The 115343-nt window shown below is 35.4% G+C and carries 114 protein-coding genes (2 of these 114 cut by a window edge); all 114 read left to right on the forward strand.

Translation table 11 applies throughout. The features are described 5' to 3' along the window. On the forward strand, positions 1 to 1733 hold the 3' portion of the coding sequence (gene recG, locus COD11_RS08110; protein ID WP_098796260.1) for an ATP-dependent DNA helicase RecG. Its footprint begins 316 nt before the window's first position; only the last 1733 of its 2049 coding nucleotides appear in the window; its start codon lies beyond the left edge, outside the window; it ends in the stop codon at positions 1731 to 1733. Positions 1734 to 1893: 160 nt separating this feature from the next. After that, positions 1894 to 2466, forward strand: coding sequence for a transcription factor FapR (gene fapR / locus COD11_RS08115; RefSeq protein ID WP_098796261.1), 573 nt, complete (start codon positions 1894 to 1896; stop codon positions 2464 to 2466). A 9-nt stretch (positions 2467 to 2475) separates the two neighbouring features. Further along, positions 2476 to 3471 carry a phosphate acyltransferase PlsX gene (plsX, locus tag COD11_RS08120; protein ID WP_098796262.1) on the forward strand — a complete coding sequence of 332 codons (996 nt, stop codon included), beginning with the start codon at positions 2476 to 2478 and terminating at the stop codon, positions 3469 to 3471. A 26-nt stretch (positions 3472 to 3497) separates the two neighbouring features. Further along, positions 3498 to 4442: an ACP S-malonyltransferase gene (fabD, locus tag COD11_RS08125; protein ID WP_098796263.1), complete on the forward strand. Its 945-nt coding sequence runs from the start codon at positions 3498 to 3500 to the stop codon at positions 4440 to 4442. After that, positions 4443 to 5183, forward strand: a complete 741-nt coding sequence (gene fabG / locus COD11_RS08130; RefSeq protein ID WP_098796264.1) for a 3-oxoacyl-[acyl-carrier-protein] reductase — start codon at positions 4443 to 4445, stop codon at positions 5181 to 5183. A 117-nt stretch (positions 5184 to 5300) separates the two neighbouring features. Further along, on the forward strand, positions 5301 to 5534 hold the full coding sequence (acpP, locus tag COD11_RS08135) for an acyl carrier protein (RefSeq protein ID WP_026559383.1): 234 nt from the start codon (positions 5301 to 5303) through the stop codon (positions 5532 to 5534). 251 nt (positions 5535 to 5785) lie between these two features. Beyond that, positions 5786 to 6529, forward strand: coding sequence for a ribonuclease III (gene rnc, locus COD11_RS08140; protein ID WP_098796265.1), 744 nt, complete (start codon positions 5786 to 5788; stop codon positions 6527 to 6529). 236 nt (positions 6530 to 6765) lie between these two features. Continuing rightward, complete coding sequence (gene smc / locus COD11_RS08145) at positions 6766 to 10329, forward strand: chromosome segregation protein SMC (protein WP_098796266.1); 3564 nt, start codon at positions 6766 to 6768, stop codon at positions 10327 to 10329. Positions 10330 to 10348: 19 nt separating this feature from the next. Beyond that, positions 10349 to 11347 (forward strand): signal recognition particle-docking protein FtsY, encoded by a 999-nt coding sequence (gene ftsY / locus COD11_RS08150; RefSeq protein ID WP_098796267.1) that lies wholly within the window; start codon positions 10349 to 10351, stop codon positions 11345 to 11347. 199 nt (positions 11348 to 11546) lie between these two features. Then, positions 11547 to 11879 carry a putative DNA-binding protein gene (locus COD11_RS08155; RefSeq protein WP_098796268.1) on the forward strand — a complete coding sequence of 111 codons (333 nt, stop codon included), beginning with the start codon at positions 11547 to 11549 and terminating at the stop codon, positions 11877 to 11879. Between the two features lie 13 nt (positions 11880 to 11892). After that, positions 11893 to 13236, forward strand: coding sequence for a signal recognition particle protein (gene ffh / locus COD11_RS08160; RefSeq protein ID WP_098796269.1), 1344 nt, complete (start codon positions 11893 to 11895; stop codon positions 13234 to 13236). 155 nt (positions 13237 to 13391) lie between these two features. Then, positions 13392 to 13664 (forward strand): 30S ribosomal protein S16, encoded by a 273-nt coding sequence (gene rpsP, locus COD11_RS08165; RefSeq protein WP_078434369.1) that lies wholly within the window; start codon positions 13392 to 13394, stop codon positions 13662 to 13664. Positions 13665 to 13675: 11 nt separating this feature from the next. Further along, entirely contained in the window at positions 13676 to 13906 is a 231-nt protein-coding gene (locus tag COD11_RS08170) for a KH domain-containing protein (protein ID WP_098796376.1), read from the forward strand. Positions 13907 to 14021: 115 nt separating this feature from the next. Further along, positions 14022 to 14402: a YlqD family protein gene (locus tag COD11_RS08175; RefSeq protein WP_098796270.1), complete on the forward strand. Its 381-nt coding sequence runs from the start codon at positions 14022 to 14024 to the stop codon at positions 14400 to 14402. Between the two features lie 8 nt (positions 14403 to 14410). Then, on the forward strand, positions 14411 to 14932 hold the full coding sequence (rimM, locus tag COD11_RS08180; RefSeq protein WP_098796271.1) for a ribosome maturation factor RimM: 522 nt from the start codon (positions 14411 to 14413) through the stop codon (positions 14930 to 14932). Further along, positions 14932 to 15666, forward strand: a complete 735-nt coding sequence (gene trmD, locus COD11_RS08185) for a tRNA (guanosine(37)-N1)-methyltransferase TrmD (RefSeq protein ID WP_098796272.1) — start codon at positions 14932 to 14934, stop codon at positions 15664 to 15666. The genes rimM and trmD overlap by 1 nt, the downstream gene beginning before the upstream one ends. Positions 15667 to 15823: 157 nt before the next feature. Next, the gene (gene rplS / locus COD11_RS08190; RefSeq protein WP_072580071.1) at positions 15824 to 16168 is read left to right on the forward strand and encodes a 50S ribosomal protein L19; all 345 of its coding nucleotides are present in this window, start codon (positions 15824 to 15826) and stop codon (positions 16166 to 16168) included. Positions 16169 to 16363: 195 nt separating this feature from the next. Next, entirely contained in the window at positions 16364 to 16915 is a 552-nt protein-coding gene (gene lepB, locus COD11_RS08195; protein ID WP_098796273.1) for a signal peptidase I, read from the forward strand. A gap of 20 nt (positions 16916 to 16935) precedes the next feature. Beyond that, positions 16936 to 17796 (forward strand): ribosome biogenesis GTPase YlqF, encoded by an 861-nt coding sequence (gene ylqF, locus COD11_RS08200; protein ID WP_098796274.1) that lies wholly within the window; start codon positions 16936 to 16938, stop codon positions 17794 to 17796. 131 nt (positions 17797 to 17927) lie between these two features. Further along, positions 17928 to 18704, forward strand: coding sequence for a ribonuclease HII (locus COD11_RS08205; RefSeq protein WP_098796275.1), 777 nt, complete (start codon positions 17928 to 17930; stop codon positions 18702 to 18704). Positions 18705 to 18764: 60 nt separating this feature from the next. Further along, positions 18765 to 20300 carry a hypothetical protein gene (locus tag COD11_RS08210; RefSeq protein WP_098796276.1) on the forward strand — a complete coding sequence of 512 codons (1536 nt, stop codon included), beginning with the start codon at positions 18765 to 18767 and terminating at the stop codon, positions 20298 to 20300. Further along, positions 20297 to 20572, forward strand: coding sequence for an EscU/YscU/HrcU family type III secretion system export apparatus switch protein (locus COD11_RS08215; protein ID WP_098796277.1), 276 nt, complete (start codon positions 20297 to 20299; stop codon positions 20570 to 20572). Before COD11_RS08210 ends, COD11_RS08215 begins: the two co-directional genes overlap by 4 nt. Positions 20573 to 20824: 252 nt before the next feature. Beyond that, positions 20825 to 21985 (forward strand): ADP-forming succinate--CoA ligase subunit beta, encoded by a 1161-nt coding sequence (sucC, locus tag COD11_RS08220; protein ID WP_098796278.1) that lies wholly within the window; start codon positions 20825 to 20827, stop codon positions 21983 to 21985. A gap of 18 nt (positions 21986 to 22003) precedes the next feature. Beyond that, a complete protein-coding gene (sucD, locus tag COD11_RS08225; protein WP_098796279.1) occupies positions 22004 to 22906 on the forward strand; it encodes a succinate--CoA ligase subunit alpha in 903 nt (300 codons plus the stop codon). A 67-nt stretch (positions 22907 to 22973) separates the two neighbouring features. Next, on the forward strand, positions 22974 to 23861 hold the full coding sequence (dprA, locus tag COD11_RS08230) for a DNA-processing protein DprA (protein WP_098796280.1): 888 nt from the start codon (positions 22974 to 22976) through the stop codon (positions 23859 to 23861). Positions 23862 to 24160: 299 nt separating this feature from the next. Next, entirely contained in the window at positions 24161 to 26236 is a 2076-nt protein-coding gene (gene topA / locus COD11_RS08235) for a type I DNA topoisomerase (RefSeq protein ID WP_098796281.1), read from the forward strand. 114 nt (positions 26237 to 26350) lie between these two features. Then, positions 26351 to 27661, forward strand: coding sequence for an FADH(2)-oxidizing methylenetetrahydrofolate--tRNA-(uracil(54)-C(5))-methyltransferase TrmFO (gene trmFO, locus COD11_RS08240; RefSeq protein WP_098796282.1), 1311 nt, complete (start codon positions 26351 to 26353; stop codon positions 27659 to 27661). 72 nt (positions 27662 to 27733) lie between these two features. Continuing rightward, the gene (gene xerC, locus COD11_RS08245; protein WP_098796283.1) at positions 27734 to 28642 is read left to right on the forward strand and encodes a tyrosine recombinase XerC; all 909 of its coding nucleotides are present in this window, start codon (positions 27734 to 27736) and stop codon (positions 28640 to 28642) included. Positions 28643 to 28667: 25 nt separating this feature from the next. After that, a complete protein-coding gene (gene hslV / locus COD11_RS08250) occupies positions 28668 to 29210 on the forward strand; it encodes an ATP-dependent protease subunit HslV (protein WP_098796284.1) in 543 nt (180 codons plus the stop codon). Between the two features lie 17 nt (positions 29211 to 29227). Beyond that, the gene (hslU, locus tag COD11_RS08255; protein WP_098796285.1) at positions 29228 to 30631 is read left to right on the forward strand and encodes an ATP-dependent protease ATPase subunit HslU; all 1404 of its coding nucleotides are present in this window, start codon (positions 29228 to 29230) and stop codon (positions 30629 to 30631) included. A 39-nt stretch (positions 30632 to 30670) separates the two neighbouring features. Then, the gene (gene codY, locus COD11_RS08260; RefSeq protein ID WP_098796286.1) at positions 30671 to 31450 is read left to right on the forward strand and encodes a GTP-sensing pleiotropic transcriptional regulator CodY; all 780 of its coding nucleotides are present in this window, start codon (positions 30671 to 30673) and stop codon (positions 31448 to 31450) included. A gap of 214 nt (positions 31451 to 31664) precedes the next feature. Continuing rightward, positions 31665 to 32057, forward strand: coding sequence for a flagellar basal body rod protein FlgB (flgB, locus tag COD11_RS08265; RefSeq protein ID WP_098796287.1), 393 nt, complete (start codon positions 31665 to 31667; stop codon positions 32055 to 32057). Between the two features lie 2 nt (positions 32058 to 32059). Beyond that, positions 32060 to 32515 carry a flagellar basal body rod protein FlgC gene (gene flgC / locus COD11_RS08270; protein WP_098796288.1) on the forward strand — a complete coding sequence of 152 codons (456 nt, stop codon included), beginning with the start codon at positions 32060 to 32062 and terminating at the stop codon, positions 32513 to 32515. A 10-nt stretch (positions 32516 to 32525) separates the two neighbouring features. Then, the gene (fliE, locus tag COD11_RS08275; protein WP_098796289.1) at positions 32526 to 32837 is read left to right on the forward strand and encodes a flagellar hook-basal body complex protein FliE; all 312 of its coding nucleotides are present in this window, start codon (positions 32526 to 32528) and stop codon (positions 32835 to 32837) included. An 85-nt stretch (positions 32838 to 32922) separates the two neighbouring features. Next, the gene (gene fliF / locus COD11_RS08280; protein ID WP_098796290.1) at positions 32923 to 34533 is read left to right on the forward strand and encodes a flagellar basal-body MS-ring/collar protein FliF; all 1611 of its coding nucleotides are present in this window, start codon (positions 32923 to 32925) and stop codon (positions 34531 to 34533) included. A gap of 11 nt (positions 34534 to 34544) precedes the next feature. Continuing rightward, positions 34545 to 35561 carry a flagellar motor switch protein FliG gene (fliG, locus tag COD11_RS08285; RefSeq protein ID WP_098796291.1) on the forward strand — a complete coding sequence of 339 codons (1017 nt, stop codon included), beginning with the start codon at positions 34545 to 34547 and terminating at the stop codon, positions 35559 to 35561. Further along, on the forward strand, positions 35554 to 36312 hold the full coding sequence (gene fliH / locus COD11_RS08290; RefSeq protein WP_176551016.1) for a flagellar assembly protein FliH: 759 nt from the start codon (positions 35554 to 35556) through the stop codon (positions 36310 to 36312). The genes fliG and fliH overlap by 8 nt, the downstream gene beginning before the upstream one ends. A 7-nt stretch (positions 36313 to 36319) precedes the next feature. Beyond that, a complete protein-coding gene (gene fliI / locus COD11_RS08295) occupies positions 36320 to 37639 on the forward strand; it encodes a flagellar protein export ATPase FliI (RefSeq protein ID WP_098796293.1) in 1320 nt (439 codons plus the stop codon). Continuing rightward, complete coding sequence (gene fliJ, locus COD11_RS08300) at positions 37639 to 38082, forward strand: flagellar export protein FliJ (RefSeq protein ID WP_098796294.1); 444 nt, start codon at positions 37639 to 37641, stop codon at positions 38080 to 38082. The genes fliI and fliJ overlap by 1 nt, the downstream gene beginning before the upstream one ends. An 11-nt stretch (positions 38083 to 38093) precedes the next feature. Continuing rightward, a complete protein-coding gene (locus COD11_RS08305; protein WP_098796295.1) occupies positions 38094 to 38699 on the forward strand; it encodes a MotE family protein in 606 nt (201 codons plus the stop codon). A 15-nt stretch (positions 38700 to 38714) separates the two neighbouring features. Then, positions 38715 to 40103: a flagellar hook-length control protein FliK gene (locus COD11_RS08310; protein WP_098796296.1), complete on the forward strand. Its 1389-nt coding sequence runs from the start codon at positions 38715 to 38717 to the stop codon at positions 40101 to 40103. 11 nt (positions 40104 to 40114) lie between these two features. Then, positions 40115 to 40549 (forward strand): flagellar hook assembly protein FlgD, encoded by a 435-nt coding sequence (gene flgD / locus COD11_RS08315; protein WP_098796297.1) that lies wholly within the window; start codon positions 40115 to 40117, stop codon positions 40547 to 40549. A gap of 12 nt (positions 40550 to 40561) precedes the next feature. Next, positions 40562 to 40933 carry a TIGR02530 family flagellar biosynthesis protein gene (locus tag COD11_RS08320; RefSeq protein WP_098796298.1) on the forward strand — a complete coding sequence of 124 codons (372 nt, stop codon included), beginning with the start codon at positions 40562 to 40564 and terminating at the stop codon, positions 40931 to 40933. A 139-nt stretch (positions 40934 to 41072) separates the two neighbouring features. Beyond that, positions 41073 to 42536, forward strand: a complete 1464-nt coding sequence (locus COD11_RS08325; protein ID WP_483296280.1) for a flagellar hook-basal body complex protein — start codon at positions 41073 to 41075, stop codon at positions 42534 to 42536. A gap of 50 nt (positions 42537 to 42586) precedes the next feature. Further along, positions 42587 to 42808, forward strand: coding sequence for a flagellar FlbD family protein (locus COD11_RS08330; RefSeq protein WP_098796300.1), 222 nt, complete (start codon positions 42587 to 42589; stop codon positions 42806 to 42808). Further along, positions 42801 to 43229 carry a flagellar basal body-associated protein FliL gene (gene fliL, locus COD11_RS08335; protein ID WP_098796301.1) on the forward strand — a complete coding sequence of 143 codons (429 nt, stop codon included), beginning with the start codon at positions 42801 to 42803 and terminating at the stop codon, positions 43227 to 43229. The genes COD11_RS08330 and fliL overlap by 8 nt, the downstream gene beginning before the upstream one ends. 36 nt (positions 43230 to 43265) lie before the next feature. Next, complete coding sequence (gene fliM / locus COD11_RS08340; protein WP_098796302.1) at positions 43266 to 44264, forward strand: flagellar motor switch protein FliM; 999 nt, start codon at positions 43266 to 43268, stop codon at positions 44262 to 44264. Then, positions 44254 to 45513, forward strand: coding sequence for a flagellar motor switch phosphatase FliY (gene fliY / locus COD11_RS08345; protein ID WP_098796303.1), 1260 nt, complete (start codon positions 44254 to 44256; stop codon positions 45511 to 45513). Before fliM ends, fliY begins: the two co-directional genes overlap by 11 nt. Positions 45514 to 45538: 25 nt before the next feature. Then, positions 45539 to 45901, forward strand: coding sequence for a response regulator (locus tag COD11_RS08350; protein ID WP_098796304.1), 363 nt, complete (start codon positions 45539 to 45541; stop codon positions 45899 to 45901). Positions 45902 to 45914: 13 nt separating this feature from the next. Beyond that, positions 45915 to 46607, forward strand: a complete 693-nt coding sequence (locus COD11_RS08355; protein ID WP_098796305.1) for a flagellar biosynthetic protein FliO — start codon at positions 45915 to 45917, stop codon at positions 46605 to 46607. After that, complete coding sequence (fliP, locus tag COD11_RS08360) at positions 46600 to 47265, forward strand: flagellar type III secretion system pore protein FliP (protein WP_098796306.1); 666 nt, start codon at positions 46600 to 46602, stop codon at positions 47263 to 47265. Before COD11_RS08355 ends, fliP begins: the two co-directional genes overlap by 8 nt. A gap of 15 nt (positions 47266 to 47280) precedes the next feature. After that, entirely contained in the window at positions 47281 to 47550 is a 270-nt protein-coding gene (gene fliQ, locus COD11_RS08365; protein WP_098796307.1) for a flagellar biosynthesis protein FliQ, read from the forward strand. Position 47551: 1 nt separating this feature from the next. Further along, entirely contained in the window at positions 47552 to 48343 is a 792-nt protein-coding gene (gene fliR / locus COD11_RS08370) for a flagellar biosynthetic protein FliR (RefSeq protein WP_098796308.1), read from the forward strand. After that, positions 48330 to 49409: a flagellar biosynthesis protein FlhB gene (gene flhB, locus COD11_RS08375; protein ID WP_098796309.1), complete on the forward strand. Its 1080-nt coding sequence runs from the start codon at positions 48330 to 48332 to the stop codon at positions 49407 to 49409. Before fliR ends, flhB begins: the two co-directional genes overlap by 14 nt. 132 nt (positions 49410 to 49541) lie before the next feature. Then, a complete protein-coding gene (flhA, locus tag COD11_RS08380; protein ID WP_098796310.1) occupies positions 49542 to 51578 on the forward strand; it encodes a flagellar biosynthesis protein FlhA in 2037 nt (678 codons plus the stop codon). After that, positions 51575 to 52735, forward strand: coding sequence for a flagellar biosynthesis GTPase FlhF (gene flhF, locus COD11_RS08385; RefSeq protein WP_098796311.1), 1161 nt, complete (start codon positions 51575 to 51577; stop codon positions 52733 to 52735). Before flhA ends, flhF begins: the two co-directional genes overlap by 4 nt. A 4-nt stretch (positions 52736 to 52739) precedes the next feature. Continuing rightward, positions 52740 to 53606: a MinD/ParA family protein gene (locus COD11_RS08390; protein WP_098796312.1), complete on the forward strand. Its 867-nt coding sequence runs from the start codon at positions 52740 to 52742 to the stop codon at positions 53604 to 53606. Between the two features lie 6 nt (positions 53607 to 53612). Continuing rightward, positions 53613 to 54713 (forward strand): protein-glutamate methylesterase/protein-glutamine glutaminase, encoded by a 1101-nt coding sequence (locus tag COD11_RS08395; RefSeq protein ID WP_098796313.1) that lies wholly within the window; start codon positions 53613 to 53615, stop codon positions 54711 to 54713. Positions 54714 to 54808: 95 nt separating this feature from the next. Then, positions 54809 to 56836: a chemotaxis protein CheA gene (locus tag COD11_RS08400; protein WP_098796314.1), complete on the forward strand. Its 2028-nt coding sequence runs from the start codon at positions 54809 to 54811 to the stop codon at positions 56834 to 56836. Between the two features lie 82 nt (positions 56837 to 56918). After that, entirely contained in the window at positions 56919 to 57383 is a 465-nt protein-coding gene (locus COD11_RS08405) for a chemotaxis protein CheW (protein ID WP_098796315.1), read from the forward strand. Positions 57384 to 57394: 11 nt separating this feature from the next. Beyond that, positions 57395 to 58036: a chemotaxis protein CheC gene (locus COD11_RS08410; protein WP_098796316.1), complete on the forward strand. Its 642-nt coding sequence runs from the start codon at positions 57395 to 57397 to the stop codon at positions 58034 to 58036. Then, a complete protein-coding gene (locus COD11_RS08415) occupies positions 58026 to 58526 on the forward strand; it encodes a chemotaxis protein CheD (RefSeq protein ID WP_098796317.1) in 501 nt (166 codons plus the stop codon). The genes COD11_RS08410 and COD11_RS08415 overlap by 11 nt, the downstream gene beginning before the upstream one ends. Positions 58527 to 58624: 98 nt before the next feature. Further along, positions 58625 to 59392, forward strand: a complete 768-nt coding sequence (locus COD11_RS08420) for a FliA/WhiG family RNA polymerase sigma factor (protein WP_098796318.1) — start codon at positions 58625 to 58627, stop codon at positions 59390 to 59392. Between the two features lie 95 nt (positions 59393 to 59487). After that, positions 59488 to 59790, forward strand: coding sequence for a hypothetical protein (locus tag COD11_RS08425; RefSeq protein WP_098796319.1), 303 nt, complete (start codon positions 59488 to 59490; stop codon positions 59788 to 59790). A gap of 12 nt (positions 59791 to 59802) precedes the next feature. Then, complete coding sequence (locus tag COD11_RS08430; RefSeq protein WP_098796320.1) at positions 59803 to 60321, forward strand: hypothetical protein; 519 nt, start codon at positions 59803 to 59805, stop codon at positions 60319 to 60321. A gap of 234 nt (positions 60322 to 60555) precedes the next feature. After that, on the forward strand, positions 60556 to 61257 hold the full coding sequence (gene rpsB, locus COD11_RS08435; protein WP_066337690.1) for a 30S ribosomal protein S2: 702 nt from the start codon (positions 60556 to 60558) through the stop codon (positions 61255 to 61257). A gap of 213 nt (positions 61258 to 61470) precedes the next feature. After that, complete coding sequence (gene tsf / locus COD11_RS08440; RefSeq protein WP_098796321.1) at positions 61471 to 62352, forward strand: translation elongation factor Ts; 882 nt, start codon at positions 61471 to 61473, stop codon at positions 62350 to 62352. 273 nt (positions 62353 to 62625) lie between these two features. Next, on the forward strand, positions 62626 to 63348 hold the full coding sequence (gene pyrH / locus COD11_RS08445) for a UMP kinase (RefSeq protein WP_098796322.1): 723 nt from the start codon (positions 62626 to 62628) through the stop codon (positions 63346 to 63348). Between the two features lie 38 nt (positions 63349 to 63386). Then, entirely contained in the window at positions 63387 to 63908 is a 522-nt protein-coding gene (gene frr / locus COD11_RS08450) for a ribosome recycling factor (protein ID WP_373995113.1), read from the forward strand. Between the two features lie 284 nt (positions 63909 to 64192). Further along, a complete protein-coding gene (locus COD11_RS08455; RefSeq protein ID WP_098796324.1) occupies positions 64193 to 64972 on the forward strand; it encodes an undecaprenyl pyrophosphate synthase in 780 nt (259 codons plus the stop codon). Between the two features lie 17 nt (positions 64973 to 64989). Continuing rightward, positions 64990 to 65781: a phosphatidate cytidylyltransferase gene (locus tag COD11_RS08460; RefSeq protein ID WP_098796325.1), complete on the forward strand. Its 792-nt coding sequence runs from the start codon at positions 64990 to 64992 to the stop codon at positions 65779 to 65781. Positions 65782 to 65854: 73 nt separating this feature from the next. Next, complete coding sequence (dxr, locus tag COD11_RS08465) at positions 65855 to 67006, forward strand: 1-deoxy-D-xylulose-5-phosphate reductoisomerase (protein WP_098796326.1); 1152 nt, start codon at positions 65855 to 65857, stop codon at positions 67004 to 67006. Between the two features lie 15 nt (positions 67007 to 67021). Beyond that, positions 67022 to 68281: an RIP metalloprotease RseP gene (gene rseP, locus COD11_RS08470; RefSeq protein ID WP_098796327.1), complete on the forward strand. Its 1260-nt coding sequence runs from the start codon at positions 67022 to 67024 to the stop codon at positions 68279 to 68281. A gap of 31 nt (positions 68282 to 68312) precedes the next feature. After that, a complete protein-coding gene (locus COD11_RS08475) occupies positions 68313 to 70016 on the forward strand; it encodes a proline--tRNA ligase (RefSeq protein ID WP_098796328.1) in 1704 nt (567 codons plus the stop codon). Between the two features lie 167 nt (positions 70017 to 70183). Continuing rightward, on the forward strand, positions 70184 to 74497 hold the full coding sequence (locus COD11_RS08480) for a PolC-type DNA polymerase III (RefSeq protein ID WP_098796329.1): 4314 nt from the start codon (positions 70184 to 70186) through the stop codon (positions 74495 to 74497). Positions 74498 to 74894: 397 nt separating this feature from the next. Further along, a complete protein-coding gene (rimP, locus tag COD11_RS08485) occupies positions 74895 to 75365 on the forward strand; it encodes a ribosome maturation factor RimP (protein ID WP_098796330.1) in 471 nt (156 codons plus the stop codon). A 134-nt stretch (positions 75366 to 75499) separates the two neighbouring features. After that, positions 75500 to 76633: a transcription termination factor NusA gene (nusA, locus tag COD11_RS08490; RefSeq protein WP_098796331.1), complete on the forward strand. Its 1134-nt coding sequence runs from the start codon at positions 75500 to 75502 to the stop codon at positions 76631 to 76633. Positions 76634 to 76646: 13 nt separating this feature from the next. Beyond that, positions 76647 to 76919: an RNase P modulator RnpM gene (gene rnpM / locus COD11_RS08495; RefSeq protein WP_098796332.1), complete on the forward strand. Its 273-nt coding sequence runs from the start codon at positions 76647 to 76649 to the stop codon at positions 76917 to 76919. 4 nt (positions 76920 to 76923) lie between these two features. Next, positions 76924 to 77229 (forward strand): YlxQ family RNA-binding protein, encoded by a 306-nt coding sequence (locus tag COD11_RS08500; RefSeq protein ID WP_098796333.1) that lies wholly within the window; start codon positions 76924 to 76926, stop codon positions 77227 to 77229. Between the two features lie 19 nt (positions 77230 to 77248). Further along, positions 77249 to 79411 carry a translation initiation factor IF-2 gene (gene infB, locus COD11_RS08505; RefSeq protein WP_098796334.1) on the forward strand — a complete coding sequence of 721 codons (2163 nt, stop codon included), beginning with the start codon at positions 77249 to 77251 and terminating at the stop codon, positions 79409 to 79411. Continuing rightward, entirely contained in the window at positions 79408 to 79686 is a 279-nt protein-coding gene (locus COD11_RS08510; RefSeq protein ID WP_098796335.1) for a DUF503 domain-containing protein, read from the forward strand. The genes infB and COD11_RS08510 overlap by 4 nt, the downstream gene beginning before the upstream one ends. Positions 79687 to 79703: 17 nt before the next feature. Continuing rightward, entirely contained in the window at positions 79704 to 80060 is a 357-nt protein-coding gene (gene rbfA, locus COD11_RS08515; RefSeq protein WP_098796336.1) for a 30S ribosome-binding factor RbfA, read from the forward strand. A 122-nt stretch (positions 80061 to 80182) separates the two neighbouring features. Continuing rightward, a complete protein-coding gene (truB, locus tag COD11_RS08520) occupies positions 80183 to 81103 on the forward strand; it encodes a tRNA pseudouridine(55) synthase TruB (protein WP_098796337.1) in 921 nt (306 codons plus the stop codon). Positions 81104 to 81170: 67 nt separating this feature from the next. Beyond that, positions 81171 to 82118: a bifunctional riboflavin kinase/FAD synthetase gene (gene ribF / locus COD11_RS08525; protein ID WP_098796338.1), complete on the forward strand. Its 948-nt coding sequence runs from the start codon at positions 81171 to 81173 to the stop codon at positions 82116 to 82118. 123 nt (positions 82119 to 82241) lie between these two features. Further along, positions 82242 to 82511 carry a 30S ribosomal protein S15 gene (gene rpsO / locus COD11_RS08530; protein WP_026559305.1) on the forward strand — a complete coding sequence of 90 codons (270 nt, stop codon included), beginning with the start codon at positions 82242 to 82244 and terminating at the stop codon, positions 82509 to 82511. A 155-nt stretch (positions 82512 to 82666) separates the two neighbouring features. Further along, positions 82667 to 84787: a polyribonucleotide nucleotidyltransferase gene (gene pnp, locus COD11_RS08535; protein WP_098796339.1), complete on the forward strand. Its 2121-nt coding sequence runs from the start codon at positions 82667 to 82669 to the stop codon at positions 84785 to 84787. 132 nt (positions 84788 to 84919) lie between these two features. Then, complete coding sequence (locus COD11_RS08540; RefSeq protein ID WP_098796340.1) at positions 84920 to 85900, forward strand: polysaccharide deacetylase family protein; 981 nt, start codon at positions 84920 to 84922, stop codon at positions 85898 to 85900. A gap of 30 nt (positions 85901 to 85930) precedes the next feature. Then, positions 85931 to 87172: a M16 family metallopeptidase gene (locus COD11_RS08545; protein ID WP_098796341.1), complete on the forward strand. Its 1242-nt coding sequence runs from the start codon at positions 85931 to 85933 to the stop codon at positions 87170 to 87172. 87 nt (positions 87173 to 87259) lie between these two features. After that, a complete protein-coding gene (locus COD11_RS08550; RefSeq protein ID WP_066337647.1) occupies positions 87260 to 87520 on the forward strand; it encodes a YlmC/YmxH family sporulation protein in 261 nt (86 codons plus the stop codon). 216 nt (positions 87521 to 87736) lie between these two features. After that, positions 87737 to 88639, forward strand: a complete 903-nt coding sequence (gene dpaA / locus COD11_RS08555; RefSeq protein ID WP_098796342.1) for a dipicolinic acid synthetase subunit A — start codon at positions 87737 to 87739, stop codon at positions 88637 to 88639. Next, entirely contained in the window at positions 88636 to 89238 is a 603-nt protein-coding gene (locus COD11_RS08560) for a dipicolinate synthase subunit B (RefSeq protein WP_098796343.1), read from the forward strand. Before dpaA ends, COD11_RS08560 begins: the two co-directional genes overlap by 4 nt. Positions 89239 to 89363: 125 nt before the next feature. After that, complete coding sequence (asd, locus tag COD11_RS08565; RefSeq protein WP_098796344.1) at positions 89364 to 90407, forward strand: aspartate-semialdehyde dehydrogenase; 1044 nt, start codon at positions 89364 to 89366, stop codon at positions 90405 to 90407. A 69-nt stretch (positions 90408 to 90476) separates the two neighbouring features. Beyond that, the gene (gene dapG, locus COD11_RS08570; RefSeq protein WP_098796345.1) at positions 90477 to 91694 is read left to right on the forward strand and encodes an aspartate kinase; all 1218 of its coding nucleotides are present in this window, start codon (positions 90477 to 90479) and stop codon (positions 91692 to 91694) included. A 97-nt stretch (positions 91695 to 91791) separates the two neighbouring features. Next, positions 91792 to 92670, forward strand: coding sequence for a 4-hydroxy-tetrahydrodipicolinate synthase (gene dapA, locus COD11_RS08575; protein ID WP_098796346.1), 879 nt, complete (start codon positions 91792 to 91794; stop codon positions 92668 to 92670). Positions 92671 to 92884: 214 nt separating this feature from the next. Further along, the gene (locus COD11_RS08580; protein WP_212135137.1) at positions 92885 to 94552 is read left to right on the forward strand and encodes a ribonuclease J; all 1668 of its coding nucleotides are present in this window, start codon (positions 92885 to 92887) and stop codon (positions 94550 to 94552) included. Between the two features lie 132 nt (positions 94553 to 94684). Next, on the forward strand, positions 94685 to 95419 hold the full coding sequence (locus tag COD11_RS08585) for a ClpP family protease (protein ID WP_098796348.1): 735 nt from the start codon (positions 94685 to 94687) through the stop codon (positions 95417 to 95419). After that, positions 95419 to 95643, forward strand: a complete 225-nt coding sequence (locus COD11_RS08590; protein ID WP_098796349.1) for a YlzJ-like family protein — start codon at positions 95419 to 95421, stop codon at positions 95641 to 95643. The genes COD11_RS08585 and COD11_RS08590 overlap by 1 nt, the downstream gene beginning before the upstream one ends. Before the next feature lie 162 nt (positions 95644 to 95805). Further along, positions 95806 to 98184 (forward strand): FtsK/SpoIIIE family DNA translocase, encoded by a 2379-nt coding sequence (locus COD11_RS08595; RefSeq protein WP_098796350.1) that lies wholly within the window; start codon positions 95806 to 95808, stop codon positions 98182 to 98184. A 331-nt stretch (positions 98185 to 98515) separates the two neighbouring features. Further along, a complete protein-coding gene (locus COD11_RS08600) occupies positions 98516 to 99241 on the forward strand; it encodes a GntR family transcriptional regulator (RefSeq protein WP_098796351.1) in 726 nt (241 codons plus the stop codon). A 200-nt stretch (positions 99242 to 99441) separates the two neighbouring features. Then, a complete protein-coding gene (locus COD11_RS08605) occupies positions 99442 to 100518 on the forward strand; it encodes a BMP family lipoprotein (protein WP_098796352.1) in 1077 nt (358 codons plus the stop codon). Between the two features lie 330 nt (positions 100519 to 100848). After that, complete coding sequence (locus tag COD11_RS08610; protein WP_098796353.1) at positions 100849 to 102378, forward strand: ABC transporter ATP-binding protein; 1530 nt, start codon at positions 100849 to 100851, stop codon at positions 102376 to 102378. After that, a complete protein-coding gene (locus COD11_RS08615) occupies positions 102375 to 103421 on the forward strand; it encodes an ABC transporter permease (protein WP_098796354.1) in 1047 nt (348 codons plus the stop codon). Before COD11_RS08610 ends, COD11_RS08615 begins: the two co-directional genes overlap by 4 nt. Positions 103422 to 103427: 6 nt before the next feature. After that, on the forward strand, positions 103428 to 104381 hold the full coding sequence (locus tag COD11_RS08620) for an ABC transporter permease (RefSeq protein ID WP_379050906.1): 954 nt from the start codon (positions 103428 to 103430) through the stop codon (positions 104379 to 104381). Positions 104382 to 104525: 144 nt separating this feature from the next. Next, positions 104526 to 105755: a bacillibactin exporter BcbE gene (gene bcbE, locus COD11_RS08625; protein ID WP_098796356.1), complete on the forward strand. Its 1230-nt coding sequence runs from the start codon at positions 104526 to 104528 to the stop codon at positions 105753 to 105755. Between the two features lie 149 nt (positions 105756 to 105904). Beyond that, complete coding sequence (yfmF, locus tag COD11_RS08630; RefSeq protein ID WP_098796357.1) at positions 105905 to 107182, forward strand: EF-P 5-aminopentanol modification-associated protein YfmF; 1278 nt, start codon at positions 105905 to 105907, stop codon at positions 107180 to 107182. Further along, positions 107179 to 108468 carry an EF-P 5-aminopentanol modification-associated protein YfmH gene (gene yfmH / locus COD11_RS08635; RefSeq protein WP_098796358.1) on the forward strand — a complete coding sequence of 430 codons (1290 nt, stop codon included), beginning with the start codon at positions 107179 to 107181 and terminating at the stop codon, positions 108466 to 108468. Before yfmF ends, yfmH begins: the two co-directional genes overlap by 4 nt. 128 nt (positions 108469 to 108596) lie before the next feature. After that, positions 108597 to 109313, forward strand: coding sequence for an elongation factor P 5-aminopentanone reductase (gene ymfI / locus COD11_RS08640; protein WP_098796359.1), 717 nt, complete (start codon positions 108597 to 108599; stop codon positions 109311 to 109313). Between the two features lie 71 nt (positions 109314 to 109384). Then, a complete protein-coding gene (locus tag COD11_RS08645; RefSeq protein ID WP_098796360.1) occupies positions 109385 to 109642 on the forward strand; it encodes a DUF3243 domain-containing protein in 258 nt (85 codons plus the stop codon). Positions 109643 to 109794: 152 nt separating this feature from the next. Next, entirely contained in the window at positions 109795 to 110586 is a 792-nt protein-coding gene (locus COD11_RS08650; protein WP_098796361.1) for a DUF3388 domain-containing protein, read from the forward strand. A 7-nt stretch (positions 110587 to 110593) separates the two neighbouring features. Then, entirely contained in the window at positions 110594 to 111475 is an 882-nt protein-coding gene (locus COD11_RS08655) for a helix-turn-helix domain-containing protein (protein WP_098796377.1), read from the forward strand. 120 nt (positions 111476 to 111595) lie between these two features. Beyond that, entirely contained in the window at positions 111596 to 112174 is a 579-nt protein-coding gene (gene pgsA / locus COD11_RS08660; protein WP_098796362.1) for a CDP-diacylglycerol--glycerol-3-phosphate 3-phosphatidyltransferase, read from the forward strand. 12 nt (positions 112175 to 112186) lie between these two features. Beyond that, positions 112187 to 113437, forward strand: a complete 1251-nt coding sequence (locus COD11_RS08665) for a competence/damage-inducible protein A (protein ID WP_098796363.1) — start codon at positions 112187 to 112189, stop codon at positions 113435 to 113437. Between the two features lie 301 nt (positions 113438 to 113738). Then, on the forward strand, positions 113739 to 114779 hold the full coding sequence (gene recA / locus COD11_RS08670; protein ID WP_098796364.1) for a recombinase RecA: 1041 nt from the start codon (positions 113739 to 113741) through the stop codon (positions 114777 to 114779). 492 nt (positions 114780 to 115271) lie between these two features. Then, positions 115272 to 115343 carry the start of a ribonuclease Y gene (gene rny / locus COD11_RS08675; protein ID WP_379050119.1) on the forward strand. It continues 1491 nt past the right edge of the window, so 72 of the gene's 1563 nt are visible here — the first part of the coding sequence; its start codon is at positions 115272 to 115274; its stop codon lies beyond the right edge, outside the window.

The following is a 115343-nucleotide window of genomic DNA, read 5'->3' on the forward strand; positions in this document are numbered from 1 at the left end:
TGTCTATTGATGCGACGGTTACTGTTACAGGGAAATGGGATAAACATAGACAAACGATTACAGTTTCAAATCTTTTATTTGGCCCAAAACAAGAAGTATCAGGAATTGAACCTGTTTATTCTGTTAAAGGAAAATTAACAGTAAAAGGCATTAGGAAATTTGTTTCAATTGCACTTAAGGATTATCTTGAAGGAGTTACTGAGCTCTTGCCTGATCATTTACTTAATAAATACAAGCTAATGACAAGAAAAGAGGCTCTTAAGACGATTCACATACCTGAGGAAAAAGAAGACCTTAAACAAGCGAGAAGACGCTTTGTTTATGAAGAGTTTCTTTTATTCCAACTCAAAATGCAGACGCTAAGAAAGGTTCAGCGAGAACAATCGAAGGGGGTTGTTCATCAATTTTCTAAAGAAAAGCATAAGATTTTTCTTGATTCTTTACCTTTTCCATTAACGAATGCCCAAACACGTGTTGTAAATGAAATCCTAAGTGACATGACATCACCATATCGAATGAATCGGCTATTGCAAGGGGATGTTGGTTCCGGTAAAACGGTTGTTTCTGCTATTGCTATCTATGCAGCTTTCTTGTCTGGATACCAAAGTGCGTTAATGGTGCCTACCGAGATATTAGCTGAACAGCATGCTGAGTCACTTTTTCAATTGTTTGAACCTTTTGGAGTATCAGTAGCTTTGTTAACTAGTTCAGTAAAAGGGAAGAAAAGAAGAGACTTACTAGAAAGAGTAGCAAACAATGAAATTAATTTATTAATTGGGACACATGCACTTATTCAAGATGAAATCATGTTCCATAAGCTTGGACTTGTTATTACAGATGAACAACACCGTTTTGGAGTTGAACAAAGGCGGCTGCTAAGAGAAAAAGGTGAACAGACCGATGTATTATTTATGACAGCTACACCAATACCTCGGACATTAGCGATAACTGCCTTTGGTGAAATGGATGTATCAATTATAGATGAACTGCCAGCAGGAAGAAAAACAATCGAAACATACTGGGTAAAGCCGGATATGCTAGAACGTATATTAGTCTTTATTGAAAAGGAAGTTTCTAAAGGACGGCAAGCTTATGTTATTTGTCCGCTTATTGAAGAATCTGATAAGTTGGATGTGCAAAATGCCCTTGATGTTCATGGTATGCTTACTCAATACTATAGAGGTCGCTATAAAGTAGGTCTTATGCATGGCAGGTTAAGCTCAGATGAAAAAGATGAAGTAATGAGGAGCTTTAGTCAAAACGAGGTTCATATTCTTGTGTCAACGACTGTTGTTGAAGTTGGTGTAAACGTGCCAAACGCTACCACAATGGTTATTTATGATGCGGAACGTTTTGGATTATCTCAACTCCACCAACTCCGTGGTCGGGTTGGAAGAGGAAGTGATCAGTCATATTGTATTTTGCTGGCCGATCCTAAGTCGGAAACAGGGAAAGAACGTATGAAAATAATGACTGAAACAAATGATGGTTTTGTTCTCTCTGAGCGAGATCTTGAGCTTAGAGGCCCTGGTGATTTTTTCGGGAAAAAGCAAAGTGGTGTTCCTGTTTTTAAGGTTGCAGATATGGTTCATGATTACAGAGCCTTGGAAGTAGCAAGGCAGGATGCAGTTGAACTTGTAGGTTCGATGGAATTTTGGAAGGGAAATCAATATGAGGCTCTAAGAAACTACCTTACTAACTCGGGAGTATTAGATGGTGAAAAATTAGATTAATGCTCTAGCTCTATATCACAAAGTAAAACGCTACACCTAATAGATTTAGGACAACAATACTTTTTAGAAAACAGATTGCAATGACTTGCAATCTGTTTTCTTTATATATATACTACTATTAGTACCTAGTCTTAATAGTTCGGACGGTGTCGTATACATAATGAGGAAGAATAAGAAAGAGAGACAGTCTTTATTACAAGAAACAATTGCTATCACTCCATTTATAACAGATGAAGAATTAGCGGAAAAATTTCAAGTGAGTATTCAAACAATCCGTTTGGATCGCTTAGAACTATCAATTCCTGAATTAAGAGAGCGAATAAAACATGTAGCGGAAAAGAAACTAGATGATGAGGTAAAAGCGCTGCCGATTGAAGAAGTCATTGGTGAAATTATTGACCTTCAGCTTGATCATTCTGCGATCTCTATCTTAGAAATAAGAAAAGAGCATGTATTTAGTAGAAACCAAATAGCACGGGGACATCATCTTTTTGCACAAGCAAATTCGTTAGCTGTTGCTATGATAAATGATGAGCTTGCTTTAACGGCGAAAGCGAATATTCGATTTACCACACAAGTTAAAGAAAATGAACGTGTCATTGCCAAGGCTAAAATAGTGAAAAACGATCCTGAACAAAGACGAACATTAGTAGAAGTGAACAGCTTTGTGGGCAATGAATTAGTGTTTTCGGGTGAGTTTGAAATGTATCGCTCAAATCCAACACAAAGGTAGGTTACATAAATGAAGCTCGCAATTGATGCGATGGGTGGAGACAATGCACCACAAGCAGTAGTAGAAGGAGTAATGAAGGCTATCACTGCTTTTCCAGATTTAGAAGTAACATTAATAGGGCAAGAAGATAAAATTAAAACATACTTAACAGATTCCACACGAATCTCAATTTTACATACAGATGAAGTGATAGAAGCTACTGATGAGCCCGTTCGCGCGGTTAGACGGAAGAAAAATGCGTCAATGGTTTTGATGGCAAATGAAGTAAAAGAAGGAAGGGCAGATGGTTGTATTTCTGCTGGGAACACAGGAGCACTAATGACAGCAGGTCTCTTTGTTGTTGGTCGAATCGAGGGAATAGAAAGACCTGCTTTATCACCAACTTTGCCAACATTAAATGGAAAAGGTTTTTTATTTTTAGATGTTGGTGCAAATGTAGACGCTAAGCCGGAACATTTATTGCAATATGCAATAATGGGTTCTATATATGTTGAGAAAGTTCGTGGAGTTAAAAATCCACGCGTTGGTTTGCTAAATGTAGGTACAGAAGATAAAAAAGGAAATGAGTTAACAAAACAAACTTATGAGCTTTTAAAACAAACAGATTTAAATTTTGTAGGAAATGTTGAGTCAAGAGATTTAATGGAGTCCGTTGCTGATGTTGTTGTAACAGATGGGTTTACCGGAAATATAGCTTTAAAGACAATTGAGGGTACAGCACTCTCTGTTTTTTCTATGCTTAAATCAGCTTTAACGAGTAACCTTAAGTCTAAAATTGCTGCGGGTATCCTGAAGCCTCAGCTAAAATCAATAAAACAACAGATGGATTATTCAGAGTACGGTGGTGCTGCGCTCTTTGGCCTTAAGGCACCTGTAATAAAAGCGCATGGCTCTTCAGATGCTAATGCAATATACAACGCAATTCGCCAAACAAAAGATATGGTGTCTTATGATGTTGCTGAAACCATTCATGCATCGCTAAAAAGTATGAATAAAGAAGATTAACAGGATAGAAACGGGGGAACACTTTCATGACAAAAATCGCTTTTTTATTTCCAGGCCAAGGTTCACAGACTGTTGGAATGGGAAAAGATTTTTATGAAGAAGTAGAATCATCCAAACAAATTTTTGATCAAGCAGATGAACGATTAGGTCAAGAATTATCGAAACTTATTTTTGAGGGACCACAAGATACATTAACTTTGACTTATAATGCTCAACCGGCGCTTCTTACAACAAGTATTGCAATATTAAACCATTTCAAACAATTTAATATTCAACCAGAATATGTTGCTGGACATAGCCTTGGTGAATACTCAGCGCTTGTTGCAGCTGGTGTACTTCCTTTTGAAGATGCAGTTTATGCAGTTAAAAAGCGTGGGGAATATATGGACCAAGCGGTTCCAGCAGGACAAGGAGCTATGTCAGCGGTTTTAGGCATATCAGCTGAAGAATTAGAAAAAGTAACAGCTCAGGTTTCTGATGAAGGAGATTCGGTACAACTGGCTAACTTAAATTGTCCAGGTCAAATCGTTATTTCAGGTACGGCTGAAGGAGTTGAAAAAGCTTCAGCACTGGCAAAAGAAAATGGAGCGAAAAGAGCCATTCCACTTGTAGTTAGTGGTCCGTTTCATTCTGAATTAATGAAACCTGCTGCACATAAGTTTCAAGAGGTATTATCTCAATTAAACTTTCAAGATGCATCTATTCCAGTTATAGCAAACGTAACAGCTAAGCCAGTGAAAGAGAGTCTTGAAATTAAAGACTTACTAGTAAAACAGTTATACTCTCCTGTAAGATGGGAAGAATCAGTAAAAACAATGATGGAAAATGGTGTGACGACGTTCATAGAAGTAGGTCCTGGTAAGGTATTAACAGGATTAGTGAAAAAAATTGACCGCTCTGCAACGATTCACAACGTTTTTGATCTTGAGTCATTACAAGCTACTGTAGAAAAGCTTAAGGAGGAACAATAAATGTTGGAGAATAAAGTTGCTCTTGTAACCGGAGCTTCTCGTGGAATTGGTAAAGCGATCGCATTGGATCTTGCGAGTAATGGAGCAAGCATTGCCGTGAACTATGCAGGAAATGAAGCGAAAGCAAATGAAGTTGTCGATGAAATCAAAGCAAATGGTGGAAATGCAATTGCCATTAAAGCTGATGTTTCAAATGGTGACGAAGTTCAAGCTATGATTAAAGAAGTATTAAATGAGTTCGGTCAATTAGATATTCTAGTAAATAATGCTGGAATCACAAGAGATAATCTTCTAATGAGAATGAAAGATTCTGAATGGGATGATGTTATTGACACAAACTTAAAAGGTGTTTTCCTTTGTACGAAAGCTGTAACAAGACAAATGATGAAGCAGAGAAACGGTCGTATCATTAATATTACATCTGTTGTTGGAGTTAGTGGTAACGCTGGTCAAGCTAACTATGTTGCGGCGAAGGCTGGGGTTATTGGATTAACAAAAACAACAGCAAAGGAACTGGCTTCAAGAAATATTACTGTAAACGCAGTTGCTCCTGGCTTTATCACAACTGACATGACAGATGAACTTAATGAAGATATAAAAGCAGATTTATTAAAACAAATACCACTTGCAACTTTAGGTGAACCTAGTGATATTGCTAATGTTGTAACATTCCTTGCTTCTGAAAAAAGCAAATATATAACCGGACAAACGCTGCATGTAAATGGCGGAATGGTTATGTAATCTCCCATATAGATGTTGAATCTATGTTTAGGGAGCTAAAATTATTGAAAATACTAGAGAGAAGCCTAGTTTTTCAATTAAAAATCATCTATAATACTTGAGGGGAGGTGAACGAAAATGGCAGATGTATTAGAACGTGTAACAAAGATCATCGTTGACCGCTTAGGCGTTGATGAAGCTGAGGTAAAATTAGAGTCTTCTTTTAAAGATGATCTTGGAGCAGATTCCCTTGATGTAGTTGAGCTTGTTATGGAACTTGAAGATGAGTTCGATATGGAAATTTCTGATGAAGATGCAGAAAAAATCGGTACAGTGGGTGACGCTGTTAACTACATAAATAGCCAACAGTAATGTTGATGATAAGTCCCGTATTTATTACGGGGCTTTCCCCCTTTTATTAGATATTTTTTAATAGTAAAATGTAAAAAGCAAGCCCCAAAACCTTTTTGCCCAGGTACGAAGCTCTCGTTACAAAACTTGAGTACGATTAACAGGTCATAAGCCACTTCATAATTCAAGGGAATAATGTCACCTTCAATTATGAAGTGTCTTATATAAGGATCAAGGCGTCGCTGCAGCTATAAAATTGGAGGTGCCTGATGATGGCAAGACATATTAATTATAAAGAAAGAAGATCTTTTGCTAAAAAAGCAGAGGAATTCAAAAAATTCCAGGAGCGTATTGGTCACACATTTACTAATGAAAAACTTTTATATCAAGCATTTACTCATTCTTCTTATGTAAATGAACATCGGAAAAAGCCATATGAAGACAATGAAAGACTTGAATTTTTAGGTGATGCTGTTTTAGAATTGACCATTTCTCAATATCTTTATAAAAAATATCCAATGATGAGTGAAGGAGAATTAACAAAACTGCGTGCCGCTATTGTTTGTGAACCTTCTCTTGTATCATTCGCGAATACACTTGCATTTGGTAGCTTGGTTCTACTTGGAAAAGGAGAAGAAATGACGGGTGGACGAGCTCGCCCTGCATTGCTTGCAGATGTTTTTGAAGCATTCGTTGGTGCACTTTACCTAGATCAAGGTCTTGATTCTGTTGTTCAATTTTTAGATAAATTTGTTATTCCAAAAGTTGACGAAGGTGCCTTTTCTCATGTTATGGACTTTAAGAGTCAGCTTCAAGAACTTGTTCAGCGTGACACTAAAGGGACACTTGAATATAAAATTCTCCAGGAAAAAGGACCAGCTCATAACCGAGAGTTTGTATCCACTGTATCTTTAAATGGTGAGGTTTTTGGCACAGGAAGTGGAAAGTCAAAAAAAGAAGCTGAGCAACATGCTGCACAAGAAGCACTTTCAAAGCTTCAACAAATAAATAAATAAGATACTATGAAGGGCAGACTCATGTAGGTATTAATTGAGTTGTCCTTTTTTTAAGGTTTTACATGTTATCATTTATATTTTGCAATGATTGATCATATTGATAGGAAGTCAAATATCCAAATGTATGAACCGAGCTTCGACATATTGTGATAAAATATGAAGGAGTTTCAGAATAGACGTATTAATAACATTTTCGAAACAAAATAACATAAAAGAAAATAGTAAGGAGGATCACAATGTTCCTCAAACGATTGGATATTGTAGGATTCAAGTCCTTTGCTGAACGAGTAACTGTTGATTTTGTAAAAGGTGTTACAGCAGTAGTTGGACCTAATGGTAGTGGTAAGAGTAATATAACAGATGGAATAAGATGGGTATTAGGTGAACAATCAGCTAAGTCTCTTCGCGGAGCCAAAATGGAAGATATTATTTTTGCTGGAAGTGACTCTAGAAGAGGGCTGAATGTAGCGGAGGTAACCCTTACTTTAGATAATGATGATTCTTTCCTCCCAATTGATTATCACGAGGTTAGTGTAACACGTCGTGTATATCGATCAGGGGAAAGTGAATTTTTTATTAATAAACAAAGTTGCCGTCTAAAAGACATTGTTGATTTATTTATGGATTCCGGTTTAGGTAAAGAAGCCTTTTCCATAATAAGTCAAGGAAAAGTCGAAGAAATTCTCAGCAGTAAATCTGAAGAACGCAGAACCATTTTTGAAGAGGCTGCTGGTGTTTTAAAATATAAGTCGCGTAAAAAGAAAGCAGAATATAAATTAGCTGAAACCCAAGAAAATTTAAACCGTGTTCAAGATATCCTTCATGAATTAGAAGGACAGGTTGAACCTCTAAAAATACAGGCTTCAATCGCTAAAGATTATTTAGAGAAAAAAGAAGAATTAGAGAAGATTGAAGTAGCGCTTACGGTTTTCGAAGTAGAAGAGCTGCACGGGAAATACGAAGCTCTTTCAAATTCAGTTGAAGAGGGAAAAGACCGCGAATTAAAGCTTGCTGCAACCATGCAAAAACGTGAAGCTGATGTTGAACGAATGAAAGAGCATCTTAGTGCTTTGGATGATTCAATTGATGATCTACAACAAGTTCTCTTATTAACAAGTGAAGAACTGGAAAAGCTAGAAGGTAGAAAAGAAGTCTTAAAAGAGCGAAAGAAAAATGCACATCAAAATAAAGCTCAGCTTGAAAGAACAATTGAGGAACTAACGGTTAAAATTTCTCAGTTAAGTCATGAAAAGCAAGAACAAGAGAATTTATTAACATCGTATACAAATGAACTAGAAGAAATTAAAAGTGAACTGTCAGAAAAGCAAAAGCTTGCCTCCACTTATGATCAAAACCTTGATGAATCTATTGAAGAATTAAAAAGTGAGTATTTTGATCTACTAAATGAGCAAGCTTCATCACGTAACGAGATAAATTACTTAGAAGAGCAGCTTTCACAGCAAGAAAGAAAAAATACAAGACTGCTAGATTCTAATCAAAGATACGTGACTGAACGTCAGGAAATCTTAGAAAAGAAAATGAAGATTGAAGCAAATTATTCACTAATTGAAAAACAATTATCAGATCAGATTAAAAGCTTTCGTGATACAACTGCGAAATTGGAAAACCTGAAGAATTCATATCAGAAAAAGGAGACAGCTCTTTATCAGGCTTATCAATTATTACAACAAACACGTTCACGAAAAGAAGTTCTTGAATCAATGCAGGAAGACTATGCAGGCTTTTTCCAAGGAGTAAAAGAAATTCTAAAAGCGAAAGATGAGCTTGGAGGAATTCACGGTGCTGTTGCTGAATTAATTACAACAGATAAGGAATATGAAACAGCGATTGAAATTGCCTTAAGTAGTTCTATGCAGCATGTCGTTGTTCAAGATGAATCTGCAGCTAGAAAAGCTATACAATTTTTAAAGCAGCATTCATTTGGACGAGCTACATTTTTGCCTCTATCAGTAATAAAGGAGCGTTCTATTAACCATCATGATTTAGCGTTGATTGAAAACCATCCTGCATTTGTTGGGCTTGCGAGAAATCTTGTTAAGTATCAAGCTCAATTTCAATCAATTATTGGGAATTTATTAGGTACTGTCATTGTTACCTCAGACTTAAAGGGAGCAAATGATATTGCTAAGTTAATGAATTATCGCTATCGATTAGTTACCCTTCAAGGTGATGTTGTGAATCCCGGGGGATCGATGACAGGTGGTGCGGTAAAACAAAAGAACAATTCTTTACTGAGTCGACAACGTGAACTAGAACAAATTGTAGAAAAGTTATCTGTAATGGAGCAGAAGACTGAGGAGCTTGAAAAAGATGTGAAATCCTCAAAAGAATCAATTCAACAGCATGAAAAAACGCTAGAGGAGCTTCGTTCTAAAGGTGAAAACCTTCGATTAGAAGAGCAAAAAATCCGTGGTAACATACGAGAGATTGAATTGAATGAAAAAAATGTAAATGATCATTTGAAATTATATGATTCTGAGCGAGAAGCCTTTGAGTCTGAGAAAACAAGAATGATAGGTCGAAAAGATGAACTTCAGGTGAAATTAAAAGAGATTTCAACAAGTTTGGAAAAACTGGATAAAGAAATCGAAGAATTGTCTGTAAAGAAGACAACACAACAAACGTCTAAAGATGAACTGCAGAATCAACTTATTGAATTAAAGGTAGTACATGCAAGTAAGCAGCAAGTGTATGAGAATCAAAAAGAAAAAGTTGAACGTATAAAATTAGACTTACAAGAATCTCAACAAAAGCATAAAGATGCATCTGAAGATTATTCACTTCTTTCAAATGAGATGAGTTCAAGTTCTTCAGGTGAGGAAAAACTAGATGAAGCTGCTAATAAGAAGCTACAAGACAAAAACAAAACAGTTGAATTAATAGCTAGCAGACGTGAAGAGCGTCTTCAGTTACAAGAAAAGCTTGAACATGAAGAGCGGGAGCTAAAAGAATTAAAACGTCAGGATAAACAGCTTCAAGATATTTTAAAAGATGAGGAAGTAAAGTTAAATCGATTAGATGTTGAACTTGATAATCGATTAAATCATCTTCGAGAAGAATATTTCTTAACATTTGAAGGTGCTAAAGAAAAATATACTCTTGAAATAGAAGTTGATGAAGCGAGAAAACGTGTGAAGTTAATTAAACTTGCAATTGATGAACTTGGAACGGTAAACTTAGGAGCGATTGATGAATATGAACGTGTTTCTGAGAGATTTACGTTTTTAACAGAACAACGCGATGATTTATTAGAAGCAAAAGATACGCTATATCAAGTGATCGATGAGATGGATATCGAAATGAAAAGAAGGTTCGAACAAACATTTAATGCTATTCGTTCTCATTTTGAATCTGTTTTTCAGGCATTATTTGGTGGAGGACGGGCTGAGTTGAAACTAACTGATCCTAATGACCTTTTAAATACTGGTGTTGATATTGTGGCACAGCCTCCGGGGAAAAAACTTCAAAACCTTGGCTTGCTTTCTGGTGGAGAACGTGCCTTAACAGCTATTGCCTTACTGTTTTCTATTTTAAAGGTACGACCGGTTCCTTTTTGTGTACTAGATGAAGTGGAAGCGGCACTTGATGAAGCAAACGTACACCGATTCGCACAGTATTTAAAAAAATTCAGTCATGAAACACAATTTATTGTTATCACGCATCGGAAAGGTACTATGGAAGAGGCTGATGTATTATATGGCGTAACAATGCAGGAATCAGGTGTTTCTAAGCTTGTATCTGTTAGACTTGAAGAAACAAAGGAATTAGTGCAATCTTAGTGGAAAGGAAACGACAAAGATGAGCTTTTTTAAAAAATTAAAAGAAAAAATTACTCAACAAACAGATTCTGTTACTGAAAAATTCAAAGAGGGCTTAACAAAGACAAGAGATTCTTTTGCTGGTAAAATGAATGATCTTGTAGCTAGATATCGTAAAGTGGATGAAGAGTTTTTCGAAGAGCTTGAAGAATTACTCATTAGTGCCGATGTTGGTGTTGCTACTGTTATGGATTTAATTGATGAATTAAAGATGGAAGTGAAACGTCAAAATATCCAAGATACGAAAGAAGTTCAAGCTGTTATTTCTGAAAAGCTTGTTGAAATATATGAAGGTAGCGATCATGATGAGTCGCTCAATAAATTGGAATTACAAGCTGGAAGATTAAATGTCGTTTTATTTGTAGGTGTAAATGGAGTAGGGAAAACTACGACAATTGGCAAGCTAGCACATAAACTAAAAAGCGAAGGAAATTCTGTTTTATTGGCTGCTGGTGATACTTTTAGAGCAGGAGCTATTGAGCAGTTAGAAGTGTGGGGAGAGCGTGTAGGTGTTGATGTTATTAAACAATCGGAAGGTTCTGACCCTGCTGCGGTTATGTATGATGCTGTTCAGGCAGCTAAGGCACGTAATGTCGATGTTTTACTCTGTGATACAGCTGGAAGACTACAAAATAAAGTTAATCTGATGAAAGAGCTTGAGAAAGTTAAGCGTGTAATCGAACGTGAAATACCTGGAGCTCCTCATGAAGTATTGCTTGTACTAGACGCAACAACAGGTCAAAATGCTATGACACAAGCAAAACAATTTTCCCAAGCAACAGATGTATCAGGAATAGTTCTTACAAAATTAGACGGTACTGCAAAAGGTGGTATTGTGTTAGCGATTAAAGGAGAGCTTGATATCCCTGTGAAGTTTGTTGGTTTGGGAGAAAAAATGGATGATTTACAAGAGTTTAACACGGAACAATATGTTTATGGTCTTTTCTCAGGAATAATTGAAGCACAAGAAGAAGAGTAAATAATCATTATTAAAGCTATCAATTTCATTTATTGAGATTGTTAGCTTTTTTGTTTTATTCAACACAAAACGTGAGTAAGAATGTGCTTATACATCGTCGCTATCACAATTTTCATATACAATTACTTGACAAGAAAAAGCTTCCTATGTAGACTAATAAGTTGTAAAGGTAATTCACTTAACAAAGGGGTGAATCGGCATGATGCTTGAAAAAACGACGAGGCTTACGTATTTATTTGATTTCTATCAATCGTTGTTAACACCTAAGCAGAAAAGCTATATGTCGTTATACTATTTAGATGATTTCTCCCTTGGTGAAATTGCGGAAGAGTATGATGTGAGTAGACAAGCTGTTTACGATAACATTAAACGAACTGAAGCAATGCTGGAGCAATATGAAGAGAAGCTATTATTATTTCAAAAATTTCAAGAGAGACAAAAGTTAATGACAAAACTACGTGAATTTTCTCCTAACATTGAGAACAAAGCTATGTTTGATTCATTACTAAATGAACTTGAGAAATTAGATTAGGAGGCGGCATATTATGGCATTTGAAGGATTAGCCGACCGACTGCAGAATACGATGGCCAAAATTCGCGGCAAAGGGAAAGTATCTGAAGCAGATGTAAAAGAAATGATGCGTGAAGTACGCCTTGCTCTTTTAGAAGCGGATGTTAACTTCAAAGTCGTGAAGGACTTTATTAAGCGCGTTAGTGAGCGCGCTGTTGGTCAAGAAGTTATGAAAAGCTTAACTCCAGGCCAACAGGTCATTAAAGTGGTTAAAGACGAGCTGACTGAACTGATGGGTGGAGAGCAGAGTAAAATAGCTGTGTCCAACCGCCCGCCAACGGTTATTATGATGGTTGGTTTACAGGGTGCTGGTAAAACAACAACTACCGGTAAACTCGCAAATTTATTAAGAAAAAAGCATAACCGTAAGCCGTTACTTGTTGCTGCTGATATTTACCGTCCTGCGGCGATAAAGCAGTTAGAGACATTAGGTAAACAATTGGATATGCCTGTTTTCTCATTAGGTGATCAAGTTAGTCCAGTTGAAATAGCAACAAAGGCATTAGCCCACGCAAAAGAAGAACATCATGATTACGTAATTATTGATACTGCAGGTCGTCTTCATATTGATGAAAATCTTATGGAAGAGCTTGAGCAGGTAAAAGAAATTGCGAAACCAGATGAAATTTTTCTTGTTGTTGATGCGATGACGGGTCAAGATGCGGTGAATGTTGCCAAAAGCTTTAATGAGCAGCTTGGGTTAACAGGGGTTGTTTTAACCAAACTTGACGGTGATACTCGTGGTGGAGCGGCACTTTCTATTCGGTCTGTTACTAATACACCTATTAAGTTTGTTGGGTTAGGTGAAAAGCTTGATGCTCTTGAGGCGTTTCATCCAGAACGGATGGCTTCAAGAATTTTAGGTATGGGTGATGTTTTAACACTTATTGAAAAGGCTCAAACAAATGTAGATGCTGAAAAAGCAAAAGAGTTAGAACAAAAAATGCGTACAGCATCCTTCACATTTGATGATTTCCTTGAGCAGCTTGGTCAGGTGCGCAATATGGGACCTTTAGAGGATCTAATTGGCATGTTGCCGGGGGCTAACAAGGTGAAGGGTTTGAAAAACCTTCAAGTTGACGAAAAGCAAATCAGTCATGTAGAAGCAATTATTAAGTCCATGACAAAAGCTGAAAAGATAAACCCTGAAATTATGAATGCTTCTCGAAAAAAGAGAATTGCAGTTGGTAGTGGTACATCCGTACAAGAGGTGAACCGACTATTAAAGCAATTTGAAGATATGAAAAAAATGATGAAGCAAATGACAAATATGTCAAAAGGAAAGAAAAAAGGCGGAATGAAGTTTCCGTTCATGTAATTCTATGATTTTAAGTCTCGTTTTTTAGAAAATATCATAGCAAAAAATAAGTTTTTTAAGGAAATTTTCTTCTGACAAGAAAAAAACCTTTACATCATATCACTTATTTGATAATATACTATCTTGTTGAAACATTTTCGGAGGTGCTTTATAAAATGGCAGTTAAAATTCGTTTAAAACGTATGGGAGCAAAAAAATCTCCTTTTTATCGTATTGTAGTAGCAGATTCTCGTTCACCACGTGATGGACGTTTCATTGAAGTTGTTGGGACATACAATCCAGTTGCTCAACCAGCAGAAGTGAAAATCAATGAAGAATTAGCATTAAAATGGATGTCAAACGGTGCTAAACCTTCTGACACAGTTCGTAACTTGTTCTCTAACGAAGGCATTATGGAAAAATTCCATAACGCAAAAAATAGCAAGTAATGACTGTTAAGATGAAAGAGTTAATCGAAGCAATTGTTAAACCACTTGTTGATTCTCCCGATTCTGTTGAGATAACTGAATTTGAACAGGAGCATCAAATAATTTATTGCCTTTCTGTTCATAAAGAAGATGTCGGCAAAGTCATTGGGAAACAAGGTCGTATAGCAAAAGCGATTCGAACTGTTGTGTATGCAGCAGGATCTAATTCATCTAAAAGAATCCAACTAGAAATTAATGACTAAAAAAGGGTGAGGAGGTTCCTCCCCTTTTTTTGTACGTAAAAAAAAATAGTAATAAATCAAATTAGAATATGAATGGTTTTTCAAAGTATTATGCTTGTAAATGGGAGGAACAATAATGAAGATACTCCACCAGGTTACAGTGAAGCAAATGATAACCGAAACAAGTAAGGAATTATTGATAAAACAATTTACACAGCGCAAAAAAAGCCTGAAACAGGAAATGGATCAATTATATTTTGAATATAAAAAACTAGAGAAAACGAGTAAACAGCTTGCTGGACCGTTCTTAAAAGAAATTGATAAAAGGCGGGAAAAGATTAAGCTAGTGGATTTTCAACTAGAACAAGTACATACATTACCAATTGGAAGCGAAATTAAAGATAAAGAAGTAGAAGCAATTGTCGAAGTAAATGTAGGAGACAATTGGGAAGAATTAATGAAAGAAAAAACGATTATCATTAGAGATGGAATCGTAGATCAAATACGCCTGAGGTGATTAATAGTATGACAGAAAAATGGTTTAATGTAGGGAAAATTGTAAATACACACGGAATTAGAGGAGAAGTTCGTGTTATTTCAAAAACAGACTTTGCTGAAGAAAGATATGAGCCAGGTAACACTCTTTATATATTTAAAGAAGGCTCTGATCAACCTATTGAAGTAGTTGTTGATAGCCATCGTGTTCATAAGAATTTTGATCTATTAACGTTTGAAGGAATGCCTTCAATTCAGGATGTTGAACAATTCAAAGGCTCACTACTTAAAGTGACAGAATCACAACTTTCTGAATTGGAAGAGGGTGAGTATTACTTTCACGAAATAATCGGTTGTAAAATGTTTACCGATGAAGGTGAAGAAATCGGGACAATTAGAGAAATATTAGCAACTGGTGCAAATGATGTATGGGTTGTACAAAGAAAGATAGGAAAAGACCTCCTAGTTCCTTATATTGAAGACATTGTTAAAGAGATTGATATCGTAGAGAAAAAAATTATTATAACACCTATGGAAGGGTTACTAGACTAATGAAGATCGATTTTTTAACACTTTTCCCAGAGATGTTTCATGGAGTCTTGAATGAATCTATCCTAAAGAAGGCACAGGAAAAGGAAGCTGTTCAGTTTAACGTGATTAACTTCAGACAATATTCCTCCAATAAGCATCAAAATGTCGATGACTATCCCTATGGTGGAGGTGCTGGAATGGTGTTAACTCCACAACCGATCTTTGATGCTGTAGAAGATATTCGTAGTAATGGGAATACTGAACCGAAAGTGATCTTGGTGTGCCCTCAGGGAGAACGTTTTACTCAGTCAAAAGCAGAACAATTAGCAAAAGAAGAACATCTTCTTTTTATCTGTGGTCATTATGAGGGGTATGATGAACGTATTAGGGAACATCTTGTAACAGAAGAGATCTCAATTGGGGATTTTGTTTTAACAGGTGGAGAACTCGCGTCAATGGTCATAACAGACAGTGTTGTAAGGCTTTTACCAGGAGTCTTAGGAAACGAAGATTCACCTGTACTAGACTCATACAGCTCAGGCTTACTAGAACATCCGCATTACACCCGTCCAGCAGATTTTAGAGGGTTACAAGTACCTGAAGTTCTTCTATCAGGGAACCATAAATTAATTGCAGAGTGGCGTGAAGAACAATCACTCCGTAGAACGTTTGAGAGACGTCCAGACCTGCTAAAATCATATCCTTTGACTGACAAGCAAAAAACCTTGATAAAAAAATGGGAAAATGAGAACTAGCTATTGCAGCCTAACAGTCTATATGTTATGATAAATCTCGTGACTTGCAGATGAAAAGTTTTTATTTAAACTATTTTCCTTTATGCAGTCTTTTATAACGATGTTCCGCTGCAATAAAAGTATTGGAATGAGCATCTGTTGGAAGGAGTTGAAAACGATGCAAAAATTAATTGAAGAAATCACAAAAGAACAATTAAAAACTGATCTACCTGCATTCCGTCCTGGTGATACTGTACGTGTACACGTAAGTATTGTTGAGGGTACTCGTGAGCGTATTCAGGTATTTGAAGGTGTTGTGATTAAGCGTCGTGGTGGTGGAATCAGTGAAACATTTACAGTTCGTAAGATTTCTTACGGTGTAGGTGTTGAGCGTACTTTCCCTGTACACACACCAAAGATCGCGAAGCTAGAAGTAATTCGTCGCGGTAAAGTTCGCCGTGCTAAACTTTACTACCTACGTCAATTACGTGGTAAAGCTGCGCGTATTAAAGAAATTCGATAAGATTGCTTAGTAGTCTACTAAGCCTCAAATATATGGGTCAGGTACACTGTCCGTATAGTTGAAAAGGAGCTTGTTACCTAACAAGCTCCTTTTTCAATAAAAAGGCTGTTTCATCACATGAACAGTAAACTCACCATACAAGTATAGTAATAAACAAATAATGGACATAATGATTGCTAGAAGCAGGTGAATTGAATGACCAAAAAGAAAAATGAACTTTTTGAATGGATAAAAGCATTGGCTATTGCCGTTCTTTTAGCAGCTATTATTAGGTATTTCTTATTTGCTCCTATTGTAGTTGATGGGTTCTCAATGATGCCAACTTTACATACACAAGATCGAATGATTGTTAATAAATTATCATACAAAATTGGAGAACCTGAACGTTTTGATATTGTGGTTTTTCATGCAACTTTAGAAAAAGACTATATAAAACGAGTAATAGGTTTACCGGGTGATAAAGTAGAATACAAAAACGATACGTTATACATTAACGGAGAAGCTTATGAAGAACCCTATCTGAATGAATATAAAGACGATTTAATTGACGGCCCGCTAACAGAACCTTTTGACCTCGATAGCATTATTGGGCAAGATACTGTACCAGAAGGTCATTTATTTGTCATGGGGGATAACAGAAGGCAAAGCAAGGATAGCAGACATATAGGAACAATACCGATAGAAGAGGTTATGGGTAAGGCAAGCTTAGTTTATTGGCCAGTATCAGATATACGGTTTGCTGAGTAATTTAAAGAAGGTGTTATGAAATGACGATACAATGGTTTCCAGGTCATATGGCAAAAGCGAGAAGACAGGTTACTGAAAAGATAAAACTTATTGACATTGTTTTTGAACTTGTAGATGCGAGAATTCCTATGTCTTCTAGAAATCCGATGATAGATGAAATTGTTTCATCTAAACCAAGAATAGTACTCTTGAACAAAGCTGACAAAGCTGATGATTCAATTACTAAGCAATGGATTGAATATTTTAAAGAACAAGATATACCCGCCATTGCTATAGACGCTCAATCTGGAACAGGATTAAAACAAATCACTGCATTGTCAAAAGTTCTTCTTAAAGAGAAATTTGATAAAATGGCTGCGAAGGGAATTAAACCTCGTGCCATACGTGCATTGATTATTGGTATCCCGAATGTTGGGAAATCCACTCTTATTAATAGACTCGCTAAAAGAAATATTACAAAAACTGGAGATCGTCCGGGAGTAACGACGGCACAACAATGGGTAAAGGTTGGAAATGAGCTAGAGCTTTTAGACACACCTGGTATCCTTTGGCCGAAGTTTGAAGATCAATTAGTAGGTCAAAAACTTGCAACAACAGGAGCAATCAAGGATGCTATTTTGAATCTGCAAGAAGTCACTGTTTTTGCATTAAACTTTATGAAAGAACATTATCCTAAAAGATTGTTAGAGCGCTATAATCTTAATGAAATTCCTGAAGAAATAGTCCCGCTATTTGATGAGATCGGGAAGAAACGGGGCTGTATGGTATCCGGGGGCTATATTGATTACGATAAAACATCTGAATTAATTTTAAGGGAAATAAGAACAGATAAGTTAGGGAAATTATCTTTTGAAATTCCTGCTGATTTTCAAGATGAATAAACCATTTTTAATCTGACCCGCATTTAATTATGACGGGTCTTTATTTATTTGAATTACGGCCGATATAATGATAAAGAATAATTTTAGATATTATACATATAAAAGACAAAACATGTGCACGAGGAGAACAAATAATGCCATTAACAACAAAAGAAGTTCAAAAAAAATTAGTGGAAATTACGGATATGCAAGATCCATTTCTTAAAGAGTGTCAAGCTGATACTAGAAAAGGAGTACAGCAACTCGTTGAAAGATGGTTTAAAAACTACGAACACGAGAAATTGTTACAGAAGCAATATTATGAAATGCTTAGTTATGAAAGAGCAGCAAAACAGGAGGGTTTTGAGTTTATTGCTGGAATCGATGAAGTTGGCAGAGGACCTCTGGCAGGACCTGTAGTTGCTGCAGCTGTCATTTTAAAAGAAGATTGCTATATCCCCGGCTTAACGGACTCTAAAAAGCTTTCTGAATCTATGAGAAATCACTACTATGATTTGATAAAGGAAAATGCTGAAGCTATAGGTATTGGCGTTATCTCACCAGATATAATTGATAAAGTTAATATTTACGAAGCTACAAAATTAGCGATGAAAAAAGCGATTGAGGAATTAGCTATTCAGCCAACTTATTTACTACTTGATGCGATGAAGTTAGATCTGCCAATTCAGCAGGAGTCTATCGTTAAAGGAGATTCAAAAAGTGTCTCTATTGCTGCAAGTTCAGTAATTGCTAAGGTAACACGAGATAAAATGATGGTCGATCTTTCTAGTAAATATCCACAGTATGGATTTGAGCAACATATGGGATACGGGACAAAATTCCATCTAGATGCGCTAAAAGAGTTTGGGGTAACAGAACACCACCGTAGGAGTTTTGCGCCTGTAAAGGGATTGTGCAACGTCCTATAAGGCTATTGAAGTAGGATATGGTAAAGAAAAGAGGCATTTTGAGAAGGGAGGAATAGGCTAATGGTTTATCCACTTGCAATAAAAAATCTTATTCAGACTACTGTTGAACAAATGACTATGCCCCAAAACCAATTAACATTAAAAGAAAATCAAGTCGTAGTTGGACATGTTCTAAAGCTCTTTCCTGACCAAAAAGCTCTTATTCAAGTTGGGCAATCTAAGCTTGTTGCACAGCTTGAAGCACCAATTAATGCTTTACAAAATTATTGGTTCCGTGTTAAAGGATCTAATCAACAAGGTATTGAGCTGAGGATTATTAAATCAGTGGAAGCTGATAAACTATCAAAACAGGATGCTTCTGCAAAGGACTTTCTTTCATTATTTCAGCAGAAACCAACAAAGGATAATATACTACTTTCAAATGTTTTGTTAAAGGAAAATATACCAGTTACAAAGGAACAGCTAGTATCAGCAACTGAGATCGTAAAAAACACACCGAAAAGTTTAATTCCCCAAACAATTGAAGCTATTAAATTTGCCCTCAAGCAACACTATCAACTTTCGGAAAATGTTGTAAGTTCTCTAGTTCAAGCTAATTCTAAAATCCCTTTAGCTAAGCAAATGGATACACTTTTTCAGTCACTTCAACAAGTGGACCAGCCAAAAGACCAAGTCAACCAATTGCGTTCCATTTTGGCCAATGTTATACAAAAACCTGTTGAACAGATGGTGGAAAAACTTATTCAACCAGAGTTTATCAAGACTCTTTCAAATGTTGAACAAAAGGTCGTAAAGGGAATAAATCAAAATGATGCTCATCAAATGAGCGGATTAAAACAAGTAATAAAAGAAGTGTTTCAACAAACTAGTACTCCTTTACAGCCTATTCAACCAAAAGATCATGCTGTAATAAATCAGTTCAGTCAAAATGAAATAGATATTATTCAAAAAATAGTTAACAAGGTCCCGTTTTTTTCATCAAAAGAAGATGTTCTTTCTCTTTTCTTTCATCATAGAAATGAACAATTTGAATTGCAAAAGCTTAATATGAATTTGGAATCTGGAAATGCAAGAGAACTCCAAATACTTAAAGAAACATTACTAGCTGCTAGCAAGGAGCTAGAAGGGTCTGTTATAAAGGAACAAGTGGATCAGCTTACAAACCGTTTAAACGGACAAACTCTGCTTCAGCAAGACACTGGACCGACGACGCAATTTATTACACAAGTCCCGCTGTTTGCTTTAAATCAAACAGATTTAACAATTCAATGGAATGGGAAAAAACGTTCAGATGGAACAATCGATCCATCTTTTTGCCGAATTCTTTTTTACCTACAGCTTCCTAACCTGTCTGAAACAATGATTGATGTGCAAATTCAAAACAGAGTGATGACGATAACGCTTATTAATAATAATGAGCATTTAAAAGAACTTGTTTCATCTAGTAGTGAAGAGCTAAAAAAGGGCCTTCAGACTATGAATTATCAGGTGACTTCGGTTCAAGTAAAGCCATTTGAAGAAGAAAAGAAAATTGGTTCTAATACAAATTTTTCTGGTGTTAATACTTCTTATACAGGAGTTGACTTTAAAATATGATAAAAAAGGAAGAACCAACAAAAGCAATTGCCTTAAAATATGATCAAAATAAAGAAAATGCACCTAAAGTCATTGCAAAAGGAAAAGGACTGATTGCAAAAGAAATTCTTGAAACAGCAAAAGAAAATCATGTACACGTACATGAGGACCCGGCACTTGTGGAACTTCTGACAAAATTGGAAATTCATCAAAAAATACCTGAAGAGCTTTATGAAGCTGTTGCAGAAATATTCGCTTTTGTTTATACGTTAGATAAAAAGCTATCAACATAAGAGATAGAATAATATAGTGACTAACCTTAAGAGTTTAGGCTGTTTAATATATAGACTACCTACATTTCTTAGGGTTTTTAATGTTCAAAAAGTATTTATTTTACTTTTAATTTTTAAAAGTTTTATTGTAAAAAAATAAAAATTGACTTGAATTTTACTATTTTATGTGTAATTGTAGACAAGGTTCGAACTATTATATAAAATGAAAGCGCAGTCTAATTTTATATTGCAAATTGGTTAGGAGGATGGCTAATGAATATCCATGAGTACCAAGGGAAAGAACTCCTTCGCAAATACGGAGTATCTGTACCAAACGGACGAGTGGCTTTTTCTGTAGATGAAGCGGTAGAAGCTGCAAAAGAGCTTGGAACAGACGTAGTAGTGGTAAAAGCACAAATCCATGCAGGTGGACGCGGTAAAGCAGGCGGGGTAAAAGTTGCAAAAAACCTTGACGAAGCACGTACATATGCAGAAGAAATTCTAGGGAAAACACTTGTAACTCACCAAACAGGTCCAGAAGGTAAGGAAGTTAAACGTCTTCTAATTGAAGAAGGTTGTGACATTAAAAAAGAATACTACGTTGGTTTAGTACTAGATCGTGCTACATCTCGAGTAGTTTTAATGGCTTCTGAAGAAGGTGGAACTGAAATTGAAGAAGTGGCGGAAAAAACGCCAGAAAAAATCTTCAAAGAAGTGATTGATCCTGCGGTTGGACTTCAAGGCTATCAAGCTAGAAGAATTGCATTCAACATTAATATTCCTAAAGAGTTAGTTGGTAAAACAGTTAAATTTATGATGGGATTATATCAAGTATTTGTTGAAAAGGATTGCTCAATTGCAGAAATCAATCCATTAGTTATCACTGGTGATGGCAACGTAATGGCTCTTGACGCAAAATTAAACTTTGATTCAAATGCATTATATCGCCATAAAGATATTGTAGAATATCGTGATTTGGAAGAAGAAGATCCAAAAGAAATCGAAGCATCTAAATATGACTTAAGTTATATCTCATTAGACGGTAACATCGGCTGTATGGTAAATGGCGCTGGTCTTGCAATGTCAACAATGGATATTATTAAGTATTATGGCGGCGAACCTGCAAACTTCCTTGATGTTGGGGGCGGTGCAACTGCAGAAAAAGTTACAGAAGCATTCAAAATTATTCTTTCTGATAAAAATGTTAAAGGAATTTTCGTTAATATCTTCGGTGGAATCATGAAATGTGATGTTATCGCAGAGGGTGTAGTTGAAGCTACGAAACAAGTTGGCTTAGAGATTCCTTTAGTTGTACGTCTTGAAGGTACAAATGTTGAATTAGGTAAGAAAATTTTAAATGAATCTGGATTAAATATTACTTCTGCAGAGTCTATGGCTGACGGCGCACAAAAAATAGTTTCATTAGTGAAGTAAGAAAGGCAGGGGACAAACATGAGTGTATTTATTAATAAAGATACGAAAGTAATCGTACAAGGTATCACTGGTTCTACAGCGTTATTTCATACAAAACAAATGCTTGAGTATGGCACAAATATCGTTGGTGGGGTTACACCTGGTAAAGGTGGAACAGAAGTAGAAGGTGTACCTGTTTTCAATACAGTTCAAGAAGCAGTTCAAGCGACTGGTGCAAACGCGTCTGTTATTTATGTACCTGCTCCTTTCGCAGCTGATGCAATTATGGAAGGTGTAGACGCAGAATTAGATTTAGTTATTTGTATTACAGAGCATATTCCAGTTATGGATATGGTGAATGTTAAACGCTACATGGAAGGTAAGAAAACTCGCCTTGTAGGACCAAACTGCCCTGGTGTGATTACACCTGAGGAGTGCAAAATTGGAATTATGCCTGGCTATATTCATAAGAAGGGCCATGTTGGTGTTGTTTCACGTTCTGGTACTCTTACTTATGAAGCCGTTCATCAATTATCACAAGCTGGTATTGGTCAATCTACTGCTGTAGGTATCGGAGGGGATCCTGTTAACGGGACGAACTTTATCGATGTTCTCAAAGCTTTTAACGAAGATGAAGACACATATGCAGTTATCATGATTGGTGAGATCGGTGGTACAGCTGAAGAAGAAGCTGCTGAATGGGTTAAAGCAAATATGACAAAACCTGTTGTAGGCTTCATCGGTGGTCAAACAGCACCTCCTGGAAAACGTATGGGTCATGCTGGTGCGATTATTTCTGGTGGTAAAGGTACGGCTGAAGAAAAAATTAAAACAATGAATGCCTGTGGAATTAAAGTGGCTGACACTCCATCTGTTATGGGTGAAACACTTATTTCTGTTCTTGAAGAACAAGGTTTATTAGAAAAATGTAAAACACACTAAATAAATTAATAGTAGGAACAGGTTTTTAACCTGTTCCTATTAATCGTAGAAAAAACAGGAGGATTTTATGGACGATGTAACAAAAAAATTATTTTTGTTAGCTCATTGTAAGGAACTTAATAGTCAAATGATTTATAAATTACTAACAATAGATCCATCGTTGCAGATTTTTTTTCAACTAAAAGACGATGAATGGTTACATTATTTTAATGTGAAGAAACATAAAATAGATAACATAAAAACTGAGTATTTTTCTCACTCAGCTGAGCTCCTCATTAAAAAATATAATCAGCAAAATATTTCTTTCCTTCCCCTTTTTGATCCCAATTATCCTTATTTGTTAAAGCAAATTGCTGATCCGCCTCCATTTTTATTTTATAAAGGTAATATCACCCTTGCTTCTCGTAAAAATCTTATTAGTGTAGTAGGTACAAGATATCCGTCTGAATATGGTGTTAAAGCCCTTGAGCATGTGTTAAAACCTCTTATCCAAGAAAAATGGGTTATTGTAAGTGGTTTAGCTAAAGGAATCGATACTTTAGCACATGAAGCAGCACTAAACCATGGGGGTGAAACAATTGCCGTAATTGGTGGAGGATTAGAGCATATATATCCTAGGCAGAATCAAACGTTGGCAAACAAGCTAATGACTTCACATCTTATTCTTTCAGAACATTCTCCTTCGACATCACCTCAAAAATGGCATTTTCCTAAAAGAAATCGAATTATTAGTGGTATTTCTTTGGGGACACTTATTATCCAAGCTAAGCAAAGAAGTGGTTCACTAATAACTGCACATCAAGCATTGGAGCAAAACCGAGAAGTATTTGCCATACCAGGATCTATTTTTGATGAGTGTAGTATTGGTGGAAATGAACTAATACAAAACGGGGCAAAATTAGTACAACATGCATCACATATATTTGAAGAATTTCCTCAAGAAGTTGAAATGTAAATTCAGGTGTTTTTTTGACAATTAAGTAAAAATATTCATGTTATTTGAGCTTGAATTAGGATATGATTAGTGTAATTTCTTTTTATTATGTTTGACAAATGATATAGGAATATTTAATAATAGTGGAGATTTAAGTATAGATTTTGAAGAAACACAGTGATAATAGGAGTTTAATCAAATCTACTAGTTATTAACTACTTGGAGGAAAACCCTTCAATGTATAAATAGAAATTTAATTAATGAACTAAAAATTTCAAGAAATATAAAAGAGAGAATACCTCTTAAGGAGGATACCAGGCATGTCGGACTATTTAGTCATTGTGGAATCACCTGCAAAGGCGAAAACAATCGAACGTTATTTAGGGAAAAAATATAAGGTAAAGGCATCGATGGGTCATGTGCGTGATCTACCAAAAAGTCAAATTGGTGTTGATGTTGAACATAATTTTGAACCAAAATACATTACTATAAGAGGAAAAGGTTCAGTACTTAAAGAATTAAAAACAGCTGCTAAAAAAGCAAAAAAAGTATACTTAGCGGCTGACCCGGATCGCGAAGGGGAAGCGATTGCATGGCATTTAGCACATAGTCTTGACGTTGATGTAAACTCTGATTGCCGTGTAGTATTTAATGAAATTACAAAAGATGCTATAAAAGAATCTTTCAAGCATCCACGCTCAATCAATATGGATTTAGTTGATGCCCAACAAGCAAGACGTGTATTAGACCGATTGGTTGGTTATAAAATAAGCCCGATTCTTTGGAAAAAAGTAAAAAAAGGGTTAAGTGCAGGGAGAGTTCAATCTGTAGCTGTACGTTTAATTATTGATCGGGAAAATGAAATTAAAGAATTTGTACCAGAAGAATATTGGTCAATTGAAGGTCAATTTTTAAAAGGTCAAAAAGAATTTGATGCTTCTTTCTATGGAATAAATGGAGAAAAGCAAGATCTTAAGAATGAATCAGAAGTAAAGGCTGTTTTGAGTAACATTAAAGAAAATAAATTTAAAGTGGAAAAGGTGACGAAAAAGGAAAGAAAAAGAAATCCAGCCGTACCTTTTACAACTTCCACTCTTCAACAAGAGGCAGCGCGTAAGCTGAATTTTAGAGCAAAGAAAACGATGATGATTGCTCAGCAATTATACGAAGGTATCGATTTAGGTAAAGAAGGCACTGTTGGATTAATTACCTATATGAGAACGGATTCTACCAGAATATCAGAAACGGCCCAGACTGAAGCAACTGGTTACATTACTGAAAAATATGGTGAAGAGTTTATTGGCACACAAGCAAAAACAGCGAAGAAAAACAGTAATGCTCAAGATGCCCATGAAGCAATTCGTCCAACATCAGCCTTACGTGATCCAGCATCAATAAAAGAATTTCTGAGCAGAGATCAGTTAAGATTATATAAACTGATTTGGGAAAGATTTGTTTCTAGTCAAATGGCACCAGCTGTATTAGACACAATGAGTGTTGACCTTGTAAATAACGGTGTCATGTTTAGAGCTACAGGTTCTAAAGTTAAGTTTCCTGGATTTATGAAAGTATATGTTGAAGGAAACGACGATCAAATTGAGGAAAAAGATAGATTACTCCCGGATTTAAAAGAAGGCGATGAAGTCTATTCAAAGGATATCGAACCAGCGCAGCATTTTACACAGCCGCCACCACGGTACACGGAGGCTCGTCTTGTAAAAACGTTGGAGGAACTAGGAATAGGTCGACCATCGACTTATGCACCTACACTAGATACGATACAAAAGCGCGGATATGTTTCACTCGATAATAAACGTTTTATCCCTACTGAGTTGGGTGAAATCGTTTTAGAACTGATCAGAGAGTTCTTCCCAGAAATAATCAATGTTGAATTTACAGCAAATATGGAAAATAGCCTTGATGAAGTTGAGGATGGCCATATTCAGTGGATTCAAATTATTGACAATTTTTATAAGGATTTTTCTCCAAGACTTGAAAAAGCAGAAAATGAGATGGAGAAAATTGAAATTAAAGATGAACCAGCTGGTGTTGATTGTGAAGAATGTGGTCATCATATGGTTTATAAAATGGGTAGATATGGAAAATTTATGGCTTGCTCAAATTTCCCGGATTGCAGAAATACGAAGCCAATTGTAAAAGATATTGGGGTAAAATGTCCAAGTTGTGATGAAGGAACAATTGTTGAACGAAAGTCAAAAAAACGCCGCATTTTTTATGGCTGTGATCAATATCCTGAATGTGAGTTTTTATCCTGGGACAAACCAATAGCAAGAAGTTGTCCAAAATGTAATCATATGTTGGTTGAGAAAAAGCTTAAAAAAGGTGTTCAAGTTCAATGTATGGAATGCGATTATAAAGAGGAACAACAAAAGTAGGTGAGCAACTTTATGCTCACCTTTTTTAACTTATATTTTTTAGGACAACATAAGTAATAAGAATAAATGCCATTCTACATAAGGTCTTTTTAATTAATGGAGGGTCATGTCACGATGAATCAAGATGTAGTTGTAAATGTAGTAGGTGCTGGTTTGGCTGGAAGCGAAGCGGCTTGGCAATTAGCCAAAAGGGGTATTCAAGTAAAACTGTATGAAATGCGACCTGTAAAGCAAACACCTGCCCATCATACTGATAAATTTGCAGAGTTAGTTTGCAGTAACTCATTAAGAGCAAACAATTTAACAAATGCTGTCGGTGTATTGAAAGAAGAAATGAGAATTCTAGACTCTGTTATTATAAAGGCAGCAGATGAGTGTGCAGTTCCGGCTGGTGGAGCACTTGCTGTTGACCGGCATGAATTTGCCGGTAAGGTGACAGAGTTAGTAAAAGGTCATCAAAATGTAACTGTTATGAATGAAGAGGTAGAAGAAATTCCTTCAGGACCAACGATTATCGCAACAGGTCCACTGACCTCCAAAAGCTTATCAGAACAATTAAAAACTTTAACAGGTGAAGAGTATTTATATTTCTATGATGCAGCTGCTCCAATAATTGAGAAAGATAGCATCGATATGAACAAGGTATATTTAAAGTCCCGATATGATAAAGGCGAAGCAGCCTACCTTAATTGTCCTATGACAGAAGAGGAATTTGATCGATTTTATGAAGCTTTAATTGCTGCGGAGACCGTGCCATTAAAGGAATTCGAAAAAGAAATATTCTTCGAAGGATGTATGCCTATTGAAGTGATGGCACAAAGAGGAAGAAAAACAATGCTCTTTGGCCCTTTAAAGCCAGTAGGTTTAGAAGATCCAAAAACAGGGAAAAGACCATTTGCTGTGATACAACTTCGACAAGATGATGCAGCTGGAACTTTATATAATATTGTAGGATTTCAAACACACCTAAAATGGGGACCGCAAAAAGAGGTTCTTTCCTTAATTCCAGGTTTAGAAAACGCAGAAATAGTTCGATATGGCGTTATGCATCGTAACACGTTTATTAATTCACCAAAACTTTTAAGATCAACTTACCAATACAAAGACCGGGACGATTTGTTTTTTGCTGGTCAAATGACGGGTGTTGAAGGATATGTCGAGTCTGCCGCATCAGGGTTAGTTGCAGGAATAAATGCTGCACATCTTATTTTAGGAAAAGATTTAGTGGACCTACCAAATGAAACAGCTATTGGGAGTATGGCCAAGTATATTACAAATGCAAACGCAGATAACTTTCAACCAATGAATGCAAATTTTGGGATTTTTGCTCCATTACCTGAGCGTATAAAGAGTAAAAAAGAACGTAATGAAACACTGGCAAATCGCGCGCTAGAAACAATTCAAAAAATTTCGAAAAATTTATAGAAATTATTTGCAAGGGCTACTATTGTTGTGATAACATTTAGTAGCCCTTGTGTTGTTTGTGAGGTGTAAAATGTGAGAAATGTTAAGAATTATTTAAATTTGTTTATTGAATATTTACAAATAGAGAAAAATTATTCAAAATATACAATTGTGAATTACAGCAAAGATATTGAGGATTTTTTTTCTTTTATGGAAGAACAAGCAATGATCCATCTAGAAGACATGACATATAATGATACACGTTTATACTTAACGAAGTTACATAATAAAAAGTATTCTAGAAAAACAATATCAAGAAAAGTATCAACTCTTAGAAGTTTTTATAAATTTCTTGTTAGAGAAGAGATACTAACTGAAAATCCATTTACACTTGTTACATTGCCAAAAAAGGAGCAAAAAATTCCAAAATTTCTTTATGAAGAGGAAGTTGAGCAACTTCTTACCATATCTGACTGTAATACTCCTCTTGGGCAACGAAATCAAGCGCTCATTGAAGTGCTTTACGGTACTGGGATCCGTGTAAGCGAATGTTGCAACATTAAACTATCAGATATTGATTTTTTTATTGAAACGATTCTTGTATATGGAAAAGGTGGAAAGCAGCGATATGTTCCTTTCGGTAGCTATGCTCATGATGCAATTGATCAATATTTATCGGTTGGAAGAAAGGTGTTAATGAGCAAACTGAAGGTAAGTGATCAACACAATTATTTATTTGTGAATCATCGTGGGACACCGCTTACAGATCGTGGTGTAAGATATGTTTTAAATGACATGATAAAAAAAGCAGCATCAACACTTCATATTCATCCACATATGTTGCGCCATACATTTGCTACACATCTGTTAAATGAAGGTGCAGATATGAGAAGTGTACAGGAGCTTTTGGGTCATGAACATTTATCATCTACACAAGTATATACACACGTCACAAAGGAGCATTTGCAACGAATCTATATGTCCCATCATCCTCGGGCATAAAGGACTCAATTTAGGAGGTAGAACTATGTCTGAATTTCATGCAACAACAATATTTGCGATTCAACATAATGGTAAAGCTGCGATGGCAGGTGACGGTCAGGTAACTTTTGGGAATGCTGTTGTTATGAAACATACAGCTAAAAAGGTAAGAAAGCTTTTTAATGGTAAAGTAATTGCTGGATTTGCAGGATCTGTAGCTGATGCATTCACACTATTTGAGTTATTTGAAAATAGACTTGAAGAGTATAATGGGAATTTGCAAAGAGCTGCTGTTGAGCTAGCAAAGGAATGGCGTAGCGATAAAGTGCTAAGAAGACTTGAAGCTATGCTGATTGTTATGGATGAAAATGATCTTCTTTTAGTTTCAGGAACAGGTGAAGTGATTGAACCAGATGATGGGATCTTAGCAATTGGTTCAGGTGGTAATTATGCTTTGTCAGCTGGTCGTGCATTGAAGAGATTTTCAGGTGATTCCTTATCTGCAAAAGAAATTGCTGAGGGTGCTTTAACAATTGCAGGAGAAATTTGTGTTTATACAAATCTAAATATTATTGTCGAAGAACTTTAATAAGGGAGGCAAATAGTATGAATAAACAGTTAACCCCTAAAGAAATTGTTGAGCGTTTGGATCAATATATTATAGGACAAAAGGATGCAAAAAAAGCGGTAGCAGTAGCTTTAAGAAATCGCTATAGAAGAAGCTTACTAACTGAAAAGCTACGCGAGGAAGTTGTACCTAAAAACATTCTTATGATTGGACCTACAGGTGTTGGGAAAACCGAGATAGCAAGGAGAATTGCAAAACTTGCGCATGCCCCTTTTATTAAAGTTGAAGCAACAAAATTTACTGAAGTCGGCTATGTTGGTAGGGATGTTGAATCAATGGTGCGTGATCTGGTTGAGACTGCCGTTCGACTAGTAAAAGAAGAAAAAATAGCTGATGTTAAAGGGCTAGCTGAGGAAAATGCTAATAAACGGTTAATTGAGCTACTTGTTCCAAGTAAGAAAAAACAATCAGCAGCGAAAAATCCTTTGGAAATGCTTTTTGGAGGAGCGAGTCAACAATCTCAAGATCAAGAGGAAAGCTCAACTGAAGAATCTACTCTTCAAGAAAAGCGTCGTAGAATCTCACATCAATTAGCATTAGGTGAATTAGAAGATCATTATGTAACTGTCGAGGTTGAGGAACAACAAGCATCAATGTTTGATTTACTTCAAGGCTCGGGTATGGAACAAATGGGGATGAACATGCAGGATGCTCTAGGAAGTTTTATGCCTAAGAAAAAGAAAAAGAGAAAGTTAACTGTTAGAGAAGCAAGAAAAGTTATAACAAATGAAGAAGCAAGTAAACTAATTGATATGGAAGATGTAACACAGGAAGCTATTATACGTTCTGAACAAACCGGTATTATTTTCATAGATGAAATCGATAAAATAGCAGGTAAATCTAAGGGTGGATCTTCAGCGGATGTTTCCAGGGAAGGGGTACAACGTGATATTCTTCCGATTGTGGAAGGATCTACTGTTGTAACGAAATATGGATCAGTCAAGACAGATCATATGTTATTTATTGCTGCTGGTGCCTTTCATATCGCTAAGCCATCTGACCTTATCCCGGAACTACAAGGAAGATTTCCAATTCGTGTAGAATTAACAAAACTTAGTGTAGATGATTTTGTGAAAATCTTAGTAGAACCTGATAATGCTCTTTTAAAACAATATCAAGCGTTAATTGAAACAGAAGGTATACAATTAGAATTTTCTGACGATGCTATTCGTAGAATAGCTGAAGTTGCATTTGAGGTGAATCAAAATACTGATAATATTGGTGCAAGGAGATTACATACAATTCTTGAACGATTATTAGAAGATCTATCATTTGAGGCACCTGATATAAATTTAGAAAAGATTGTCATTACGCCACAGTACGTCGAAGACAAACTTGGGAAAATATCTAAAAACAAAGATTTAAGCCAGTTTATATTATAAAAAATTACAATTTCATATGTTTACAGGAGGAACCAATAAATGGCTCTATTACAGAAAACACGTAAAATTAATGCAATGCTCCAAAGAGCAGCAGGGAAACCAGTTAACTTCAAAGAGATGGCTGAAAAGCTAAGCGAAGTGATTGAAGCAAATATCTTTGTTGTAAGCAGAAGAGGAAAGTTACTAGGCTTTGCAGTTAATCAGCTTATCGAAAACGAGAGAATGAAAAAAATGCTTGAAGACCGTCAGTTTCCTGAAGGTTATACAAACAACCTTTTTAACATAACAGAAACATCTTCAAACATCGATGTATATAGTGAATATACTGCATTTCCAGTTGAAAATCGTGAATTATTTAAAAATGGCTTAACAACTATCGTGCCGATCATTGGTGGTGGAGAGCGTTTAGGAACTTTAATTTTAGCAAGAGTACAAGAACAATTTGAAGATGAAGATTTAATTCTTGCTGAATATGGAGCTACTGTTGTAGGTATGGAGATTCTGCGTGAAAAAGCTGAAGAAATCGAAGAGGAAGCACGAAGCAAAGCGGTTGTACAAATGGCTATCAGTTCTCTATCATACAGTGAATTAGAAGCGATTGAACATATATTTGAGGAATTAAGCGGAAATGAAGGTCTTTTAGTAGCTAGTAAAATAGCTGATCGTGTTGGAATTACAAGATCTGTAATTGTAAATGCATTACGTAAGCTAGAGAGTGCTGGTGTTATTGAATCCCGATCTCTAGGGATGAAAGGAACATATATAAAAGTTCTTAATGCGAAATTCTTAGTTGAATTAGAGAAATTAAAAACAAATTAATAATAAAAGGCACTTTGAGGATTATATCCTTAAAGTGCCTTTTTTGAGTTTTTGTAAATCTTTTTTGATTTATTCAATAAGATAGAAAATCCGACTTTTTTTTACAAAACCTTAATAGACTTTAAGACTAATATTTCATACAATGAGTAAGAAGAAAACACATATTTCGACATTATACGATACGTATGTACTTTACATTTTGTGAGGGGATATTATGAAATTATTTTCAAATACAATAAATAGTTTAGAAACCGCAATTTCTCAATCAACTGCTAAGCAAAAGGTTATCTCTAATAACATTGCCAATGTTGATACCCCGAATTATAAAGCTCAAGAGGTTCGGTTTAATACTGCATTATCAAATGAGATGCAAAAACTTCAGGCTACAAAGACAAACGCCAAACATTTTGAATTTGGTGGTTCTGATACATCAAGCTTTAAAATCGTTTCAAGAAATAACACCAATTATCATCATAATGGAAATAATGTTGACATTGATTCTGAAATGACAGAAATGGCAAAAAATCAAATTCAATATAATGCGCTAATCGAAAGAATAAGTGGGAAATTTAACTCACTAAAAACAGTGATTAAAGGTGGCAGATAAATATGTCTATTTTTCATTCAATAAACACATCTGGTTCGGCATTAACTGCTCAGCGGGTTAGAATGGACGTTATTTCTTCGAATATGGCTAATATGGACACAACCAGAGGAGAATTCATTGATGGTGAGTGGCAACCATATCGCAGAAAAATGGTTGTCACTCAGCCCCAAGGAAACAGTTTTTCCTCTTTTCTTAATAAGGCAATGGGCTCGGGCTCATCAGCAAAAGCCGATGGGGTAAAAGTAACGGAAATTGTCGAAGATGATACTCCATTTGAACTAATCTATGACCCAGAGCATCCGGACGCTAATGATGAAGGCTATGTCGCGATGCCGAATGTAGATCCTTTAAAGGAAATGGTTGATCTTATTAGTAGCACTCGATCATATGAAGCGAATGTTACGGCAATGAATGCTTCTAAAGGGATGCTAATGAAAGCATTAGAAATTGGGAAATAGGTGATTAGAAATGATTAATAGTATTAGTCCATTCCAAGTAACAACTACTCAGCCTGTTCAACCTAAGGCTATCAATATAACAAATAGTAAGACGGAAAATAAAACTAGTTTTGCAGAAACGTTAAAGCAATCTATTAATGAGATCAATAAAGTACAACTTGAATCAGATAAAATGACAGAGGCTCTTGCAAGCGGCAAAAATGTGGAACTTCATGATGTCATGATTGCATCCCAGAAATCAAGTATTACGCTTCTAACAGCTATAGAAGTCAGAAACAAAGCGATTGAAGCATATCAAGAAATGATGAGAATGCAGGTTTAGTAGTTTAGAGGAACCGTTCTATTAACAATAGAACGGTTCTGACTACGAAATGCAGAAAGTCATTGTGACCGGGGGATTTTATGGAATGAACGAAAAATTAATGAATACAAAAGATAAACTATCTGGGCTATGGCAAGGAAGAAGTAAAGGACAAAAAAACCTTATTATAACAGGCACGATTCTGTTTTTTGTTATAGCCGGGCTATTGACTTACTTTGTGTCAAAACCTACTTTAGTTCCTCTTTATTCTAATCTTTCTCCTGCTGAAACAGGTCAAATTAAAGAAACACTTGATGCGAAGGGTGTTCAGTCCGAAATCTCAAATAATGGTTCAACCATTATGGTACCAAAAGAGATGGTAGACACTTTGATGGTTGAGTTAGCAGCTGAAGGAGTTCCAAATACGGGAACAATTGACTATTCTTACTTTGGTCAGGATTCTGGTTTTGGAATGACGGATAAAGAGTTTGATGTGATTAAACTTAAGGCTACTCAAACAGAGCTGGCAAACCTAATGAAGGGAATAGAGGGAGTTAATAATGCAAATGTCATGATTAATCTTCCAGCAGAATCTGTTTTTGTAGGAGAACAAACTGAAGGTTCATCTGCTTCGGTTGTATTAAATTTAAAACCTGGAGCTCAATTGGACCAAGAAAAAGTAAATGCACTTTTTCACTTAGTTTCTAAAAGTGTTCCAAATCTTTCTACAGATAATATCGTCATTATGGATCAAAACTTTAACTATTATGATCTAAATAATGGTCAAAACTCTTCACCAGGTACAAGCTATGCATCTCAGCAAGAAATTAAAGCACAAATTGAACAAGATATTCAACGAGATGTTCAAAAGTTATTGGGTACGATGATGGGACAAGAAAAAGTTGTTGTTGCGGTAACAACAGATATTGACTTCACTCAAGAAAACCGTGAAGAAAATATTGTATCTCCAGTAGTCGAAGGTTCTGATGAAGGAATTGCTGTTAGTGTAGAAAGAATTACCGAAGCCTATACGGGAGATGGTGCTGCCGCCGCAGGTGGTCCGAATGGAACTGGTGAAACGGATGTTCCTAACTACGAAGCAACAGCAGAAGGCACTGGTAATGGAGATTATGAACGTATTGAAGAACGAATTAATAATGAAGTGAATCGTATTAATAAACAGATTGTGGAGAGTCCGTATAAAATACGGGACTTAGGAATTCAAGTAATGGTCGAACCACCAGATCCAGAAAATCTGGATTCATTCACACCAGAACGCGAAGAAGATATTCAACAAATATTATCAACAATCGTAAGAACCTCAATTAATAAAGAAGCTGATGCAGAGCCTTTAACACAAGAGCAGCTAGAAGAAAAAGTTGTGGTTTCTGTTCAACCGTTCGATGGTAAACAGCAACTTGCTGAAGCTGAAGCAACTCCAGTTATTCCAATTTGGATGTACATTGTAGGAGGAGTTTTACTATTAGCAATCATTGTTCTTATCATTCTGCTAGTTAGAAAGAAAAAGCAAGAGAATGAAGAGCTTGAAGAAGAGGAAGACGACTTACAGGATGGACCAACGTTTGATATTCAAGATATCAACAACAATGAAATTGAGACAGAGACTACAGTTCGTAAAAAGCAGCTAGAAAAAATGGCAAAAGAAAAACCAGAAGATTTTGCAAAACTGTTACGAACTTGGATTTCTGAGGAATAGGAGGTTAACTGATGGCTAGGAAAGATAATAATACATTAACAGGTAAACAGAAGGCTGCCATTCTTTTAATCTCTTTAGGACCAGAAGTATCAGCATCTGTTTATAAACATTTGTCTGAAGAAGAAATCGAAAAACTAACATTAGAGATTTCAGGTGTACGAAAGGTCGATTCCGAAAAGAAAGAAGAAATTATTGAGGAATTTCATGATATTGCAATGGCGCAAGATTTTATCACCCAAGGTGGAATTGCTTACGCAAAAGAGGTACTGGAAAAGGCATTAGGTGAGGATAAAGCAACTAGCATTATTCACCGACTAACATCTTCCTTACAAGTTAAACCATTTGATTTTGCAAGGAAGGCAGATCCATCACAGATTTTGAACTTTATTCAAAATGAGCATCCTCAGACAATTGCCCTGATTCTTTCTTATCTAGAACCGAATCAATCAGGACAAATTCTATCTGAGCTTCCACAAGAACTGCAAGCAGATGTTGCGCGAAGAATTGCTGTAATGGATAGAACAGCTCCTGAAATAATTAATGAAGTTGAACAGATTCTTGAACGCAAGCTTTCATCAACGGTTACTCAAGACTTTACACAAACTGGTGGAATTGAGGCAGTTGTTGAAGTATTAAATGGAGTGGATCGATCAACAGAAAGAACCATCCTTGATTCACTTGAGATTCAAGATCCGGTATTGGCTGAAGAAATTAAAAAGAGAATGTTTGTCTTTGAAGACATTGTTACACTTGATAATCGTGCAATACAGCGTGTGATTAGAGATGTAGAAAACGATGACTTAATGCTTTCACTTAAAGTTGCTAGTGAAGAAGTTAGAGATGTGGTCTTTAAGAATATGTCTAAACGAATGGTTGATACGTTCAAAGAAGAAATGGAATTTATGGGGCCAGTTAGGCTTCGTGATGTAGAAGAGGCTCAATCAAGAATTGTTGGTGTTATTAGAAGGCTTGAAGAAGCTGGTGAAATTGTCATTGCCCGTGGTGGAGGAGATGATATTATTGTCTAGGCTTATTAAGTCTCAATTCACTAATCATCATGATGACAAAAGAACAATAGCAGTCCAGCAACTTCAGGTATTAATGCAAGATAAAATAACTCAAGATGATCCTGAGTTATTAAAAGAATCTTCATATATTATTCAATCAGCTAGAGCAGAAGCAGAGAAGATCATCCAATCTGCACATGACGAGTCATCTAGAATAAAGCAGCAAATAGACGGTGAAAGAAATGAGTGGCATCAAGAACGCGAACAATTAATTGAACAGGCCAAGCAAGAAGGATATGCAGAAGGTTTGGAACTGGGAAGACAAGAAGCACTAAGACAATATCATGCTCATATAGAAGAGTCGAAAAGAATGATCGATATGGCAAAACATGATTATGATGAAATAATTCAATCTGCCGAAAACACAATCTTAGAACTTTCGATAAAAGTAGCAGAAAAAATTATTAGTTCTAAACTTGTTGACTCACAGGAGAATTTCCTTCCCTTAGTAAAAAAGGGGCTTCTTGAAGTAAAAGAATATGAAAATATTAAAATCCATGTTCATCCATGTTACTACGAATTGGTGTTAAATCAAAAAAATGAATTAAAAACATTGGTGACAAATGACACAGACTTATATGTATATGCTAATGCAGAATTAAATGAGCAGGATTGCTTTATCGAATCTGCTTTTGGGCGGATTGATCTGAGTATTGATACTCAATTAGAGCAGTTAAAAGAACAATTACTAGATTTACTTGATGAGAGGTGATTTCCAATTGAGAGCAGTGGATCTGATTCATACAATTGACAGTTTAGATTCCTATAAGCGTTATGGGAAAGTAAAAAGGGTAGTCGGGTTGATGATTGAATCAAGAGGACCTGAAAGCTCAATTGGTGACCTTTGTTATATTTATACCGGATCAACTAAGAAAACGAGAATTCCGGCAGAGGTTGTTGGTTTTAAAGATGAAAATGTTCTGTTAATGCCGTATTTGCAAGTGATGCATATATCACCTGGAAGTATTGTTGAAGCGACGGATGAACCTCTAACAGTAAAAATCGGTATGGGTTTAATTGGACAAGTAGTCGATGCTTTTGGATTACCTCTAAATGAATCCAATCTTCCAAAGGGCCTAGCAAGTGTTCCAACTGATCAATCTCCTCCCAATCCAATGAAGCGTCCACCCATCCATGAAAAAATGGAAGTTGGAGTCCGTGTTATTGATAGCTTGTTAACGGTTGGAAAAGGTCAGCGTGTAGGTATTTTTGCGGGTAGTGGTGTTGGTAAAAGTACATTAATGGGTATGATTGCCCGAAACACAAATGCAGATTTAAATGTGATCGCGCTCATAGGTGAACGTGGACGTGAGGTAAGAGAGTTTATTGACAAAGATCTTGGACCTGAAGGATTAAAAAGATCAATTGTTGTTGTTGCCACTTCAGATCAGCCTGCTCTTATGAGGATGAAGGCGGCGTATACCGCAACTGCTATTGCTGAGTATTTTCGTGATAAAGGGTTAAATGTTATGTTTATGATGGACTCTGTTACGCGTGTAGCAATGGCACAGCGTGAAATCGGGCTTGCAGTTGGGGAACCACCAACAACAAAAGGATATACCCCATCGGTTTTTGCCATATTGCCTAAACTATTAGAACGAACTGGTACAAATGAGCAAGGAACAATCACGGCTTTTTATACTGTTCTTGTTGATGGTGATGATTTAAATGAACCAATCTCAGATACTGTTCGAGGTATATTAGATGGTCATATTGTTTTGGACCGACAACTCGCAAATAAAGGACAATTCCCGGCAATTAATGTTCTAAAAAGCATTAGTCGAGTTATGAATCAAATCGTTGATTCAGGACACAAAAGTTCAGCATCAAAACTGCGTGATCTTCTTTCAACCTATTTAAATTCCGAAGATTTAATTAATATCGGGGCTTATAAAAGAGGTTCTTCACGAGAGATTGATGAAGCAATTAAATTCTATCCGAAAATCATTTCATTTTTAAAGCAAAATGTTGAAGATAAAGTCACTATTGAAGAAAGTATTTCTTCACTTAATCAGTTAATCGAAAAAGGTGATTTTTAATGGTAAATCCATTTCGATTCCAAAAAATAATGGATGTTAAAGAAAATGAAAAAGAACAATCACTAGCTGAGTATAATCAATCTGTAAATGATTTTGAAAATGTAGCGAACAAATTATACGATTCTTTGAAACAAAAAGAAGTGTTAGAGGAAACAACTCTTGCGCGATTAAATAGTGGAATGTCTGTTCAGGAAATTAGACATTATCAACAATTTGTTAGCAATATAGAAAAAACAATTACTCATTATCAAAAACTGGTTCAGTTAACAAGAAACAGAATGAATGAAAAACAAATGAAGCTTATGCAGAAAAATATTGAAGTGAAAAAATACGAAAAGTTGAAAGAAAAACAGCTGGAACAGTATATTTTGGCAACAAAACATTCTGAAAACAAGCAAATGGATGATCTTTCTATCCAATCTTATATGTATCGTGGAAGTTAGGTGAACCCAAAGTGGAAACTGAAACTGAAAAACAAGAATTCGGTAAATTTCAATGGTTTTTCTTTGTCATATTTATTCCGATGATTTTCACTTTAACGTTAGTCGGTGTTATTTTATCCGTAGCAGGCTTTGATGTACTGGGAAAAGCCAAATCAACATTAAAGGAAATACCTGTCGTTGAAAAATTATTCAAAGAAGAAGAAGATACAGCCGCTACTTCTCAGGTTTTGAAAGAAGAAGCTCAAAAAGAAGAAATGAAGAAGCTTGAAGAAACGGTTGAGGAACAATCAGTGATGATTACCGCTCTTGAAAAGGATTTAACGAATAAAGAAAAAGAAGTTCAAACTCTTACACAAGAAATAAGCTCATTGGAAAAACAACTTGAGGAAATTAAAAATACAGAAACAGAAACAAACAATCAGAAAAAGGATATTTCTAGCTTATACGACAATATGAGCAGTAAGAAAGCAGCGGAGATTATTCCGAATTTATCTCAAGAAGATGCTTTGTTAATTCTTACTTCATTAGATGATAAGCAAGTTGCTGATATATTAGCAAAAATGACGGTTGAAGATGCAGTGAAATATACTGGGTTATTGTCTTCTAATGAAGAATAGAAGGGAGGTGGAAATGTGAAAATCGCAAATTTGTTTGACGCTCAAAGTTTTTCACCAAAAAAGACGAATCAGAACAGTACGAGCAGTAGCTTTAAAGATTTTATATCTTCTGTACAACATTCCCATCATGGACAGCCAACTGCTGTTACCCCTAAACAAGATGTACAGCAAAAGGATTTATTAACAGAAGTTAAGAATGAGATAAAAGAAATTTTAGGGGATCAGCTAGGTAAAGACACAACCATTAACGATCTATCTGAAGAAGATCTTTCAAGTATACAAACAAGTATGAATGAGCTGTTAAATCAGTTTACATCTTTAGAAGACTTATTAAACTCATCAGATAAACTTCCAATTGGGATTAGTATCTTAGCCTTGGCTATAAAAATAGAAGATATAGCTAAAACCGACGGTTCTGTTGACATGACTCCAATATTGGGAAAATTACATGCATTATTAGAAAGTGAGTTTCCAAGCTTTTCTCCAGCAGAAGATCTTAACTTCGATCATATGTTTTTTGCTCTAGAAAATATGAGTAAGGAAGATAAAGCTTTATTGGAAGGTCAAATGATTATTAGCACTGCAAGTGAACAAGTTTTAGATGATTTACGTTATTATAGTAAACTACTAGGCTTAATGGAAAATCCATCCGAAGCAAATTACGCCAAAAATTTGCTTAAAGACTCTTTATTAGCTGATTCTGATGTAGCTGATCACTTAAAGCAGATACTTTCATCAGATGATTTATCTAAAGTTAAGGAACTGCTGACAAAGCTAATGACTGTGGTAGATTCAGCAGAAAATACTGATCAAAATCATTCATTTAATAAAGATTTAGTTGCTAGTCAACATAACTCAGGTCTTTCATTAAATTCAGCTTCTGTTCCTGAAGAAACTTTTTCTATTCAATTAGATAAATTCGTACAAAAAGATCAGCTTATGACCGTTGGTGAAAATAAAAATACAAATTTATTAACTTCGACGAAAGAAGAATTTACAAATAAAATGATCGAGTTACTGAAAAATAGTAGACTCTCTCAATTTAACAATGGCACAAGCCGTTTGGTTATTAATTTGACTCCAGAGCATCTTGGGTCCATTACAATCAGAATTGTTCAACAACAGAATGGTGAAATGGTTGCAAAAATCATTGCTGCCACACAATCAGCAAAGGAATTGTTAGAACATAGTGGATCTCAATTAAGGCAGGCATTACCTAATGTAAATATAGAGTTTGAGAGATTTGAAGTTTTTACTGATGATTCCTCTAAATTCCTAAGAGAAAATAAAGATCCTAAACAAGGAAAAGAACATAACAATCAAAATGAAAATTCTGATCAAGAAGATCAAAATAATGTGAACTTTAAAGATTCACTAAATGATGCATTAAACATTTCAATTTAAGGAGGCTGCTTATGTCTGTATCTATAGATCCAAGTTTATTATTGTCAAATAATACAAAAACTCGTAGTTCTGGATCCAATCTTGGAAAAGATGAATTTTTGAAAATACTTATGACACAACTTCAAAACCAAGACCCATTAAACCCAATGGAAGATAAAGAATTTATTTCACAGATGGCTAACTTTTCATCACTTGAACAGATTACCAATATGAATTCCCTGATGCAAAAGTTTTTAGATACACAAAAAGCAACAACGGATTCTATTTTAAAATATTCAGAGATGATTGGTAAATCTATTGAATGGTCAGATTCAGGTGCTGAAGAGGCTATACAAACTGGAGTTGTAAAAGCAATTAAACAAAAAAACAATAGCATAATTCTTGAACTTGATAATGGGAAAGAAATTACGAGTGATTTAGTTACAAAAATCAGCCAGCCTGAGTAAGGGGGTGTGTTGATGACTTTACCTATTAAACCTGTTACTTCACAAACATTAGATTTAATAAAATCCAGAACTAATCCCTTAAAATCTAATACTTCATTTAAAGAAGTTCTTAGTGAGTTGCAAAACCCAACTTTAAAGATTAGTAAACATGCACAAGAAAGAATTCAACAAAGAGATATACATATCTCTGATAATGAATGGAATTTGATCGAGGAAAAAGTGCAGGAGGCAAGCCATAAAGGTGTGACGGATTCACTTGTCATCTTGCATGATGCTGCTTTAATCGTAAGTGCAAAAAATAACACTGTTGTTACAGCAATGAATATAGACGAAGCAAAATCTCAAATTTTTACCAATATAAATGGAACAATTATTATGGATTAAAAAGCTGGCCCTACTAGGAAGCTTATGTTGTGGATCGACTGAAACAACAAAATCCAATATACAAGGGAGAGGAAAGTAAATGTTACGTTCAATGTACTCAGGTATCAGTGGTATGAAAAACTTTCAAATGAAGCTAGATGTGATCGGGAATAACATCGCAAACGTTAATACGTACGGCTATAAAAAATCTCGTTCAACTTTTAAAGATTTAATTAGCCAACAAATATCAGGTGCAGGTGCTGCAAACGGTGCACGTGGGGGAACAAATGCTCAGCAAGTTGGTTTAGGATCTCAAGCTTCTTCTGTCGATGTTATTCATACAACAGGAGCAACTCAAACAACGGCAAGAACACTTGATTTGGCTCTTTCTGGAGATGGATTCTTCCCTGTAGCTACTATATCTGATTTGGCACGTGTTGGTGTTGACCGAGGGAATCAAGTGGGGAACAACAAAATTACTGGGGCTATTGACCGTGCTATGAATCTTAGTTATACAAGAGCTGGAAACTTTTATATGGATGATAGAGGTTACTTAGTAACTTCAGATGGTTACTATTTAGTTGGTGAAACAGGTGAAAAAACGCCTCCAACAGCTGATCATATAACTAAAGGGAATAACGCTCTTACAAGTATTACCCAATTTGAAGGATCATATAAAAACATTACAAATGCTGTGAAGTTACTAGAAAAGAAAACAGATACATTACTTAGTGCTTATAATGAATACAACGATGCTGTATCAACTGGTATGAATGTTGCGTCCGCTCATAATGCTCTTACAACTGCTCATGCGGACTTCAAGAATTTTGTAGATGGTACTGGACCTTATAATAATAATGGTTTTAAAAATATTGCTATGGCATTTAACGATACAAATGTTGCAACAGAAGCAATTGCTATGATTAACAAGAGTATCTCGGATGCAACAAATGGATTTAATAGTACTACACCTATCACTGAGATTGTTAGCGAAATAAGTACATCAGTTAGACAGCTACAAGCTAATGAATATCCAGCAAATGTAGTTGCTTCGGGAACTGCTGCAACAACTGATCTTGATACAGTTAAAGCTCTAATGGATAAAATATCAAACTTCAAAGTTGATTTAGAGCAAGTAGCTCAATCAGTCGTTAATTATGAAAATGCAGCTGAAGCCTTACTCAAACCAACTTGGTCTGACAGCCTAAGCGGAGAAGCAGGACTTATCCAAATCCCACTTGACGCTCAAAGCTTCTCGATTGGACCTGACGGAACAGTTTCTTTCGTAAATAGCAGTGGTCAATTAAAGGTAGCTGGACAAATCCGCTTAGCAAACTTTGCTAACGCAGGTGGTCTTGAAAAAGCTGGTGGAAACTTATTCAGAGAATCTTCCAACTCAGGATCAGTTGATAAAAATGCTAATGGAATTCAATTAAATGAGCTTTTTGCACCAGGGACTAACGGAGTTGCTTCAATCGTTGCCGGTGCACTAGAAATGTCAAACGTAGACTTATCTGAAGAGTTCACTGAAATGATCGTTGCGCAACGTGGATTCCAATCAAATACAAAAATCATTACAACATCAGACGAAATACTTCAAGAATTAGTGAACCTAAAACGTTAATAAGGGGGGAAGGGGCTGATATATAGCTCGGCTACTCAGCTCCTGTAAATATGATTCAAGTTACTAGGTTGAATGGTAAATCATTTACCTTAAATGCATTATATATTGAGGTAATTGAATCATTTCCTGACACAACAATTACTCTAACAAATGGTCACAAATATGTTGTGAAGGAGAATGAACAAGAGGTTCGAACAAAGATCTCTTCCTTCTATAGAAATATCAATGTATTGTCGCTGAGAAAAGACTCGGAGGTCTTGGAAGATGAATAAGAAGCTTTTAACGATAATGCTTGTCATTATAAGTTCTATAACATTAATTGGGGTTACAGCCTTAGTTGTTGTTACAAAATTTCTTGGAGATGAAGATGAGCATAAAGCACCTCCAATTAAAGAGGTGGTTGAGGCATCTGTAGATATACCGGAAATAACCACAAATTTATCCAGTGGTAATATAGTACGCTTATCATTTAAAATTGAAACAGACTCAAAAAAGGCCAAAGAAGAATTAACACAACGCGAGTTTCAAGTTCGTGATATTATCATTTCTGAATTGGCAAATATGAACGCAGATCAGCTTGATGGTACTGAAGGTATGAACAAACTAAAAGATACAATTAAAGTGAAAGTTAATGAGTTGATGCAAGAAGGCAAGGTCAATAAGGTTTATACCACTTCCTATATCCTTCAATAATAAATGACTAACAAATCTTAGTGGGAGGTGAAAACTTTGGCAGGTGATATTTTATCACAAAGTGAAATTGATGCCTTGCTGTCTGCTATTTCAACAGGTGAAATGGATGCAGATGAATTAAAAAAGGAAGAATCCAATAAAAAAGTTAAGGTCTATGATTTTAAACGTGCTTTGCGGTTCTCAAAAGATCAAATTCGAAGTTTAACCCGAATTCATGACAACTTTGCGAGATTATTAACAACACACTTTTCAGCTCAATTAAGAACGTATATACAAATAACTGTAGGTTCTGTTGACCAATTGCCATATGAAGAATTTATTCGATCTATTCCAAAGATGACTGTTTTAAATATATTTGAAGTTCACCCTTTGGAAGGTAGAGTATTAATGGAAGTGAATCCTAATATAGCATACGCTATGATGGATCGAATTATGGGTGGTATCGGTGCTAGTGTTAATAAAATTGAAAATTTAACCGAAATAGAAACAAAAATTATTTCAAATATCTTTGAAAAATCACTAGAAAACTACCAAGAAGCTTGGGATTCTTTAGTTGAAATTGATCCTGTAATGGCAGATTTTGAAGTGAATCCTCAATTTTTACAGATGGTTTCTCCGAATGAAACAGTTGTTGTTATATCATTGAATATTCAAGTGGGAGAAACGAGCGGAATGATAAATTTATGTATCCCGCATGTTGTTTTGGAGCCAATCATCCCAAAGCTTTCTGTACATTATTGGATGCAGTCTGATCGAAAAGAGCCTAAGCAAAACGAGATTGATGCTTTGAAAAAGCAAATTAATCTTGCTGATCTCACAGTGTCTGCAGAATTGGGATCATCTGATTTATCTATTCAAGATTTTCTTCAATTACAACCTGGAGACGTCATTCAATTAGATCGTACCATTGATCAACCATTGGTGGTTACAATAGGTGACAAGCCAAAGTTTACTGGACAACCAGGGAAATTAAACAAAAAATTAGCGGTTCAAATTATTGACCACTTATCGAGAGGTGACGAAGATGGTGAGTAATGATATGTTATCTCAGGATGAAATTGATGCTTTATTAAAAGGATCAAGTGTTGACGAAGAAGAAACTCCTGCTGATACAAATGACAAAGCTGAACTAAAGAACGAAGATTACTTTAGTGATATGGAAGAAGATGCCATTGGTGAAATTGGAAACATTTCTTTCGGTAGTTCTGCAACAGCTTTATCTACACTACTTCAACAAAAGGTTGAAATTACAACACCGAGTGTTTCAGTTGTTCATAAAAATAAGCTTGGAGATCAATTCCAACATCCTTATCTGGCAATTGAGGTGAATTATACAGAGGGCTTTTCTGGAAGTAACATTTTAGTCATTAAACAAAGTGATGCAGCCATTATTGCTGATTTAATGATGGGTGGAGATGGGACAAATCCTGATGATATGCTTGGAGACATTCAAGTAAGTGCTGTTCAGGAGGCGATGAACCAAATGATGGGTTCAGCCGCAACATCAATGTCTACTATCTTCAATAAAAAAGTAGATATTTCACCACCAACAGTTGAGCTCCTAGATGTAAATGAGACTGAGGAAGCTAATACTATTCCGAATGAAGACTTGTTAGTTCAAGTATCATTCAGACTGAAAATCGGTACATTAATTGATTCGAATATCATGCAATTATTACCTTTATATTTTGCTAAAGATTTAATTGATCAATTAATTAACCCATCACAAGAGGTTGCTGTTACAGCTGAAGCAGTGAAAGAGGAAGAGACTATTCCTCAGCCAACAGTTCAGCACCAACAATATGAAGAACCAGTTCCACAACAACCAATGTATCAACAACAACAGCAGTCTTATGAACAACCAATGTATCAACAAACACAACAACCATATATGGGGCAGCCTAATCAGCAGATGCATGCTCCCCCACCACAATATGCTCAACCACAGAGACCTCAGCCGACAGTTAATGTGAAGCCAGCTGAATTTGCGAGTTTTGAGCCTGTACAATATCTACAACAGGATATTCAAAATCTTGATATGCTTTTAGACATCCCTCTAAAAGTAACAGTTGAACTTGGTAGAACAAAACGTTCTGTAAAAGAAATTCTTGAATTATCATCTGGTTCTATTATTGAATTGGACAAGTTAGCTGGTGAGCATGTTGATATTTTAGTTAACAATAAAATTGTGGCTAAAGGCGAAGTAGTTGTTATTGATGAGAATTTTGGAGTACGTGTTACGGATATTATTAGTCAATCTGAACGTTTAAACAAACTTAAATAATTAATATAGTAGGAGTGGGGAAACTATGGCACACAAGATTATGATTGTAGACGACGCAGCTTTTATGAGAATGATGATTAAAGATATTTTAACTAAAAACGGATATGAAGTAGTTGCTGAAGCAGCAGATGGAGCTCAAGCTGTAGAAAAATACAAAGAACTTCAACCAGACTTGGTAACAATGGATATTACAATGCCTGAAATGGATGGGATCGCAGCGTTAAAAGAAATAAAGAAATTAAACAGCAATGCAAAAGTTATTATGTGTTCAGCGATGGGGCAGCAAGCAATGGTTATTGATGCAATCCAAGCTGGAGCAAAGGATTTTATTGTTAAGCCATTCCAAGCAGACCGTGTATTAGAGGCGATTGGAAAAACTTTAAGCTAAAGGTGGAGTGACATTGCTTCGTAGAAACTACGTCATCTTGATTTTATTAGCTCTTATTTTATTCTCTCCGCAAGCTGCATCAAATGTGCTTGCGGAGGATTCTTCGAACAAAAGTGTATATGAAAATCTGACTGATGAAGAACAAACGCAAAAACCTGACGAGACAAACATTGTTGAAGATAAGCAAGTAAGTCCGGATGAAAATGTTCAAGGTGATGCTTTATCTGTCACTGCATTTGATTTTATTAAAATGTTCTTTGCACTTGGAATCGTTCTTTTTCTCGTCTATTTTTTATTAAAGTTTGTTACAAAGCGAAACAGAGTTTTTCAGCAAGGACAAGCAATTGTTAATCTTGGCGGTACAAATGTAGGGCAAAACAAATCAGTACAAATGGTGAAAATAGGTGACAGAGTTTTAGTTGTTGGTGTAGGAGAGTCAATTTCTCTGTTAACGGAAATCAATGATGAAGAAGAAAATAAGAGGATTATTCAGGAGTTTGAGCTAAAGCAAGAACGAGTTGTTGAATCAAAAGACTTAATTCAAAAAGTGTTCTCATTTATTCAACAAGGTGCAAAAGGACAGAAACATAATGAGTCAACAATGACATTTTCAACAAAGTTAAGTGAACAATTGGAAAAAATGAAAAAAGAGCGGACAAAACAGATTGAGGATATTGAAAGAAAGGGTTTAGACAAGCATGAATGAGTTTATGGAGTTTTTTAACAATAGCAACCCTGAAGATGTCAGCACCTCTGTAAAGCTCCTTTTATTACTAACAGTTTTATCGATAGCACCTAGTATATTAATCTTAATGACTTGTTTTACAAGAATAATCATTGTTTTATCCTTTGTTCGAACGTCTCTTGCAACACAATCTATGCCACCAAATCAAATTTTGATTGGAATCGCGCTATTTCTAACCTTCTTTATAATGGCACCAACTTTTTCACAGGTAAACGAGCAGGCGTTAACGCCTCTTTTTAATGAGGAAATTACGTTAGAAGAAGCTTATGATCGAGCTGCAATTCCATTTAAAGAGTTTATGAGTAAACATACAAGGCAAAAAGATTTGGCGTTATTTTTAAATTATGCTGGAATTGAGCAACCAGAATCAGTAGAGGATATTCCTTTAACAGCACTTGTACCCGCTTTTGCCATTAGTGAGATTAAGACAGCATTTCAAATTGGATTTATGATATTTATACCTTTCTTAGTTATTGATATGGTTGTCGCAAGTATTCTTATGTCAATGGGTATGATGATGCTTCCTCCAGTTATGATTTCATTACCTTTTAAAATATTATTATTTGTTTTAGTTGATGGTTGGTATTTGATTATTAAATCATTGTTACAAAGTTTTTAGAATGGGTGTGAACGAATGAGTTCAGAATTTGTTATTTCCTTAGCAGAAAAAGCCGTATACACAACGTTAATTATTTGTGGACCATTATTACTATTAGCCTTGGTTATCGGTCTTGTTGTTAGTATTTTTCAGGCTACAACTCAAATTCAAGAGCAAACTCTTGCGTTTATCCCGAAAATCGTTGCTGTTTTGGTGGGGCTAATCTTTTTTGGGCCTTGGATGCTTTCAACTCTAGTATCCTATGCACAAGATATATTCGGAAACTTAAATAGGTTTGTGGGCTAGAATGATCACAATACTAGAGAATTATCCGGCTTTTCTTTTGATTTTTATGAGAATTACAGCATTTTTCGTTACAATGCCTTTCTTCTCATACCGCAATATTCCTAATACTCATAAAATTGGTTTTTCCTTCTTTTTAGCGTGGATTATGTTTTTCTCAATAGATCCTCCTGCTATTGAAGTGAATGGGCAATATATTATGCTGATATTAAAAGAAGTGCTTTTGGGATTAACAATCGGATTTTCAGCGTATTTTATCCTTGCTGCAATACAAATTGCCGGAAGTTTTATTGATTTCCAGATGGGTTTTGCGATAGCGAATGTAATTGATCCGCAAACAGGAGCACAAAGTCCTCTTGTTGGTCAATTTTTATACACATTTGTTCTCTTATTTATGATTACAACAAATGCTCATCATTTATTGCTTGACGGAGTTTTTTATAGCTACCAATTTGTCCCTATTGATCAACCTTTTCTTCCAATGGGTGAAGAAAGTGTTATTGAATTTATTGTTGAGTCATTTAATTCAATGTTTATCATTGCATTTCAAATGTCTATCCCGGTAGTAGGCTCACTATTTTTAGTTGATATTGCTTTAGGAATAGTAGCTAGAACTGTGCCTCAGTTAAACATTTTCGTTGTTGGTTTGCCATTAAAAATTGGTGTAAGTTTTATCATGTTAATTTTAGTTATGGGAGCTTTATTTATGCTGATGCAGCAGTTATTTGAAACAATGACTTATACAATGAGAGGACTTATGGAGTTGTTCGGAGGTGGAGGCAATGAATCTTCTTAGATTAGATTTACAGTTTTTTGCTGGAGAGAAAACGGAAAAAGCCACACCACGAAAAAAGCAAGATGCAAGGAAAAAAGGACAAGTAGCTAAAAGTGCGGATGTTATTACAGCAATATCACTTTTAGCAATATTTTTATCGTTTTTATTCATTGGCGCATTTATGAGAGATCGTATCCTGCTTATGATGAGAGGAACTTTTCAAGATTATTTGCTTATTGAACTATCAGATCAAAATGTTCATGACTTATTTATTACATTAGCTTATCAGTCTGCTATTATTCTGGCACCTGTAATGGGGGTTGCTTTAGTTGCTGGTATTTTGGCTAATTATTTACAAGTAGGGTTCTTATTTTCAACTGAAGCTATTCAAATGAAGTTAAATAAATTAGATCCAATTCAGGGCTTTAAGCGTATTTATTCAATGCGTGCCATTGTTGAATTATTAAAATCATTATTGAAGATTACATTTGTCGGGTTTGTTACTTTTTCTGTTCTTTGGTTAGATATTGAGAATGTTTTACGATTGTCACATATGACAGTTGAACAATCTTTAATATATATTGCTACTTTAACAGTAAAAATGGGGTTGTTTGCCTCAGCAGCTTTATTGCTATTGTCACTATTAGACTATCTTTATCAGCGCTACGATTATGAAAAAAACCTAAAAATGTCGAAACAAGACATAAAGGATGAATATAAAAAATCTGAAGGTGACCCCCTTATTAAATCGAAAATTAAGCAAAGACAACGTGAGATGGCAATGAGACGTATGATGCAGGATGTTCCAAATGCCGATGTAGTCATTACGAATCCCACTCACTATGCGATTGCTTTAAAATATGATGAAACAAAAATGGATGCACCCTTTGTTGTAGCAATGGGCGTGGATCTTGTTGCACAGAAAATAAAAGAAATTGCTAAAGCAAATGATGTTGTCATGGTGGAAAATCGACCATTGGCAAGGGCCTTATATGCCCAAGTGGATATTGGACAAGCAATTCCTGATGAGTTTTTCCAGGCGGTTGCAGAAATTATTGCCTATGTTTATCAAGCTAAATCAATTTAGTTATAAATTTATAGATTTTGTTATAAAAGGCAAACTAGAAACTTAATGAAGGATGCCTGAAGTGGAAATCTTAGAAGGTGTGTTAACACAGATAAAGATAGATAGAATGGGTTTTAAGGAGAGATAAACAACATGTCCGGAAAAGATTTATCTGTATTACTTAGTGTTATCTTAATAGTAGCAATGCTGATCATTCCGTTCCCGGGCTGGTTATTGAGCTTTTTAATTATTATTAATATTTCTCTTGCGTTATTGGTCATTCTTACGTCAATGAATATGAACGAGCCATTACAGTTTTCAATTTTTCCATCTTTAATACTGCTTTTAACACTTTTCCGTTTAGGGTTAAATGTTTCAACAACAAGAGCCATTCTTGCCGAAGGAGATGCAGGTAAGGTTGTTGAAACATTTGGTACTTTTGTTACCGGTGGGAATGTTCTTGTAGGTTTTGTTGTTTTTACTATCTTAATTGTGATCCAATTTGTTGTTATTACAAAGGGATCTGAACGTGTATCAGAGGTTGCTGCCCGTTTTACACTCGATGCAATGCCAGGTAAACAAATGAGTATTGATGCTGATTTAAATGCAGGAATGATCTCTGAACAACAGGCACGTGAGCGTCGAGATAAAATTGCAAATGAAGCAGATTTTTACGGAGCAATGGATGGTGCTAGTAAATTCGTTAAAGGTGATGCGATCGCTGGTATTATCATGGTTCTTATAAATATGTTATTTGGAATCATTATCGGTATGATGCAATTAGGAATGCCGATTGGTGAAGCGGCTTCTCATTTTACAATGTTAACAGTTGGAGATGGAATCGTGAGTCAAATACCTGCACTTCTAATCTCCACTGCAACAGGTATTGTTGTAACAAGAGCAGCTTCGGAAGGTAATCTAGGTACTGATATTACTTCACAACTTTTTGCTTATCCGAAAATGCTTTACGTAGCGGCAGGGACGATCTTTCTATTAGGAATCTTTACTCCAATCGGTATTTTATTAACATTACCGATCGCAGGTCTTTTAGCTTTTGGTGGCTATATGATTACAAGATCAAAAGCTCAAGAAATTCCGGATGAAGAAGAGTTGGAACAAGAAATAGAAATGGATGAAATGAAAAGCCCTGAGAGTGTGGTAAATCTATTGAATATTGATCCAATTGAATTTGAATTCGGATATGGATTAATTCCTCTTGCCGATACAAATCAAGGTGGGGATCTTTTAGACCGTGTAGTTATGATTCGTAGACAATTAGCAATTGAATTAGGTATCGTTATTCCTGTTGTACGTATACGGGATAACATACAGTTGCAACCTAATGAGTATCGATTAAAGATAAAAGGAAATGAATTAGCCAAAGGCGAGATTCTTCTTGATCATTATTTAGCAATGGCACCAGGAATTGAAGATGATTCAATTGAAGGAATTGATACCATTGAGCCTTCGTTTGGTTTGCCTGCAAAATGGATTACAGAAGAAATGAAGGATACGGCGGAAATGTATGGATATACGGTAGTAGATCCACCATCTGTTGTTTCTACACACATTACAGAGATTATTAAACAACATGCACATGAGCTATTAGGTCGACAAGAAACAAAACAATTAATAGATCACTTAAAAGAATCTTACCCAATTTTAGTGGAAGAAGTAACACCTTCACCACTTGGAATTGGGGATATTCAAAAAGTTCTTGCAAAGCTTTTGAGAGAAAAGGTATCTATTCGAAACTTACCAATTATCTTTGAAACATTAGCAGATTTCGGAAAAATGACTTCGGATACGGAACTATTAGGAGAATATGTTAGACAAGCGTTAGCTAAACAAATTACTTCCCAATATGCTGATCAGGAACAAATGATGAAGGTTGTCACCTTATCAGGTAGGGTAGAAAAACTTATAGCAGAAGGTGTCCAGCAAACAGAGCACGGAAATTATTTATCATTAAGCCCGGATGTTTCACAACAACTTATTGAAGCTATAGCAAAAGAAATTGAAATGCTATCACTTCAACAACAAACACCAATTGTATTATGTTCACCTGCAGTGAGAATGTATGTTAGACAGCTAACAGATCGTTATTTCCCTCAGGTACCTATATTGTCATATAATGAACTAGAAGCAAATGTCGAAGTACAAAGTATTGGGGTGGTAAACGTCGAATGAAGGTAAAAAAATATGTCGCACCATCTATGCAAGAAGCAATGAAAAAAATCCGTGCTGAAATGGGTAATGATGCAGTTATTTTGAATTCCAAAAGTATTCAAACAGGTGGTTTTCTAGGTCTTTTTACTAAAAAAAAGATCGAAGTGATTGCTGCTATGGATCCGGAAGTACAAGTAGATCAGCAGCCAAAGAAAGAAACAAAAGCAATTGTTCAAGAAAACACAGTACCACAAACAAAGTTCAATTCTGAGCCAGCAAATCAAAGCACACCAAAACCAGTTGAAAAAGTAACTGATCACAAGCCCCTTTTAGACGAAATAAATGAGTTGAAGCGACTTGTTCAAACCATTTCCAGTGATGAAAAAATGGGACAATACCCTGAACCGCTTCAACTAATTTTACAAAAGATGATTAAACAAGATATTAGTTCATCTATAAGAGCTCAAATTATGGGTGAACTTTTGGAATATTGGTATAACAAAAAGGGTGACGTCACAGTTGAACAGCTATTTAAGAAACAAATGGAACTCTTTGCTAGCCGTATTTCCAATCTTGAGTTTGGTGGTATTTCTTATAAAAAGAAATACATTAATGTTATTGGCCCAACAGGAGTAGGTAAAACAACTACCTTAGCGAAATTAGCAGCTGAATGTGTGTTACAAAAGAAGAAAAAAGTTGCTTTTATCACAACTGACACTTATAGAATTGCGGCTATTGAACAGTTAAAAACATATGCAAAAATTTTAGACGTTCCAATGGAAGTTTGTTATACAATTGAAGATTTTAAAGAAGCTAAAAAGAAACTTTCTATGTATGATTATGTATTTATCGATACTGCAGGACGAAATTTTTTAGAAGAAAAGTATGTTTCTGATTTAGAAAAGATTATTGATTTTAATGAGGAAATGGAAACGTATCTTGTTCTTGCTGCTACAGCAAAATCTTCAGATATGTTAGCGGTATATGAACAATTTTCTGTCATTCCAATAAGTAAACTTATCTTTACAAAGTTAGACGAAACAGCAACAAGAGGAACATTGTTTGATGTCATGATAAAGACAAATAAAGGGATTGCCTATACGACCCATGGTCAAGATGTCCCAGATGATATTGAAGCAGCTTCACGAGAACGTATAGTCGAACAAATGTTGAGGTAATCAAATGGTAAATGATCAAGCAGAACGTTTAAGACAAAGACTAAATAGCCTAAAATCTCAAGCCAAGTCAATTGCGGTAATGAGTGGAAAAGGCGGGGTTGGTAAATCAAATTTTTCCCTTAATTTTTCACTGGCTTTACAAAAAGAAAATAAACGAGTTTTATTATTTGATTTAGATATAGGTATGGGTAACATTGATATCCTAATAGGCGAAAGTTCGAAATATTCAATTGTTGACTTTTTCCAAAAAGATTTATCACTTACTGATATTATTTCAACTGGACCAGATGGATTGGAGTATATTTCTGGTGGTAGTGGGTTAGGAACTATTTTCAAACTTGATGAGACAAAGTTCCAACGATTTCTACAGCAGTTAGATCTCTTATTTAAAGTATACGATTATATCATCTTTGATATGGGGGCCGGAATTTCAGAAGATAGTTTGCGCTTTTTACTTTCTGTTGATGAAATTATTGTTATTACAACTCCAGAGCCGACATCAATGACTGATGCTTATTCAGCTATTAAACATGTGTGTCTGAACCACCCAACGATACCCTTTTCAATTGTAGTAAATAGGGCTTTCAACAAGAAGGTTGGTGACTCTACTTATAGCAGATTCGCACAAACGATTACCCAATTTTTGAGTCGCCAGGTTTCATTATTAGGTATCATACCTGACGATTCAACGATCATGAAAGCTGTTATTGACCAAAAACCAGTATTATTATATCAACCTAATTGTCAGGCTAGTAAAGCTTTAATAACAATTTCAAAGGATTTTATTCGAACAAAGTCAACTGATGTAGAAGTAGTTGATTCAACACCTTTTATATCGAAATTAAAAAATTTCTTCATGAAGGGTAGGTAAACAATAATGGGGAAAATACGAGTGCTGGTAGTGGATGATTCAGCTTTTATGAGAAAGCTTATTACAGATTTTCTAGTTGAACATGAGAGCATTGAAGTCGTAGGAACGGCTAGAAATGGTGAAGATGCGCTAGCAAAAATCGAAGAGATAAATCCTGATGTTATAACCCTTGACGTTGAGATGCCTGTTTTGAATGGACTCGAAGCTCTAAAGGTTATTATGAATAAATATCCTCGTCCGGTCATTATGCTTTCTAGTACTACAAAAGAAGGTGCTGAAAATACGATTTTATCCCTACAATACGGGGCATTTGATTTCATCACAAAACCTTCTGGGGCTATTTCATTAGATCTTCATAAAGTAAAGGAAGAATTGAAGGAAAAAGTAATCTTAGCTAATTCATCATGTCGAAATAAAAGAATAAGTCGATTTAGGGAAAAAAAGACTCCACTTACAGTGAATGAATATAGTAAAATAGACTCAACAGATTACAAAAGCCCTACTTCTTTCGACAAAAAACATCTTAAGTCATCAATTGTTTGTATAGGGACTTCAACAGGAGGACCTAGGGCTTTGCAACATGTATTAACAAAAATACCTGCAAACATTGATGCTCCAATCTTTATTGTTCAGCATATGCCTCCTGGTTTCACACATTCACTGGCTAGTCGATTGAACTCTATTTCTTCAATTGAAGTGAAGGAAGCAGTTAATGGTGAATTAGTAAAGAAAGGCACAGCTTATATTGCACCGGGTGGATCTCATCTTAAAATAGTAAAAACAGGCACATCACTTACTATTAAAATTGACCAGTCTGAAATAAAAAATGGACATCGTCCTTCTGTAGATGTGATGTTTGATTCTATTAGCGAACTAAATGATTACCGCAAAGTAGCTGTAATCATGACTGGAATGGGATCTGATGGTTCAGAAGGTTTGAAGAAGCTAAAGTCAACGGGAGTGGTAAAAGCTATTTCTGAATCTGAACAGACATCTGTTGTATACGGAATGCCTAAAGCAGCAGTGGCAACAAATCTGGTAGATAAAGTTGAAAATGTTGAGAATATAGCAGCGACTATTATGAACTTTTTGACAAATCAGCGTTAAAGAACATTTTTCGCTGTGTTAGTTTTGATGTGTATCATAATAATTTTTCCAAATATAAATAAATTACTTAACTTGATACTTAGGGGTGTTACCGTATGGAAATGAATCAATACCTAGAAGTCTTTATTGAAGAAAGTAAAGAGCATCTACAAGCTTGTAATGAGAAATTACTAGAATTAGAGAAAAACCCAACTGATCTATCAATTGTCAATGATATTTTCCGTTCGGCACATACACTCAAAGGAATGAGTGCAACAATGGGTTACGAAGATTTAGCTAGCTTAACACATCAAATGGAAAATGTATTAGATGCCATTCGAAATGAAAAACTATCTGTTTCTGCTGAAATTCTTGATGTTGTATTTGCTTCTGTTGACGATTTAGAGGAAATGGTTTTCTCTATAGCAGAAGGTGGAGATGGTAAGAAGGATGTTTCAAAAGTAGTTGAAATGTTGAAGAAAATTGAAAATGGTGAAGCTGTTGCAGAAGAGTCATCACCATCAAACGAGGTAACTCTTTCACAATCAATTCAAGATTATGATGATTATGAAAATGCCGTTATTCAGCAATCTAAAGAACAAGGATTTTCAGCATTTGAATTAACGATAACCTTAAGAGAAGATTGTTTGTTAAAAGCTGCTCGAGTATTTATGGTATTTGAAATTCTAGAGCAGGCTGGTGAAGTTATTAAGTCCGTTCCATCAGTTGATCAATTAGAAGAAGAAAAATTTGATCATCAATTCACTGTTGCAATTGTAACAAAGGATTCTTCTGAAGATATTCAAAATAAGGTAATGAAAGTTTCTGAAATTGATAGTGTAAATGTTCAACCAATAGTAGTAGTTGGAAAAAATATGAAACAAGCTCATGAAGAAACTTCTCAACAAGAATTAACGGTAGCTGAGGAAGAAGTAGTAAAACATGTACAAGCCAAAGAGCAGGTTAAAACAGCTACAAAGCAGGTTGCTGCTACAAGTACTAAGACAATACGTGTTAATATTGAACGTTTGGATATTTTAATGAATCTTTTCGAAGAATTGGTTATTGACCGAGGTAGATTAGAGCAAATTTCTAAAGATTTAAACAATAATGAGCTTAATGAAACTGTAGAAAGAATGTCTCGTATCTCTGGAGATTTACAGAATATTATCCTAAATATGCGAATGGTACCAGTTGAAACTGTGTTTAACCGATTCCCACGAATGATTAGACAACTTGCTAAAGATTTAAACAAAAAAATAAATCTTGAAATTTTCGGTGCAGAAACAGAACTTGACCGCACAGTAATTGATGAGATTGGGGATCCATTAGTTCACTTACTTCGAAATGCGATTGATCACGGTGTAGAAATGCCGGACGTTCGTGTGAAAAATGGTAAAAGTGATGAAGGTAATGTTGTTTTAAGAGCTTATCATAGTGGAAACCATGTTTTCATTGAAATCGAAGATGATGGTGCTGGAATTAGTCGTGACCGAGTCTTGAAGAAAGCATTAGATAGAGGAGTAGTAACAGAGCAGGTTGCTTCTACACTAACTGATAAACAAGTTTACGAATTGATTTTCTCTTCAGGATTCTCTACTGCTGATCAAATTTCAGATATCTCTGGTCGTGGAGTAGGACTGGATGTTGTAAAAAGCACGATTGAATCATTAGGAGGAACGGTATCAGTAGATGCTCAGGAAGGAAAAGGATCACTTTTCTCTATCCAACTTCCGCTTACATTATCGATTATCTCCGTAATGTTAGTTGAATTACGTAAAGAAAAATATGCAATTCCACTATCATCAATTATTGAAACAGCTGTTATTAAAAAAGATGAGATTCTACAAGCACATAATCAAAAAGTAATTGATTTCCGTGGGAAAATTGTGCCGTTAGTCTTCTTATCTGAAATCTTTGAAGTACCAGAAGAAAGCGAAAATGAAGATTTTGTTTCATTAATTATTGTACGTAAAGGTGACAAAATGGCAGCACTTGTCGTTGACTCCTTCATTGGTCAGCAGGAAATCGTTCTAAAATCTCTTGGAAATTACTTGAACTCAGTATTTGCCATCTCAGGTGCTACTATTTTAGGTGATGGTCAAGTAGCGTTAATCGTTGATTGTAATTCTTTAATAAAATAGTGACTTCATTTAGAACGTTTGTTTTTTAAGCTTATTATTTAAATCAAGATGCTGATATTTTCTTTTGAGAGGGGATTAAACGATGAGTGAACATATATCTGGTGACTTAAAAGTCATTGTTTTTCAATTACAAGATGAGGAATACGGAATTCCTGTACAACAAGTCCGTTCTATTGAAAAAGTTCAACATATTACTAGAGTTCCAAGAACAGCTTCTTATATTAAAGGAGTAATTAATTTACGTGGAGTTGTAACACCTATTATAGATTTACGCAAAAGATTTGGATTAAAAGACCTCGAAGATACTGAAAGTACAAGAATGATTATTGTTTCCAAAGAAGATATGGAAGTTGGGTTTATTGTAGATGCAGCAAATGATGTTATTGATATTCATCAGGACATTATTGAACCTGCACCAGAAGTTGTTGGGGCTGTGGAAGTTGAGTATATTCAAGGAGTAGCCAAATTAGATAAAAGGTTAATTGTTATGATTGATTTAGAACAAGTTCTGAAAAGTAATGACGAGCGTTCTCTTCTCGGTGTATAGAGGGAATTTAAATGGATTATATTAATTTTATTTCATCTACACATATCGATATTTTAAAAGAAGTAGGGAATATTGGTGCTGGACATTCAGCAACTTCATTATCGAAGTTGCTGGAAAAAAAGATAGATATGAATGTACCAGATGTTAAGATTGTTTCCTTTAACGACTTAATGGAATGGGTAGGCGGTCCTGACGTTGTCATAGCCAGTGTCTTTTTAAGGATTGAAGGTGATATCCCTGGCTCCTTATTCTTTGTATTAAGCATTGAACAAGCGGAACGCTTTATAAAACAGCTGATCGGCGATGATCAATTTTCGTTAAAAGAACCACCATATAATGAATTAGGATTATCTGCATTTCAAGAACTCGGTAATATTTTAACAGGATCATATTTATCATCATTATCTGATTTGACAGATTTAACAATCTATCCTTCAGTTCCTGCACTTACAATTGATATGTTTGGTGCTGTTATTAGTCACGGTTTAATTGAGTTATCACATGCGGGTGATTTTGCTATTATCATTGACACTGCAATTAAGGAAGAAGATCAGTTAGAAAAAGATTCAGTAAAAGGGCATTTCTTTCTCTTACCAGATCCAGATTCCTTTAAAAAGTTATTTGATGCGCTTGGTGTAAAAGATGAAGAATGAGTCAATTGAAATTGTTAAAGTTGGGATTGCTGATTTAAATATAGTGAAATCTCCACAGCGAATTCGCACCTCAGGATTAGGATCTTGTGTAGGTCTTATTTTATTCGATAGGATCTACCAAATAGCTGGACTTGCTCATGTTATGCTACCAGATTCAACACTGGCAAATCAGTCGTCTATTAATCAGGCAAAATATGCAGACACTGCTGTTCCATTACTAATCGACAAATTAGTAGAAGCAGGAGCAAAAATGAGGTCTTTACAAGCTAAGATGGCTGGTGGTGCTCAAATGTTCCAATTTCAAACAACTAGTGACATGATGAGAATCGGCCCAAGAAATGTAGAAGCAGTTAAAGAAGTTCTTAAATCATATAACATACCTTTACTAAAAGAAGATGTTGGTGGTAATAGCGGAAGAACCATTGAATTTGATCCAATAACATGTGAGTTAATGATTAGAACAGTAAATCAAGGTGTGAAAATTATTTAACTTATAAAAACCTAGCTTGTTATTTATTACTGGGTGTGAAAGTTTTTGAAAGATAAAATTGCTTTTCAATGAAACATATCTGTATCAGGGGGATAAAAATGACACTAATGACACTAACCGATGAACAAGTAATTTGGCAAAAATGGATAGATGTACGAGATTCTCATGCTGGTGATGCGCTCATCAAGAAATATATGCCCCTTGTTTCTTATCATGTTCAAAGAATTTCTATTGGACTTCCAAAGAATGTAAATAAAGACGATTTGATGAGCTTAGGCTTGTTTGGGTTATATGATGCATTAGAGAAATTTGACCCAAATCGTGATTTAAAGTTCGACACGTATGCTTCTTTCCGGGTGCGAGGAGCAATCATAGATGGCCTAAGAAAAGAAGACTGGCTACCACGAAGTTCACGTGAAAAGGCTAAACGAGTAGAAGCGGCGATTGATAAATTAGAGCAAAAACATTTGCGAAATATTTCCACGAAAGAAATTGCAAATGAACTTGGCTTAACAGAAGATGAAGTTATTGGTGTTATGAATGAAGGTTTCTTTGCAAATGTATTGTCTATTGATGATCAATTGTTTGATCAAGATGATGGCGAAAGTATTGGGTTTACTGTGAAAGATGATAACCAGGTAACACCGGAAGAAAAGATGATTAATGATGAATTAATCAGTCAGTTATCCGAAGTTATCACTCAATTAAGTGAAAAAGAGCAGCTTGTTATAAGCTTCTTTTACAAAGAAGAATTAACTTTAACAGAAATTGGTCAAGTTATGAACCTATCAACTTCAAGAATCTCACAAATTCATTCGAAAGCGTTGTTTAAATTAAGAAAAATATTAGAAAATGTAATACATTAATATTTTTGTTATGAATCATTAGTACAATCATGAGGTAAGCCAACAAGACTTTACAAACAAACATCAGTATTGTGCTTCGTAAAGGTGAGGACGATATGAGCTTAAAAAATATAGAAATGCAAATTGCTCTGCCTCGCACACATGATGCCGGGAAGATTCAAGAACAGCTCAATCAAAGAAATCAGATTAATCATGATCAACTTGCACATTCTATACAAAAGGAAGTAGACTTAAAAAGATCGCAGGTTCAGGAAAATCAAGAAAGTGAAAAGTTACAATTAAAAAAGGATCAATCAGAGCAACATCATAATCAGAAGAAAAAGAAAAAAGAAGAACAAAAACAAGAGGAGAATCCTGACCATCCCTATAAGGGGAAAACAATTGATTTTTTTGGTTAAGAGAGGATGCCTATGCCGACTATATTACTTTTGATAAGTTTACTACTTCATGTAGTAGCTTTTTATTTTATCGTTGTTCTTTATATGAAATACTCTACAATAAAAAATATATCTGATACACAGCGTCAGTTACTTGAAGAAACAGAAAATTCTATGACAAGTTTTCTTATTGATATTAAGGATGAGAATGACAGACTTATTGAAAAGTTATTGAAAACATCTAATTCAATTCCTCAAAAAAAAGAAGAACATCATTTTAATCCAAATAATCAAGATCAAAAAGCTAGTCATGTTGAAATACAAAAACCTGATAAACAAGTTGATAAACATGAACTTCCTGATTACTTATTAAATGTTGATCAAGTGGAGGATATCGTTGAAATTAATCAACCTAAACAACAAAAAAATCCATCTTTTGAAGAAAAAGCTATAAATCTTTATAAAGAGGGACATACTATTGAACAAATTGCGAAACGGTTGAATGTTGGTAAAACAGAAATCGAGCTTCTTTTAAAATTTCGTCAATTATAATTGAATCAAAGCGTTGTTTAATGAGTAATCAAATAATATTGTTAAGAAGTTTTACTTTACTCTTGAATGTGGTAGGTTAATATGGTATATTAATTTTTGGTGTTATTACACACGCTTATAGATTTAAGTATTGGTGCTGTTAACCTTATCATAATATTATATGCTTAAAGATAACAGTTATGCTTAGAGATGATATAAGCGGAGGAGATCAAAACCATTAGGAGGAACAAATTAATGTCAGTAATTTCTATGAAACAATTGCTTGAAGCTGGTGTTCACTTCGGTCACCAAACACGCCGTTGGAACCCAAAAATGAAACGTTACATCTTCACTGAGCGTAACGGTATCTACATCATCGACCTTCAAAAAACAGTTAAAAAGGTTGAAGAAGCTTACAAATTCGTTAAAGAACTTGGAGCTGAAGGTGGTACAATCCTTTTCGTAGGTACAAAAAAACAAGCACAAGATTCAGTTAAAGAAGAAGCAGAACGTTCTGGAATGTACTTTGTAAACCAACGTTGGTTAGGTGGTACATTAACAAACTTTGAAACAATCCAAAAGCGTATCAAGCGCTTAAAAGATATTCAAAGAATGCAAGAAGATGGCACTTTTGAAGTACTACCAAAGAAAGAAGTAGTACAACTTAACAAAGAGCTTGAGCGTCTTGAAAAATTCCTTGGTGGAATTAAAGACATGAAGCAATTACCAGATGCATTATTCATTATTGATCCTCGTAAAGAGCGTATCGCTGTTGCAGAAGCTCGTAAATTAAACATCCCGATCGTAGGTATCGTTGATACTAACTGTGATCCTGATGAAATTGATTACGTAATCCCTGCAAATGATGATGCAATCCGCGCTGTTAAGCTTCTAACTGCAAAAATTGCAGATGCAATTTTAGAATCTAAACAAGGTGAAGAAACTACACCTGCTTAATGTGCAAAAGGTGATAAGGGGGAATGACCTTTTATCACCTTTTTTTAAAGTAAGTTACATAAGAAATAACTAAATCTGGGCATCTTGGAAACCATAAGGAGAAACCTTAGGTCTCTTTAATAAACTGCCTATTGTTATCATATCCACTTATTTAAAATAATGGATGGTTAGAATCATTTAAAAACCCATATGACTTTAAGGAGGAATACCGTAATGGCAGTAACTGCACAAATGGTAAAAGAATTACGTGAAAAAACAGGCGCTGGAATGATGGATTGTAAAAAAGCGTTAACTGAAACTAATGGAGACATGGATCAAGCAATCGACTATCTTCGTGAAAAAGGCATTGCTAAAGCAGCTAAAAAGGCTGATCGTATTGCTGCTGAAGGTTCTACATTAGTTAAAGTAAACGGTAATGAAGCAGTAATCTTAGAAGTAAACTCTGAGACTGATTTCGTAGCGAAAAACGAAGGTTTCAAAGAGTTAATTAACGGTTTAGCTGATTTCTTACTTGAGAAGAAGCCTGCAGATGCAGACGCAGCTTTATCTGAGACAATGAGCAATGGCACAACTGTTGCTGATTACATCAATTCTGCAATTGCGAAAATCGGAGAAAAAATCACTCTTCGTCGTTTTACTGTATTATCAAAAACTGACAATGATGCATTTGGTGCATACCTACATATGGGAGGACGTATCGGCGTTCTAACATTACTAGAAGGTACAACAGATGCAGATGCTGCAAAAGATGTGGCAATGCATGCAGCTGCTGTAAATCCTAAGTATGTATCACGTGATCAAGTTTCTGCTGAAGAAGCTGAGCATGAGCGTAAAATCTTAACTGAACAAGCTCTAAACGAAGGTAAGCCAGAAAATATTGTTGCAAAAATGGTTGAAGGTCGTCTTGGTAAATATTTTGAAGACATCTGTTTACTTGACCAAAGCTTTGTTAAGAATCCAGATCAAAAAGTTAAAGAATTTGTTCAATCTAAAGGTGCAACTGTAAAAACTTTCATCCGCTATGAAGTTGGAGAAGGTATTGAAAAACGCCAGGATAACTTCGCTGAAGAAGTTATGAGTCAAGTTAAAAAATAAGTATTAATATGTACACAAATAAGTATTCATAATCGACGTTGTGTACAGATACATGTTTTTCTTATAATGGAAAAAGGGAACACAGCATGTGTTCCCTTCTTTTTAGAGAGATGGGACCTATCTAAAGCTATGTAGGATTAAAAAGAATCTAAGCCGAATAACACGGATAAAATAGAATTGAGAGTAAATACATCAGTTCATGTTAGTTACACATTAATATCCATGAAAAAAGCTTAGTATTTATTCATGCGGAACAGAGAGTTGGAGGTAATCATGAGTAAACCTAAATATCAACGTATTGTACTAAAATTAAGTGGTGAAGCACTTGCGGGTGATAATGGATTTGGAATAAATCCTTCAGTTATTCAGTCAATTGCTAAACAAGTGAAGGAAATTGCTGAACTAGATGTAGAAGTAGCTGTTGTTGTTGGAGGCGGAAACATCTGGCGCGGCAAAATCGGTAGTGAAATGGGAATGGACCGTGCAACCGCCGACTACATGGGAATGCTTGCAACTGTCATGAACTCGCTTGCTTTACAAGATAGCCTTGAAACACAGGGAATTCAAACACGTGTTCAAACATCTATTGAAATGAGACAGGTTGCCGAGCCATACATAAGAAGAAAAGCAATTCGTCACCTTGAAAAGAAACGCGTTGTGATCTTTGCTGCTGGTACTGGAAATCCGTATTTCTCTACAGATACGACTGCGGCATTACGTGCTGCAGAAATTGAAGCAGATGTTATTCTTATGGCGAAAAACAATGTGGATGGTGTTTATAACGCCGACCCTAGAATTGACAAAGATGCTGTTAAATATGAAACTCTTTCATACTTAGATGTACTTAAAGAAGGTCTTGCTGTAATGGATTCAACTGCATCTTCTTTATGCATGGATAATGATATCCCATTAATTGTCTTCTCAATTATGGAAGAAGGTAATATTAAGCGTGCCGTGATTGGCGAAAATATCGGAACAATTGTAAGGGGGAAATAATCTTGGCTAAACAAATTTTAGCAAACACAAAAGAAAAAATGGAAAAAGCTGTTGCTTCTTTAACTCGTGAGTTAGCTTCAGTAAGAGCCGGACGTGCTAGTGCAAACTTATTAGACAAAATTTCTGTTGACTATTATGGGGCTCCAACACCTGTTAATCAACTTGCATCTATTAGTGTGCCAGAAGCAAGACTTTTAGTTATCCAACCTTATGATAAAACTGTTTTAGGTGATATCGAAAAGGCTATTTTAAAATCTGACTTGGGTTTAACACCTTCAAATGATGGTTCTCTTATTCGACTTTCTATCCCTGCTCTAACAGAGGAAAGACGTAAGGAACTTGTTAAGTTAGTTAAAAAATATGCAGAAGAAGCAAAAGTTGCAGTGCGTAATATTAGACGTGATGGTAATGACGACCTGAAGAAATTGGAAAAAAACGGGGATATTACTGAAGATGAATTACGTGGCAACACGGAAGAAGTACAAAAGTTAACAGATGATTATATTGTGAAAGTTGATCAAGTTGCAAAAGATAAAGAAAAAGAAATCATGGAAGTTTAAGTGAAAAATCTGTACAATAGGTATGGAAAGACCCTCTAATGTTTACAGGGGGTTTTTTTGTTAAAGATAAGAGAATATGATATCTTTACTTAATATTGGTGTCTAGCTGAAGCGTATAGCCTCTTAAGGTCATAAGCCACAAATGAATTGAAGACAAAGAGTCTCTTCTATTCATTTGTTTCTTATGCTTGTGGGGGGCTGAGCAAGGCGTTTACGTTTTTCTTATAGTTTAACGTCATCATGGTAGAAAGAGATCATGAATTATTGGGTGATGGAGGAATCACATGCTCAACATATTAAAGAAATGGAAAGGAAACCCTCGGCCTTCCAATGAACAAACGTTAAGTAAAGAGGACATTTTAAAGGGAGAAATTCCAAAACATATTGCCATTATTATGGATGGAAATGGAAGGTGGGCAAAAAAACGTGCCTTACCTCGGATAGCAGGACATCATGAGGGCATGAAAGTTGTCAGAAAGATAACGAAACAAGCTAATTCACTCGGTGTTAAAACTCTTACTTTGTATGCTTTTTCAACTGAAAACTGGAAACGCCCTAAGGTAGAAGTAGATTATTTAATGAAGTTACCTGAAGAATTTTTAAATACTTATTTACCTGAGCTTATTGAAGAAAATGTACAGGTACGCATTATGGGGGATAAAAACAGACTCCCGGTGCATACATTAAGTGCTGTTGAAAAGGCTATAAATGAAACAAGTGATAATGATGGTCTTGTTTTAAATTTTGCTTTGAATTATGGCAGTCGTGCTGAAATTATTACTGCAGTTCAACAGATTGCTCAAGATATTGATAGTGGTAAAATAAACGGTAATTCAATTGATGAATCGCTTTTCTCCAATTATTTAATGTCTCAATCACTAGATGATCCTGACCTATTAATACGTACTAGTGGTGAAATCCGGTTAAGCAATTTTATGTTATGGCAACTAGCCTATACAGAATTTTGGTTCACTGAAGTATTATGGCCTGATTTTAATGAACAATGTTTTTTACAAGCAATACACACATATCAACAAAGAGGACGCAGATTTGGTGGCGTATAAAGGTGATGAAATTTTAAATGAAGCAACGAATTCTAACTGCAATATTAGCTGCAGCAGTTTTTCTTCCATTTGTTATATACGGAAATCTTCCGTTTACAATATTTGTTTATTTACTAGCATCAATTGGATTGTATGAATTGTTAAGAATGAAAAAAATATCGTTAGTAAGTTTTCCTGGATTAATTAGCTTATTAATTTTATGGGTTCTTTTAATTCCAAATTCTTATATAACAATATTAAACGATATAAATTTTTCTAAGGCCGAATTAGCATTACTAGCTTTGTTATTTTTGTTAACTTACACGGTTATTACGAAAAATAAGTTTACATTTGACGATGTTGGTTTTGTTGTAATTTCTGTATTTTATCTTGGGATCGGTTTTTACTTTTTTATTGAAACAAGGCATTCTGGATTGGCAGAAGTATTTTATGCATTATTCTTAATATGGGTAACTGATTCAGGAGCTTATTTTGTCGGTCGGGCAATGGGGAAAAACAAGCTTTGGCCTGAAATAAGTCCGAATAAAACAGTAGAAGGTGCAGTGGGTGGAGTTTTATTTGCTGTTATTTTCGCTTGGGTGTACCACATGTTTACAGGAGTTTTAGATTCTTTCCTTATCATTACGGTTATGACAATCTGTCTCTCTGTTTTTGGACAAATTGGAGACTTGGTTGAATCTGCATTCAAACGTCATTATCAAGTAAAGGATTCCGGTTCAATTCTTCCGGGCCATGGTGGTATTTTAGATCGATTCGATAGCCTATTATTTGTATTACCTCTACTTCACTTTTTAAATATTCTTTTTTGAAAATGTTTAAGTCCATAACATTAATATGGTGGATATTAGTAATACGCATTTCTTTTTGATTGGAAGTGACTTTGTGAAGAAAATAAGTTTACTTGGAGCTACTGGTTCGATAGGAATCCAAACTTTATCAGTAATAGAAGCACACCCTGATGAATTTGAATTAGTTTCCATGTCTTTTGGAAGAAATATAAAATCGGGAATTGAAATCATTAGAAAATTTCACCCTCGATTTGTTGCGGTTCAAGATAAAGAAACATATGAAAAATTGAAACTTGAGCTTGAAATCGATAAAATAAAAATCGGTTACGGACAAGAAGCATTAATAGAGGCGGCTATTTTTGATGATGTTGATTGTTTAGTTAATGCAGTTGTTGGTAGTGTAGGACTTGTTCCAACGTTAAAAGCAATTGAAAACAAAATTACAATTGCAATTGCTAATAAAGAAACACTCGTAACAGCAGGTCATCTAGTAACAGAATATGCAAGGAAACACGAAGTTGATTTGTTACCAGTTGATAGTGAACATTCTGCGATTTTTCAATGTTTACAAGGTGAAAAATCAAAAAATATAGAACGTCTAATCATAACTGCATCTGGTGGAAGTTTTCGGGATAAAACGAGAGAAGAATTGATAAACGTTACAGTAGAGCAGGCTTTAAATCATCCAAATTGGTCAATGGGTGCCAAAATTACAATAGATTCTGCAACTATGATGAACAAAGGGCTTGAGGTGATTGAGGCACATTGGTTATTTAATATTCCTTATCAAAAAATTGATGTACTGTTACATAAAGAAAGTATTATACATTCTTTAGTGGAATTCCACGATCGTAGTGTGATTGCACAATTAGGAACACCAGATATGAGAGTTCCTATTCAATATGCATTAACTTATCCTGACAGACTTCCGCTTGAAAATGCTAAAAGACTTGAATTGTGGGAACATGGTAAACTTCATTTTGAAAAAATCAACTTTGATAGGTACAAATGCTTACAATATGCTTTTGATTCAGGTAAAATAGGTGGGACAATGCCAACTGTACTAAATGCTGCAAATGAAGAAGCAGTTGAAGCTTTTTTGAAGGGTAAGATAAAATTCCTTCAAATTGAAGACTTAATTGAAAGAGCTATGGATAAGCATGAGAGCATCGCGCATCCAGATTTGGAGCAAATTCAAGAAGTTGATCAACTAACGCGAAATTTTGTACAAACATTAATCTCATAAAGGTGGTCATTCAAAATGAATACAGTGATAGCGTTTGTCCTTATTTTCGGTGCTCTTGTATTTTTTCATGAGCTAGGTCATTTAATGTTAGCAAATAGAGCTGGGATACTTTGCCGCGAATTCGCTATAGGGTTTGGTCCGAAAATCTTATCATTTAAAAAGAATGAAACAGTATATACGATTCGACTCCTTCCTATTGGGGGATTCGTACGAATGGCTGGGGAAGATCCTGAGGTTATCGAGGTTAAACCGGGACACAATGTAGGATTATTATTTAACAAGGAAGACAAAGTTGAAAAGATCATTCTTAACAATAAAGAAAAATACCCTCAAGCACGTGTTATAGAGGTAGAAAATGTTGATCTTGAGCATAACATGTTTATCTCAGGCTATGAACACGGAGAAGAGGATTTTATTAAAAGATTTGATGTGAGTGAAACATCTTATTTTATTGTAGATGGTCAAGAAACACAAATTGCTCCTTATAATCGACAGTTCCAATCAAAAACTGTAGGTCAAAGGATTGCTGCTATCTTTGCTGGTCCGTTAATGAATTTTCTTCTTGCTTTTGTTATTTTAGTTTCCTTAGGTTTTATTCAAGGTGCACCAGTTGATGAACCAAGATTAGGGAAATTGACTTCTGATGGTGCTGCAAATGAGGCGGGGTTACAAGAGGGAGATGAAATTCATTCTATTGAAGGTGAATCAACATCTTCATGGGGCGAAGTAGTATCAATCATTCAAGAAAATCCGGATAAAGAATTAACATTTGAAGTTGAACGTAATGGCGAAATGTTAAGCTTAGAAGTGGTTCCTGCAGCAACAAAAGTTGGTGAAACTGTCATTGGACGGATTGGTGCATATAATCCTGTTGATAAGTCATTCGGCAGTTCGTTCAAATATGGCTTTGTTGAAACGTATACGTGGACGAAAGAAATTTTAATCGGGTTTGGAAAGCTTGTAACAGGACAATTCTCAATTGATATGCTGTCAGGTCCGGTTGGTATTTATGACATGACAGATCAAGTTGCCGAGTCTGGGACAACTAATTTATTAAGATGGGCAGCACTACTAAGTATTAATCTAGGAATAGTTAACTTGTTGCCGATCCCAGCTTTAGATGGTGGTCGCTTATTATTTTTATTCATTGAGGCATTAAGAGGAAAGCCAATTGATCGCCAAAAGGAAGGTATTGTTCATTTTATTGGTTTTTCATTACTTATGCTCTTAATGCTTGTTGTTACATGGAACGACATTCAACGCTTATTTCTGTAAAGAAGTTTAATTAAAATAGAGGTGCTCGTAAATGAAACAAAGTATGACGTTTATTCCTACTCTTAGAGAAGTTCCGGCTGATGCTGAAGTCAAAAGCCATCAGCTAATGCTACGAGCTGGATTTATTAGACAAAATACAAGTGGCGTATATAGCTACTTACCTTTAGCACAAAAAGTACTAAAGAAAATTGAACAAATTGTTCGTGAGGAAATGAATAAAGCAGGAGCTTCAGAGTTGTTAATGCCTGCATTGCAACAGAGTGAGCTTTGGCAAGAATCCGGTCGTTGGTATTCCTATGGCCCTGAATTAATGAGATTAAAGGATCGTCATAACCGTGAATTTGCTCTAGGAGCAACACATGAAGAAATGATTACAAGCCTTGTTCGTGATGAAGTGAAGTCATACAAACGTCTCCCACTTGGTTTGTACCAAATTCAAACTAAATTCCGCGATGAGAAACGTCCAAGATTTGGTGTTTTACGAGGGCGTGAATTCATTATGAAAGATGCATATACCTTTCACGCAACAAACGAGAGCTTGGATGAGGGCTATAATAAAATGTTTACAGCTTATCAAAATATCTTCACACGCTGTGGCTTAGATTTTAGAGCTGTTATTGCAGACTCAGGTGCGATGGGTGGAACCGACACTCACGAATTTATGGTTCTTTCAGAGATTGGTGAAGATACAATTGCATATTCAGATACATCCCAATATGCAGCAAACATTGAAATGGCCCCGGTTATTTCAACATATGAAAAGAGTTCGGAAGAGCAGCAGTCATTAGAAAAAATAGAAACACCAAATCAAAAAACAATAGAAGAAATATCTTCATTTTTAAATATCTCAAAAGAAAATTGTATTAAGTCAGTTCTATTTAAAGTAGATGAAAAGTTTGTGCTCGTTCTTGTTCGTGGAGACCACGAAGTAAATGATATTAAAGTGAAAAACTTATATTCTGCTTCAGTAGTTGAATTAGCAACAGCAGAGGAAACAAAAGAAGCATTAAATTGTGTTCCTGGTTATGTAGGTCCAATTCATGTTTCAGAAGATGTTGAAGTCATTGCAGACCATGCAGTTGCAGTTATAGTAAATGGAGTATGTGGTGCTAATGAAGAAGCATACCACTATACAGGAGTTAATTTAGAAAGAGATGGATCTGTTACTCAATATGCTGATTTGCGTTTTATACAAGAAGGTGATCTTTCTCCTGATGGTGAAGGCATTATTAAATTTGCAAAAGGTATAGAAGTTGGTCATGTTTTTAAATTGGGAACAAGATATAGTGAAGCGATGAATGCTACATTCCTTGATGAAAATGGCCGAACGCAACCAATGATTATGGGCTGCTATGGCATTGGAGTCTCTAGAACATTAGCAGCTGTTATCGAGCAGAATAATGACGAAAATGGAATTGTTTGGCCTGAAGCATTAGCACCATTTCAACTTCATGTGATTCCTATTAATGTAAAAAATGATGCTCAAAAAGAATTAGGTGAAAAGCTATACAATATATTTACTGACCTTGGTTATGAAGTTCTTCTTGATGATCGTCAAGAAAGAGCAGGGGTTAAATTTGCTGATTCCGATTTAATTGGCTTACCAGTTCGTGTAACAGTTGGTAAAAAGGCTGAAGAAGGAATTGTAGAAGTTAAAATACGTAAAACAGGTGAGTCTTTTGAAGTTTCAGTTGATGAACTGGAAGGTAAAGTAAAACAAATACTTGGTAACTAAAAAATTGTTACTGCAAAGGTAAAACCATGTTAAAATAATAAAATGAGAAGAAGAGGCTGACTCGATAAATTTAGACAATTTTCTTTTGAATTGTCTAATAATGGGGCAGCCTCTTCAATTGTGAAAAACATAATATTCATGATTCTGGGAGAGGGGATATAAAGGTCATGGACATGTTAAACAACCAAATTGAGCGATTTCAACTCCTGCTCCAGCAAATAAATTTAACAGAAGATGCAGCTGTTGTTCATTTTAAAAACGGTTCGATTGCTAGATTAACCGTTCATAAGCAATTGAAAAAATGGCATTTTCATTTTCAATTTGATAAGATTCTACCCTTTGATGTGTACCATTTATTTAAAACAAAACTATCAAAGGCTTTTTCACATATTGCAGATGTATCTTTTACATTTGAAGCAAGAGACCAAGCTTTTGATGAAAAGTTAGTACAAGATTATTGGTCAATTTGTATTCAAGAGATGGATGGTATTTCACCTCCTATGCTTGCTTTACTAAATGAGCAGAAGCCAACCCTTCAAGGACTAAAGGTAGTCGTAAAAACAAAAAATGATACAGAAGCAATGACAATAAAAAGAAAATATGCTTCTCTTATTCAAGAAAGCTTTCAGCAGTTTGGGTTTCCAACTTTTCAAATGGATACAACTGTAGCGGTAACAGAAGAAGAAATTAAACAATTCCAAGAGCAAAAGCTTCAAGAAGATAAAGCAAGAGGTTTCCAAGCGTTAACCGACATGGAAAATGCAGAAAAAGAGGATTCAATTCAGCCTGAACTTTCCGGCCCATTAACAATCGGTTATACAATTAAAGATGATGAAGAAATTCGTACAATGGCTTCCATTGAGGATGAAGAAAGAAGAGTAGCATTACAGGGGTATGTTTTTGATGCTGAAACAAGAGAATTACGAAGTGGGAGAACATTATTAACATTTAAAATTACTGATTATACAAGCTCGATACTAGTAAAAATGTTTGCGAGAGATAAAGAAGATGCAGTATTGGTACAAGCTGTAAAGAAAGGTATGTGGCTTAAAGTAAGAGGTAGTATCCAAAATGACACCTTTGTCCGAGATCTTGTTATGATTGCAAATGATATCAATGAAGTTGCACCAAGAGAAAGACAAGATACTGCCCCTGAAGATGAAAAACGAGTCGAATTACATTTACATTCACCGATGAGTCAAATGGATGCTGTCACTTCAGTAAGCAAATATATTGAGCAAGCGAAGAAATGGGGTCATAAAGCGATAGCTCTAACAGATCATGCTGTTACACAATCTTTTCCGGAGGCATATTCTGCAGGGAAAAAGAATGGAATCAAAGTGTTGTTTGGTGTAGAAGTCAACTTAGTAGATGATGGAGTTCCGATTGCCTACAATTCTGAACATCGTTTACTGTCAGATGAAACCTATGTTGTGTTTGATGTAGAAACAACAGGGCTTTCTGCAGTTTACGATACTATTATTGAGCTTGCCGCTGTTAAGATTCGTGATGGTGAAATTGTTGATCGCTTTGAATCCTTTGCTAACCCACACCATCCACTATCAGCTACAACAATTGATTTAACTGGTATTACGGACGATATGGTAAGGGATGCCCCTAATGTAGACGTAGTATTAAGGAAATTTAAAGAATGGATTGGGGACGACATTTTAGTTGCGCACAACGCGAGCTTTGATATGGGTTTTTTAAATGTTGGGTATAAAAAACTTCTAGGTGAGGAAAAAGCAAAAAATCCTGTTATTGATACATTAGAGTTAGGTAGATTTCTATATCCTGAAATGAAAAACCACCGATTGAACACTCTTTGTAAAAAGTTTGATATTGAGTTAACACAGCACCACCGTGCTATTTATGATGCGGAAGCAACAGGATTCTTGCTTATTAAAATGTTAAAAGATGCTGCTGAACAAGAAATCGAATATCATGATCAATTTAATGAAAATATGGGAAAAGGAAATGCCTACCAGCGTTCTCGTCCATATCATGCAACGATTCTTGCTCAAAATGAAACAGGGTTAAAAAATCTATTTAAATTAGTTTCAATCTCGCATATTAACTATTTTTATCGGGTTCCACGAATTCCGCGTTCACAGCTTAATAAACACCGTGAAGGTCTTATTATTGGCTCAGCCTGTGATAAGGGAGAAGTGTTTGAAGGAATGATGCAAAAATCACCTGAGGAAGTTGAGGAGATCGCTGCATTTTATGATTATTTAGAAGTTCATCCTTTAGAAGTTTATCAACACCTAATTACACTGGATTATATAAAAGATAATAATGCGCTACAGGAAATTGTAACGAATATTGTGAAGCTGGGTGAAAAATTAAATAAACCTGTCGTGGCAACGGGGAATGTTCATTATCTTAATCCTGTTGATAAAATTTATCGCAAAATATTGGTTAGTTCTCAAGGAGGAGCCAATCCATTAAACCGCCATGAGCTACCGGATGTTCATTTTCGAACAACAGATGAAATGCTAAATGCTTTTTCATTTCTTGGCACAGAAAAGGCGAAAGAAATTGTAGTAGAAAATACAAACAAAGTAGCAGATATGATTGAAGATGTTAAACCAATCAAAGATGATCTATATACACCAAAAATTGAAGGTGCAGATGATGAAATACGGGAAATGAGTTATTCAATGGCGAGAAGTATTTATGGTGAAAATCTACCGGAACTTGTTGAAGCACGTTTGGAAAAGGAATTAAAAAGTATTATCGGACATGGGTTCGCTGTTATATACTTGATTTCACATAAACTTGTTAAAAAATCACTCGATGATGGATATCTTGTAGGTTCACGTGGTTCCGTAGGATCTTCTTTTGTTGCGACAATGACGGAGATTACAGAGGTTAATCCTCTTCCGCCACATTATGTATGCCCTGATTGCAGGCACTCTGAGTTTTTTAATGATGGATCAGTTGGGTCTGGATTCGATTTGCCAAATAAAGAATGTCCAAAGTGTGGAGCACAGTATACGAAAGATGGACATGATATACCTTTTGAAACGTTCTTGGGATTTAAAGGTGATAAAGTTCCTGATATCGATTTGAATTTCTCCGGTGAATATCAACCTACAGCACACAACTATACAAAGGTGTTGTTCGGAGAAGATAATGTTTTCCGTGCAGGAACAATAGGTACAGTTGCAGAAAAGACGGCTTACGGATATGTAAAAGGTTATGCGAATGACCGCAATATCATTTATAGAGGAGCTGAGGTTGACCGTCTTGTACAAGGGTGTACAGGTGTAAAGAGAACAACCGGTCAGCACCCGGGTGGTATTATCGTAGTACCTGACTACATGGATATCTTTGATTTCTCACCAATTCAATTTCCAGCTGATGCAACTGGATCTGAATGGCGAACTACTCATTTTGACTTTCATTCAATTCACGATAACTTATTAAAACTTGATATTCTTGGACACGATGATCCAACGGTCATCCGTATGCTACAAGATTTAAGTGGAATTGATCCTAAAACAATTCCAACCGATGATCCAGAGGTTATGAAGATATTTAGTGGAACTGAATCATTAGGAGTAACAGAAGATCAAATAATGTGTAAAACAGGAACACTTGGGATTCCTGAATTCGGTACACGATTTGTTCGCCAAATGTTAGAAGATACAAAACCGACAACTTTTTCTGAGCTTGTTCAAATTTCTGGTCTATCGCATGGTACAGACGTTTGGCTTGGAAATGCACAGGAACTTATCCACAATAAGACTTGTACATTGAGTGAAGTAATCGGTTGTCGTGATGATATTATGGTATACCTGATCTATCAAGGATTAGATCCTTCTTTTGCATTTAAGATCATGGAATCTGTTCGAAAGGGTAAAGGCTTAACAGATGAAATGATGGAGGAAATGAAAAAACAAGAAGTGCCGGGTTGGTATATTAATTCTTGCTTAAAGATCAAATATATGTTCCCTAAGGCCCATGCTGCTGCATATGTTTTAATGGCGGTACGTATTGCTTATTTCAAAGTTCATCTTCCTCTATTATATTACGCTGCATACTTTACTGTTCGTGCAGATGATTTCGATATTGATACAATGGTTAAAGGGTCAGCATCTATTAAAGCAAAAATAGATGAAATTAACTTAAAAGGCTTAGATGCATCACCAAAAGAAAAAAACCTTCTTACTGTTTTAGAATTATCCTTAGAAATGTGTGAAAGAGGATTTGCATTCCAAAAGGTAGATCTTTATCGTTCTAGTGCTGATGAGTTTCTAATTGATGGTAATACACTAATTCCACCTTTTAATTCAATACCAGGGCTTGGAACGAATGCTGCGATTAACATAGTTAAAGCTAGAGAAGAAGGAGAGTTTTTATCAAAAGAAGATTTACAGCAAAGAGGTAAGGTGTCTAAAACAATTATCGAATACCTTACTAATCATGGTTGTTTGGATGAATTACCAGATCAAAACCAATTATCTCTTTTTTAAAGATTCTTTTCTTTTTTAATCTTTTATTCCTTCAGAGGATAAATTTGCATAAAAAACACGGTTATGTTATGCTTTTAGTGGAAATGCTAACGATAAGCAGAGGAAAAGAGTGGGGTAATCACCCACTCTTTCGTATTGTAATCGCCCTCGTCATTCGGATAGTTATACTACATACCATTCCCTGCTCAAAAGGCAGGGTTTTTCAACAGCTAAAGGTGTCAAACTGCTTCTGTTCAGGTTAAGCTAGAGCGCTTAGCTCCGTGTGTAGTCTTGGATGAGGGGATGTTCATTTTGAAGAAGAAGTTCATTATCTAAAAAATAACTTATTTTCACCATTGACTTATGCTTGATGCCTAAAGGGCAGGAGCATTGCGCTTTTCTTACAAGGAGGAAGAGAATGAGCAAAAAAGTAACAGAAATTGTTGAACAATTAGTAACACCAATTTTAGAGGATATGAACCTTGAATTAGTTGATATTGAATATGTTAAAGAAGGCTCTAATTGGTTTCTAAGATTATTTATTGATTCTGAGACAGGCATTGATATTGAAGAATGTGGAGTAGTAAGTGAAAGATTAAGTGAAAAACTCGATGCTTTAGATCCTATTCAGCATAATTACTTTTTAGAGGTTTCCTCACCAGGTGCTGAGAGACCATTAAAAAAAGAAGTAGATATAAAGAAGGCAATCGGTAAGCAAGTTCATATCAAAACATATGAACCAATTAATGGTGAAAAAGTTTTTGAGGGTGTTTTAACTGATTTTGACGGTCAAACTCTTTTCGTTACTGTTACCATTAAAACTAGAAAAAAACAAATTGAGATTCCGTATGATAAAGTTGCAAAAGCCAGATTAGCTGTAATCTTTTAGCTAACTTTTAAACTAATATCTCCAAATGACTGTTTTACAAATTGTGAAATTCTTTTATGTTAACTCTCGTTAATAATAAGAATGGTACACAACACATTTCCATGTAGCTTATTTTTTAAGGGGGAGCCGTTAAAATGAGTAGTGAATTATTAGATGCCTTAACAATTTTAGAGAAGGAAAAAGGCATTAGTAAAGAAGTAATTATTGAAGCAATAGAAGCGGCACTAATTTCTGCCTATAAACGAAACTTTAATCAAGCTCAAAATGTGCGAGTAGATTTAAATCGCGAAACAGGTACGATGAAAGTGTTTGCTCGTAAAGATGTAGTTGATGAGGTTTATGATCCTAGATTAGAAATATCAATTGGTGAAGCTCAAAGTATTAACCCAAACTATGTGGTTAATGATGTTATTGAAATGGAAGTAACACCTAAAGATTTCGGGAGAATTGCAGCACAAACAGCTAAGCAAGTTGTTACACAACGTGTGCGTGAGGCTGAGCGTGGAGTTATATACGGTGAATTTATTGATCGTGAAGAAGATATTATGACAGGAATCGTTCAACGAATAGATTCGAAATTCATTTATGTTAGCCTTGGTAAAATTGAGGCATTACTTCCAGTTAGTGAACAAATGCCTAATGAAACATATCGTCCACATGATCGAATTAAGGTCTTTATTACAAAAGTTGAAAAAACAACAAAAGGCCCACAAATTTTTGTATCACGAACACATCCAGGCTTACTTAAGAGGTTATTTGAAATTGAGGTTCCGGAAATCTATGATGGAACAGTTGAAATAAAATCAGTTTCTCGTGAAGCAGGAGACCGTTCAAAAATCTCCGTTCACTCTGATAATCCAGAAGTAGATCCTGTTGGGTCATGTGTGGGACCTAAGGGGCAGCGTGTACAGGCAATTGTTAACGAATTAAAGGGTGAAAAAATTGATATCGTTAGATGGTCGCAGGATCCAATTGAATTTGTTGCAAATGCACTTAGTCCTTCAAAAGTAGTTGAGGTCTTAGTTGATGAAGAAGAGAAAGCAACAACTGTCATTGTTCCAGATTACCAACTATCGCTAGCAATTGGTAAACGTGGTCAAAATGCGCGCTTAGCTGCAAAATTAACTGGCTGGAAAATTGACATCAAGAGTGAAACAGATGCAGAAAAGGCTGGTATTTATCCTGTTCAAAAAACGGACATTGATGAAGTTGATGTTGATGATGAACCGCTTTTAACAAGTGTACAAGACCCTGAGTTTAGTGAATAAGAGGTGAAATCACATGAACAATCGTAAAATTCCTTTGCGTAAATGTGTTGCAACAGGAGAGATGAAGACAAAAAAAGAACTTGTCCGAGTTGTCCGGTCAAAGGAAGGCGATGTTTCTGTCGACTTAACCGGTAAAAAAAATGGACGAGGGGCATATATTACTCTTGATAAAGAATGCATTCTTTTAGCAAAAAAGAAAAATATTCTTGCCAATCACTTGAAATCTAATATTGATGAAGGTGTTTATGAAGAGTTACTTCAACTGGCTGAGAAGGAGAAGCAATAAATAGATGAGTAAGCAGCAACAATGGACGTCCTTATTGGGCTTAGCAAATCGAGCACGAAAAGTTATTTCTGGAGAGGAACTTGTTGTTAAGGAAGTAAGACAACAACGTGCTAAGTTAGTTCTTCTTTCACAAGATGCATCCGCTAATACAATGAAAAAGGTAACAGATAAATGTAAGTTTTATCAGGTCCCCTTTAAAATGGTTGAAGATCGCTACCAGTTAGGTCAAGCAATTGGGAAAGAAGCGAGAGTTGTTGTAGCGATAAATGATGCAGGCTTTGCTGCAAAGTTAAAAACCTTGCTCGATTAATATTCTTGGGGGTGAACGTATGACAAAAATGAGAGTATATGAATATGCAAAACAGACAAATGTATCAAGCAAAGACATTATTTCTACGTTACAAGAAATGAATGTTGAAGTTAACAATCATATGTCAACAATTGAGGATCATGTTATTACAAAACTCGATCAAAAATATAAAAGCAATAATGTTGAAGAAACAAATAATGAATCAACAAAGAAACCGGGGAAACAAGTGGATAATACAAAGAATAAACCAAATAACGAACAACCAAAACCTTCAAATAACAAGCAAGCTCCTAATAATCAAAATCGCGATAATAAAAAGCAAAATCAAGCTAATAACAAATCTTTTAATAACAATAAAGGTAAGAAAAACAATAATAAAAGAAACAACAACAAAGGACCTGTACAGCAACCTAAGCCAAAAAAAGAGCTACCTGAAAAAATTACGTTCTCAGGAAGCTTATCTGTAGGTGAATTAGCATCTGAGCTAGGAAAAGAACCTTCTGAAATCATTAAGAAGCTTTTAATGCTAGGAACGATGGCTACAATTAATCAAGAGCTTGACAAGGATTCAATTGAGCTAATTGCTGGTGAATATGGTGTTGAAGTAGAGGAAGAAATTGTATTCGAAAAAACGGAATTTGAAAAATACGAAGAAGAAGACCGTGAAGAAGATCTAACAATTCGTCCTGCTGTTGTTACAATTATGGGACACGTTGACCATGGTAAAACTACGTTACTTGATTCTATTCGTAATACAAAAGTAACGGAAGGTGAAGCTGGAGGAATTACGCAACATATTGGTGCGTACCAAATTGTTGCAAATGATCAAAAGATTACCTTCCTTGATACTCCAGGACATGCCGCTTTTACAACAATGCGTGCACGTGGAGCACAGGTTACAGACATTACGATTTTAGTTGTTGCTGCTGATGATGGTGTTATGCCACAAACAATTGAAGCCATTAACCATGCAAAAGCAGCAGAAGTACCGATTATCGTTGCTGTTAACAAAGTTGATAAACCAACAGCTAATCCAGATCGTGTGATGCAAGAATTAACAGAACATGGTCTAGTACCAGAGGCTTGGGGTGGAGATACTATCTTTGTACCTGTTTCTGCTTTAACAGGTGATGGTATTGATGATCTTCTAGAAATGATATTATTAGTTACAGAAGTTGAAGAATTAAAAGCGAATCCTAATCGTCGTGCAACAGGAACTGTAATTGAGGCACAACTTGATAAAGGTCGTGGATCAGTTGCAACACTTCTTGTTCAAAATGGTACATTACGCGTGGGAGATCCAATCGTTGTAGGAAATACATTTGGACGTGTTCGTGCAATGGTTAATGATCTTGGACGTCGAGTTAAAGACGCGGCTCCTTCTACTCCTGTTGAGATAACAGGCTTAAATGATGTTCCTCTTGCAGGAGATCAGTTTATGGTATTTGAAGATGAAAAGTCTGCACGTCAAGTAGGAGAAGCTAGAGCTCAGAAGAAGCTTGATGAACAAAGAAGCGAAGGCTCTAAGCTTAGCCTGGATGATCTATTTGAACAAATTAAGCAAGGGGATATCAAAGATATCAATTTAATTGTAAAAGCTGATGTACAAGGTTCTGTTGAGGCTCTAGCTGCTGCTTTACAAAAAATTGATGTTGAAGGTGTTCGTGTTAAAATTATCCATACAGGTGTAGGGGCAATTACGGAGTCTGATATTATTTTAGCTGCAGCATCTAATGCAATTGTTATTGGTTTTAACGTTCGTCCAGATGCTGGTGCTAAGAAAACAGCTGACGTTGAAGAAGTAGATATCCGTTTACACCGTATCATCTATAAAGTAATTGAAGAAATTGAATCAGCAATGAAAGGTATGCTTGATCCTGAATTTGAAGAAAAAGTCATCGGTCAAGTTGAAGTCCGCACAACTTTCAAAGTATCTAAAATTGGGACAATTGCTGGTTGTTATGTAACGGAAGGTAAAATTACCCGTGATAGTGGTATCCGCTTAATTCGAGATGGAATTGTTATCTTCGAAGGTGAGATTGATACACTGAAACGATTTAAAGATGATGTAAAAGAAGTTGCACGAAACTATGAATGTGGAATCACAATTAAAAACTACAATGATGTTAAAGAAGGCGACATTATTGAAGCGTATGTGATGGAGGAAATCGAACGTAAATGATCGGATACGTTGATTGTGAATGTATGATTTACGATACACAGTCATTAAAAGAGAAACGAGCTGTTTTACAACGAGTTTTAACAAGAATCAAACAAAAGTACAATGTTTCTATTTCGGAAATTGAATTTCAGGACACATGGCAGCATACAAAGTTTGGTATTGTTGCCATTACGTCCTCTAAGGTTTCAACAGAAAAGGAATTAAATCATGTACTAAGCTTTATTGATTCGTTTCCTGAAATAGAAAGAACAGTTACAACGTTTGAATGGTTTTAAGTGAAGAGGTGATTGACATGAGCTTAAGAGCAAACCGTGTCGGAGAACAAATGAAAAAAGAATTAGGCGATATTATCGGTCGCAAAATAAAAGACCCGCGTATTGGCTTTGTTACTGTAACTGATGTAAGTGTTTCTGGAGACCTTCAGATTGCAAAGGTGTTCATTTCCGTACTAGGAGATGAGGAACAAAGACAAAATACTCTTAAAGGCTTAGCGAAAGCAAAAGGTTTTATTAGGTCTGAAATTGGACAACGAATTCGTCTTAGAAAAACACCGGAGATTCAATTTGAGTTTGATGAGTCAATTGACTACGGTAATCGTATTGAAACTCTTCTTCATGAGTTAAATGTTGAAAATAAAGAGGAGGATTAACTCCTTTTCAGGGATAGGCGCCTCGTCTATCCCTTTTATTTTTAAGAGATACTAACATATTTCTTATTCAAAATTATCTAACCGTTTGCACAAAACTGATTAAATGAAAGAGGAGGAACAACATGGAAGGTGTTCTTTTACTAAATAAGCCTGCTGGTATGACATCTCATGATTGTGTCGCAAGAATGCGAAGGCTGGCAAAAACAAGGAAAGTCGGTCATACAGGCACGTTAGATCCAGATGTAACTGGCGTACTCCCTATATGTCTTGGTAGGGCAACTAAGATCGTAGAATATTTAACAGCTGCTTCAAAAACGTATGAAGCTGAGGTAACAATTGGTTTTTCTACAACAACTGAGGATGCATCTGGTGAAATTGTTAAAGAGCAAAGTGTACAATCACCTATTTCAGAGGAAAAAGTTAAGCTTGTATTGAATTCAATGGTTGGTACAATTGAGCAAGTTCCTCCAATGTATTCTGCTATTAAAGTTAACGGGAAAAAACTTTATGAGTATGCAAGAGCTGGTATAGAGATTGAAAGGCCGGCAAGGACCATTACAATAAATGAGCTTGTGCTTTTAGGTGATGTTCATAATGAAGACAATCTCACAAAGTTCCGGTTCCGTGTTACTTGTTCTAAAGGTACTTATGTCCGAACATTGGCGGTAATGATAGGTGAAAAATTAGACTATCCGGCACATATGTCACATTTAATCAGAACAAAATCCGGAAATTTTAGAATTGAAGATTGTTTAACATTTGAAGAAATAGAAAGTGCGATTGAAAACAATGCGTTACAGAGCAAATTACTGCCTATAGGTAAAGCACTATATGATTTGCCGAAACTGAAAATCCATGATACTCTAGCAGAGAAAGTGAAAAATGGTGCAGTGTTAGAATTACCGTCGCAATTTAAGGACATTGAAGTGGGTGCTCCAATTGTTGTCTATGATGATGACGACCGCTGTCTAGCTATCTATGCAAAGCATCCCACTAAAACAGATCTGATGAAACCAACAAAGGTACTGCTAAATGAAGCGTAAGTTGTATGATGAAGTACCTTATCCAAAATAAATCATACAGCAAAAAGTGAAAATAGGTGAAGCTACCGTGAAAATAATAAGATTGTCTCAACCACATAATTTAAATCAACTTGATTTTCCTGAAATGGTCATGGCTTTAGGCTATTTTGACGGAGTACATAAAGGTCATCAAAAGGTAATAACAAAAGCGAAAGAAATAGCAAAACAAACAGGAATGAAAAGTGCAGTAATGACCTTTCATCCACACCCGCTTGTTGTTCTTCGTAAGAAGGAAGATATTGATTATATTACTCCCTTAGAAGAGAAAATAAATTTAATTCAAGAGCTTGAGGTAGATTTATTGTTTGTAGTTGAATTTACTAAGGAATTTGCCGCTTTATTACCACAAGAATTTGTGGATGATTATATTATTAAGTTAAATGTTAAGCATGTTGTAGCAGGTTTTGATTTTACATATGGACATTTGGGCAAAGGAACAATGGAAACAATCCCATTCCATTCAAGAGAGCAGTTTTTACATACAACTGTGGAAAAAATAACGGATCATGATCGCAAGGTTAGTTCGACTCTGATTCGGGAGGTAATCAGGAGTGGTGATGTTGAGTATGCACAGACACTTTTAGGTAGACCTCACTCTGTTGTTGGTGTAGTTGTTCATGGTGATAAACGTGGACGAACGATTGGTTTTCCAACTGCTAATGTTGAAGTTGAAGAGCACTATCTTATACCTCCAACTGGTGTTTATGCTGTTTCAATAGAAATTGATTCAGTTGTCTTTGATGGTGTTTGTAATATTGGTTATAAACCAACTTTTAACAACGAAAAATCTCCAAAACCTAGTATTGAAGTCCATATATTTGACTTTAATAGAGAAATTTATGGTCAAAAAGTCTCAGTTTCCTGGTTTAAACGTATAAGAAGTGAGAAAAAATTCCATAATGTTGATGAGCTCATTGAACAAATTTCTAAAGACAAGGCTGCTGCCGAACAATTCTTTCATAAAAAGATGGTATAAGCCTTGCATTCTTTATGAAAAAATAGTATTCTAATTGATGTAGTTTAAAACCATTGCTTGGCAGATCGATTCACCAACGTTTGCTCGGTAATTGGGGTTTGTAAAAATAAGGAGGTGAAAAGGATGGCTATCACACAAGAACGTAAAAATGAACTAATTGCTCAATATAAAACACATGAGTCAGATACTGGATCTCCAGAGGTTCAAATTGCTATCCTTACTGAGGACATCAATAATCTTAACGATCACTTACGTGTTCACAAAAAAGACCACCATTCACGTCGCGGTCTTTTAAAAATGGTAGGTAAACGTCGTAACTTACTAACTTACCTACGTAATAAAGACGTAACTCGTTATCGTGAGTTAATCAACAAGCTTGGTTTACGTCGATAATTACTAGAAAAAGCGGGATTTTTCCCGCTTTTTTAGTGTATTTAAAATTGATTCCTATAAAAAATCTTTACATATAAAAACTACATTGATATGTTGAATTTAATTGGTTCATACTATTACATAACGTGACTAAATAGAGAAGGAGTTTTACATATATGGGACAAGATAAACAAACGTTCTCCATAGATTGGGCAGGTCGAAACCTTACTGTTGAAATTGGCCAGCTTGCAAAACAAGCAAACGGGTCTGTAATGATTCGTTATGGCGATACGGCAGTTTTAAGTACTGCCACCGCTTCAAAAGATCCAAAGCCTTTAGATTTTTTTCCGTTAACAGTTAATTACGAGGAGCGTTTATATGCTGTAGGGAAAATCCCAGGAGGATTTATCAAGAGAGAAGGAAGACCAAGTGAAAAAGCTATATTAGCCAGCCGATTAATTGACCGTCCAATTAGACCTTTATTTGCTGATGGTTTTAGAAATGAAGTTCAGGTTATTAGTATTGTGATGAGTGTTGATCAAAATTGTTCTTCTGAAATGGCTGCAATGTTTGGATCTTCATTAGCACTTTGTGTATCTGATATTCCTTTTGAGGGACCGATTGCAGGTGTAACTGTTGGAAGAATCAATAATGAATTTGTTATTAACCCAACAGTTGAACAAGCAGAACAAAGTGATATTCATTTAGTAGTAGCTGGTACAAAAGATGCGATTAATATGGTTGAAGCTGGTGCTGATGAAGTTCCAGAAGAAACAATGTTAGAAGCTATTATGTTTGGACATGAAGAAATAAAACGTTTAATTTCTTTCCAAGAGGAAGTAGCTGCAGCTGTTGGAAAAGAAAAAATGGAAATTGAACTATTTGATCTTGATGCAGACCTTGAAAAAGAAATTCGAGAGTTTGCAGAGGGTGACTTATTACAAGCTATTCAGGTTCAAGAGAAACATGCTCGTGAAGATGCAATCAGCGCTGTGAAAAACAAAGTTGTTGAGAAATATGTGGAACAAGAAGCTGATGAGAGCACCATTAAGATGGTTAAACAAATCTTATCAAAACTTGTTAAGGCGGAAGTACGTCGATTAATTACAGAAGAAAAAGTAAGACCTGATGGACGTGGTGTTGATGAAATTCGCCCACTGTCTTCTGAAGTTGGGTTATTACCTAGAACACATGGTTCAGGGTTGTTTACACGTGGACAAACTCAAGCATTAAGTATATGTACACTTGGAGCGCTTGGGGATGTTCAAATTCTTGATGGACTTGGTATCGAGGAATCCAAACGCTTTATGCACCATTACAACTTCCCGCAATTTAGCGTTGGTGAAACTGGACCTATGAGAGGACCAGGACGACGTGAAATTGGACATGGTGCGTTAGGTGAAAGAGCATTAGAACCAATTATTCCATCTGAGAAAGATTTTCCATATACAGTTCGCTTAGTATCAGAAGTTCTTGAATCAAATGGTTCTACTTCACAAGCAAGTATTTGTGCAAGTACTTTAGCAATGATGGACGCTGGTGTACCTATTAAAGCTCCTGTTGCCGGAATTGCAATGGGACTTGTAAAATCAGGAGAACACTATACAGTTTTAACAGACATCCAAGGTATGGAAGATGCTCTTGGTGATATGGACTTTAAAGTAGCTGGTACTGATAAAGGTGTAACGGCTTTACAAATGGATATTAAAATAGAAGGCTTATCAAGAGAAATACTTGAAGAAGCACTACAACAAGCGAAAAAGGGTCGTATGGAAATATTAAAATCAATGCTTGCTACCATTTCTACTCCAAAAGGTGAGCTTTCTCAATATGCACCTAAAATCTTAACAATGAAGATTAATCCAGATAAAATTAGAGATGTTATTGGTCCAAGTGGAAAGCAAATTAATAAAATTATTGAAGAAACTGGAGTAAAGATTGATATCGAACAAGATGGTACTGTCTTCATTTCATCAGTAAATGATGAGATGAACCAAAAAGCAAAGAAAATTATTGAAGATCTCGTACGAGAAGTTGTTGTTGGACAACTATATCTTGGTAAAGTAAAACGAATTGAAAAATTCGGAGCATTTGTAGAAATTTTTGCAGGTAAAGATGGTTTAGTTCACATATCAGAGCTTGCAGAGGAACGTGTTGGAAAAGTTGAAGACGTTGTGTCAATTGGTGACGAGCTACTAGTTAAGGTAACTGAAATTGATAAACAAGGTCGTGTTAATTTATCTAGAAAAGCAGTATTGAAAGAACAAAAAGAAAATCAACCAGAACAGCAAGGTTGATTCTATAAAGGAGGCCAGGGTATCCGGTCTTCTTTTTCGATTTAAAAGATCAAAGATGTTACTATAGTATTCCGTTTTTTGTTCTACCTTGTCCCCTTTTTACATATTTTTTAGTGAAAAGGGGGATATTGAATGCAAAGGAAAATGATTCATATCGTAGGATTTGCCTTAATCTTAATTGTTAGCATCGGATTTTTACAAAATCCATTTACATCTTCATATGTTGATCAAATAAAGCATGCTAGTGTAACAGTGTCTAAACATCAAGACGAATTATATGAAGAAATAGCAGCAAAAGCACCGGAATACAATATTCCTGCTCAAAATGCGGAAGTACATAAAGTATGGAAGGCAACGCCTGGATATAATGGTTTAGAGGTGGATATAGATCAGTCTTACAAGAAGATGAAAGCAAAGGGGACCTTTGATGAAAGCCTTCTTGTATACCGACAAGTCAAGCCTTCTGTTCATTTAGAGGATTTACCTGCTGAGCCAATTTATCGTGGACATCCCGATAAACCGATGGTGTCTTTCATTATTAACGTAGCATGGGGAAATGAGTACATACCTGATATGCTTGAGACTCTTAATAAGTACCATGTAAAGGCCACCTTTTTTCTTGAAGGAAGGTGGGTAAAAGAAAATCCGGATATGGCAATGATGATAGTAGATGCAGGCCATGAAATCGGAAATCATTCCTATTCACATCCAGATATGAGTCAATTATCCAGCGGTAATATAAGAGAACAACTTTCGAAGACAAACGAAGTGATAAAATCAGTAACTGATATTACTCCAACTTGGTTTGCTCCCCCAAGTGGTAGCTTTAAAAATGAGGTCGTAAAAATTGCGAATGATATGAGCATGAAAACAGTTATGTGGAGCGTAGACACGATCGATTGGCAGCGCCCAGAGCCACATGTGTTAGTTTCAAGAGTAATGAGTAAAGTTCATAATGGAGCACTTATTTTAATGCATCCTACTTCCTCTACATCTGAGAGCCTTGAAACGTTAATTTTATCCATTAAACAAAAAGGTTATTCCTTCGGATCTGTATCAATGCTTGTAAATGAGGAAAGGTTATCAACAAAAGATGTAGATGAGGATAATTAGGAAGAATGGCAACATGAAGGAGGAACTTTTTTGATCAAAAAATATACTTGTCAAAATGGAGTAAGAATTGTATTGGAAAATATCCCGACGGTTCGATCAGTTGCAATCGGTGTATGGATTGGAACAGGCTCCCGTAATGAAGATCCAAAAATAAACGGAGTTTCCCATTTTTTAGAGCACATGTTTTTTAAAGGAACAAAAACAAGATCAGCTCGTGAAATTGCTGAGTCATTTGATAGCATTGGTGGTCAAGTTAATGCTTTTACTTCTAAAGAATATACTTGTTATTATGCAAAAGTTCTTGATGACCATGCTAACTATGCGCTTGATGTGTTATCAGACATGTTTTTCAACTCAACATTTGATGAGGAAGAATTGAAAAAAGAAAAGAATGTTGTTTATGAAGAAATTAAAATGTACGATGATACACCTGATGATATTGTACATGATATTTTAAGTAAAGCTACTTATGGTAATCATCCTCTAGGTTACCCTATTTTAGGAACTGAAGAAACTCTTGCATCTTTTAACGGTGATACATTAAGAGAGTATATGAACAATCACTATACTCCTGAAAATGTTGTTGTTTCTGTTGCAGGAAATGTATCTGAAGGTTTTATTAAAGAAGTTGAGAAATTCTTCGGTTCTTATGAAACAAATGCTCAAAAACACCAAATCGGAAAACCGACGTTCATGGATCAGAAATTAGCCAAGCAAAAGGATACGGAACAAGCACATCTTTGTTTAGGTTACAATGGGCTAGAAGTCGGTCATGATGATATATATAGCTTAATTGTTTTAAATAATATATTAGGTGGAAGTATGAGCAGTCGCTTGTTCCAGGATGTACGTGAACAAAAAGGACTTGCGTATTCTGTCTTCTCCTACCATTCTTCTTATGCAGATAACGGACTTCTTACAATTTATGGTGGGACAGGAAGTAATCAATTAAATGTTTTATTTGAAACAATTCAGGAAACATTATCAACTTTAAAAGCAGATGGAATTACTGCAAAAGAATTAGCAAACAGTAAGGAACAAATGAAAGGAAGCCTAATGCTTAGTCTTGAGAGTACGAATAGCAGAATGAGCAGAAATGGTAAAAACGAGCTCTTACTAGGCTATCACCGTTCATTAGATTCAATCATTGACAAAGTAAATGAGGTTTCTGAAGAAAGTGTTAATACTTTAGCTAACCAGGTGTTTACAGATTCTTATTCTGTAGCGTTAATAAGTCCTGATGGAACACTCCCGGAGAGTTTAAAATCTTAATTGAAGCAAAAAATGCCTACTATTTTTCATAATTGTAGGCATTTTTTTATGCGGTCCATTGATAAGATATATTAAGGGGGAATGGACATGAGATTAAGTGAATTAAGTGGAAAAGAAATTGTAGATGTTAAGCGTGCTGAGCGCTTGGGAGTACTTGGTCAAACTGATTTAGAAATTAATGAGCAAACTGGTCAAATTACTACATTAATTATTCCTTCATTAAAATGGTTCGGCTTAAGAAAGCAAGGACAAGAAATCCGAGTTCCTTGGCAGCATATTAAAAAGATCGGAACAGATATGATTATTCTTGATATTCCAGATGAGCAAATTGAAAAAATTGAATCTTAACTGTTAACGATTGGTGTTATGCCAATCGTTTTTTTGTTTAGAAACTTACTATTTCCGTTTAAGGTTCTTCTATCTCCGTCACCTAAAAAGACTCTTCTTTAATTTCTTCTGTTTATTCACCCATACAACTATTTCTACATAGTATGTTGAAGTAAGTTATCCTAGGATTTAAAAAAAGAAATTAGAAACACATGTAAAAGAAGGTGAACTTTCGACATGTTAACTGGATTAAACGTAGCTGTAATCGGTGGCGATGCAAGGCAGCTAGAAGTTATCCGTAAATTGACTGAACTTGATGCAAAGCTTTTGCTCATCGGTTTTGATCAGCTTGATCATGGTTTTACAGGTGCTACAAAAGTCAAGATAGATGAGGTTCAATTTAATGAAATAGATGCCATTATTTTACCTATCCCCGGAACGAATCATGAGGGGGTTGTAGATACTGTATTTTCAAATGAAGAAGTTATTTTATCAGAAGAATTACTAGAACAAACGCCTTCTCATTGTACGATATATTCCGGCATCTCAAATTCCTATCTAGATAACCTTGTAAGTGCAACAAATAGAAAATTAATTCGATTATTTGAACGAGATGATGTTGCTATATATAACTCAATACCTACAGTAGAAGGAACAATTATGATGGTCATTCAGCATACTGATATTACAATTCATGGCTCAACCATAGCAGTCCTTGGGTTAGGGAGAGTCGGAATGAGTGTAGCAAGAACATTTAACTCACTAGGTGCAAAAGTTAAAGTAGGTGCCAGAGATACAGCAGATCTAGCAAGAATTACAGAAATGGGGCTTACACCATTTCATATTGACGATATTCAACGAGAAGTGAAAGACATCGATGTTTGTATCAACACGATTCCATCTTTATTAGTCACAGCAAAGGTAATCTCAAATATGCCGGCACACACGTTAATTGTAGACTTGGCATCTAAGCCAGGGGGAACTGATTTCCGGTATGCAGAAAAACGTGGAATTAAAGCATTATTAGCTCCAGGATTGCCTGGAATCGTTGCACCTAAATCAGCCGGGCAAATTGTTGCAAATGTTTTATCACAACTTTTGGGTGATTTAAAAATAGATGGAAAGGGGTCTTCTTCATGAAATTAGAAGGAAAAAGAATTGGATTTGGAATGACAGGTTCTCACTGCACATATGAAGAGGTATATCCACAAATTAAGTCATTAATGGATGAAGGAGCTGACATTATACCAGTTGTCTCTCATACTGTGAAAAATACAACTACACGTTTTGGTAAAGCTGGAGAATGGGTAGAGAAAGTTGAAGAATTAACTGGCAATAAAGTAATTGACTCAATTGTGGCGGCAGAGCCACTGGGACCAAAATTGCCACTTGATTGTATGGTTATCGCACCATTAACAGGTAACTCCATGAGTAAATTTGCCAATGCTTTAACAGACTCTCCCGTATTAATGGCAGCTAAGGCTACTCTTCGGACTCATCGTCCTGTAGTACTTGGGATCTCTACAAATGATGCATTAGGACTAAATGGTGTAAACTTAATGCGTCTTATGGCAACAAAAGATATCTACTTTATTCCATTTGGTCAGGATATGCCAGATAAAAAGCCAAATTCAATGGTGGCAAGAATGGAATCATTGTTAGATACGGTAGTAGCAGCTTTAGAAGGTAAACAATTTCAACCGGTAGTTGTAGAAAAATTCCGTGATTTAGAGAATTAATTGCACAATTCAATGAAAGAATCATAAATTTTTAATCCATTCGACAATTAATGTGATAGAATAATACGTAAAAGATTTGAAGCTATATACAGTATAAAGATATAGCTGGAAGGAGCTAGTGTTAAATGGAAGCAAGAGGTTATCATGTAGCAGTAGTCGGAGCAACAGGAGCAGTAGGGCAACAAATGCTTCATACTTTAGAACAACGTAATTTTCCAATTTCAAAACTAACTTTGCTTTCTTCTGAGCGTTCTGCCGGTAAAAAGGTAATGTTCAAGAATGAAGAATATACTGTTCAAGTTGCAACACCAGAAAGCTTTGAAGGCGTACAAATTGCGTTATTCAGTGCAGGTGGAAGTGTATCTAAGCAATTTGCTCCAGAAGCTGTAAAACGAGGAGCAATTGTTGTAGACAATACGAGTGCATATAGAATGGATGAAAATGTTCCTTTAGTAGTACCTGAAGTAAACGAAGAAGCTTTAAAGAATCATAACGGAATTATTGCAAATCCAAACTGTTCAACTATTCAAATGGTTGTAGCCCTTGAACCAATCCGTAAGCAGTATGGCTTAAATAAAGTAATTGTATCAACATATCAAGCAGTTTCAGGAGCTGGTGCAGCTGCCATTAACGAACTAAAGGAACAATCAAAAGCTATTTTAAACGGTGAAGAATTTACTCCGGAAATTCTTCCTGTAGGTAGTGATGAAAAGCATTATCAGATTGCTTTTAATGCGATTCCACAAATTGATAAGTTCCAAGAAAATGGATTTACATTTGAAGAAATGAAAATGATTAACGAAACGAAGAAAATTATGACTATGCCAGAGTTGCATGTTGCTGCAACTTGTGTAAGATTACCTGTTGAAACTGGTCACTCTGAGTCTGTTTATGTTGAAGTTGATTCAGAGGATGTTTCAGCACAGCAACTAAAAGAGTTGCTGAAAAATTCAGATGGAATTACTCTTCAAGACGATCCATCTCAGCAGTTATATCCAATGCCGGCAAATTGTGTTGGAAAGAATGATGTTTTCGTAGGCAGAATTCGTAAAGATTTAGACCGCGATAATGGTTTCCACATGTGGATTGTTTCTGATAATCTATTAAAAGGTGCTGCATGGAATTCTGTACAAATCGCTGAAAGTTTAGTTAAATTACAATTAGTTTAACCTGTATAGGAAGAGAGCATGGCGGTTTGCCAGCTCTCTTCTCTCACGTCTATAGTAGAGGTGTTACACTTGAAAATTATAGTTCAAAAATTCGGAGGAACGTCCGTCAAGGATGATCGTGGTCGTCAAATGGCTCTCGGGCATATTAAAGATGCATTAAATGATGGCTATAAAGTTGTGGCAGTCGTTTCGGCCATGGGTAGAAGTGGCGATCCTTATGCTACTGACACACTTTTAGACTTAGTTTATGGAAATATTGATAACATTTCTAAAAGAGAACAAGATATGCTACTTTCTTGTGGTGAAGTTATTTCTTCAATTGTCTTTTCCAGCCTCTTAAATCAAAATAAGATTAAAGCTACCTCCCTAACTGGAGCACAGGCTGGATTTGTGACAAATGACGATCATACAAATGCGAAAATTCTGGAAATGGATTGTGAGCGCTTATTAGATATCCTAGCTAATCAAGATGTAGTTGTAGTGGCTGGATTCCAAGGAGCTTCCATAAAAAGTGGAGATACCACGACGATTGGAAGAGGAGGCAGTGATACTTCGGCAGCAGCTCTTGGTGCAGCATTAGGGGCTGAATATGTGGATATTTTTACAGATGTTGAAGGGGTAATGACAGCAGATCCTCGTATTGTTGAGAACGCAAAGCCTTTGACAAAAGTCACGTATACTGAAATTGTAAACCTTGCTTACCAAGGAGCAAAAGTAGTCCATCCTCGTGCAGTGGAAATTGCTATGCAAGCAGAGGTGCCGATACGAGTTAGGTCCACTTATTCAAAATCAACAGGAACATTAGTTACGACAAATCATTCCGCTAAAAAAGGCAGTGATGTTCATGAAAGCCTTATTACCGGAATTGCTCATGTTTCAAATGTAACTCAAATAAAAGTAGCAGCAAAAGAAGGACATTATGATGTGCAGACAGAAGTATTTAAGGCAATGGCAAAAGAAGGAATCAGTGTTGACTTCTTCAACATCACACCTAAATCAGTGATATATACTGTTACAGATGAAGTAACGAATCAGGCCATTGATATACTTGAGGGGTTAGGTTATGAACCTATCGTTAACCGCCATTGTGCAAAAGTATCTGCAGTTGGAGCTGGTATAATGGGGGTTCCAGGTGTAACTTCAAAAATCGTAACAGCTTTATCACAACAAGGGATACAAATTCTACAATCTGCAGATAGCCATACAACAATATGGGTACTTGTAAAAGAACATGATATGATAAAAGCGGTCAATGCTTTACATGAAGCTTTTGATCTATCAGAATAAAAAGAGAGAAAAAATGCTTGGAATTTCCTTGATTCATAAGGAAATATGGCGCTGAAGCATTTTACGTCAGAATGCAACATAAGGAGTGAAGGTAAGAATGGGTCTTTTTGGTAAAGTATCAACAGCAATGGTAACACCATTTGATAAAAATGGAAATATTGATTTTCAAAAAACATCAACATTGATTGATTACCTTATAAATCATGGTTCTGATTCATTAGTTATTGCGGGTACAACAGGTGAATCTCCAACTTTAAGTACTGAGGAAAAAGTTGCATTAATTAAACACTCTGTTAAGGAAGTTAATGGAAGAGTTCCTGTTATCGCTGGAACAGGCAGCAATAACACAGCTGCCTCCATTAAATTAACTAAGCAAGCTGAAGAAGCTGGTGTAGATGCTATTATGCTTGTTGTTCCTTATTATAATAAGCCAAGTCAAGAAGGTTTATATCAGCACTTTAAAACAATAGCAGAATCTACAAAGCTGCCAGTAATGTTATATAATATTCCTGGTAGAAGTGTGATTAACATGACTGTAGATACAATTGTAAGGTTATCGGAAATTCCAAACATCGTAGCAATAAAAGAAGCAAGCGGTAATTTAGATGCTATGGCCGAAATCATTTCAAAAACGGACGCTGAATTCGCACTATATACTGGTGATGACGGTTTAACTCTACCAGCCCTTTCAATAGGAGGAAATGGTGTAGTGTCCGTTGCTTCACATATTATTGGGAACGAAATGCAAGCAATGATCTCATCTTTCGAAAATGGTGATCATGCCCAAGCAGCAGAACAGCATCGTACTTTATTACCAATTATGAAACAACTATTTGCTGCTCCAAACCCTAGTCCGGTAAAAACAGCACTTCAAGTTAAAGGCTTGGATGTTGGATCAGTACGCTTACCTTTATTACCATTAACAAGTTTGGAACGAAACGAATTAATGGATGTTATTGATAAAAACCTAAGATAAGAATAGAAGAAGGGATGCTTGAGGTAAGAAAAAACTTACTCAGGTGTCTCTTCTTTTTATTTTCTTTAATAAACTTTTTATCCCTTAAATTAAATCATTTATGCATGTTGAAAAAAGACTCATATATTATACGGCGAAAATTTCCTTGTATTCCATTTCTTTCATCAGTTATAATATTTCTAAGTGACGTTGAACGGGTACTTCAGTGGGGAGGATTTACATGGAAAAAACAGAAAATATAAAATTAATTGCTTTAGGTGGAGTAGGAGAAGTCGGAAAAAATATGTTTGTTGTTGAAATTAATTCTGACATATTTGTTATTGATGCCGGCTTAATGTATCCAGAAGATAGTATGCTAGGAATTGATATGGTCATACCGGATATTACTTACCTTAAGGAAAATGAGGAAAGAATAAAGGGGATCTTTTTAACACATGGTCATGATGAAAGTATCGGTGGAATCTTTTATTTACTCAATAATTTAAGTGTTCCAATTTATGGGACAAAGCTTACTTTGGCTCTGGTTGGAGAAAAGTTAAAAGAAAATCGTATGAGACAATCTGTGTTTGTTAAAGAAGTTGATAATGAAACGATATTGTCATTTCCAAGTACAGAAATCTCGTTTTTTAGAACAAATCACAGTATCCCCGATTCAGTAGGTATTAGCTTTGAAACTTCTATGGGAGCAATTATTCATACTGGAGATTTTAAGATTGATCAAACACCAGTAGCTGATAGTCATATGGATATCGGTAAAATTGCTAAGTTAGGTGAAAACGGTGTCTTATGCTTACTATCTGATAGTATAAATGCAGAAAGACCAGGTTATTCTGGTTCAGAAGCCAGAGTAGGTGGAGAAATTTCAGATGTTATGTACAATGCAGATGGAAGAGTAATAGTTGCTGTTTTTGCTTCAAACTTATATCGAATTCAACAAGTAATTAATGCGGCAGTGAAAAACAATCGTAAATTAGCTGTTGTTGGAAAAAATATGAAGAGTATACTAAATTTAGCGATAAGTCTTGGCTACATCTCTGTTGAAGAAGAACTCTTCATTTCCGTAAATGAAATTGATAAACATGAATCAAATGAAGTGGCCATATTAACGACAAGTAACCATGGCGAGCCACTTGCTGTTTTATCTAGAATGGCTAAGCAGTCACATAAATTGGTGAATGTGAAAGATGGAGATACTGTTCTTATTGCTGCGACACCTATACCTGGTCATGAACTGGTATTTTCTAAAACCATTGATCTATTAAGTAGAGCAGGAGCCAATGTAATTTTTGGACAAAAACAAATACATGTTTCGGGACATGGGCATCAGGAAGAATTAAAAATGATGCTTAATTTAACAAAGCCAAAATATTTTATACCAATTCATGGCGAATTTAAAATGCAAAAGGCTCATGAAAAACTGGCAAAACAAGTTGGTATTGAACCTCAAAATATCTTCTTAGTTGATAAAGGAGAAGTAGTAGAGTTCAAAGGACAGAATGTTTACACTGGTGCAAAAGTACCTTCAGGGAATGTTCTGATTGATGGTTTAGGGATTGGCGATGTTGGTAATATCGTTCTTCGAGACCGCAGATTATTATCACAAGATGGAATTTTAATTGTAGTCGTAACACTTAATAAGCAGAAAAAGCAGATAACCTCAGGTCCTGAGATTATCACAAGAGGGTTCGTATATGTAAGGGAATCTGAGGAACTAATCGGAGAAGCGACTAAGGTTGTATCAAACATCGTAGAACGAAGTATGCAGGAACACTCTATTGAATGGTCTTCAATTAAACTGAGCATTCGTGAATCATTAAATCAATTTTTATATGAAAAAACTAAGAGAAGACCGATGATTCTTCCAATTATCATGGAAATTTAATCTAGTGTTATGTTAGTTAAAAAGCATTGAGTACTTTCAATGCTTTTTGTTTTGTCTCTTTTCTATTCATTCGTATGAAAATAGTAAGGTTGTCAATACTACAGAAAGAATGAAATAGAAAGGATGGCTAACATGACAAATCATGATCATTACATAAAAAATGAGGCTACGGAAAAACCAGAAGGAAAAGAGAGCTCTATTGTAGAAAAAATCCAACAATTAGGACAAACGAATGTTCCTCAAATGGGAAACGATTCAAAAATACACTGCTTAACAATTGTGGGACAAATTGAAGGACATATTCAACTACCACCACAAAATAAAACAACGAAATATGAGCATGTTATTCCTCAAATTGTTGCAATTGAACAAAACCCAAATATTGAAGGTTTATTAGTTATTCTTAATACCGTTGGTGGAGACGTTGAAGCGGGACTTGCGATAGCTGAGATGCTATCATCCTTATCTAAACCAACAGTATCGATTGTTTTAGGTGGAGGCCATTCAATTGGGGTTCCAATTGCAGTATCTTGTGATTATTCTTTCATAGCAGAGTCTGCAACAATGACTATTCATCCAGTAAGATTAACAGGTCTTGTTATTGGGGTTCCACAAACTTTTGAATATTTAGACAAAATGCAAGAGCGTGTTATTAATTTCGTAACAAAGAATTCACATATTAGTGAAGAGAAATTTAAAGAGCTTATGCTGTCTAAAGGCAACCTAACTCGTGATATCGGAACGAATGTCGTTGGAGCGGATGCTGTGGAATATGGTTTGATAAACGAAGTAGGCGGCGTTGGACAAGCAATTAAAAAGCTCAATAGCTTACTTGAAAAAAATGATGATGATCAGGTGCTTCAATAATGATTTATTATACAATGATGCCAGAGGAACTTATGTTTCCTCATACAGACGAAGAATATAAAAAGCAATCAATCATCGAAATGAACGGAATACAACTGCTTGTTCAACAATCTGAGAATGCCCAATACGAGATTATACGAGTATTAAGTAGTGATCCACAGCACTATTTAAATTCAGAATTATGTCCAGGTCAAAAAATTACAATGTCCCTTTCTACCATCTAGTTCTGTTATGGTATAATAAAATAGATCTTCTTTTATAAGGCAGCCATTTCGGCTGCTTTCTTCATTGTATTTAAAATAACAAAAAAACTGTGCATTATGCCTTTGGCTGCATTAATTTTACACATATAATTACATATTAGAAAGAAACAAAGGTGATAAAAGATGGCAAAACGAAAAAGAAGACAGAAACAGTCAAAGGATGATTGGAAGAAGACCCTAAAGTTTGAGTTGGCAGGCTTAATCATTTTAGCCATTGCTCTTATTACAATTTCAAAGCTTGGATTTGTGGGAACAACATTTGTTCATTTATTTCGATTCTTTAGTGGCGAATGGTACATGCTCTTCCTTATTGGAATTGTCCTGTTTTCACTATTCCTTATATGGAAACGGCAGATCCCTACTTTATTTAGCAGACAAATGATAGGAATATATTGCGTAACAGCATCATTGTTATTATTAAGTCATGTGACATTATTTAAAATGCTTTCACATAATGGTACCTTCGCTTCACCAAGTGTGATTTCTAATACTCTTGAGCTGTTTTGGATGGAAGTAAAAGGTGAAGCAAGTACTGTTGATTTAGGTGGGGGGATAATTGGAGCGGTATTGTTTGCTGCATCCTATTATTTATTTGCAGAGGCTGGTTCAAAAATTATAGCAATTGTCTTAATTGTAATTGGAGTACTTTTGATTACTGGAAAATCCCTTCAAGCTACAATGGCGAAGGTTCTTCTCCCTATTGGTGGATTTATCAAGAATCAAACAATTGGCTTTTTAGAAGATATGAAAAATCTACCTAAAGCCTTAAGACAGCAGCAAAAGAAGAAAAAGCCTAAAAAGAAGAAGAAAGAGAAAAAAGATTATGATGATGAAATAATGGAAGAAGATTTAGAGGATGAAGAAGGTGTACTTCAACCAATCATATCAAGCTTTTCTGACACAGAGAATGGTCAGCAAGAAATGATTATACATACAATGGAAGAACAAAAACAACCTTCTCGCGATCCTAAAGAAAGAAAAGCAGATCAAGAAAAGCAACAACAATCATCTAATGAATCCAGTGAAGTAAATGAGGCACTTCAAAAAATATCATTTGTTGAAGTAGAAAATAAAGATTATAAGCTACCACCACTTGATTTGTTAAAAGCTCCAAAACAAAATTCACAGCATGCAGATAAGAAAAATATTTATGAAAATGCAAGGAAACTTGAAAAAACGTTTCAAAGCTTTGGTGTAAAAGCTAAAGTAACACAAGTTCATTTAGGTCCTGCTGTTACCAAATACGAAGTTTATCCTGATGTCGGAGTAAAGGTTAGCAAAATTGTCAACTTAAGTGACGATCTTGCACTAGCATTAGCAGCAAAAGATATTCGAATAGAAGCCCCTATTCCGGGGAAATCAGCAGTTGGAATAGAAGTACCTAATTCAGAAATCGCAATGGTTTCATTAAGAGAAGTATTAGAATCAAAAGCAAATGATAGACCAGATGCTAAATTATTAATAGGGCTAGGAAGAGATATTTCAGGTGATGCGGTTTTAGCTGAACTAAACAAAATGCCCCATCTTTTAGTTGCAGGTGCTACAGGAAGCGGAAAGAGTGTTTGTATTAACGGTATCATTACTAGTATTTTAATGAGAGCAAAACCACATGAAGTCAAGTTGATGATGATTGATCCAAAAATGGTTGAGTTAAATGTATATAATGGGGTACCACATTTGCTTGCTCCGGTAGTGACAGATCCTAAAAAAGCATCACAAGCATTAAAAAAAGTTGTTAATGAAATGGAAAGAAGATATGAGCTCTTCTCCCATACAGGTACAAGAAACATAGAGGGATATAATGAAGTTATAAAAAGAAATAACCGTGAAGAGGAAGCGAAGCAACCGGAACTCCCATATATTGTTGTAATTGTTGATGAGCTTGCAGACTTAATGATGGTAGCTTCTTCTGATGTAGAAGATTCCATTACGAGGCTTTCGCAAATGGCACGTGCAGCTGGAATACATTTAATTATTGCGACACAGCGTCCATCAGTTGATGTTATTACAGGTGTTATTAAGGCAAATATTCCTTCTCGTATTGCCTTTAGTGTCTCATCCATGACAGATTCAAGAACCATATTAGATATGGGAGGAGCTGAAAAGCTACTAGGAAGAGGGGACATGCTCTTCCTACCTGTTGGTGCCTCTAAACCAGTTCGGGTACAAGGTGCATTTTTATCCGATGAAGAGGTAGAACAAACAGTTAACTTTGTTATTGCTCAACAAAAAGCTCAATATCAGGAAGAAATGATTCCAACTGAGGTTGTAGAATCAACTAGTGAAGTTGATGATGAATTGTTTGATGAAGCTGTACAACTTGTTGTTGACATGCAAACAGCCTCTGTATCTATGCTTCAAAGACGATTTCGTGTTGGATATACTAGGGCTGCAAGATTAATAGATGCGATGGAAGAACGAGGAATAGTCGGACCATATGAAGGAAGCAAACCACGAGAAGTCCTTCTTTCAAAAGAAAAACATGAAGACATTACTTCTTAATATCATGACTAAACAGAGACACCTTTTAATAAGTTGATTTCTGTTTAGTTTTTTTAATTGGTTTTGGTATTTAACTATAATAAATTCGTCGACAAAATGTGACAAAAAGAGTAAGATATAAATGCATTGTATGAAGAGTCATGTTATGGGTATAAGTTCACCCATAGAAACAAACGATAGGAAAGAATTCCTTTCCTTATTCGACAATTTTTACTAGTTTCTATTTATTTATAGTATAAAACATGATATAGTAATTTCGGTTAGACTATGGTGTATAACATCTGATGTCTGATCTCTTGTATATAGTGGGTATAACTGGGGGCGCGTTTCAATGACCATAAAATCTGATAATCGGCATTTGTATTTACAAGTGATTGATAAGATCAAAGAAGATATAGAAAATGGTACATATCGAGAAAGAGAAAAATTACCTTCTGAATTCGAATTATCGAAAAGTCTAGGTGTAAGTAGAGCGACTTTAAGAGAAGCATTACGAACACTAGAAGAAGAAAACGTTATCATTAGAAGACATGGTGTAGGTACCTTTGTTAATTCTAAACCTAGATTCACCTCAGGTATTGAGCAATTAAATAGTGTCACAGCTATGATTGAACAAGCTGGTTTAAAGCCTGGTACTGTTTTTTTATCTTCCTCAATTACTGGTGCAACAGAAGATGATGTTAAAAGATTTAAATGTGAAAAATCAGAAGAGATATTTTTACTTGAACGAGTAAGAACCGCAAACGGAGAGCCTGTTGTATATTGTTTAGATAAAATCCCAACTAAAATATTGCCAGACACATTTGATCATGAACAAGAATCTTTGTTTAAATTACTTGAAGATAAAGCAAATATTTACATAAGTTATGCAGTTACACATATTGAACCAATCGGTTATCATGAAAAAATTTCTCCAATATTAGAATGTGATCCCGAAACATCATTATTGCTTTTAAAACAAATGCATTTTAATGATCAAGATCAACCCGTACTATACTCATTAAACTATTTTAGAGCGGACCATTTTAGTTTTCATGTAGTAAGGAAACGTTTATAGGTAAAGAATAAATAGTGATACATACTTTTTCGATAATAAAGTATGTAAGGAAATCTCCGCTATATCGTGCTTAACTCCTAAAGGTTGTTTAAAATGTATGAGAGTACATAGCTCTTTACTTTAAGGAGGTGGTTGGCCAAGATAGGCTATACGTTTAGGTTATGTTGTTATTTTAAAATATTTTTTAGGGGGCTTTAATGATGAAGAAAAGAAATGGATTAGCATTATCACTTTTTCTTGCTGCAGGAACACTGTTAGCAGGATGCGGTGGTGCTGACAAAAATGAAGGCGCTGGCGGTGAAGGCGGCGGAGAAGCAAAAGAAGATAATTTTTCTGTTGCAATGGTAACTGATATTGGTGGTGTAGATGATAAATCATTTAACCAATCTGCTTGGGAAGGTCTTCAAGCATATGGAGAAGAAAATGGATTAGAAAAAGGAACTGACGGTTTTGATTACCTTCAATCCAAAAGTGATGCAGATTATGCAACAAACTTAAATACATTAGCTCGTAAGAATTTTGATTTAATTTATGGTATTGGTTACTTATTACAACCAGCTGTTGATGAAATTGCTCAACAACAAAAAGATACACACTTTGCAATTGTTGATAGTGTTGTAGAACAATCTAATGTTGCAAGCATTACATTCAAAGAACATCAAGGATCATTCCTAGTAGGTGTTGTTGCTGGTTTAACAACGAAAACAAACAAAATTGGTTTCGTTGGTGGTGTTGAGGGTGATCTTATCAAGAAGTTTGAAGTTGGATTTATTGAAGGTGTTAAAGCTGTAAACCCTGATGCAACTGTTGAAGTTCAATATGCTGGTTCTTTCGGGGATGCTGCAAAAGGTAAGCAAATTGCATCAAGTATGTATGGTTTAGGCGCTGATATTATTTACCATGCTGCTGGTGGTACAGGTAATGGTGTATTTTCTGAAGCAATTGACTTAAAAGTAGAAGATCCAAACCGTGAACTATGGGTTATTGGAGTAGATAAAGATCAACACGAAGAAGGTAACGGTACAACAAAAGATGGTGAAGAATTCAATATTACTCTTACATCTATGGTTAAACGTGTAGACGTTGCTGTGAAGGACCTTGCTGAAAAAGCAAAAGCTGGTGAGTTCCCTGGTGGTCAAGTAATTGAGTATGGTATTGAAGAAGAAGCAATTGGTATTGCTCCAAGCGATGAGCATTTATCTGATGAGGTAAAAGCAAAAGTAGAAGAATATGAGCAAAAAATTGTTAATGGTGAAATCGAAGTACCAACAAAATAATGAATAGGGGTAGGGCTGACTTAGATAATCTTTAGACTCCTCCAACAATAATAATTTGTGGGGTGTCTTTACAGATAAAAGTCAGCCCTTATTCCTGAAAATCATTAAATGCAAATATTCTAATAATTTATTAAATTTATTTTTGTACGATGATTGATGACTTCAAATACATAAAAGCAACTATAGAGGGTTATAGTTAGTTAATTAAATTATGTCATCAAGATAATGAAAGATTTAGTAGATTTGCATTTGGTGATTTTCATACCAGCTAGTTTTTAGCAAAATGAAACGTGAAAACCATAAGTTGTTCAGGAAAAAGGAGTGAGCAAGTTGGAATATGTAATTGAAATGCTAAATATTCGTAAGGAATTTCCTGGCATAGTAGCAAATAATAATATTACATTACAAGTGAAAAAAGGCGAAATTCATGCCTTATTAGGTGAAAATGGTGCAGGAAAATCAACTTTAATGAATGTTCTTTTTGGCTTATATCAACCTGAAAAAGGGGAGATAAAAGTAAAAGGGAAAAAAGTAGATATTACCAATCCTAATATAGCGAACGATTTAGGGATCGGCATGGTCCACCAGCATTTTATGTTGGTCAATACTTTTTCTATTACAGAAAACATTATATTAGGAAATGAGCCGAAAAAAGGAACGACAATCAATATAAAAGATGCTGAGAAGCAGGTTAAAGAGATATCTGAAAAATACGGTTTAGCAGTAGATCCGTCGGCAAAAATATCTGATATATCAGTAGGGATGCAGCAACGTGTAGAAATTCTAAAAACTCTATATCGTGGTGCTGAAATCTTAATTTTTGATGAGCCGACAGCAGTATTGACTCCACAAGAAATTAAAGAGTTAATTCAAATCTTAAAGACGTTGATAAAAGAAGGAAAATCAATCATCTTAATTACACATAAGTTAAAAGAGATTATGGAAGTTTGTGATCGGGTTACGGTTATCCGCAAAGGTGAAGGAATTGGAACAGTAAATGTTGCTGATACAAATCCAAATGAATTAGCTTCACTTATGGTAGGACGTGAGGTCTCCTTTAAAACTGAAAAAACTCCTGCTAAACCAAAGGAAGATGTTTTAACTATTAATGATCTTATCGTAAAGGATAATCGACAGGTTGCAATGGTTAATTCTTTGAACTTATCTGTACGAGCTGGTGAGATTGTCGGTGTTGCAGGTGTAGACGGTAATGGTCAAACTGAACTAATTGAAGCGATAACAGGATTAAGAAAAGTCAGCTCTGGTTCGATTAAAATTAACAATAAAGAAATTACAAATTTTCATCCTAGAAAAATAACTGAATCAGGGGTTGGGCATATCCCACAAGACAGACATAAACATGGACTCGTCCTAGACTTTCCAATTGGTGAAAACATGGTTTTACAATCTTATTATAAGCAGCCGTTTTCAAAAAGTGGTGTTTTAAACTTTAATTCCATTTATGATAAAGCAAAGGAACTTATTAAGGAATTTGATGTTAGAACACCAAGTTCTTCAACACTTGCTAGAGCTCTCTCAGGTGGAAATCAACAAAAAGCGATTATAGGGAGAGAGGTTGATCGTAATCCCGAATTATTAATTGCAGCTCAACCTACGCGAGGTCTTGATGTTGGTGCGATTGAATTCATTCATAGCAGATTAATTGAGCAGCGTGATAAAGGGAAAGCAGTACTTCTAATTTCTTTTGAATTGGATGAAATTATGAACGTAAGTGATCGAATTGCTGTTATTTATGAAGGGCAAATCGTTGATATCGTGGATCCTAAAGAAACAACTGAGCAAGAACTCGGACTCCTTATGGCGGGAAGTAAGCGTCAGAAAGAAGGTAACCAGTCATGAATTTAAATCGTTATATGAACTTATTAATTCCTGTAATTGCGGTCATCTTAGGATTAATCTCAGGTGCAATTATCATGCTTGTTAGTGGATACAATCCTATTGCTGGATATAGTGCGTTATGGTATGGAATTTTTGGTGACACTTATTATATTGGTGAAACAGTTAGACAATTAACACCGTATATTCTTACTGGTTTAGCTGTTGCCTTTGCTTATAGAACAGGACTTTTTAACATTGGTGTTGAAGGTCAAGTAATCGTTGGCTGGTTAGCAGCTGTTTGGGTTGGTGTTGCGTTTGAGTTACCGGCAATTATACATCTTCCATTAGCAATTATCGCTGCTGGATTAGCGGGTGCATTATGGGCTTTTGTTCCTGGATTTTTAAAGGCTAGATTTAAAGTCCATGAAGTAATCGTTTCAATTATGATGAACTATGTTGCACTGCACGTAACGAATTATCTAATAAGAGAGGTTATTACTGATAACAGTGATTCCACTGACAAAATATTCCCGTCTGCATCACTACGTTCTGAGTTTTTTGAAAGTATAACAGATTACTCACGTATGCATTATGGAATTTTTATTGCTTTAATCGGTGCCTTTATTATGTGGTTCTTACTTGAGAAAACAACAAAAGGCTTTGAACTACGAGCTGTAGGATTTAATCACGATGCAGCACATTATTCTGGTATGAATGTTAGTCGTAACATTGTTCTTTCTATGGTAATATCAGGTGTTTTCGCGGGCGTTGCCGGGGCTATGGAAGGTCTTGGAACGTTTGAATATGTTTCAGTTAAAAATGGATTTACTGGAATAGGATTTGATGGTATTGCTGTTGCACTTATTGGTGGGAACGCTGCAATTGGTATTATCCTATCGGGAGCTTTGTTTGGCGGGTTAAAAGTTGGGGCGTTAAATATGCCTTCTGAAGCTGGTGTTCCAAATGAGCTTGTTGAAATCATTATTGCGCTTATTATCTTCTTCGTTGCTTCTAGCTATTTTATCCGTTGGATATTATTACGTTTTAAAAAGGAGGGGAAATAAGTGAGCATACTACAAGCTTTAGAAATCATTATCCCAACAGCTTTATTCGTTGCGGCTCCACTTATTTTCACTGCACTTGGAGGAGTTTTTAGTGAACGTTCAGGTGTTGTTAATATCGGTCTAGAAGGTTTAATGGTTATTGGTGCTTTTGTAGGAATTGTATTTAATTTACAGTTCGCTGAAGTATTTGGAAATGCTACTCCGTGGCTATCTATCGTTGCTGCTATGGTTGCTGCATCGATCTTTTCATTATTACATGCTGTAGCTTCTATTACGTTTAAGGCAGATCAAGTTGTAAGTGGTGTTGCAATTAACTTCTTGGCGGTTGGTTTAACATTATTCCTTGTTAAAAATATTTATGAAAAAGGGCAAACTGATCGAATCAATATTAGTTTTAACAAAATGGATGTACCATTATTAAGTGATATCCCGATTATTGGAAAAATATTTTTCTCAGGTGGATATGTAACTTCTTATTTAGCAATTTTCACTGCGATTGTTGTTTGGTATGTAATCTTTAAGACGCCATTTGGACTTCGTTTACGTTCAGTAGGAGAACATCCAATGGCTGCTGATACTATGGGGATTAATGTAACTAGAATGAGGTATATAGGAGTTCTATTAAGTGGTGCATTTGCCGGTTTAGGTGGTGCTGTTTATGCTACCATTATTTCTAGAGACTTTAGTCATGCGACGATAAGTGGTCAAGGATTTATGGCACTTGCAGCAGTAATATTTGGAAAATGGCACCCGCTTGGAGCAATGGGAGCAGCTTTATTCTTTGGGCTGGCTCAAGGCTTGAGTATTATAGGTGGAACAATCCCGTTTTTAAAAGATATCCCAGCTGTTTATTTACTTATCCTTCCTTATGTTTTAACAATTCTTGCATTAACAGGATTTATCGGCCGTGCTGATTCACCTAAAGCATTGGGAACACCTTATGAAAAGGGAAAACGATAATGAAAAAGCTTCTCCAAACTGGAGAAGCTTTTTTACTGTAAACCACCATGCTGAACTACTGTTACTTAATTCCAGTATATGTTAGACCAATATTACGCAAAATGAACTTGTTAACAAAATAATCTTTAGACAGGTGAAGAAAATATGGGAGCACCAAAGAAGCTTGATTTACTTGCATTATCATCTGTTCCTCTTGTTATGACATTAGGAAATTCAATGCTGATTCCTGTTTTACCTCTCATCTCAAAAAAATTAAATATTAGTGCCTTTCAGGTATCTTTAATTATTACTGTATACTCGATTGTTGCGATTATTTTAATTCCAATAGCGGGTTACTTATCAGATCGGTTTGGGCGAAAAATTGTGATGGTTCCATGTTTAATTATTGCTGGGGTAGGTGGAGCGGTTTCTGGATGGGCTTCTTGGAAAATTGAAGATCCTTACATATGGATCTTAATAGGACGTGTGCTTCAAGGAATAGGTTCTGCAGGAGCAGCACCGGTCGTTATGCCATTAGTAGGAGATATGTTTAAAAGTGATGAAGAAATAAGTGCTGGTCTTGGGTTAACCGAAACAGCAAACACTGCAGGTAAGGTGTTGAGTCCAATAATTGGTGCAGCTCTTGCAGCTTTTTTATGGTTCCTCCCGTTTTGGTTTATTCCTTTTTTTAGTTTAATTAGTGTTTTGTTAGTAGCTTTCCTTGTAAAAGTACCAAAAACAAAGGATAAAGAAGTACAAACAGTTAAGGAATTTGCCCACTGTGTAAAAGGTATTTTTAAAGAAAATGGGAAATGGCTTTTTGCCATTTTTACAGTTGGGTGTATTATCATGTTCGTTCTATTTGGAATTTTATTTTTCTTGTCGGACATGTTAGAAAAACAATATAACATTAATGGAGTAAAAAAAGGTTTAGTTTTAGCTATTCCATTACTGCCTTTATCGGTTAGTTCTTTCATATCCGGGAAGAAAATTGGTCAAAATAAAAATTTAATGAAAACGGTTATTATCGCTGGCATGGGATTAGTTACAATTTCGTTTATTGCATTAAGAGTACAACATACATTGATATTTTTAATTTCTTTCTTAGTTTTAACTGGAATAGGTATTGGGATTACCTTACCAAGTTTAGATGCTTTAATCACAGAAGGAATAGAAAAAGAAGAGAGAGGTACAATTACATCAATATATAGTGCAATGAGATTTATTGGTGTTGCAGCAGGTCCTCCAGTTTATTCATACTTAATGTCTACTAGTGAACATCTTGTCTATTACATTTCTGCAGGTTCAAGTGTGATAGCAGTTATGGTTGTGTTGCTTTTCATCCAAGTTAAGGATCTTGAGAAAGATCCAAAGCAAATGCCAAAGTTAGCGTAAAGAGACCGAATTTTTTCGGTTTCTTTTTTGTATAGAATTTTATGTTAAGAGTCAGGATAAGATAGTAAATAAAAGTGTATTATTTCCTTTATTATCCTTGTATTGATATAATTACAAACAAATTGAAAATAGAAAAAAGGAGGGTCTTCATGTCTTATTTTCATGAACAGCAAACAGATGTAAACGGTCTATCTTTGCATACCGTCTCAACAGCAAAATTCAAAACCAATACCATAGTTCTTAAGTTATTAGCCCCTTTAAATGAACAGGATGTTACATATAGAGCGCTATTACCATATGTACTTCAAAGAGGGACAAAAAATTTCCCGACTAGCACTGTTTTGAGACAACATTTGGATGAATTGTATGGCGCAACACTTCATGTAGATTTATCAAAAAAGGGTGAAAATCACATTATATCTTTTCGAATGGAAATTGCAAATGAAAAATTTTTAACAGATGCTACTCCATTATTAGAACAAGGTATTAAATTTTTATCCGAAATTTTATTGCAACCAGTTACAGAAAATGAAGCATTTCAGGATGAAATAGTTTCTCAAGAAAAACGTACCTTAAAGCAACGCATTCAATCTGTGAATGATGACAAAATGAGGTATTCAAATTTAAGACTTGTACAAGAAATGTGTAAAAATGAGCCTTATGCTTTACATGTGAATGGTGAAACCAAAGATGTAGATAAAATTGATGCAAAATCTTTGTATGAATATTATCAAAAATGCATTCAGACAGATCATATTGATCTATATGTTGTAGGGGATCTTGAACAAGATGAAGTAAAAGGGTATGTGAGTAAATATTTTACTTTTGACAACAGCCGTGAGCCTGTAGTCCAAACCCCATATAAAAAAGAAATAAAAGAAAAAGAAGTAATCGAAGAACAGGATGTAAAGCAAGGTAAGTTAAACATCGGCTATCGAACAAATAGTACGTATAAAGATGAGGATTACTATGCTCTGCAGGTCTTTAACGGAATTTTTGGTGGCTTTTCTCATTCGAAACTATTTATCAATGTACGTGAAAAAGCGAGTTTAGCTTATTATGCAGCATCAAGGGTAGAAAGTCATAAAGGATTACTAATGGTTATGTCGGGAATTGAGGTTCAAAATTATGATCAGGCAGTTTCCATTATTAAAGAACAGATGGCAGCAATGAAAAACGGAGATTTCACTGAACAAGAGTTTGAGCAAACCAAGGCTGTAATTCGAAATCAATTACTAGAAACTGTAGATACTGCTTATGGCTTAGTTGAAATTGTTTACCATAACGTTATCGCAAATATAAATCGGTCATTTGAGGACTATTTAAATGGAATTGAAAAGGTATCAAAAGAAGAAGTAACTAAAGTTGCTCAAAAGGTTGAGCTAGATACAATTTATTTCTTAAAAGGAATGGGGGGAACGGCATGACAACAAATCCTATTCGCTTCGATCAATTACAAGAATCATTATATTACGAGAAAATGTCAAATGGGCTTGATGTCTATGTGTTACCTAAAAAAGGTTTTAACAAAACTTATGCCACTTTTACGACGAAATATGGATCAATTGATAATCAATTTGTCCCTTTAAATGAAAATGAGATGATTTCTGTACCCGATGGGATTGCTCATTTTCTTGAACATAAATTATTTGAAAAGGAAGATGGAGATGTATTTCAGCAGTTTAGTAAGCAAGGTGCTTCTGCAAATGCTTTTACATCCTTCACTCGAACAGCTTATTTATTTTCAAGCACAAGCTCAGTTGAAAAAAACCTAGAAACATTAATTGATTTTGTGCAAGATCCCTATTTTTCAGAAAAAACAGTGGAGAAAGAAAAGGGAATTATCGGGCAAGAAATAAATATGTATGATGATAATCCTGATTGGCGTTTATATTTTGGATTAATTCAAAATTTGTATCAAAATCATCCTGTTAGAATTGATATTGCCGGAACCGTTGATTCTATTGCTAAAATTACGAAGGATTCCTTGTATGAATGCTATAACACGTTCTACCATCCAAGTAATATGCTCTTATTTGTTGTAGGTGCAGTTGAACCTGAGGAAATATTAAATCAGGTAAGAACTAACCAAGGTAAAAAAGATTTCACAGCTCAACCAGAAATAAAAAGGGAATTTCCAGATGAACCACTTGGGGTATTTAAAAAAATTGAGAAATTAAAAATGAATGTTCAAAGCTCAAAATGTTTAGTCGGATTGAAAGCTAAAAACCCTAATCGAGTGGGGAAAGAGTTGTTGAAATTTGAGCTTTCTATGAATATTATTCTCGATATGCTCTTCAGTAAAAGTTCAAAGCACTACGAGGAATTATATAAAGAAGGTTTAATTGATGACACATTCAGCTATGATTATACAGAAGAAAAAGGATTTGGATTTGCTATGATCGGTGGAGATACGGAAAATCCAGATCTCCTTGCAGACAAAATTAAACAAGTATTATTTAGTGCCAAAAAAGATGGTGTGGACTTCACAACATTCCAGGCGACTAAAAAGAAAAAAATTGGGGCATTTTTGAGAGCCGTTAATTCACCAGAATACATTGCCAATCAATTTACACGCTATGCATTTAATGAGATGAACCTATTTGATGTAGTCCCAATGTTAGAATCATTAACTCAAGAAGATATAACTAACGTATTACAAGAAGCAGTAGATGAAGAGTTATTTTCAGTATGTCAAGTGGTACCAAAATAATTTATTGGAGAGATCTGACTCAGTCAGATCTTTTTTCTGTATAATAGGGAAGCGGCAATTTAATTCACTTTAAAAGGAAGCTAACGGTAGTTACATAACATATAGAATGATTATTAAAGGAGTAAGTTATGGATAAATACGCACTTATAACTGGAGCGAGTGGTGACATTGGCATTGCTATCTCCAAAAAATTAATTAGTGAGGGGTATCATTTATATGTCCATTATCATCAGAATGAAAAGGTATTAAAGGAGTTAAAAGGCTTGTATAATGACAACTTAATTCTTCCGATTAAAGCTGATCTGACAAGCAAAACGGGTGTACAAGAGTTACTTGGACATATAAAGATGCCTGTTGAATTGGTTGTGTTTACTAGTGGTATGAGTCATTATGGGTTGGTAACAGATCTAAATGATGTAGAGATTGATCAAATGGTAGAACTACATATAACGAGTCCATTTCGCATAATACAAAAGCTAATACCTTCGATGATTACAAACCGTAAAGGTAATATCCTGTTTATATCCTCTATTTGGGGGATTACAGGTGCTTCTTGTGAGGTTTTGTATTCAATGGTGAAAGGTGGACAAAATGCTTATGTGAAGGCTCTCGCAAAAGAGCTTGCACCAAGTCATATTAGAGTTAATGCCATTGCACCAGGAGCGATATCTACTAAAATGCTTGCTCAATTTACGGATGAGGAAATAATTGAACTTCAAGAAGAAATTCCATTAGGAAGATTAGGCACACCTGATGAAATTGCAGAGGCTGTTATTTTTTTAGCGTCAGAAAAATCCTCTTATATTACAGGTCAAGTTATTTCCGTAAATGGTGGATGGATTTAAAAAGAAATTTGTATAAAATACTCCTCCCCTTGGAACAATAATTTTGTATCAATTAAAAAGGAGGAACTCCTATGTCTGTATTAGAAAATTGGAATGAGTGGAAAAATTTCCTTGGTGATCGTTTAGATCATGCCCAAAACGAAGGAATGAACGATCAAGTTATTTCTAACTTAGCGTTTGAAATTGGTGATTATTTAGCGAAGCAAGTAGAAGCTAAAAACCCACAAGAAAAAGTACTAGCAGATTTATGGAGTGTAGCTTCTGAACAAGAACAACATGCGATTGCAAACATGATGGTGAAACTTGTTCAAAACAATGGTTCGCACTAAGAGAGGAGAGATCCTCTCTTTTTCTTTGATAAAACGAGGGTTTGTACTTTAGTCGAGAAATCATTTTATCTTATACGTTTCTTTCTCTCTTTCTTCTTTGAGGAAAATCATTTATTATAAATAATAGTGGTTGTTAAAGAGGAGGGTTTAATTTGCCATATGAGTGGTATTTGGAATATGAAATTCAAAAGAACCGTCCCGGTTTATTAGGTGATGTGTCTTCCTTGTTAGGAATGTTGGCAATTAATATTATTACAATTAATGGTGTTGACGATTCCCGTCGGGGTCTTTTACTAAAATGTGAAAGTAATGATCAGGTCCGCAGACTTGAATCAATTTTAAATACAATGGATAACATAACTGTTACAAAGCTTAGAGTTCCAAAACTTCGTGATCGATTAGCGGTTCGACATGGTCGTTATATTCAAAGAGATGCAGACGACAAAAAAACTTTCCGGTTTGTGCGTGACGAACTTGGACTATTGGTTGATTTTATGGCAGAATTATATAAACAAGAAGGTCATAAGTTAATTGGAATTCGCGGAATGCCTCGGGTTGGAAAAACAGAATCAATTGTGGCCTCTAGTGTTTGTGCTAATAAAAAATGGTTGTTTGTTTCTTCTACGTTACTTAAACAAACCATTCGTAGCCAGTTGATTGCCGATGAATATAGTGAAGATAATGTGTTTATTATCGATGGAATTGTTTCAACGAGAAGAGGATCTGAAAAACACTTACAGCTTGTAAGAGAAATTATGAGGCTTTCTGCTACTAAGGTTGTTGAGCATCCTGATATATTTGTACAGAATACAGAGTATACAATTGATGATTTTGATTACATAATAGAAATTCGCAACGAGCCTGACGAGGAAATTACATATAAAGATGTTGAAGAGGGACCAACAATGTTCGACTCTTCAAGTCTTTCAGGATTTGACTTTTAATTATGGGGTGTTACGGTTGAGTGAACTAGGAAATCGACTGAAACAAGCAAGAGAAGAAAAGAATATGAGCTTGGACGATCTCCAGGAAATAACAAAAATTCAAAAGCGTTACTTGATAGGCATTGAGGAAGGCAATTATGCTATGATGCCTGGTAAATTTTATGCAAGAGCATTTATAAAGCAATATGCTGAAGCAGTTGATTTAGATCCGGAAATGCTGTTTGAAGAATACAAGAACGATGTACCAAGCACACACAAGGAAGATGTTCCTGAGCAGTTATCAAGAGTAAGAACACATAAACAATTGCCAAAATCTGCGTCTAAATTTATAGACTTTTTACCTAAACTTCTAACGATAGCTGTAGTTGTAGTAGTGGCTATTTTATTATGGTTATGGAGACAAGATGCAGCTGAAGACAATGCTAATAATGAAAACAAAATGGCTGAAGCAAATGATGTTGAATTTGAAATAGTAGAAAATACGACAACAACAGATGAACAGGCTAACGAAGAAGAAGCTGCCCAGGAAGAGGCGCCAAAAGAGGAAGCAGCAGAACCAGAAGAACCTGAAACACCTGCTCAAAGCCTGTCTGTAGTGGAAGGAACAACAACGACTTATGAGCTATCAGGTGCTGAAGAGTTTCAGCTGGAAGTTGTTGCAAAGGATCGGACATGGGTTAGAGTTAGAAACGGAAAAGGTAAAACATTCTATGGAGAAGAAATCCCTAAAGGTGAAACAAAAGTAAATGATCTAACTGCAGAATCAGAAATAACAATTAGAGTTGGAAATGTACCAGGGACAGACTTGAAAATTAATGGTGAGCTCCTGCAATTTCAAGATACAAAAACCACGCCACAGGACATTACCATCATTTATAAGAAAGAATAGGGGACTGACTCAGGAAGAAGAGTATGAACCACTACATTATTAGTAGAGGTTCATACTCCCTAATGGGGTCGTCCCATTTTGCATGTAAATGCTTGAGTTCAATAAAATGGAGGAATATACATGAATTTACCGAATAAAATTACCATTTCAAGGATTCTTTTAATACCAGTTTTTATGGTTATTATGTTAGTCCCATTTAACTGGGGAGAACTAACGTTTGGTTCGGAATCAATCTTAACAACTCATTTTGTAGGAGCTATTCTATTTATTGTTGCATCAACAACTGATTGGATTGATGGTTATTATGCAAGGAAATTGAATCAAGTTACGAATCTAGGGAAATTTCTGGATCCATTAGCAGACAAGCTACTCGTGTCAGCTGCTCTAATTATTTTAGTGGAGCTGGGGGCTGCACCTTCGTGGATGGTTATTCTTATCATAAGTCGAGAATTTGCAGTAACCGGTCTTCGCCTTGTGTTAGCCGGAGAAGGAGAGGTTGTGGCAGCCAACATGTTAGGGAAAATTAAGACATGGACGCAAATTATTGCCATTTCAGCTTTATTACTTAACAATTTACCATTTGAATTTATGAACATTCCATTTGCAACTATTTCTTTATGGGTTGCAACTTTCTTTACTGTTTATTCTGGATGGGACTACTTTATTAAAAATAAACAAGCCTTTGTAAATTCTAAATAAGGGGGATTGTTCATGAACATAAGAACAGAGATTATCGCCGTTGGTTCGGAGTTGCTTTTAGGTCAAATAGTGAACAGTAATGCCCAATTTTTATCACAAGAGTTAGCTGAACTTGGCTTGAGTGTTTATTATCATACCGTAGTTGGAGATAACCCTTCACGTCTAGAATCAGCGATTAACAACGCAAAAGAACGTTCTAATGTTATCATTTTTACTGGAGGCCTCGGTCCGACTAAGGATGATTTAACAAAAGAAACAATTTCAAAAGTGTTGGGAAGAGAGCTTACGTTTGATGTGGAAGCTTTAGAAAGTATCGAACGTTATTTTACTCAAACAAAACGTAGCATGTCTGAAAATAATAAAAAACAAGCATTGGTTATTGATGGCTCCTACATTTTAAAAAATGACTATGGTATGGCTCCTGGAATGGCTGTTGATATTGACGGAATGATTTATATGCTTTTGCCAGGCCCGCCTAGTGAAATGAAGCCAATGTTTGAGAATTATGGAAGAGAATATTTCCAAACAAAACTAGGTTTTCAAGATAAAATTATTTCACGTGTTTTAAGATATTTTGGAATTGGTGAATCCCAGCTTGAAACAGATATACAGGATATAATTGATGGACAAACAAATCCGACAATTGCTCCTCTGGCAGCGGATGGAGAAGTAACATTAAGACTTACAGCTAAGCATAAAGATGAACATATTGCACAAAAACTCCTTGATGAGACAGAGAAAAGAATTAATGACCGTGTAGGTGAGTTTTTCTATGGTTATGAACAGACAACCCTTGTTCATGAATTAAATAAACTATTGATGGAAAAAGGGAAAACAATTTCTGCAGCTGAAAGTTTAACAGGTGGAATGTTTTCAGAGTACATAACATCTTTAGATGGTGCTTCCCAAATTTTTAAAGGTAGTATTGTTTCTTATACAAATGAAGTGAAAGAGCAAATTTTGAAGGTGCAAAAACGTACCCTTGAACAATTTGGCGCAGTTAGCGAGGAATGTGCAAGGGAAATGGCTGAGCAAATCCGAAAGCTCTCTAAAAGTGATATAGGCATTAGCTTTACAGGTGCTGCAGGACCACAACCACATGAGGGACAACCTGTAGGGACAGTTTTTATTGCTATTTCTATGGGCGATCAGAATTCCAATGTTTTTAAACTGAATCTAGCTGGATCTAGAAAGGGAATTCGTGTTCGCTCGGTAAAGTATGGATGTCATTATTTAGTCAAACTATTAAACGAAATTGAATGATATAATGAAGTCTGTTAAGCCCAAATCTATTATTAGACTTTTGCTTAGCAGTCTTTTTTTCTATGAAGAAAATTAGTCTGTTTTTGCTGTAAAAATCAACAAACGATTCGAAAATAAGTAAAAATTAAAAATAGAACTCCCTTACTATCTGAAATTTACTTTTTCTTTATATAAAAAAGTAGATATATAGTGACTTTAAAAACATTAAAATAAAATAATCGAATAAATGTTCGCTTTTCACTTGGCAAACAAGATAAAAAGGGGTATATTTATTATAGATGAACTTTAAGGAGGAAATTTTGTGAGTGATCGTCAAGCTGCCTTAGATATGGCGTTAAAACAAATAGAGAAGCAATTCGGTAAAGGATCTATTATGAAATTAGGAGAGCAAACTGATCGAAAGGTATCAACTGTTTCAAGTGGTTCATTAGCACTTGATACTGCGTTAGGTATAGGTGGGTATCCTCGTGGTAGAATCATAGAAATCTATGGTCCTGAAAGCTCTGGTAAAACAACTGTAGCACTACATGCCATCGCTGAGGTTCAACAGCAAGGTGGTCAAGCAGCATTTATTGATGCTGAACACGCACTTGACCCTGTATATGCACAAAAACTTGGTGTAAACATCGATGAATTACTACTTTCACAACCTGATACAGGTGAACAAGCACTAGAAATTGCTGAAGCTCTTGTACGAAGTGGTGCAGTTGATATTTTAATTATTGACTCAGTTGCAGCGTTAGTACCTAAAGCTGAAATTGAAGGTGAGATGGGTGATTCACATGTTGGTCTTCAAGCAAGACTGATGTCTCAAGCATTACGTAAATTATCAGGTGCTATAAATAAATCTAAAACAATTGCTATTTTCATTAACCAAATTCGTGAAAAAGTAGGCGTGATGTTCGGAAACCCTGAGACAACTCCTGGTGGTCGTGCTTTAAAATTCTATTCTTCTGTTCGTTTAGAAGTTCGCCGTGCTGAAACACTTAAACAAGGTAATGATATGGTCGGAAATAAAACAAAAATTAAAGTAGTTAAAAATAAGGTGGCACCTCCTTTCAAAGTAGCAGAAGTTGATATTATGTACGGTGAGGGAATTTCAAAAGAAGGCGAAATCATCGATATGGGTTCGGATTTGGATATTGTTCAAAAGAGCGGTTCTTGGTATTCATATAATGAAGAACGTTTAGGTCAAGGTCGAGAAAATGCCAAACAATTCCTAAAGGAAAACCCTGAAATACGTTTAGAAATACAGGGTCAAATTCGAAAACATTATGGTCTAGACGAAGAAGTTACTGTACCAGATGAAAGTCAAGAAGAGCTTAACTTATTAGGGGAATAATCATTTAATTTTAAGGGGCGTTTTGCCCCTTTTTTATTTTTATTAGAAAAAATAATGTGATATTTGTTTAAATACATATGAATTAAAGAATTTTATTAGTAAGAAAAACGATAAATAACGATAAATAATATTGCATAAAATATTGTGACATAATTCTACAAAAATCATCCTTTTTCGCTAGTTATCACAAAGGTCATGGAAATAAGATTGAACAAAATGCTTAGAAACATTATAATGACAGGCTTGACAAGAAAAATTCACAGATTTACAATTGAGATGTATATTTTACAATTTTGTAGAATGATGATTGAAGCATTTTGAAAGCCGAAAATGTTGGTACTTGAAAAAGTCTTATGTCAAATAGTTTAAAGACGCAAGGTTCAACATGAAAACAAAGCTTTGTGCTGTATGTTGACAACTTATAATTGAACAATGTACATGCCGACACTTTAATCTAGAAAAAACAAGTTCATAGCAAGAGGAGGTGTAATAATGGACGTAGTATCAATAATCATCTCCATTTTGCTTGGCCTAATCGTCGGTGCAGTTGTTGGCTATTTTGTT

Origin of the sequence: Bacillus sp. AFS040349, from assembly GCF_002577655.1 — a bacterium.
In the GTDB taxonomy this organism is placed as follows: Bacteria; Bacillota; Bacilli; order Bacillales; family Bacillaceae; genus Metabacillus.

Excerpts from the sequence above, each read along its gene's own strand:
- fliG (WP_098796291.1), top strand. The coding sequence starts at position 34,545 with ATGGCTAGGAAAGATAATAATACATTAACAGGTAAACAGAAGGCTGCC.
- COD11_RS08665 (WP_098796363.1), top strand. The coding sequence starts at position 112,187 with ATGAACATAAGAACAGAGATTATCGCCGTTGGTTCGGAGTTGCTTTTA.
- hslU (WP_098796285.1), top strand. The coding sequence starts at position 29,228 with ATGAATAAACAGTTAACCCCTAAAGAAATTGTTGAGCGTTTGGATCAA.
- COD11_RS08320 (WP_098796298.1), top strand. The coding sequence starts at position 40,562 with ATGACTTTACCTATTAAACCTGTTACTTCACAAACATTAGATTTAATA.
- rpsO (WP_026559305.1), top strand. The coding sequence starts at position 82,242 with ATGGCTATCACACAAGAACGTAAAAATGAACTAATTGCTCAATATAAA.
- rimP (WP_098796330.1), top strand. The coding sequence starts at position 74,895 with ATGAGCAAAAAAGTAACAGAAATTGTTGAACAATTAGTAACACCAATT.
- COD11_RS08475 (WP_098796328.1), top strand. The coding sequence starts at position 68,313 with ATGAAACAAAGTATGACGTTTATTCCTACTCTTAGAGAAGTTCCGGCT.
- hslV (WP_098796284.1), top strand. The coding sequence starts at position 28,668 with ATGTCTGAATTTCATGCAACAACAATATTTGCGATTCAACATAATGGT.
- COD11_RS08510 (WP_098796335.1), top strand. The coding sequence starts at position 79,408 with ATGATCGGATACGTTGATTGTGAATGTATGATTTACGATACACAGTCA.
- ymfI (WP_098796359.1), top strand. The coding sequence starts at position 108,597 with ATGGATAAATACGCACTTATAACTGGAGCGAGTGGTGACATTGGCATT.
- COD11_RS08595 (WP_098796350.1), top strand. The coding sequence starts at position 95,806 with ATGGCAAAACGAAAAAGAAGACAGAAACAGTCAAAGGATGATTGGAAG.
- fliL (WP_098796301.1), top strand. The coding sequence starts at position 42,801 with ATGAATAAGAAGCTTTTAACGATAATGCTTGTCATTATAAGTTCTATA.
- COD11_RS08605 (WP_098796352.1), top strand. The coding sequence starts at position 99,442 with ATGAAGAAAAGAAATGGATTAGCATTATCACTTTTTCTTGCTGCAGGA.
- COD11_RS08480 (WP_098796329.1), top strand. The coding sequence starts at position 70,184 with ATGGACATGTTAAACAACCAAATTGAGCGATTTCAACTCCTGCTCCAG.
- lepB (WP_098796273.1), top strand. The coding sequence starts at position 16,364 with ATGACCAAAAAGAAAAATGAACTTTTTGAATGGATAAAAGCATTGGCT.
- COD11_RS08460 (WP_098796325.1), top strand. The coding sequence starts at position 64,990 with ATGAAGCAACGAATTCTAACTGCAATATTAGCTGCAGCAGTTTTTCTT.
- infB (WP_098796334.1), top strand. The coding sequence starts at position 77,249 with ATGACAAAAATGAGAGTATATGAATATGCAAAACAGACAAATGTATCA.
- fliR (WP_098796308.1), top strand. The coding sequence starts at position 47,552 with ATGATCACAATACTAGAGAATTATCCGGCTTTTCTTTTGATTTTTATG.
- pgsA (WP_098796362.1), top strand. The coding sequence starts at position 111,596 with ATGAATTTACCGAATAAAATTACCATTTCAAGGATTCTTTTAATACCA.
- COD11_RS08410 (WP_098796316.1), top strand. The coding sequence starts at position 57,395 with ATGGATTATATTAATTTTATTTCATCTACACATATCGATATTTTAAAA.
- COD11_RS08215 (WP_098796277.1), top strand. The coding sequence starts at position 20,297 with ATGATAAAAAAGGAAGAACCAACAAAAGCAATTGCCTTAAAATATGAT.
- dapA (WP_098796346.1), top strand. The coding sequence starts at position 91,792 with ATGGGTCTTTTTGGTAAAGTATCAACAGCAATGGTAACACCATTTGAT.
- truB (WP_098796337.1), top strand. The coding sequence starts at position 80,183 with ATGGAAGGTGTTCTTTTACTAAATAAGCCTGCTGGTATGACATCTCAT.
- flhA (WP_098796310.1), top strand. The coding sequence starts at position 49,542 with ATGTCCGGAAAAGATTTATCTGTATTACTTAGTGTTATCTTAATAGTA.
- COD11_RS08175 (WP_098796270.1), top strand. The coding sequence starts at position 14,022 with ATGAAGATACTCCACCAGGTTACAGTGAAGCAAATGATAACCGAAACA.
- topA (WP_098796281.1), top strand. The coding sequence starts at position 24,161 with ATGTCGGACTATTTAGTCATTGTGGAATCACCTGCAAAGGCGAAAACA.
- flgC (WP_098796288.1), top strand. The coding sequence starts at position 32,060 with ATGTCTATTTTTCATTCAATAAACACATCTGGTTCGGCATTAACTGCT.
- fabG (WP_098796264.1), top strand. The coding sequence starts at position 4,443 with ATGTTGGAGAATAAAGTTGCTCTTGTAACCGGAGCTTCTCGTGGAATT.
- rpsP (WP_078434369.1), top strand. The coding sequence starts at position 13,392 with ATGGCAGTTAAAATTCGTTTAAAACGTATGGGAGCAAAAAAATCTCCT.
- ffh (WP_098796269.1), top strand. The coding sequence starts at position 11,893 with ATGGCATTTGAAGGATTAGCCGACCGACTGCAGAATACGATGGCCAAA.
- rpsB (WP_066337690.1), top strand. The coding sequence starts at position 60,556 with ATGTCAGTAATTTCTATGAAACAATTGCTTGAAGCTGGTGTTCACTTC.
- dpaA (WP_098796342.1), top strand. The coding sequence starts at position 87,737 with ATGTTAACTGGATTAAACGTAGCTGTAATCGGTGGCGATGCAAGGCAG.
- tsf (WP_098796321.1), top strand. The coding sequence starts at position 61,471 with ATGGCAGTAACTGCACAAATGGTAAAAGAATTACGTGAAAAAACAGGC.
- COD11_RS08350 (WP_098796304.1), top strand. The coding sequence starts at position 45,539 with ATGGCACACAAGATTATGATTGTAGACGACGCAGCTTTTATGAGAATG.
- COD11_RS08210 (WP_098796276.1), top strand. The coding sequence starts at position 18,765 with ATGGTTTATCCACTTGCAATAAAAAATCTTATTCAGACTACTGTTGAA.
- yfmH (WP_098796358.1), top strand. The coding sequence starts at position 107,179 with ATGACAACAAATCCTATTCGCTTCGATCAATTACAAGAATCATTATAT.
- COD11_RS08585 (WP_098796348.1), top strand. The coding sequence starts at position 94,685 with ATGACAAATCATGATCATTACATAAAAAATGAGGCTACGGAAAAACCA.
- asd (WP_098796344.1), top strand. The coding sequence starts at position 89,364 with ATGGAAGCAAGAGGTTATCATGTAGCAGTAGTCGGAGCAACAGGAGCA.
- COD11_RS08155 (WP_098796268.1), top strand. The coding sequence starts at position 11,547 with ATGATGCTTGAAAAAACGACGAGGCTTACGTATTTATTTGATTTCTAT.
- COD11_RS08430 (WP_098796320.1), top strand. The coding sequence starts at position 59,803 with ATGCCGACTATATTACTTTTGATAAGTTTACTACTTCATGTAGTAGCT.
- COD11_RS08540 (WP_098796340.1), top strand. The coding sequence starts at position 84,920 with ATGCAAAGGAAAATGATTCATATCGTAGGATTTGCCTTAATCTTAATT.
- frr (WP_373995113.1), top strand. The coding sequence starts at position 63,387 with ATGGAAAAAGCTGTTGCTTCTTTAACTCGTGAGTTAGCTTCAGTAAGA.
- rseP (WP_098796327.1), top strand. The coding sequence starts at position 67,022 with ATGAATACAGTGATAGCGTTTGTCCTTATTTTCGGTGCTCTTGTATTT.
- rbfA (WP_098796336.1), top strand. The coding sequence starts at position 79,704 with ATGAGCTTAAGAGCAAACCGTGTCGGAGAACAAATGAAAAAAGAATTA.
- ftsY (WP_098796267.1), top strand. The coding sequence starts at position 10,349 with ATGAGCTTTTTTAAAAAATTAAAAGAAAAAATTACTCAACAAACAGAT.
- COD11_RS08400 (WP_098796314.1), top strand. The coding sequence starts at position 54,809 with ATGGAAATGAATCAATACCTAGAAGTCTTTATTGAAGAAAGTAAAGAG.
- COD11_RS08170 (WP_098796376.1), top strand. The coding sequence starts at position 13,676 with ATGAAAGAGTTAATCGAAGCAATTGTTAAACCACTTGTTGATTCTCCC.
- plsX (WP_098796262.1), top strand. The coding sequence starts at position 2,476 with ATGAAGCTCGCAATTGATGCGATGGGTGGAGACAATGCACCACAAGCA.
- flhF (WP_098796311.1), top strand. The coding sequence starts at position 51,575 with ATGAAGGTAAAAAAATATGTCGCACCATCTATGCAAGAAGCAATGAAA.
- COD11_RS08425 (WP_098796319.1), top strand. The coding sequence starts at position 59,488 with ATGAGCTTAAAAAATATAGAAATGCAAATTGCTCTGCCTCGCACACAT.
- sucD (WP_098796279.1), top strand. The coding sequence starts at position 22,004 with ATGAGTGTATTTATTAATAAAGATACGAAAGTAATCGTACAAGGTATC.
- COD11_RS08405 (WP_098796315.1), top strand. The coding sequence starts at position 56,919 with ATGAGTGAACATATATCTGGTGACTTAAAAGTCATTGTTTTTCAATTA.
- COD11_RS08395 (WP_098796313.1), top strand. The coding sequence starts at position 53,613 with ATGGGGAAAATACGAGTGCTGGTAGTGGATGATTCAGCTTTTATGAGA.
- COD11_RS08420 (WP_098796318.1), top strand. The coding sequence starts at position 58,625 with ATGACACTAATGACACTAACCGATGAACAAGTAATTTGGCAAAAATGG.
- fliP (WP_098796306.1), top strand. The coding sequence starts at position 46,600 with ATGAATGAGTTTATGGAGTTTTTTAACAATAGCAACCCTGAAGATGTC.
- flhB (WP_098796309.1), top strand. The coding sequence starts at position 48,330 with ATGAATCTTCTTAGATTAGATTTACAGTTTTTTGCTGGAGAGAAAACG.
- codY (WP_098796286.1), top strand. The coding sequence starts at position 30,671 with ATGGCTCTATTACAGAAAACACGTAAAATTAATGCAATGCTCCAAAGA.
- COD11_RS08560 (WP_098796343.1), top strand. The coding sequence starts at position 88,636 with ATGAAATTAGAAGGAAAAAGAATTGGATTTGGAATGACAGGTTCTCAC.
- sucC (WP_098796278.1), top strand. The coding sequence starts at position 20,825 with ATGAATATCCATGAGTACCAAGGGAAAGAACTCCTTCGCAAATACGGA.
- COD11_RS08455 (WP_098796324.1), top strand. The coding sequence starts at position 64,193 with ATGCTCAACATATTAAAGAAATGGAAAGGAAACCCTCGGCCTTCCAAT.
- COD11_RS08590 (WP_098796349.1), top strand. The coding sequence starts at position 95,419 with ATGATTTATTATACAATGATGCCAGAGGAACTTATGTTTCCTCATACA.
- pnp (WP_098796339.1), top strand. The coding sequence starts at position 82,667 with ATGGGACAAGATAAACAAACGTTCTCCATAGATTGGGCAGGTCGAAAC.
- fliQ (WP_098796307.1), top strand. The coding sequence starts at position 47,281 with ATGAGTTCAGAATTTGTTATTTCCTTAGCAGAAAAAGCCGTATACACA.
- ylqF (WP_098796274.1), top strand. The coding sequence starts at position 16,936 with ATGACGATACAATGGTTTCCAGGTCATATGGCAAAAGCGAGAAGACAG.
- COD11_RS08415 (WP_098796317.1), top strand. The coding sequence starts at position 58,026 with ATGAAGAATGAGTCAATTGAAATTGTTAAAGTTGGGATTGCTGATTTA.
- acpP (WP_026559383.1), top strand. The coding sequence starts at position 5,301 with ATGGCAGATGTATTAGAACGTGTAACAAAGATCATCGTTGACCGCTTA.
- COD11_RS08330 (WP_098796300.1), top strand. The coding sequence starts at position 42,587 with ATGATTCAAGTTACTAGGTTGAATGGTAAATCATTTACCTTAAATGCA.
- COD11_RS08390 (WP_098796312.1), top strand. The coding sequence starts at position 52,740 with ATGGTAAATGATCAAGCAGAACGTTTAAGACAAAGACTAAATAGCCTA.
- yfmF (WP_098796357.1), top strand. The coding sequence starts at position 105,905 with ATGTCTTATTTTCATGAACAGCAAACAGATGTAAACGGTCTATCTTTG.
- COD11_RS08600 (WP_098796351.1), top strand. The coding sequence starts at position 98,516 with ATGACCATAAAATCTGATAATCGGCATTTGTATTTACAAGTGATTGAT.
- fapR (WP_098796261.1), top strand. The coding sequence starts at position 1,894 with ATGAGGAAGAATAAGAAAGAGAGACAGTCTTTATTACAAGAAACAATT.
- fliJ (WP_098796294.1), top strand. The coding sequence starts at position 37,639 with ATGGTAAATCCATTTCGATTCCAAAAAATAATGGATGTTAAAGAAAAT.
- fliY (WP_098796303.1), top strand. The coding sequence starts at position 44,254 with ATGGTGAGTAATGATATGTTATCTCAGGATGAAATTGATGCTTTATTA.
- rnc (WP_098796265.1), top strand. The coding sequence starts at position 5,786 with ATGGCAAGACATATTAATTATAAAGAAAGAAGATCTTTTGCTAAAAAA.
- trmFO (WP_098796282.1), top strand. The coding sequence starts at position 26,351 with ATGAATCAAGATGTAGTTGTAAATGTAGTAGGTGCTGGTTTGGCTGGA.
- fliE (WP_098796289.1), top strand. The coding sequence starts at position 32,526 with ATGATTAATAGTATTAGTCCATTCCAAGTAACAACTACTCAGCCTGTT.
- pyrH (WP_098796322.1), top strand. The coding sequence starts at position 62,626 with ATGAGTAAACCTAAATATCAACGTATTGTACTAAAATTAAGTGGTGAA.
- flgB (WP_098796287.1), top strand. The coding sequence starts at position 31,665 with ATGAAATTATTTTCAAATACAATAAATAGTTTAGAAACCGCAATTTCT.
- COD11_RS08645 (WP_098796360.1), top strand. The coding sequence starts at position 109,385 with ATGTCTGTATTAGAAAATTGGAATGAGTGGAAAAATTTCCTTGGTGAT.
- fliF (WP_098796290.1), top strand. The coding sequence starts at position 32,923 with ATGAACGAAAAATTAATGAATACAAAAGATAAACTATCTGGGCTATGG.
- dprA (WP_098796280.1), top strand. The coding sequence starts at position 22,974 with ATGGACGATGTAACAAAAAAATTATTTTTGTTAGCTCATTGTAAGGAA.
- fabD (WP_098796263.1), top strand. The coding sequence starts at position 3,498 with ATGACAAAAATCGCTTTTTTATTTCCAGGCCAAGGTTCACAGACTGTT.
- bcbE (WP_098796356.1), top strand. The coding sequence starts at position 104,526 with ATGGGAGCACCAAAGAAGCTTGATTTACTTGCATTATCATCTGTTCCT.
- smc (WP_098796266.1), top strand. The coding sequence starts at position 6,766 with ATGTTCCTCAAACGATTGGATATTGTAGGATTCAAGTCCTTTGCTGAA.
- rnpM (WP_098796332.1), top strand. The coding sequence starts at position 76,647 with ATGAACAATCGTAAAATTCCTTTGCGTAAATGTGTTGCAACAGGAGAG.
- flgD (WP_098796297.1), top strand. The coding sequence starts at position 40,115 with ATGTCTGTATCTATAGATCCAAGTTTATTATTGTCAAATAATACAAAA.
- nusA (WP_098796331.1), top strand. The coding sequence starts at position 75,500 with ATGAGTAGTGAATTATTAGATGCCTTAACAATTTTAGAGAAGGAAAAA.
- trmD (WP_098796272.1), top strand. The coding sequence starts at position 14,932 with ATGAAGATCGATTTTTTAACACTTTTCCCAGAGATGTTTCATGGAGTC.
- rimM (WP_098796271.1), top strand. The coding sequence starts at position 14,411 with ATGACAGAAAAATGGTTTAATGTAGGGAAAATTGTAAATACACACGGA.
- rplS (WP_072580071.1), top strand. The coding sequence starts at position 15,824 with ATGCAAAAATTAATTGAAGAAATCACAAAAGAACAATTAAAAACTGAT.
- COD11_RS08615 (WP_098796354.1), top strand. The coding sequence starts at position 102,375 with ATGAATTTAAATCGTTATATGAACTTATTAATTCCTGTAATTGCGGTC.
- COD11_RS08550 (WP_066337647.1), top strand. The coding sequence starts at position 87,260 with ATGAGATTAAGTGAATTAAGTGGAAAAGAAATTGTAGATGTTAAGCGT.
- COD11_RS08500 (WP_098796333.1), top strand. The coding sequence starts at position 76,924 with ATGAGTAAGCAGCAACAATGGACGTCCTTATTGGGCTTAGCAAATCGA.